Below are 115,343 nucleotides of genomic sequence, written 5' to 3'. Positions count from 1 at the left end.
GGTTGAAGCGGCTTGGGCATTCGCGAATGGCGCCAGGCGGAGCAGGCTGCTGCGCGAGTGCGCCTGGGCGGCGCTGCGGTCAGCCAGGGAGGTCACCGATACGGGCGGGATCGCCGCCGGCGAGGTGGCCCGTGCAGCCGCAGCCGCGGCCGGCGCGGCTTACCTGCACCCCCTCGCCGATCCGAACCAGGTCAAACACATTCTCGGATCCGCCGCCCATGCCGCACACGCGATCGAACTGTCGGGTGAAGGAGAGGCAGACGGCGATTTGGCGGCGCTCCGGGACCTGGCGACACCCCTCTTGGCAAGCGTGCTGCGCCGCTATCCCGCCGCCCCGCCCGGAGGTGGCCGCGTTGGAGAATTGATGCGCGAGCTGGATCGCGCCGTTCGCGGGCCGGTGCCGAGGGAAGATCCCACGTCCTAGGGTCAGGACCCTAGGACGACGGAACAGCCGGCTCGGAGCGTCCCGGCCGTCCGGCGACCGGCCCGTCCCCGACAAAGGCGTCGAACGCGGCCAGGAACTGGTCGCGATAAAGATCGTCCTCCATCAGCAGCTCGTGGCGCGCGCCGGCGATCTCCAGGAAGCGTGCGGAGCGCGTCTGGCGGGCGAAGCGCTCGGCAGCGCGCGTGGACACGATCCCGTCGCCGGTCGAGGCGACGATGAGCACCGGCAGCGACATGGACGGGCCGAAGTCCGGCGCCATGAAGCGGTTCATCGTACGGCAGGCCGAGGCCAGCCAGTCGATCGTCGGCGCCCCGATTTCCAGATGCGGATAGGCCGACAGGACGGCTTCGTTGCGGTGAAACCGCGCCGCATCCGACGTCAGCGGGTTGGTTTCGAACGTCATCTCCAGCTTTTCCTTGCCGCCGGGCACGAATGCCTGGCCGAGGCCGAAGGCCGACAGCGTGCTTGCCAACGGGCAGATGACCTTTTGCGGCAGCTTTCCACCGATCCTGCCGAGCCCGATCAGCGGCGCCGACAGCACGGCCCGCTCGACCTGGGTCCTGAGGCGTCCGGCCGCCAGCAGCGCGATGGCCCCGCCAGTCGAATGGGCAAGCAGGTGATGCGGCCCCGGCATGCAGGCGAGCGACACCTCGCGCATCACATGTTCGAGATCCGTGACATAATCGGAAAAATCGTCGACATGGCCGCGACGGGGGTTCGACAGCAGCCGCTGCGATCCGCCCTGCCCGCGCCAGTCGAACGTCACCACGGCGAAGCCGCGCGCCCTCAGATCGCTGATCGTCTCGAAATACTTCTCGATGAATTCGGCGCGGCCCTGCAGCAGCGTCACCGTGCCCCTCAGGGGGCCCCGGTCCGGCATCCAGCGTGCGGTGCGCAGGCGGACGCCGTCGCGTGTGGTCACGCTCGCGCAGATGCCGCCTGCCGGGATCGGGTTTTCCGGATGATCGAAAAGGTCCATGGCCAAGGCGCTTTCGTCCTGAGGACGTCGGCGCGTCCACCCTGATCGTTGCAAGCGGCCCGTGGAGCCGGGCCAGCCTCCGGGACCGACCGGTCCGGCCGAAACCGGAAGCTCCCGTTTCTCTTACAGGAGCGGGACCGCCGGCTCAACTCCGGCGGCCCGTTCTTGCTGGCGGAAAGATGGCTGTCGCGGGGAGCCTTACCAGCGGCCCCAGCCACCATGACCCCGACCGCCGCGACCACCCCAGCCGACGACCGTGCGTCCGACCACCCGGCCCGAATAGGCATCGACCACGAGGCGCTGCGGCACGCCGCGGCGGCCATGCGCACGGACGACATAAACATCGCCGCGCGGGCGCAGGTTCCCGATCCGCTTGTAGCCCTGGCGATGCAGGCGGCGGGCGATCTGGCGCGGGCCAAGGCGGTGGGCACGGTAGCCCGGGCCGCGGCGATGGCCGACGAGCTGGATTTCCACGGAGGCGGAGGCCGGCGTCGCGGCGGGGGTCTTGCCGGCACGCGCATCGAGCGCCTGGGCGCCGGAGATGGAAAGAACGAAGCCGAGAGCGGCGGCGGCGAAAAGCGAGGTCCTCATCGGTCTGTCTCCTGGTTGGGCGCATCGGCGCCGTTTCGACATCCCGACAATGCGACAGCTCCCGTGAACCGAACCGGAAGGCCCCGTTCACCCGCCGTTCATCTGCAGGATCGCTGCCGCTCCCTCCCCCATCCGGCATCTCCGCAATGGCCGGGCGCCGCCGTTTCGCCGCCATCGGCGCCCCTCTTGACGGCGCCTTCGGGCATCCCCATCTCAGGTCTGCGGGCGCCGCTACCGGGCCCGCGCACGGGTCGTCCCCCTGGCCATGACGGCAGGATCCGGACGATCGAACCCATCACCTGTTGCTCAGTGAGAGGACAATACGATGCGTCATCTTGATTTCAGCCCGCTCTACCGTTCCACCGTCGGCTTCGACCGGCTGCTCTCCATGCTCGACACTTCCTCTTCCCAGGACACGCCGAGCTATCCGCCCTACAACATCGAGCGCACCGGCGAGAATGCCTATCGCATCTCCATGGCGGTCGCCGGTTTCGGCGAGAGTGACCTCACAATCGAGGCCAAGGAGCACGTGCTCACCATCAAGGGCGAGCGCAACCAGGAAGCCGAGACCGGCGAGGTGCTTTATCGCGGCATCGCCGCCCGCGCCTTCGAGCGCCGCTTCCAGCTCGCCGACCATGTCGAGGTCAAGGGCGCCAGCCTGAGGAACGGCCTTCTGCATATCGATCTCGTGCGCGAGATTCCCGAGGCGATGAAGCCGCGCAAGATCGAGATCGGCGTGAGCTCCGGGGAGAGCCGCCAGATCGAGGCGACGGTCAACTGACCGACTGCCCGCCCGGCGCGGATCGCGCCACCTGGAAATGACGAAGCCGGCCGGGTTCTCCCGGCCGGCTTTTTGTTGAAGTGACCTTGGCCGCTCAGCCGCCGGCGATCTCCACGAACCGGTCGACATCGGCCTCGGGCGTCGCGAAGGACGTGACGAGGCGCACGGCAACGCGTCCCTCGCCCTCGCCCGCTTCCGGCCATTCGTAGAACGCCGCACCCGCCTCGCGCAGCCGCGCGATGGTGGCAAGGTCGAGCAGCGGAAACACCTCGTTGGCCTCGGTCGGATAGGCGAGCCCGTGGCCGGCCGCCACCAGCCCCTCCGACAGGCGCCGCGCCATTTCGTTGGCGTGGCGGGCAAGGTCCAGCCAGTGGCCGCCCTCGAAATAGCCGTCGAACTGGGCGGCGACGAAACGCGACTTGGAAAAAAGGTGCCCGGCCCGCGCCCGCAGGGTCGCCAGGTCGCGCAGGCGGTCCGGGTTGAACACCACCATGGCCTCGGCGCACCAGCAGCCGTTCTTGGTGGCGCCGAAGGAGAGGATGTCGATGCCCGCCTTCCAGGTCGTCTCCGCCGGCGTGCAGCCCAGATGCGCCAGCGCGTTGGCAAAGCGCGCGCCGTCCATGTGGCAGACCATGCCGCGCGCCTTCGCCGCCTCCGTCAGCGCCGCGACCTCGGCGGGCGTGTAGACCGTACCGCATTCGCTCGCCTGGGTCAGGCTCAGCGCCACTGGCACGCCGAACCGGCTGCCCTCGGGATATTTTCCGATCTCTGTCGCAAGGTCGCCGGCCGAGATCTTGCCCTTGGCCGTGGCCACCGGAACCATCTTCATGCCGTGCGAGAAGAACTCCGTCGCCCCCCACTCGTCGCAATGGATATGCGCGGTGGTGCTGGTCATGACCAGCCCGGCCGGCCGGGCGCAGCCGGCCATGGCGAGCGCGTTGGCGCCCGTCCCCGTCGCGGTGAACAGCACCGTGACGTCATGTTCGAAGATGTCGCGAAAGCGCGACGTGACGCGCTCGGTGAGCGGATCGGTGCCATAGGCTGGCGCCGATCCGGTGTTGTGGCGGATCATCGCATCGATCACCGGCTGCGATGCCCCCGCCCAATTGTCGCTGGCGAATATCATCTGCCGATCTAGGACGAGGACGGCCACGCATGCAAGATGCCGCAGGCCTTGCCGCTGCCGCCGGCACGGCGGCGCCGGTGTCGGTCGGCGCGGCCCTTTGACACATTCTTGCTCGCGACAGCCGCGCCGCGTTGCGATAATGACAAAAGCCCCCGTGCCCGGCGCAAGAAATAGTTGCCGGGCCTTGCGCAAGCCGCTTGCTCCCCCCCGGGAAATCTGGCATTGTGCGCCTCCGCCAGATAGGACAGGAATACTGTCCCTTTTGGCGAAACGCCGAAACGTGGCCGGGGCTGGCCGCGCTGTGCCGGCGCCCCGGCTCCGCCGTATCGGGCGGGACGGACGGCTGAACACCGGCCGCGGCATGTGTTAAAAGAGCCCTGGAACCTGCGGGTCGACGGCCCGGCGAAAGCCGGACGCAAAACCGCGAGGCAGGCGACAGGGACCGGCCGATGACGGCCGGCAGGTCCGGCAGGCAGACGCCGGGGGGTATTGGGCGGATCTCCCTTGTGGAGGCACCGCCGGAAAAGGCGGACCCGGGAACGGTCCGCTTCACTGGTCAGCGTCAGGGCGTCCGCCCGTTCGCCGCACGAGCCGGGCTTCTTTTGAAAGAAGCGCGACCCGAACGGGAAAGGTCGGACCCTGCACGGGATGAGAAAGAGGGCAGACATGAGCAAGACCGACGCGATGATCGAGGCACAGGGCTTCGCAGGCGCAACCGCACCGGCCACTGCGACTGCCCCCAAAACGCTGCGCGCGCGCCGCGAGGAAGCCGCGCGTTCGGGCCTCTACAACCCCGCGCGCGAGCATGACGCCTGCGGTGTCGGCTTTGTCGCCCACCTGAAGGGCGCCCCCTCGCACCGGATCGTCGCCGACGGCCTGCAGGTGCTGGAGAACCTCACCCATCGCGGCGCGGTCGGCGCCGACCCGTTGATGGGCGACGGCGCCGGCATGCTGGTGCAGATCCCGCACGAGTTCTTCGCCGCCGAGGCAAAGGGCCTCGGCATCGAACTGCCCGAGAAGGGCCGCTACGGCGTCGGCTTCGTCTTCCTGCCCCAGGACCCGGCGCTGCGCGCCCGCTGCGAGGAGATCGTCGAGCGCGTCATCAACGCGGAAGGACAGGCGTGCCTGGGCTGGCGCGACGTGCCCGTCGACAATTCCTCCCTGTCCAAGGCGCCCGACATCGCCGCCACCGAGCCGGTTTCGCGCCAGGTCTTCATCGCCTGCCGCGACTGCGAGACCGAGGACGATTTCGAGCGCCGCCTGTTCGTGCTGCGCAAGGTCATCTCCAATGTGGTGCGCGCCGAGACCGATGCCGTCGACAACGGCTTCTACATCGTCTCGCTGTCGAGCCGCACGCTGGTCTACAAGGGCATGTTCCTCGCCTATCAGCTCGGCGCCTACTATGCCGACCTGAAGGACCCGCGCTTCGCCTCCGCGCTGGCGCTTGTCCACCAGCGTTTCTCGACCAACACCTTCCCGTCCTGGGACCTTGCCCACCCCTATCGCATGGTGGCGCATAACGGCGAGATCAACACGCTGCGCGGCAACGTCAACTGGATGGCCGCCCGTCAGGCCTCCGTGTCCTCGCAGCTGTTCGGCGACGACATCTCCAAGCTCTGGCCGATTTCCTACGAGGGCCAGTCGGACACCGCCTGTTTCGACAATGCGCTCGAGTTCCTCGTGCGCGGCGGCTACTCGCTCGCCCACGCGGCGATGATGCTGATCCCGGAAGCCTGGGCCGGCAACCCCTTGATGGACGACAACCTGCGCGCCTTCTACGAATACCACGCCGCCCTGATGGAGCCGTGGGACGGGCCGGCCGCGGTCGCCTTCACCGACGGCTGCCAGATCGGCGCGACGCTCGACCGCAACGGCCTGCGCCCGGCCCGCTATGTCGTCACCGACGAGGACATGGTGATCATGTCCTCGGAAGTCGGCGTCCTGCCGGTGCCGGAAGAGAAGATCATCCGCAAGTGGCGCCTGCAGCCCGGCAAGATGCTGCTGATCGACCTTCAGGAAGGCCGCATCATCTCCGACGACGAGATCAAGCGCAGCCTGTCGACCGCCAACCCCTACAAGGACTGGCTGCACCGCACCCAGATCGTGCTGGAGGAGATGCCGGCAGTGCGCGGCCGTGCGCCGGTTGCCGCCGAGACCCTGCTCGACCGCCAGCAGGCCTTCGGCTACACCCAGGAAGACATCAAGCTCCTGATGCAGCCGATGGCGACCGTCGGCCAGGAAGCCATCGGCTCGATGGGCACCGACACGCCGATCTCCGCGCTCTCGGACAAGCCGAAGCTGCTCTACACCTATTTCAAGCAGAACTTCGCCCAGGTCACCAACCCGCCGATCGATCCGATCCGCGAGGAACTGGTGATGAGCCTCGTCTCCTTCATCGGGCCGCGGCCGAACCTGTTCGACCTCAAGGGCCTTGCCACCTCCAAGCGTCTGGAGGTTCGCCAGCCGATCCTCACCAATGACGACCTGGAGAAGATCCGCACCATCGGCGACACCGCCGACAACCAGTTCTCGGCCAAGACGCTCGACATCACCTACGACGCGTCCAAGGGCGCGGACGGCATGCGCGAGGCGCTCGACAACCTGTGCGCCAATGCCGAGCGCGCGGTCGTCAACGGCTACAACATCATCATCCTGTCCGACCGGCTGCTCAGCCGCGCCCGCATCCCGATCCCGGCGCTGCTGGCGACCGCCGCCGTGCACCATCACCTGATCCGCAAGGGCCTGCGTACCTCCGTCGGCCTCGTGGTGGAAACCGGCGAGGCGCGCGAGGTGCACCATTTCTGCGTGCTGGCAGGCTATGGCGCCGAGGCGATCAACCCCTATCTCGCCTTCGAGACGCTTCTGCAACTGCATGCCGAACTCGACTTCCCCGAGGAGGTCGACGCCGACGAGGTCGTCTACCGCTACATCAAGTCGATCGACAAGGGCATCCTCAAGGTCATGTCCAAGATGGGCATCTCGACCTACCAGTCCTATTGCGGCGCGCAGATCTTCGATGCGGTCGGCCTCGCGGGCGACTTCGTCAACGAGTATTTCTTCGGCACCGCGACCAGCATCGAGGGCATCGGCCTTGAGGCCGTCTCCAACGAGACCACGCGCCGGCACGCGCTTGCCTTCGCCGACGTGCCGGTGCTGCGCCGCTCGCTCGATGTCGGCGGCGAGTACAATTACCGCGTCCGCGGCGAGAGCCACCTGTGGACGCCGGACAACATCGCCTCGCTGCAGCATGCGGTGCGCGGCAACATTCCGGAGAAATACCGGGACTTCGCCCGCGAGACCAACGAGGAGAACGGCCGCTTCACCATTCGCGGCCTGTTCCGGATAAAGATGGCAGACGAGGCGGGCCGCAAGCCGATCCCGCTCGACGAGGTCGAGCCGGCGGCCGAGATCGTCAAGCGCTTCTCCACCGGGGCCATGTCCTTCGGATCGATCTCGCGCGAGGCGCATTCCACGCTCGCCATCGCCATGAACCGGATCGGCGGCAAGTCGAACACCGGCGAGGGCGGCGAGGAGCCGGAGCGCTACAAGCCGCTTCCCGACGGGTCGATGAACCCGATGCGCTCGGCCATCAAGCAGGTCGCCTCGGGCCGCTTCGGCGTGACCACCGACTATCTCGTCAATGCCGACATGATCCAGATCAAGGTCGCGCAAGGCGCCAAGCCCGGCGAGGGCGGCCAGCTGCCCGGTCACAAGGTCGACGCGGTGATCGCCAAGGTCCGTCACTCGACGCAGGGCGTCGGCCTGATCTCGCCGCCGCCGCATCACGACATCTATTCGATCGAGGACCTGGCGCAGCTCATCTACGACCTGAAGAACGTCAATCCGGCCGCCGACATCTCGGTCAAGCTGGTCTCGGAAGTCGGTGTCGGCACCGTTGCCGCCGGCGTCGCCAAGGCGCGCGCCGACCACATCACGGTGTCCGGTTATGACGGCGGCACCGGCGCCTCGCCGCTGACCTCGATCAAGCATGCCGGCAGCCCCTGGGAGATCGGCCTTGCCGAGACCCAGCAGACCCTCGTTTTGAACGGGTTGCGCTCGCGCATCGCGCTGCAGGTCGACGGCGGGCTGAAGACCGGCCGCGACGTGATCGTCGGCGCGCTGCTCGGTGCCGACGAGTTCGGCTTCTCGACCGCACCGCTGATCGCCGCCGGCTGCATCATGATGCGCAAGTGCCACCTGAACACCTGCCCGGTCGGCGTCGCCACCCAGGATCCGGTCCTGCGCAAGCGCTTCAAGGGCACGCCGGAGGATGTGGTCAACTACTTCTTCTTCGTCGCCGAGGAAGTGCGCGAGATGATGGCCGCGATGGGCATTGCCCGGTTCGACGAACTGGTCGGGCGCGCCGACCTTCTCGACCAGGAGAAGATGATCGACCACTGGAAGGCCAAGGGGCTCGACTTCACCCGCATCTTCCATGTGCCGGACGCGCCTGCCGAGGCCAAGCGCTGGACCGAGCGCCAGAAGCATCCGATCGACGACATTCTCGACCGCCGCCTGATCGCAGCCGCCGCCCCTGCCCTTGAGCGCAAGGAAGCGGTGGAGATCGCCGAGACGATCATGAATGTCGACCGTTCGGCCGGCGCCATGCTGTCCGGCGAGGTCGCCAAGCGCTACGGTCACAAGGGGCTGAAGCCCGGCACCATCGACATTCGCCTGACGGGCACCGCCGGCCAGGCCTTCGGCGCCTTCTTGGCGCGCGGCATCTCGATGACGCTCGAGGGCGATGCCAACGACTATGTCGGCAAGGGCCTCGCCGGCGGCAAGCTGGTCATCCGTCCGAGCCCGAAAAGCGGCGCCGATCCGGACTATTCGATCATCGCCGGCAACACGGTGCTCTATGGCGCCACCGAGGGCGAATGCTACATCCGCGGCATCGCCGGCGAGCGTTTCGCGGTGCGGAATTCCGGCGCGCTGGCGGTCGTCGAGGGCGTCGGCGACCATGGCTGCGAATACATGACCGGCGGTGTCGTCGTCGTTCTCGGCTGGACGGGCCGCAACTTCGCTGCCGGCATGTCGGGCGGCGTCGCCTATGTGCTCGACGAGGACGGTTCGTTCCGCAACCGCTGCAACCTCGCCATGGTCGATATCGAGCCCGTCCCGGAGGAAGACGACCTGCTGGAAAAGCTCCACCACCATGGTGGCGACATCGAACACAAGGGCCGGGTCGACCTGACCGCCGACATGACCCGACACGACGACGAGCGGCTGCGCCAGCTCATCTCCAACCATGTCGCCCACACGGGTTCGGCATGGGCGCAGGAGATCCTCGACAAGTGGGATGAGTTCCGGCCGAAATTCGTCAAGGTGATGCCGGTCGAGTACCGGCGCGCCCTTCGCGAAATGGAAGAAAAGCGGCTCGGCCTGGTGGCGGCCGAGTAAGGGAGACGGACAAAATGGGAAAAGTCACCGGATTTCTCGAGATCGACCGGCAGGAACAGAAGTACCAGCCGGCCTCCGATCGCATCCGTCACTTCAGGGAGTTCACCCTGCCGCTCGAGGACAAGGAAGTCGAGCGCCAGGCGGCCCGCTGCATGGACTGTGGCATCCCCTATTGCCACGGTCCTGTCGGCTGCCCGGTCAACAACCAGATCCCCGACTGGAACGACCTGGTCTATAATGGCGACTGGGAAGAGGCGGCGCGCAACCTGCACTCCACCAACAACTTCCCCGAGTTCACCGGGCGCATCTGCCCGGCGCCGTGCGAGGAAGCCTGCACGCTGAACCTCGAGGACGCGCCCGTCGCGATCAAGACGGTCGAGCAGGCGATTGCCGACAAGGCCTGGTCCGAGGGCTGGATCCGACCCGAGCCGGCGCCGTTCCGCACCGGCAAGACCGTCGCCGTCGTCGGCTCCGGCCCGGCCGGCATGGCCGCGGCCCAGCAGCTCGCCCGGGCCGGCCACACGGTGCATGTCTACGAGCGCGAGCCGCGCGCCGGCGGGTTGATGCGCTACGGCATTCCCGACTTCAAGATGGAGAAGCACTATATCGACCGCCGCGTCGAGCAGATGCGGGGCGAGGGCGTCGAGTTCCATTACGGCGCCAATGTCGGCGTCAACATCACCGTCGACGAGCTTCGTCACCGCCATGACGCGGTGCTCCTGACCTGCGGCGCCGAGCGTCCGCGCGATCCGGAACTGCCGGGCATGGACCTGCAGGGCAGCATGTACGCCATGCCCTTCCTGGTTCAGCAGAACCGGCGGGTCGGCGGCGAGGACGTCTCGGCCGAACCGCCCTACTGGGCCGGCGGCAAGCATGTCGTCGTCATCGGCGGCGGCGACACCGCTTCGGACTGCGTCGGCACCTCGTTCCGCCAGGGCGCGCTGTCCGTCACCCAGCTCGACATCCGCCCGCGTCCGCCGGAGAAGGAAGACAAGCTCAACATCTGGCCCTACTGGCCGACCAAGATGCGCACCTCCTCCTCCCAGGCCGAGGGCGCCGACCGGGAGTTCGCGGCGGCAACGCTCGCCATTGTCGGAGAGGACGGGCATGTCACCGGCGTCAAATGCGCCCGCGTCGACGAGAAGCGCCGGCCGATCGAGGGAACCGAGTTCATCCTGCGGGCCGAGCTGGTGCTGATCGCGATCGGTTTCGCCGGTCCCCTGGAGGGCACCTATCTCGGCGAACTGGGGGACGCCATCGCCCGTGACGGCCGCGCCAATGTCCTTGCCGACACGCAGGACTACAAGACCACGATCGATGGCGTCTTCGCCGCCGGCGACGTGCGCCGCGGTCAGTCGCTGGTCGTCTGGGCGATCCGCGAGGGTCGCCAGGCGGCGCGCGCCATCGACCTGCACCTGACCGGCAGTTCGAACCTGCCGCGCTAAATTCGATACAAATCTGTGCAATCTTTCGAAAATCTTGCGCGAGAATTGTCGCAATTGAGTCAAACGGCGCCCTTTCGGGCGCCGTTTTCGTTGGACCGCGAACCGCCGCGCCCCGCCTGTCAGGCCGCGCTTTTCCCCGCATAGCTGTCGCGGATACTGGTCAGGAAGCCTCCGACCTGCGCATGCAGCGCACCCGAGAGTTCGGCCAGTTCCGCCGTCGCCCCACGGATCTGGTCGGTGGCGTTGCGGGTGCTGCTGCTCGCCCGCGCCAGATCGTCCATGCTCGAGGCGACGTTCTCCGTGTTCTGGGTGGCAAACTCGACGCTCTGGGTGATTTCCCCGGTTGCCGACATCTGCTTCTGCACGGCGCCCAGGATCGTGTCGGAGATCGCATGGATGCGCTCCACCGTGCCGGCGATCGACCGGATCGCGCCGACCGCCTGCTCGGACACTTGCTGCACCGCCTCGACCTGCTGCGAGATATCCTCGGTCGCCCGCGATGTCTGGCCGGCCAGCGTCTTGACTTCATTGGCAACGACGGCGAAGCCCCGGCCCATTTCCCCGGCGCGCGCCGCCTCGATCGTCGCATTGAGCGCCAAGAGGTTGGTCTGGTCGGCGATCTGCTTGATCAGGTCGACGACTTCCCCGATGGCCCGGCCGCTGTCCGCGAGCCGCCCGACGATCGCGTCGGTGGAGCGCGATTCCTCGACCGCCGCCCGCGCCATCGCCGCTGCCTGCTCCATTTCGCGCCCGATCGACAGGATCGACTGGGTCATCTCCTCGGCCGCCTCGGCCGCCGTCGAGACGGAACTCGTCGCCTGCATCGAGGATCCCGATGCCTGCTCGACGGCGTTTCCGGCCACCTCGACAGCCCCGTCCAGATCGTTGGAAAGGTCCGCCACGCGGCCAGCCGCATCGCCAAGCCGGTGCACGACGCCGACCACGCTCTCCTCGAAATCCGCGGCCACCTGGCGCAAGGTCTCCCCGCGCTGCAGGGCCATGCGCTCCTGCTGCTCCAGCGTGCGGCGCGCGTCCTGTTGGGCCTTTTCCGCCAGCTTGACCCGGAAATCGGCGACCGAGCGGGCGATGGCGCCAATCTCGTCGCCGCGCTCCGCCCCGGCTATGGTGATGTCGAAATCCCCGCCCGACAGCGCCACCAGGCCCTTTTGCAGGGCTTTCAGCGGCCGCCGCACGCCCAGCGCCAGCCAGAAGGCCAGCGCCAGGAAGGCAATGCCGACAGGCAGGCAGACCAGCGCGATTTCAAGCATTTGCCCCAGGATCAGACCGTCGAGCTTGGCCGTTGCCGTCGGCCCGAGAAACTCCGGCGCCTGTGCCGGGTCGCCAAGGGCCGCGACCAGCGATGTTCGGAAGACATAGAAGGCATAGCCGGTTCCCCCCAGCATGATCAGGGCGGCGGTCGCCACCATCAGGAGGAAACGGCCCAGAACAGTCAGGGACCAGGGTGTCTTGCGGCTGGATGTCATCTCGGAAACCTTGCGCGGTTGGGTGCCGGAAGGGTTCCAGAAAATCGTGAAAAATTAGGTAATTACGTAAGTATCCGGATACCGCTGCGGAAGCAGCAGGCGGCCCTGCCGGTTCATTCGACCTGCCGGAAGTCGTCAACGCGGCCATTGGCGGGCGCCAGCGGCGCGCCCTGAACGATCAACCTGTATTGCGGCGTATCGGCAACCGGCTCGTTGCGCGCGTCCTCGCCCCCCGCCAGAACCGTCTCCGGCGCCCCCTGGCGGCCGGTCAGGACGATGAAGTTGGGATCGTCCTCGACACCTTCGAAGGCAAAGGCGCCCGACGAACCAAGGATCCGGGCAATCGAGCGTTCCGCGAAGAAGGCAATCTTCCGCCGGCCGGGCCAGGTGAACCCGATCCCGTCGCCGGAGCGCAGCCGGCGCCGCGTTCCCTCCACGTCCGGCCCGTAGGACGTGTAGCCGCCATTCTCGTCCAGAAACACATCCCAGACATCGACATAGATCGCGTTGCTGGCATCGACCCGCTGCTTGGCGACCGTGTTGATATGGCTGAAATCGGCGCGCCGGGCCTGCCCTTTCGGTGGCGGCAGGCCGACCCAGACCATCGGCGTGCGCTGCGCCCGTGCCGCGGCAATGAGTGCCCCCACGCGCCGGTCGTAGGCAGCGTTCCATTCCTCCGACCGGAACCCGGCCGTTCCCGTCGCCGTCTCGATGTCGCTCACGTCATGCGACCCGATCAGCGCCACCACGACAGCGACCTTGCGCCCCTGGACAATGCCGCGGATACGGTCGCCCAGATCGCCCGTGCCGCCGCCGGCGAGCCCGACATCGTCGAGCACGAGACTGTCGACACGCACCGAGGCAACCTCCGAATAGGTTGCCTCCAGGCCTTCGGCGAGTTCTCCGGCGAGTGAATCGCCAACCACCAGAACCACGCGCGCATCCGCTTCCTTGGGCACCTCGACGATCACCGGCCGGGCCGGTTCGCGCGGCTGCTGGATCCGCTCACGCGGGTTCCGCTCCTTCATCCGCACCCGCTGGCGGCGGTTCTCGACGCCGAACAGCCGGAACAGCGGCGTCAACGGATGAAAGCCGCTGCCCGTCGTGTCGCCCGGCCGCACGATCGGCCGCCCGTCCTGGGCGCTCACCGGCGAGGACGCAAGACCCAGCGAACCGGCAACAAGCACCGCCAGGAACACGGCAAGCAGGCGGCCGGCGGTCCGGCGACACACGCAATGCATGCCGCGCCAGGCAGAACCGGCTTCGGTGGAGTGACCCTTGATCATGGCCCGATCCTAGCGGAAGCGCCGCCCCGCTCCAAGCGCCCAGAGCATCGCGACCCCGCCCGGCCGCACCCGCTCAGCGCCCCGAGCGGATGTGGTCCAGCAAGGCGACGGAGGCATAGCCGTCGGGGATCAGGCCCGCCGATTTCTGGTAGGAGCGGATGCCGCGCCGCGTCGCCGGCCCAACCCGCCCGTCAGCCGACCCGACGGAGAAGCCACGCCTGTTCAGCAGGGTCTGCAGCTCTTCCGTCTGCGGCCGCGAGAGCGGAAGCGCGTCCCGCTGCCAGGGCTGGACAAACGGCTCGCCGCCACGGATGCGATCGGAAAGGTGACCGACGCCCAGCGCATAGGCGGTCGCGTTGTTGTAACGCTTGATCACGTAGAAATTGCGCAGCATCAGGAAGGCCGGACCCGAGGCTCCGGCCGGCAGCACCAGCTCGGCATCGTCGGAAGGGCGCGGGAAGTTGCGGCCACCGGTGCGGCGGATGCCGAGCCGGGCCCAGTCGCCGAGGTTCTTCTCGCTGTCCACGTGGGAATAGTCGAATCCGCGCGGCAGCACGACTTCGTAGCCCCAGGTCTTGCCGCCCTGCCAGCCGTGCCGCTTCAGGTAGTTCGCGGTCGAGGCCAAAGCGTCCGGGATGCTGGTCCAGATGTCATGGCGGCCATCCCCGTCATAGTCGGAGGAATATTGCTTCCAGCTGGACGGCATGAACTGCGTATGTCCCATGGCTCCGGCCCAGGAGCCTTCCATGCGGTCGGGCGCCACATGCCCGTCATCGATGATCTTGAGCGCGGTGACCAGCTCGCGCGTCCAGAAGTCCTGCCGTCGCGGCGCGGCATAGGCGAGCGTCGCCAGCGCACGCACCACATAGTGCTCGCCCATGAAGGAGCCGTAATTGGTCTCCATGCCCCAGATCGCGACCACCGCCTCCCGGTCGACCCCGTAGCGGGCCTCGATCGCCGCCAGCTCGCGGGCATAGGTGGTGAGCATCTCGCGCCCTTTCTCCACCCTGCTGTCGGAAACCGCGCTGTCGAGATAGTCCCAGATCGGCTTGACGAATTCCGACTGCTTGTTCATCAGCCGGATCGTGTCGGGATCGGGCGTCACTCCCTGGAACGCCCGCTGGTAGGTGTTCCTGGAAACGCCCGCTTCCCGCGCCACCGGCCAGAACCGGTCCACCCATCGGTCGAAGGCGACATCGGAAAGCGCAGGCGTTCCTCCGCCGCCAAGGGCCATCAGCCCGAGCGCCAGCACGGCCGGCAACCGGCCGCCTCCGGTGGCGTGGCGGATCGCGGCCCGGGTTGTTCGCAAGAAAGACATCAACACTCCTGATCGTCCCATGGCGCGGTGGCGCTGGCGCATTGCGCGCAGAACCGTCCGCATTCGCCCCCCCAGGCGCCCCGGATACTGTGTTCCTGCCGGCGCTTGCGCACTCTTGCCGAATGCACGGCGCCGGACGGACGGGTCAATGGCGGAAGCGCAGACCCGCCTCGATCGTGTTCGAATCGTACCCCGACCCCGCCGTGCTCGACGTGAAGCGGCGATATGTGTAGCGCCCCTGCAAGGCGACGTTCGATGTCAGCGCCCAGGTCAGCGCGGTGGTGGCGCGCGTTTCCTGCTCGGTCAGCACGACGCCGGTGTAGTCCCGCCAGGAATACCCCACGCCCACTTCGCCGCTCAATGCATCGGAGAACCCGTGCGCGAGGCGGATATCGCCGGAATAGATAACGGAGCCGGGCGTGCCGGCAATCGTCGAGGGCGAGAAATCGGTGCTCGCCAGCGCTGTCACCGTCGTCAGCCTGGTCGGCGACCAGACCAGCGACCCGTCGATCGTCAGCCCTTCCAGCTTCGCCAGGCGTTTGTCGTCCAGCGTCTCGCTGCGCCAGCCGATGGCGATGTCGCCGCTGATCTTGCCGCCATTGTCAAAGGCGACGCCGGCGCGCAGCCCGTAACCTCGCGAATCGCGATCCGCGCAAAGGGTGAGATCCGGACACTTTTCGAAGTAGCGCCGACCAAGCACACTGGCCTCCGCGAAGGGCGTGGCGAAAGCCCCCGTATTGCCTTCCACCCGCAGGGTGACGGTGGCAAGCGCGTTGTCCCGCTCGCGGCTGGCGACCGCGCCGCCAGCGCCGCTGTAGAGCGTTGAATCGACCCTGCCGCGCAACTCCGCGCCGACAAGGCCAAGATCGTGGCGCAGCGCCAGACCGGCCCCGACCTCGTGGATATCCTGGTCGCCGCCGGTCGATTCCGCCGTACCGCGATCCTGCAGGGCAAGCCCGTAGCGGGCGTCGACATCGACCTCGCTTCGGTCTCCCAGTTCAAGCGTCAGCAACGCGTCCGACGTCACGCTCGGATCCGCCTCGAGATTGCCGCCGCCCGGATAGCCGATATAGCTGCCACGAAAATTGACGCCGAGACGGTGACGGTTCCACTCGGACTGGATCCGCAAGGACGGCGCAACCCGGTAGGTCGCCCCGCCGGTGCCGGTCGCATCGCCCGCGCGGTTGTCGGTCCAGCCAAGCCCCGTGAAGAGCTCAGGATACAACAGGAAGGACCCGACGCGGATACCGCGGGGTGCATCCCGGGTCGTCTCCCCGTCATACACCGTTTCCGCCAGCGTGCCCCCGCCCACATTCGCCGTCCGCCGCTGCACCGCGCGCAGGCGCTCGGCAAATGGCTGCACCGGGCGCACCCGCCCGACATCGGCGAGCGCCTCGGCCTCCTCGCCCGCATTCGGCCCTATCTCCGAAATCGTGCCCCGCGTCCCGGTGGCCGCATTGCCAGCCGAACCGGCCTGGCCCGACTGGGCATCGGCGCCCTGCTCGGCATCGGTCGGATCCTGCAATCCCCCCTCATCGCCAAAGCCGCCGAAGCCGCCGCGCAGGCTGCTGTCCTGCGCCATCGCGGGCGCGTACGGCATGGCCGGCGCTGCAAGCAGCGCGAGCGCAGCAAGAACTGGGGAAAGGTACCGCTTCATCGTCGACCCGATTGGAATGCGGGCGCATGCGGCCCACTTTGGCCATGATAATGGTCTGTTAAGGTTAACGGAGAGTTGCGCCACAACCGGCGTCTACCCCTTCAAGGCTCCCGCACTTGCCGCATCCGGCCGGGAGGGCTATGAGGGCTCATTCCAACATGGACACCGCAATGACCGTCACCGCCGCCCCTCAGCCAGCGCCCGTCACCGGAACCAAAACCGCCAGTGAAGCGGACCTCCGTTCGGCCGGCCGCTCGGCCGTGCGCACGATCGTCACGGAGGTGGCCGGGCTCGAGGCGCTGCGCGAGGCGTTGGAGAACGGGCTTTCCGCCCCTTTCGCCCGCGCCGTCGAGACGATCGTCGCCGCGCGCGGCCGGGTGATCGTGACCGGCGTCGGCAAGAGCGGCCATGTCGGAGCCAAGATCGCCGCGACCTTCGCCTCCACCGGAACCCCGGCTTCCTTCGTTCATGCGACGGAGGCAAGCCATGGCGACCTCGGCATGATCACCGACAATGACGTCGTGCTGGCCCTGTCCTGGTCGGGTGAGACGCAGGAACTGGGCCCGACCATTGCCTATACGCGGCGCTTCAAGGTGCCGCTCGTGGCCGTGACTTCTCGCGCAGAAAGCGCGCTCGGCACGGCGGCGGACATTGTGCTGGCGCTGCCCAAGGTCGAGGAAGCCTGCCCGCACGGCCTTGCCCCGACCACCTCGACGATCCTGCAGATGGCGACCGGCGACGCGCTGGCCATCGCCCTTCTCGAGGCGCGCGGCTTCACCGCCCTCGATTTCAAGACCTACCATCCGGGCGGGCGCCTGGGCTCCAGCCTCCTGCATGCCCGCGACATCATGCATTCGGGCGACAAGCTGCCGCTGGCGGGCGCCGCGACGGCGATGCGCGACGCCATCGTCCTGATCACCCAGAAGGGCTTCGGCGTGCTCGGCATCGTCGACGAGGCCGGTGCGCTGGCCGGCATCATCACCGACGGCGACCTGCGCCGCCACCTGAGCCACGACTTCCTCGACAAGACCGCTCAGCAGGTGATGACCCACGCCCCCAAGACGATCCCGGGCGACATGCTGGTCGCCTCCGCCATGGAGTTCATCAACCGCTCGTCGATCACCGCCGTCTTCGTGGTCGACGACGGGCGGCCGGTCGGCATCATCCACCTGCACGATCTGCTCCGCCACGGCGTCGCCTGACCCCGCCTTGCCGTCGGACGCACGCTCCGGTGATTAGGCATTTGTTAACCCTAACGTATTTTCCGGCTGCCCACGGCCGTTCTTTGGCCGCGCTTAGGGATTGATTAGCCACGCCGCGCCTATGATCTCTCCAGGTCCGCAAACGGGCCGAACGATTCCGGAGAGTATCAGCGTCATGGATCTCGGCTCGATCATTGGCATTTGCGCGGCATTCGCGGTGGTTTTCGTCGCCATTCTTCTTGGCGGCAGCCTCACCCAGTTTATCGATGTTCCCTCGATCCTGATCGTCATCGGCGGCGGCTTCGCGGCAACGCTCGTCCGCTTCCCGCTGGCCGGCATCGGCAGCGCCTTCGTCGTCGGCGGCAAGGTCGCCTTCACCCACAAGAAGGCAAGCCCCCGCGATCTCATCGAGGAAATCGGCCGCCTCGCCGACACGGTGCGCAAGTCCGGCCCGCTCGGCCTCGAAAACATCGAGGTCAGCGATCCGACGCTGGCCAAGGGCGTGCAGTACATCGCCGACGGTTACGAGGCCGACTTCATCAAGGAGACGATGGAGCGCGACCGCGACCTCTATCTCGACCGCCTCCAGGAAGGCCGCAAGGTGTTCAAGGCACTCGGCGATTCCGCTCCCGCCTTCGGCATGATCGGCACGCTGGTCGGCCTCGTGCAGATGCTTGCCACCATGGACGACCCCTCGACCATCGGTCCCTCGATGGCCATCGCCCTGCTGACCACGCTCTACGGCGCACTGATCGCCAACGTGGTCTGCCTGCCGCTGGTCGACAAGCTCGATTCCAAGTTCGAGGTCGAGGAGGTCAACCAGACCCTCGTGATCGACGGTGTCCTGCAAATCCGCGAGAACAAGAGCCCGGCGCTGATCCGCGACATGCTGATCGCCTACCTGCCGGAAAAGGCGCGCGCCGAGTTCGCGGAAGCCGCCTGAGGCGGAAACGGAGACGTCAACATGGCAAAACGCAAACAGGCAGGCGGCGGCGCCCCGGAATGGCTGGTGACATTCGCCGACCTGATGTCGCTGCTCGTCTGCTTCTTCGTGCTGATCATCTCCTTCTCCATTCAGGACAAGCAGAAGCTGCAGGTGGTCGCGGGCTCGATGCGCGAGGCCTTCGGCGTCAAGGAAACAGCCCGCCGGACCGGCATCATCGAGGTCGAGGGCATCCCGATCCGCGACTACATGAAGGACATCACCCAGGTTCCCGAGGAGCTGGATTCGGATTTCGCCGCCGAGCGCCACGAGAAACGGCGCAAGCAGGGCGCGGAAGCCAATACCCATGACGTGCGTGAAGCGGACATCGAGCATCCCCGCCAGTTCGCCACGGCGGCCGCCTCGCTACGCCAGGCCTGGCAGGAAATGCCCGACATCACGGAGATTTCCTCGAACATCATCCTGGAAGAGACGGAAGAGGGCCTCAACGTCACCCTGGTCGACCAGGACGGACGCTCGATGTTTCCCGAAGGCTCCAAATATCCGTACGAGATCACCCGCCGGCTGCTCGCCAAGATGGCACCGGTCATTGCCCGCATGCCGAACCGGATCCAGGTCACCGGCCACACCACCTCGGGCGGCATGACGATCAATCCGGGCTACACCAACTGGGAACTGTCCGCCGACCGGGCCAATGCCGCGCGCCAGATCCTGTCCGAATACGGCATCCCGCAGGACCGCTTCTACGGTGTGGTCGGCAAGGCGGATACCGAGCCGCTGTTTCCCAACGATCCCTATCTGGCGGCCAACCGCCGGATCGGCATCCTCCTGATGCGCGAGGCGCCGCCGATCCCGCTCGGGCACAATCCCTGAGGCAGGGGACGTTCCCGGGCAAGGGCACAAGCAACCCGGGAGCCTGACCTCGTGCCCGGCAAGCCGGACGGCCTGCCGCGCCCGCCCTTGCGCCTTGGGCGTCTCAGGTCCGCGGCGGCACCGGCGCGGCAACCAGAGTGGCGCCATCGACCCCCGCGATCGCGATCCGCGATCCCGCCGGACAGTCCGGTCCGCTCACCCGCCACACCGTGTCGTCGATCCTGACGGTTCCCTCACCATTGCTGATCGGCGCGGCCAGGGTGAACTCGCGGCCGATCAGGCGATCGGCCCGGCGGTTGAGGTTGGGATCGCCCCCCTCGTTGCCCTTGCGGCTCATCACCATGCGGCCGGCGATCATGCTGGCCACGGACAGAACGCCGAAAAGAACCAGCGCCAGTTGCCAGGGAATATCGACAACGATCGCGAGCGTGCCCACGATGATCGCGGCAAGGCCGAACCAGAGGAAGAAGGTGCCCGGAGCCAGCACCTCCAGACCGAGCAGCAACAGGCCGACGATCCACCAGATCCAGGGGCCCAGCTCGAGCACCAGCCGTTCGACGATGCTCATGCACGGTCCTCGCCGCCACGATCGCCGCTGCCGGTATTGGGAACGGCCGCCGCACGGGCGCGGGCCCGGTTGTCGGGACCGAACGCTTCCTTGGCGATCTCGGCAATGCCGGTGAGAGAACCCAGGACCGCCGTCGTTTCCGTCGGCAGGATCAGGAGCTTCTGATTGGGCGAACGGGCGAACTGGCCGAGCGCCTCCACATATTTGTTGGCGACAAAATAGTTGATCGCCTGCATGTCGCCGGCGGCAATCGCCTCGCTGACCATGAGGGTCGCCTTGGCTTCGGCTTCGGCAGCGCGCTCACGCGCCTCGGCATCGCGAAAGGCCGCCTCGCGCCGGCCCTCGGCCTCCAGGATCAGCGACTGTTTCTCGCCTTCCGCCTGCAGGATCTCCGACTGGCGCTTGCCTTCCGCCTCAAGGATCGACGCGCGCTTCTCGCGCTCCGCCTTCATCTGCCGGCCCATTGCCTCGACAAGATCGCGCGGCGGATTGATGTCCTTTATCTCGATGCGGGTCATCTTGATGCCCCAGGGCGAGGCGGCCGCGTCCACCACCCGCAGCAGCCGGGCGTTGATCTCGTCGCGGTTGGACAGCAACTCGTCGAGATCCATCGAACCCATGACCGAACGGATGTTGGTCATGGTCAGGTTGAGGATGGCGTTCTCAAGCCCCGAGACCTCATAGGCGGCGCGTGCCGCGTCGAGCACCTGGTAGAAGGTGACGCCGTCGGCGCTCACCGTAGCATTGTCGCGGGTGATGACTTCCTGCGTGGGAACGTCGAGCACCTGCTCCATCATGTTGATCTGGTGACCGACGCGGTCGACGAACGGCACGATGATGTTGAGGCCCGGCGTCAGCGTCTTGCGGTACCGGCCGAAGCGCTCGACGGTGTAATTGAAGCCCTGCGGCACCGTCTTGATGCCGGCAATGACGACAAGAACGAGCAGCACAAGCAGGACAAGTACAAGAATATCAAACCCGAACAGATCCACACCTTCGAGCATCGACGTCATCCTTTTCCTGCGCCGCGCCGGCACCACGCCACGCGCGATTGAGGCCTTCGGGCGCGTAAAGACGCCCGGCAGACCGGATCCCGCTGCAACATGTACGCGCTCGCGCGCGATGCGCAAGCACAAGACGCATCAATGGACGAGACGTCGGGGAAGCCCGGACGGGCACGCCCGCCTTGGACGTGGTCAGATCCAGCCGGAGAGTTCGCGGCGCACGATCGCGTCGATCACCTCCATGCCCGGCCCGCTGTCGTTCAGGCAGGGTATGTGGGCGAATTGCTCGCCACCGTTTTCATGGAAAATCTCTCCCGCCTCGCCGGCGATTTCCTCAAGCGTCTCGAGGCAGTCGGCCACGAAACCGGGATTGATCACGGCGATGCGCTTCATGCCGGAAACAGCCAGCGCCTCGACCGTCTTGTCCGTATAGGGCTGCAGCCATTCTTCCGGCCCAAAGCGCGACTGGAAGGTGATCCGCAGCCGATCTTCCGGCCAGCCAAGCCGCTCTCGCAACAGCCGCGTCGTCTTGTGGCAGTGGCAGTGATAGGGATCGCCCTTGCGGAAATAGGACTGCGGAATGCCGTGATAGGAGGCAAGCACCGTCTCCGGCTCGAAATCGAGCCCGGCGAGCGCCGTCTCGATCGATGTCGCGAGCGCGTCGATATAGACCGGGTCGTCGTGATAGGGGGGCACGGTGCGCAGCGCCGGCTGCCAGCGCAGCTTGAGGAGCTCCTTGAACACCACATCGTTCACTGTCGCCGTCGTCGAGGCCGAATACTGGGGATAGAGCGGGAACACGAGCAGGCGGTCGCAGCCTTGCGCGCGCAGGTGCTCGAGGCGGGAGGCGATCGAAGGATTGCCGTAGCGCATCGCCCAGTCGACGATGACGCGCTCTCCCGCGTCGGCAAGCGCCTCGGAGAGCTTGTCCGACTGCGAGCGGGTGATGGTCCGCAGCGGGGATTCGTCGAGCTCCTTGTTCCAGATTTCCTCGTACGCCTTGCCCGACTTCTGCGGGCGCGTGTTCAGGACTATGCCGAAGAGGATCGGGTACCAGAGCGCCTTCGGCCACTCGATGACGCGCTTGTCCGTCAGGAATTCCTTGAGATAACGGCGCATGGACGTGTAGTCGGTGCCGTCCGGCGTCCCCAGATTGACCAGCAGGACGCCGACCTTGCCGGACTTGACCTGTGGATGGTCCGCCGGCAGTCGCAGGCCGCGCATGTCCCGCGCTCGTTCCGCGGCGGCGCCGGCCGTGTGGTCGATATCGGCCGTGTTCTTGTTGACGGTCATGCTGTCCATTTGGCTCCCGGTCGAAAGATCGTTCTGCTGCAGCCGCACATAAGGCACGCCGCCAGCATGGTCCATAGCTTACGCCTGTTACGCGAAAACGGCGGAGCAGGATTTGCACCATCCGCGACAGCCTGACGCACCGGCTGCATTACAGGACATGCCGGCTGACAGGGGCCAGCGTTAACCGGGCCTTCAGCGGTATCAGCGACATTGATGAAATTACGAGGTTTTCCCGTACGGCGCAGGTCTTCCGGACCCCGGCGCCGGGAATGGCAGGGGAAGAAGTCTACCGTGAGATCGCAGAAGGTCCTGCTCATTGACGACAGCGCATTCACCCGGCGCCTGATCCGGGGAATGCTCAAGGATCTGGGCTTTGCCAGCATCAGCGAGGCGCAGAACGGCGCCGTTGCCGAAAAACTCCTGCGTACCCACCGTTTCGACGTCATCCTTGTCGACTGGCGCATGCCGACACAGGACGGCGCGGCCTTCCTGGCCAACCTGCGCGCCAGCTCGAACGCACAGACCGCCATGACCCCGGTCATCGTCATCAGCGCCCATGTCGACCTGTCGCTGCTGGAAAAGGCTGCCGAGCTCGGTGCCCGTTCGGTCGTCGTCAAACCGTTTTCGGTCAGCGTCCTCAAGTCGCATGTCGATGCGGCAACCGGCGTCGCGGAACAGCCGCGCGGCGCTCCACCGGAACCGATGCCGCCTGCCGTCGAGGAAGACCCCTTCGAAATCGTCTATCTTTGACCCCGGCGCGCGCAGCGCAGCCGGAGCGGGCGACAGGCTCCGCAGTGCTCACTCGGCGCGGTAGCGCTCGGCGACCCTGAACCAGAATTCGATGATCGTATGCAGCACCTGGCTCATTCCGGCCAGGCTGTCCGCCTTCGTCACCACCGCGTTGGCGCCCGCCGCATAGGCGCGGCGAATCGTGACCGGATCGTCGGCGGTGGTGAACACGCAGACAGGCACAGCGCTCAATGTCGGATGCGCCCGCAACTTGCCCAGGAACTCGGTCCCGTTCATCACCGGCAGATTGAGATCGAGGAGAATGAGGTCGGGAGCCGGGAGGCCGCTGTCGGCAGCCTCGTTCAGGATCGACAGCGCCTGCGCGCCATCGGCCGCCGTCGTCAGACGGACCGGTATCGCCGAGGCGCCCAGCGACTGGGTGATGATCCGTACGTCATCAGGGTCGTCCTCCACCAGAAGGACGGCGGCGCCATCCTGGTCACTAGCCCTGTCATCCTGCATCACATCACCCGCCGGTCCGGGGCTGGCGGCAAGGGCCGCGCAACCACATGTCGCGTTCCTGCATAGGATAGAGGCGAATGGCAGCGCAAGGGCGGAAAACCGACAGGGCCGTCCTCGCCGTCCGTTCGGCCTGTTCCGCCAGCCGTCTCAAGCGTCGTATTTGCGCTCGTCGGATATGACCTTGCCGTCGTTGGGAAGCACGCCCGGGGCGACCCGCTCCACGGACCCGGCCAGTTTGGTGATCTCGCGAAGCGACGCGGCAATGGCAGTGTCCAGGCCATCGGCGGGGGCCTCGACCTCATAGGCCAGGCGCATCACGTCCTGCTCGGCCTTGCGCTCGACGATGAGACGCGCCCGCGCGATCTCGGGGTGACGGCCGAGAACCTGCGCCACCTGCTTGGGATCGACGAACATGCCCTTGACCTTGGTGCGCTGGTCGGCGCGCCCCATCCAGCCCTTCAGGCGCATGTTGGTCCGCCCGCAGGCCGAGCGACCAGCCAGCACCGCCGAAAGGTCTCCCGTTCCGAAACGGATCAGGGGATAGGCGCTGTTGAAGCTGGTCACGACGAGTTCACCGACCTCGCCGTCGGGCACCGGCGTGTCCGAACCCGGGCGCACGATCTCGACGATCATGTTCTCGTTCACGATCATCCCCTGGTCGATCACCGATTCATAGGCGATCACGCCAAGGTCGGCCGTCGCATAGGCCTGGAACACGTCGACGCCGCGCGCCGCATACTCGGCCCGCAGGCTCGGGAACAGCGCGCCGCCGGAAACGATCGCCTTGCGGATGGAAGAGGCATCGCGGCCGAGCTCGGCCGCCTTGTCGAGGATCACCTTCAGATAATCGGGCGTGCCGGCATAGCCGTCCGGCCTCAGCATCGCGACCGCATCGACCTGCATCTCGGTGTTGCCGACCCCGGCGGGGAAAACGGCACAGCCGAGCGCCCGCGCGCCGTGATCGAGAACGAAGCCGCCGGGCGTCAGGTGATAGGAGAGCGCATTGTGGACGATGTCTCCAGGGCGGAAACCGGCCGCGAAGAAGGCCCGCGCCGCGTTCCAGGGATCGGCGCCCTCGCCCTGCGGCTCCCAGATCGGCCCGGGCGACATGAAGATGCGCCCCATGGCGGAGACCGGGGCGGCCGCAAAGCCGCCAAATGGCGGGTTCCCGGCTTGCGCGGCCATCAGCTCCGGTTTGCGCAACACCGGCAACCGGGCCAGCGCCGCGCGATCGGTGACCGCGGCTGCGTCCACGCCGGAAAGATGTGCGGCCCAGCCCGGCGCGTTGGCCATCGCATGAGCGATCTGGCCAGGCAACCGTGCGAAGAGATCGGCGTCGCGCTCGTCCGGGTCCCGGATCTCAAGAGTGTCAAAATGCTCTGCGCTCATGACACGGTCCTCGTGCGTTGCATCGCTTGCGGGAAAGCGGGGGTGTTGCCCGCCCTTGCGGCGAGCCCTTCCCGTCTGGCGTTCAGTCTGTTCCTGGGCGGCGCGGAGGCGGAGGCGTCAGGCCAGCCAGCGCTTGCGCCGCTTGTAATGCTTCACGTTTCGGAAGGACTTGCGGCCCTCGCCACCGACGCCAAGATAGAATTCCTTGACGTCCTCGTTCTCGCGCAGCGCCTTGGCATCGCCGTCGAGCACGATACGGCCCGATTCCAGGATGTAGCCGTAGGTCGCATAGCGCAGCGCGACATTGGTATTCTGTTCAGCCAGAAGGAAGGAAACGCCCTCTTTCTGGTTGAGCTCCTTGACGATCTCGAAAATCTCTTCGACCAGCTGCGGTGCAAGCCCCATCGACGGCTCGTCGAGCAGGATCATGTTCGGCTTGCTCATCAAGGCGCGGCCGATGGCGCACATCTGCTGCTCGCCGCCCGACGTGTAGCCCGCCTGGCTTGACCGGCGCTCGCGCAGCCGGGGAAAATAGGCATAGACCTTCTCCAGGTCTTCCCTGATCGCGGCAGCCCCGTCCCGGCGTGTAAAGGCGCCGGTCAGAAGGTTTTCCTCGATGCTCAGATGGCCGAAGCAATGCCGGCCCTCCATGACCTGGATGCAGCCGCGCTTGACCAGGTCGTTCGGCGACAGCGACTGGACCTCTTCGCCCTTGAAGACGATGCTGCCCTTCGTGACGTCGCCGCGCTCGGCTCCGAGCAGGTTCGACACCGCCTTCAGCGTTGTCGTCTTGCCGGCGCCGTTGGCGCCGAGGAGGGCAACGATGCCCCCCTCGGGAACGGTGAGCGAAACACCCTTCAACACCAGGATGACGTGGTTGTAGATCACCTCGATGTTGTTCACCGAAAGGATCGTCGAAGCGGACGTCTCGCTCATGCCTGTCTCCACTCCTTGGGAGGACAACCGATCAGGATCAGTTGCAATCCCGGGGGGTGATGTTGTTCTCCGCGGCATAGGCTGCGGAATCCGCCTCGATCAGCGGGGCGATGATATCGCGGTCGGGCTCGATGCCGGACGCGATCACCTTCCAGTCGCCGCCGGCCGCATCCCACTGCTGGATGAGAACCGTGCCGGGATCGGAGTGAACGGCGCAGGACATCTTCACCGGATAGGTGAAGTTGGGCAGGCCGAGCTCGGCAAGCCGCTCCTCAGTGACGTCGAGAGCCTCGAGACCTTCGCGCACGTCCTTGCCGACGATCTCGTTCGAGCCCTTGATCTCCATCCCCTTGCGGATCGCCTCGACGGTCCACACGGCGGCGATCAGGCCACGATTGTAGAGGACTTCACCGACGCGCTCGCGGTCGCCTGCGCCCTTGCCAGCGTCATAGACCTTCTCGAGGATTTCCTGGTGCAGCGGGAATTCCGCACCCGGCGCATGGAAGGTCGCGGACAGGTAGCCGTTGGCGCCTTCGCCGGCGGGCAGCACGTCATGCTCGGAACCGGCCCACCAGTTGCCGATGAAGCGGTCCATCGGATAGCGCACCGAGGAGGCTTCCTTGACGGCAACCTGGTTCATCACGCCCCAGCCCCACATGAAGACCCAGTCCGGGTTCATGCGACGGATCTGCAGCCATGTCGCCTTCTGCTCCTGGCCCGGATGGTCGACCGGCAGCAGTTCCAGCTTGAAGCCGTGCTTCTTGGACAGCTCCTCGAGCGTGCGGATCGGCTCCTTGCCATAGGCGGAGTTGTGATAGACGAGCGCGATCGTCTTGTCCTTCAGGTCCGCCGCGCTGCCCTCGATCGCGGCCGCGTAGTTGACCATGCCGGAGGCTGCATCCCAGTAGGTGCCCGGGAAGTTGAAGATCCACGGGAAGACCTTGCCGTTGGCGGCCGAGGTGCGGCCGTAGCCCATCGTGAAGATCGGAATCTCGTCGACCGCCGCCTTCGGGATGATCTGGTAGGTGATGCCCGTCGACAGCGGCTGGTAGACCAGCGCCTTGCTCTCGCCCTGTCCCTTGGTGTTCTCGTAGCACTCGACGCCCTGCTGGGTGTTGTAGGCCGTCTCGCACTCGATGAAGTTGATGCTGGCGCCGTTGATGCCGCCGTCACGCTCCTGCAGGAGCTTGAAGTAGTCGGCATAGCCGTTGGCGAAGGGAATGCCGCCCGGCGCGTAGGGCCCGGTGCGGTAGACGAGCGACGGAATGGTCAGCTCGTAGGCCTGGGCCGTCGTGACCGCGATCGGCGAGGCGATCGCGAGCGCGGCCAGGCCAGCCGTGAGATGCTTCAGTTTCATGTCGTTTCCTCCCTTGGAACAGGACATTGGGCAGTCAGCTGGGCGGACGTTGGTTGTCTTGTCTCGCGCCGCCTCAGTACGGGAAGGGCCACATCCTCAGCTTCTCCTTGGCGATCTGCCAGAGCCGGGCAAGGCCGTGCGGCTCCACGATCAGGAAGAAGATGATGAGAAGGCCCATCAACAGGATTTCCACATGCTTGGCCATGACGGGCATAAGGCCCAGCCCGTCGACCATGAAATTCTTGAGGAAGATCGGCAGCAGCACCAGGAAGGCTGCTCCCATGAACGAACCGACGATCGACCCGAGCCCGCCGATGATCACCATGAACAGCACCAGGAACGAGACGTTGATGCCGAACACCTCGCCGACCTCGACCGCGCCGAGATAGATGGTGAACAGGAGCGATCCAGCCATGCCGATATAGAAGGACGACACGGCGAAGGCGGAAAGCTTGGTCATCAGCGGACGGACGCCGATCAGCTCGGCGGCGATGTCCATGTCGCGGATCGCCATCCAGTTGCGGCCGAGCCGGCCGCGCACCAGGTTCTTGGCGATCAGGGCGAAGACGGTCAGGAAAGTCAGGCAGAAGAGATACTTGACCCAGGTCTGCGCCGATGCGCCGGTGAGCACGACACCGAACAGCTCGCGCTCCGGCGCCGAGATCTGGCCGGTGGCCGAGTAATTGTAGAACCAGCCGAACTTGTTGAAGAGCCACACAAGGAAGAACTGCGCGGCAAGCGTCGCCACCGCCAGGTAGAAGCCCTTGATGCGCAGGGACGGCAGGCCGAACATCACCCCGACCGCGGCCGTCATGCCGCCGGACAGGAGCACGACGACGATCATGCTCATCTCCGGGAAGGACGTCATCAGCTTGTAGGATGCATAGGCGCCCACCGCCATGAAGCCGCCCGTGCCCAGCGAGATCTGCCCGCAATAGCCGACCAGGATGTTGAGGCCGAGCGCCGCCATGCCGTAGATCAGCAGCGGCAGCAGCACGGCATTGGTCCAGTAGTCGTTGACGAAGAACGGCACGACGAGGAAGGCAACCGCGAGGAACGCCCACACCACGTAGCGGTCCTGGGCGATCGGGAAGATCCCCTGGTCCGCCTGGTAGGTGGTCTTGAACTGACCGGCTTCACGATAGAGCATGTGTCCTGAACCCTTCTTGAGCGGAGCCTTGCGTCAGACGCGTTCGATGATGCGCTCGCCGAACAGCCCCTGCGGACGCACCAGCAGGAAGGCAAGGGCGAGCATGTAGGCGAACCAGTTCTCGATCGCGCCGCCGACCATCGGGCCGACATAGATCTCGGCCAGCTTCTCGCCGACGCCGATGATCAGGCCGCCGACAATGGCGCCGGGGATCGAGGTGAATCCGCCCAGGATGAGAACGGGCAACGCCTTCAGCGCGATCAGCGACAGCGAGAACTGCACGCCCGATTTCGTGCCCCAGAGCGTGCCGGCGACAAGCGCCACAAAGCCCGCGACCGACCACACGATGACCCAGATGGTCTGTAGCGAGATGCCGACGGAGAGCGCCGCCTGATGGTCGTCGGCCACGGCGCGCAGGGCCCGTCCGATCCGCGTTTTCTGGAAGAAGATCGCCAGGAAGCCGACCAGCACCGCTGCGATCAGCGCCGCGAAGACCTCGAGCTTCTCGATATAGATGTTGAACTGGTCGAGCATGAAGTCCGAGGCGCCCGACGGCAGCCCGATGTCGAGCACCTTGACGTCCGATCCCCAGACGATGTCGCCGATGCCCTCCAGCACATAAGCCAGGCCGATCGTCGCCATGAAAAGGATGATCGGCTCCTGGTTGACCAGATGACGGAGCACGAAGCGCTCCACCGCCCAGGCGACGGCGACCATGACGCCGACGGTAAGCATGAAGGCAATCGGCCAGGGCAGCGAGGTCTTCTCGATGATGCCGGCAAAGGTGAGCGCCGCGAACAGGCACATCACGCCTTGAGCGAAGTTGAAGATGCCCGACGCCTTGAAGATCAGCACGAAGCCGAGCGCGACAAGCGAGTACATGACGCCGGCCATCAGGCCCGACAGGATAGTCTCAACCAGAAACGACATCCCGGATCCCTCAGTTTTCGTGCGGAACGCCGAGATAGGCGTCGATCACATCCTGGTTCGACTGCACCTCCTCGGGAGGCCCGTCGGCGATCTTGCGGCCGTAGTCGAGCACCACGACCCGGTCCGACAGGTCCATCACCACGCCCATGTCGTGCTCGATCAGGGCGATCGTCGTGCCGAATTGCTGGTTCACGTCGAGGATGAAGCGGCTCATGTCCTCCTTCTCCTCCAGGTTCATGCCGGCCATCGGCTCGTCCAGGAGAAGCAGCTCCGGCTCCATCGCCAGCGCGCGGGCAAGCTCGACCCGCTTCTGCAGGCCATAGGGCAGACGCCCGACCGGCGTCTTGCGGATCGCCTGGATCTCGAGGAAATCGATGATCTCCTCGACCTTGCGGCGATGCTCGTTTTCCTCCCTGAGCGCCGGCCCCCAGTGGAGGCATTGCCACAGGAAGTTCTTGTGCATCTTCAGGCCGCGGCCGGTCATGATGTTGTCCAGCGTCGTCATGCCCTTGAAAAGGGCGACGTTCTGGAAGGTGCGGGCGATGCCGTTGCTGGCCGCCTCATAGGGCTTCATCTTGCGCCGGACCTTGCCGCGCCAGGTGATCGTGCCTTCCTGAGGATGGTAGAAGCCGTTGATGACGTTGAGCATCGACGTCTTGCCGGCGCCGTTCGGACCGATGATGGCGCGCACCTCGCCCTTGACGATGTCGAAGGAGATGTTGGTGATCGCCTTCACGCCGCCGAAGGCCAGCGAGACATTGTCGACACGCAGCAGCACCTCGCCCTTGGTCATTCCGGAGTGCCCTGCCATGCCGGCGGGATCGACAAAGGCGTTCATTCCGCCGCCTCCTTCATGCCGCCGGACTGGGCCGGGTAGAGTTCCATGTCATGGATCGCGACAGTCGCCTCGATCCCGCCCTTGCGCCCGTCCTCGAACGTCACCTCGGTGCGCACATGCTTGCTGGTCGAGCCGTCGTAGAGCGCTTCGATCAGCGGCTGGTAGCGTTCCGCGATGAAGGAGCGACGCACCTTCTGCGTCCGCGTCAGCTCGCCGTCATCGGCGTCGAGCTCCTTGTGCAGGACGAGGAACCGCTTGATCTGGCCGCCGGCCATCATCGGCTCGGACGCCAGGTCCCGGTTCACCTGGTCAACATGGCTGCGGATCATCTCGTAGACATGGGGATGGGCGGCAAGCTCCTGGTAGGACGCATAGTTGACATTGTTGCGCTCGGCCCAGGAACCGACGGCCGTCAGGTCGATATTGACGAACACGCCGCAGAAATCGCGACCGTCGCCAAAGGCCACGACTTCCTTCACGTTAGGGAAGAATTTCAGCTTGTTCTCGATGTATTTCGGCGCGAAGAGCGAGCCGTCCGAGAGCTTCCCGACATCCTTGGCCCGGTCGATGATCTTGAGGTGGCCGTTGTCGGCGATGAAGCCGGCATCGCCGGTCAGCACCCAGCCGTCCTCGGTCTTGGTCGAGCGCGTCGCCTCGTCATTCTTGTAATAGCCGACGAAGACACCGGGCGAGCGATAGTGAACCTCGCCGTTCTCCGCGATCCTGAGTTCGACATCGGGAGCCGGCATGCCGACCGTGTCGCCGTAGATCTCGCCATCGGGCTGCATCGTGATGTAGACGCTGGCTTCCGTCTGGCCGTAGAGCTGTTTCAGGTTGAGCCCCAGCGAACGGTAGAAACGGAAGATTTCCGGGCCGATCGCCTCGCCGGCCGTATAGCCGACCTTGAGGCGCGTGAAGCCCATCTGGTTCTTCAGTGGCCCGTAGACGAACAGATCGCCGAGGCGATAGAGAAGCCGATCGCCGAACCCGACATCTTCGCCATTGAGGATCTGCTCGCCGACCCGGCGGGCAACCCCCATGAAAAAGTCGAACATCTTCTTCTTGATCCGGCCCGCGTCCTCCATCCGCACCATGATATGCGTGAGGAGCCCCTCGAACACACGCGGCGGCGCGAAGAAATAGGTCGGTGCGATCTCGCGCCGGTCCGACAGGACGGTTTCGAGATTCTCCGGGCAGTTGACGCAATAGCCGGCGCAATAGGCCTGGGCGAGCGAGAACACGTGGTCGCCGATCCATGCCATCGGCAGATAGGCAAGGGTTTCCTCGGTCTCGTTCAGGTTGTCGAACTTGTTGCCGTTGCGCGCCGAAATGACGAGATTGTCGAAGGACAGCATCACGCCCTTGGGACGTCCGGTCGTGCCGGAGGTGTAGAGCATGACGGCAATGTCGGCGCCCTTGGCGGCGGCAATGCCTTCGAGCCAGGCTTCGGCGCGGGCCGGATCGCCCTCAAGCGCCTTGCGGCCGGCGACCTGCAGTCCCTCGAAGGAATGAAGCCGGCTGTGATCGTAGTCGACCAGGCCGCGCGGGTCGTCATAGATGACCTGCTCCAGATGCGGCAGGCTTTCCGACATGGACAGGAGCTTGTCGACCTGTTCCTGGTCCTCGACGCAGGCGAAGCGGACCTCCGCATGCTCCAGCACGAAGGCCATTTCCTCCGCGACGGAGTCCGAGTAGAGCGGCACCGGCACGCCGCCGAGCGACTGCACCGCGACCATCGACCAGTACAGCCGCGGCCGGTTAGCCCCGACAATGGCGATCTTGTCGCCTTGCGTGAAGCCGATGTCCTGAAGACCGATGGCGAAAGTGCGGATTTCCTCCAGCACCTGCGACCATGTCCATGCCTGCCAGATTCCGAGATCCTTCTCGCGCATCGACGGCCGGTCCGCAAAGACACGGGCATTGCGCAGCAGGATTTTCGGAAAGGTGTCCTCGTCGAGGCGCTCGACGACGGGCGACCCTGCCATTGCGTTTCTTCCCCTTTGGACGCCCCGATTGTTCGGGATCGTTCGTTGTAACGCCACCAGACTATCACAGTCCTGGTCCATCAAGCCCTTCTCTCTTCTTGGAGACTGACGGGCGATTGACGCAGAGTAGCGCTCGACGGCAACGCTAAGCGAGCAGCGTTGCGCCAGTATGTGCCAATTGCAACGAATTGTTTCAGCGCCGCCCCCGACGTTTTTGCAATCGACAGCGTGACGGGCGTGCATAAACTCCCGCCATGGCAAGCCGCGACCTCTACCGTGACCGCCTCGACCTGCTCCAGGCGGCGCTCGACCACATCAACCAGGGCTTCTCGGTCTTCGATGCCGACCTGCATCTGTTGGCATGGAACCGTCAGCTTTTCGAGCTGCTGGACATCCCGACGCACCTGGCCCGCCGAGGCACTCCCCTCTCCGCCTTTCTGGAGGTCAATGCCAAACGCGGCGAGTACGGCCCTGGCGACGTGACCGAGCTCGTCGCCCGCCGGGTCGAGCGCGCGCGCCTGTTCGAGCCGCACTCCTTCGAGCGGGTGCGCCCGGACGGCCAGGTGGTGCTCGTCACCGGCGCGCCCCTGCCGGAGGGCGGGTTCGTCACCACCTATACCGACATCACCCGCGAGCGCGAGCAGCAGGCATCCCTGGAGCGCACCGTCGCCGAACGCACGCGGCAGCTGCGCCAGAGCGAGGACTGGCTGCGCCTCGTCACCGACAACGTGCCGGCGCTCGTCGCCTATTTCGGCCCCGGCCCCGTCTATCGCTTCGCCAACCGCCGCTACGCGAAATGGTTCGACCAGACGGTGGAATCGATCGTCGGGCGCAAGGTATCCGAGATCGCCGGGCCGGAACTCTATACCGAGCTGGCCCCGCATATCGAAAAAGCCTTCGAGGGCCACGCTGTCTCCTACGAGTATTCCCGGACCCGGCCGGGCGGCCGCATCGCGCATATGCGCTCGACGCTGATCCCCGACCGGACACTGGACGGCCGCGTGCTCGGATGTTTCGTGCTTTCCCTCGACGCGACCGAACAAAAACGCAGCGAAACGGCGCTGGCCCAGGCACAGCGAATGGAGGCCGTCGGCCAGCTCACCGGCGGTCTGGCTCACGACTTCAACAACCTGCTGACGATCGTCATCGGCAACGTGCTGGCATTGCGGCGCAAGATCGACGGGCCGGCGATGCCCGACCTTTCCGCCCATCTCGATCCGATCCTGCATGCCGCCCAGCGCGGCGCCGAGCTGACCCGCCGCCTGCTTGCCTTCGCCCGGGGCGACGCACCGAACCTGCAACCGGTTCGTCTCGCGACGCTGGTGGGCAATATCGAGGGACTGCTTGCCGGCAGCCTGCCGAAGTCGATCGACTTCTCCTTGCATCTCGAGGCAACGGCGGCTGTCTCCCGGGTCGATCCGGCGGAACTGGAGAACGCGCTGGTCAATCTCGTCCTCAACGCCCGGGATGCGATGCCGGACGGCGGGCGCATCTCCCTGGTGCTTGAGGATGTCACCCTGAACGATGCGGAAGCCGACCGCTTCGGCGTCTTTGGCGGCTCCTATGCCCGCCTCACCGTCAGCGACACGGGACTTGGCATGAGCGAGGAGGTGCGCCGCCAGGCCTTCGATCCCTTCTTTTCGACAAAACCTTTCGGCACGGGAAGCGGCCTCGGGCTGCCGACGGTCTACGGCTTTGCCCGCCGCAGCGGCGGCGGCATCGCCATCGAGAGCCGTGTCGGCCACGGCACGGACATTCACCTGCTGCTGCCCCTGACGCCCGACGACGACGCCACCGATGCCGCGGCGGACACCGAGCCGGTTCCCGCCGGTGCCGGTGAACTGGTCCTGCTTGTCGACGATGACGGAGACGTTGCCAATGTGGTGCGCGACCAGCTCTGCGCGCTCGGCTACTCGGTGCTGGTCACGGGCGATGCCAGCGACGCGCTCGACCTGGTGCGCGACGTCACGGACATCCGCGCGGTTCTGAGCGACATCGTCATGCCGGGCCAGATGAACGGCCTCGCCCTGCTGCACGAGATGAGAAAGACCCGGCCGGGTCTTCCGGTCGCACTGATGACGGGTTACCGTCAGGGACCATCGTCGGACGGCGGCACCCCCGACTGCCCCATACTGCCCAAACCCTTCTCCACCCGCTTGCTCGCCAGGACCATGAACGAGATTCTCGCCTGATGACCCGTCCCGATCCGATCCGCGACCGCGATCCGTCCGGCGACGCCGGCACGCTGGTGTTCATCGTCGAGGACGAACCCGACATCAGCTCCCTGCTTGCCGACACGCTGGCCGGCTACCGGTTCCGCACCCGCGTCTTCGCGACCGCGGATGCGGCACTTGTGGGAATCGGGATCGAGATGCCGGCCGCGATCATTCTCGATCTCGGCCTGCCCGACATGGACGGCATGGAAGTGATCAACCGGATCCGCGCGAAGGGGGCCGTGCCGATCCTCGTCCTTTCCGCCCGGGCCCATGCGTCCGACCGGATCATGGGGCTCGAATTCGGCGCTGACGACTATGTTGTGAAACCCTTCGATCCGCGCGAGATCGTTGCCCGCGTACGCTCGCTGCTGCGCCGCGCGGCGCCGGCAATGGCTCCGGCCGCGACCGCCGCCGATGCGGTGGCGCGCGAGGTCGCGCGGTTCGAGAACTGGCGGTTCGAGCCGGAAAGCCATCGGCTGGTCGCACCCGACGGGGAGGAGACCTTCCTGTCGACCGGCGAGGCGACACTCCTGACCGCCTTGCTGCGCGCGCCCAAGCGGGTGCTCAGCCGCGACTACCTGCTCGAACATGGCGGGCGCGACGACACGCTCGACCGGGCCATAGACGTGCGCATCTCGCGCATCCGCAAGAAGCTGACACGGCCCGACGCGCCAACGCTCATTCGCACCGTCTACGGTTCAGGCTACATGCTGACCGCGCAGGTGGACTGGGGAACCGGCGGAACCTGAGCCGGAAGGTTCAATGACAGTGATACGGCTTTGAACCTGCGTGACAGCATTGTCCACGCGGGCTGTCCTTGCGGCATCCTCCGCCATGCGCGCTGGCCGATACAACGCCAAACGCCGTCAATCCGAGCGCGAAAACGAAAATCTTCAAATATTTCATGACACCCCCCTTAAGTCCCGCAAAGATACAGGCAACTCAAGAATTCATGAAATATTTAATTCGATACAACTCTTGCTCTACTCCAGATTACATTTAGACGAAACATGCGTGCAGAAGATCAATCCACGCAAGGCGCAATTCATCACGACGACCAACACGGGCAACTGCCGAGCCAGCGATGGTTTCACCGCCATCGGGCACGAGGCCCGCCGGCACGACACCCTCTCGCGGATACGCGGGACCAACTGCAGCCTGCCGGCGGCGGATCACTCCGCCGCTGCAAGCCGCGCCGGGCGGCCCTGCCGGAAGGCGTCGAGCAAGGCGGGCACACCGCGCTCCGCCTCCGCCGCCGCCTTGGCCCGCACCGGGCCGAAGCCCCGGATCCGGGCCGGATAGGCCAGAAGCGCCAGCGCCGCCGCCGCATTGTCCCGGTCGAGTGCCGATGTCACTTCCTCGACGATCCGCTCGTAGTCGTCGCGAAGCCGCCGCTCCATCCGCCGCTCCTGTGTGCGCCCGAACGGATCAAGCGCCCCTCCGCGCAGGCCCTTGAAGCGCGCGAGCAGACGGAACAGCGTCATCGCCCAGGGGCCGAAACGGCGCTTCGCCGGCCGGCCGGTGCGCGCGTCGGTGCCCGACAGCAGCGGTGGTGCCAGGTGAAACTCGAGCCGCTCATAGCTCTCGAAGGTTTCCGACAACTGGTCGCGGAAGGCCTGACCGGTATACAGCCGCGCCACCTCGTATTCGTCCTTGATCGCCATCATCCGGAACAGCTCGCGCGCCGCCGTCGCGACGATCTCGCCGCCCTCATCGCCCAACCTTCCGGCCGCCTCGGCCAGTGCGTCGATGCGCCCCCGATAGCGCGCCGCATAGGCGGCGTCCTGATAGTCGGCAAGGAAGGCCGCACGGCGCGCGACGGTCTCCCCGACCGTCTCCGAAATCCGTCGATGCTCGAGACGGTCGGGGCGCGCATTGGCCGCTGCCCTGACCGCGTCGGGGTCGACCGCCGCCACTCGCCCCCAGGCGAAGGCGGCGAGATTCATCTCGACCGACACCTTGTTCAGCCGGATCGCGTCCTCGATGGACTCAAGAGCCAACGGCAACCCGCCCATCTGCCAGCCATAGCCGAGCAGGAACATGTTGGCCGCGATCGCGTCGCCGAAGAGTTCCACGGCAAGCTCGGTCGCGTCGATGAAACGGGCATTGTCCTTGCCGGATGCGTCGGTGATCGCCGACACCAGACGGCGCCCGGGAAGGCTGAAATCCGGATTGCGGGCGAAATCGCCGGGCAATGTCTCGTGGGTGTTGATCACCGCCATCGTCCGCCCCGGCCGCATGGCGGACAGCACCTTCGCCGAACCGGCCACGACGATATCGCACCCCAGCACCAGATCGGCCGAGCCCGGCCCGATACGGATCGCCGAAATGTCCTCCGGCCGCGGTGCAAGCTTCAGGTGGCTTGTCACCGCGCCGCCCTTCTGGGCAAGGCCGGCCATGTCGATGATGCCGCAGCCAAGGCCATCGAGATGCGCGGCCATGCCGATCACCGCGCCGACGGTGACGACGCCGGTGCCCCCGACGCCGGTGATCATCACCGAATGGACGCGGGTCGGCGGGACGATCTCGGGTTCCGCCACTTTCGGAGCCGGAGGCGGCATCACCGCCCGGCCCTTGAGCACGCCGCCGCGCACGCTGACGAAGGAGGGGCAAAAGCCCTTTACGCAGGAGAAATCCTTGTTGCAGGACGACTGGTCGATCGTCCGCTTGCGGCCCCACTCGGTCTCCACCGGCTGGATTGCGACACAGTTCGACTGCACACCGCAATCGCCGCATCCCTCGCAGACCAGTTCGTTGACCAGGATCCGCTCGTCGGGATCGGGAAACAGGCCGCGCTTGCGCCGGCGGCGCTTCTCCGCCGCACAGGTCTGGTCGTAGAGGAGCACGGTCAGCCCGCTTTCGCCGGCAAGCTCCCGCTCCACCGACAGCAGGTCGTCGCGATGATGGATGCTGGTGCCGGCCGGCCAGTTCGTCGCCGGCGGATACTTGCCCGGCTCGTCGGTGACCACGACGACGCGCCGCGCGCCCTCGGCCGCCACCTGGCGGGCGATCTCGTCAACGCGCAGGCCCCCGTCATGAGCCTGGCCGCCGGTCATGGCGACGGCGTCGTTGTAGAGGATCTTGTAGGTGATGTTGACGCCGGCCGCCTTCGCCGCCCGGATCGCCAGCGCGCCGGAATGATTGTAGGTGCCATCGCCGAGGTTCTGGAAGACATGGCCTGTGCGGGAGAAATGCGCCTCTCCGACCCAGTTGGCCCCCTCACCGCCCATCTGTGTGTAGCCCTCGGTTTTGCGGTCCATCCACTGCGCCATGTAGTGGCAACCGATGCCGGCATAGGCGCGGCTGCCCTCGGGCACATGCGTGGAGGAATTGTGCGGGCAGCCGGCGCAGAAATACGGGCTGCGGATCGCGACATCCTGGGTGCGGGCCAGCCGCTCCGCCCGCGCCTCCAGATCCTCCACGCGCGCGCGCAGGGCCTCGCTCTCGTTACGGGCCAGGACGCGCCGGCCGATTTCCAGCGCGATCTGCACCGCCTCCAGCGCGCCGGGAGCGCGGAACAATGTGCCGCCTTGCTCGTCCGCCTTGCCGATCACCTGCGGCGCCTCAGCGGTTCCATAGAGGATTTCCTTCAGCTGCGGCTCGATCAGGCCGCGCTTCTCCTCCACCACGATGACGAGTTCGAGCCCGCCGGCAAAGGAGCGCATGCGCTCGGCCGCAAGCGGCCAGGAGCAACCGACCTTGAGGAAGGCGAGGCCGAAATCCGCGGCCGCCACCTCGTCGATCCCCAGCAGGTCGAGCGCCTCGACCACGTCGAGATAGCTCTTGCCGGTGGAGACGACGCCGATGCGCCGCCGGCGTCCGCCCGACAGGATCACCCGGTCGAGCGCATTGGCGGCGATGAAGGCTCGCGCGGCCGGCAGCTTCACCTCGTGCAGCCGCGCCTCCTGGACCAGCGGATGGTCGTTGGGGCGGATATGCACCCCGTCCGCCGGCAGGGCGAAATCGGGAACGAGCGGTGCGATCCGGTCGATGCGCCCGTCGATCGAGGCGGTCGATTCGACATTGTCCTTGACCAGCTTGAGGCCGGCCCAGATGCCGGCATAGCGCGACAGGGCCCAGCCGTAGAGACCGAAGTCGAGGATCTCCTGCGCACCGGCCGGATTGAGGATCGGCATCATCGCGTCGACCAGGGCGAACTCGGACTGGTGCGCGGTCGTGGAACTCTCGCAGGTGTGGTCATCGCCCATCAGGGCCAGCACGCCGCCAAGGCGCGAGGTGCCAGCAAGGTTCGCATGCCGGAAGGCATCGCCCGACCGGTCGACGCCCGGTCCCTTGCCGTACCAGATGCCGAAGACACCGTCGAAGCGGCCCTCGCCGCGCATTTCCGCCTGCTGCGTTCCCCACAACGCCGTCGCCGCCAGATCCTCGTTGATCCCCGGCGAGAAGACGACGTCCGCCGGCGCCAGCACGCGTGCCGCCTTCTGGAACTGCTGGTCGAGCGCACCCAGCGGCGATCCCCGGTAGCCGGTGACATAGCCGGCCGTATTGAACCCGGCGCGCCTGTCGCGCTCCTTCTGCATCAGCACCAGGCGGATGAGCGCCTGGCTGCCGGAAACGAAGATGCGCTCCCTGGTCAGATCGTACTTGTCGTCCAGCGTCACTCGATTGCGTGCCATGAGGCGTCATGTCCTTCGGGTGGGTCCGCCTTGCAAGGACCTTTCGCACCGGCAAGGGAGCGGCGGCGGTCCTTCGGGGAACTTTGGGCGCACGGCCGGCCCATCTGTGCTCGGGAGAAGGCCGGCGCGTGTCGTCTTGACCCCAGTTAAGCGTCTCGCGGCGGGCGAGATCAAGGGCTTGCATGCGTTTGCAATGCAGCAATCGGCACGAGCGGAAACCGCAATGGCGGAACCCCGGGCGCGGGCCACATGCAAACGCCCGACCGGGAGATCCGGCCGGGCGTTGCGTGTCGAGGGAGCCGGACCACAGGGTCCGGATCAGAAGCTCAGCGAGATATCGCGATGCGAAGCGTTGCAGGAGGCTACATAGAGCGCCTGCTCGCGCGGCAGGCGGGGCTGCCCGCGCAGGCCGATCGTGCCGGAGATCGCCTCGTTATAGGCGTTGAGCTGCGGCAGCAACTCGCCCTGGGCACGGCGACGCCACAACATCGCCGCCTCGAACTCGGCAATCGCCTCGCGGATCGAGGCAAGCGCCTTCTCCTTGTCCGGGGACGAGGAGCGCATTGCCGTGCGGGCCGCATTGACGCCGGAGCGGATGTCGCTTGCCCCTTCCACGTCGCCGAACAGCGCGCGCACATCGGTCACCCTGTCGACGAAGGCCGCCGGCTCGAGCGACTGGAGCTCCTGCTCCAGGCCGCGCAGATCGGTCTCCAGCGCAGCCAGCGCATCCGTCGAGGCGATCACGTTCACCGCTTCGACAACCGGCTCGTAGGCATCGTCCGCATTGCGCCTGTAGGTCATGCGTGCCCGGTTTTCCGACGTCTGGATCTTGGCGAAGGTGGTGTGCTTCTCGTCCCACTCGGCAGGAATCTGCGCCGCAAGAACCGCGCGATCTTCCTTCAGGGCCTCAATCCGGGCCGCCGCGCGTTCACCGCGCTCCGCACTGTAGATCTGCCCCTCGCCGGAGCGCCTGACGATGACCTCAAGGTCAGCGATCGCGGTGTCGACCCGGCGGATGTCCCGCTCGATACCGCGCACCAGCACATGCAGGGGCCGGTAATCGCCCGCCGCCGCGGCCACGGCCTTTTCGGCTGCGGTGATTTCACCCATCAGACCGAGGCTGGCCTCGGCCTTTGCAAAGCTTTCCGTCAGTTCCTCGCGAAGGTCCTCCGGCAGATAGGACAGGTCCAGGGCCTGCGCGCGCTTCACCGCGGCAAGGATGGTCTCGCCATTTTTCGCGAACTCCTCCGCGACATAGTTCTCCAGGCAGTACTGCATGCGCGGGTTCTGCGGCGGTGGCGCCGTCTCCGACAGGAGCGACGAGCGGTTCGGCAGGTAGTTCACCAGTTGCGGGTAGAACCCGACGATCCCCAGCGCCAGCAGCTGCAGCAGGATGAAGGCGATGACGCCCTTGTACATGGCGATGGTCTTGACCGTCGCCGGCGCGACGCCGCGCAGGTAGAACAGCGCAAACCCGAAGGGAGGCGTCAGGAACGATGTCTGGATGTTCAGGCCGATCATCACGCCGAGCCAGACGGCGGTGACGTTCGCCGACGGATCGGCGAGCAGGATCGGCGCCACGATCGGCACCACGACCACGGCGATCTCGATGAAGTCGAGGAAGAAGCCGAGGACGAAGATCACCAGCATGACGATCAGGAACTGCATCCAGAAACCGCCCGGCAGTCCCTGCAGGAAGTCCTTGACCAGTTCCTCGCCGCCGAAGGCGCGGAACGCGGAGGTCAGCATCGCCGCACCGAGCAGGATGATGAAGACCAGCGACGAGGTCTTCGCCGTCTCCACCATCACCCCGCGCAGCGTGTCCTGGATCTTGAAGGTGCGCCAGCCGCTCCAGAAGACCGCGATCAGCAACAGCGACACGGCGATGAGCGCCAGAACCACGCCGGTCACATCCTGGCTGGTATGGATGCGCTTGATGTTGATGTCGTAGAACGACAGCAGGACGGCAAGGCCGAGCAGGGCGAGGATTGCCAGGATGGCGGGCGAGTAGGTGCCCTTCTCTCCCTCGCGCAACCGGTAGCCGGCCATGATCATCGCGCCGATGGCACCGATGGCGCCGGCCTGGTTGACAGTGGCGACGCCCGCGATGATCGAGCCGAGCACCAGGAAGATCAGCGCCAGCGGCGGCACCAGCGTGATGATCACCTTGACCAGGAACGCACCGTCGAACTTGCCTTCCATCCGCACGGCCGGAGCCGATTTCGGATTGAGGATGGCAAAGCCCATGATGAAGAGCATGTAGAGGCCGACCAGGACGAGGCCCGGCAGGAAGGCGCCGAGGAACATTTCGCCGGCGCTGGTCGAGGTCACCGCGAAATCCGACGGCATCGTGATCTCGCCGGTGCTCTCCTTGTAGAGCGCCTGACGCAGGGAGCCGGCCTGGTCGACGGCACTGGCCAGCTGGTCGGCAAGGATGATGAGAACGATCGAAGGCGGGATGATCTGCCCGAGCGTGCCGGAGGCGGCGATCGTGCCGGTCGCCAGCGACGGCGAATAGTTGCTGCGCAGCATCGCCGGCAGCGAGATCAGCCCCATCGCCACCACGGTGGCGCCGACAATGCCCGTCGTCGCGGCCAGAAGCGCGCCGACGAAGACGACCGAGATTCCCAGGCCGCCCGGGATCGGACCGAACAGCTGCGCCATCGTCACGAGCAGGTCCTCGGCGATCTTCGAGCGCTGCAGCATGATGCCCATGAACACGAAGAGAGGGATGGCGATCAGCGTGTCCCGCTCCGCCTCCCAGTAGACGCCGCGGAAATTGGTGACACCGGCGCTCAGCCATTGGGACGGGCCGCCATGCGAGAAGAACGCGTCGGTGCTGCCGGCAAACAGGTAGCCCGACAGTGCGGCGATGCCGATCGTCAGGATCGCCGAGCCGGGAAGCGCGAACGCGACCGGATAGCCCGAGCCCAGCGCGCCGGCCATGAGCGCGATCAGGAGAAGGAGAAAGAACAGTTCCATTGTCCGAGACCCGTCGGCGATGGGATCCCGAGCCTTGCATCTTCGCGCATTCGGCCCGGACCCGGCTTCATTTTTTCGGGGACGTCAACCTGGACGTTCCCTCGTTCCTGGCAATCCGGCGCGCTAGTGCGCTGCGCCGGACGATGTATTGCGCGCTCCCGGTTCGCCGCGAATGTCGGCGACGGCATCGAACAGGTAGGCGACGAACTGGATCAGCATCGAGACGGCGAAAACGCCGAGGAAGCCGGCCATCAGGTATTTGACGTAGAGGCCGAAGCCCGCCTGCGTGGTCTCGTAGGCCAGCATTGGCGCGTTGATGATCGCCTGCTTGCTGCCCATCCCGATGATGAGAATGGTCCAGCACAGCGACATGCCCAGCAGCACGGCGCCGACGGAGTTCACATAGCCCTTCGTGCGGGTGGAGAACGCCGCGTAGAAGACGTCGACGCGCACATGCCCTTCCTCCCACAAAGTGTAGGCGGAGGCGAACAGGAACAGCGCGGCATACCAGAAGCGCACCAGGTCGGCCATGAAGGCCTGTTCGTAGGAGAAGATGAAGCGGCCGAGCACGATCAGCAGTTCGGCGGCGACGACGAGCAATGCCAGCCAGATGAAGCCCAGCGTCCGGGTGAAGGCGGCAAGGACGATGGACAACCCGATCAGCGGCATGTGGACATACGGGCCGCGGAACCGGGAGCGCCCCAGCTCGGTCGCCAGTTCGCTGCCGACGAGACCGTCCAGCAGCCCCTCCACCCGCAGGAAGGAGATGGCGGCATCGACGAACCCGACGCTCAGCACCGCGAAGAAGGCGGCGCGGATGACGAAGTCGTTGATCGCGGAGATCCGTCGGCTGTCGGCGCGCAGCAGCTTGCCCCGCTGGCGCAGGGCGTAACCGGCGGCGAGCGCGATCAGCAGGGCGTAGACGCCGAGCTGAACGGCCGACATCGCCGGATTGTCGCTGCCATTCGCGGCTCCGCCGAAAAGCGGCGCGACGCCGGGAAGATCCAGCCAGTAGGTGAGATAGTTGTTGAGAACGAACGCCGCTGTCGCGGCCAGCATGATCCAGCCGAAGAGGCGGACCACCAGTGCACCCGTGTCGGATCCGGTCGCCGTGCCTGACATGGCAGACGCCTGCTCCGAAACCCCGCCGATGGACGACATGTCGGATTAGCCTTTCGCATCGCCACGCGGCATACGAATGCGGGACGGGGTCATGGACCCCGCCCCGCATTCCTCAGCCGCAGTGGATCGTCAGATCGTAATGCCAAGCACGCGGTTGCGCTGCTGGGTGTAGCCGGTGTCTGCCAGCAGCATCCAGCGACCGACCTCGGAGCGGGCATTGGCGAAGCTCTCATGCGTACGAGCCGCAAGATCGCTGTGCTGGACCGTCTCCGCGAACACGGCTTCCGACGCCTCGCCAAAGGCGTCATAGACCTCGTCGGAGAACTTGCGCAGCTCGACGCCGTGCTCCTTGATCAGCTTGTCGAGATAGACGCCGTTGTTGGCGTTGGTCTCGGCCATGGTCTTGCCGTTCTCTTCGGCGCAGGCGGCAGCGATGATCGCCTGGTCGCCCTTCGACAAAGAGGTCAGCCACGACTTGTTGCAACCCAGGGCCAGCATCGAGCCCGGCTCGTGCATGCCCGGATAGTAGTAGTACTTCGCGGCTTCGTAGAACTTCATGAAGAAGTCGTTGAAGGGACCGACCCACTCGGTCGCGTCGATGGCGCCGGAAACGAGGTTCTCGTAGATCTGGCCACCGGGAAGCGAAACCGGCGAGGCGCCGAGCTTTGCCATGACGTCGCCGCCAAGACCCGGAATACGCATCTTCAGACCCTTGAGGTCGTCAGCGGTCTCGATTTCCTTGTTGAACCAGCCGCCCATCTGCACGCCGGTGTTGCCGGCGGCAAAATTCTGAAGGCCGTAGCCGTCAGCAAGCTCGTCCCACAGCTCCTGGCCGCCGCGATACTGGATCCAGGCGTCCATCTCGGCATAGGTCAGGCCGAACGGAACGGCTGTGAAATATGCCCAGGCCGGGTGCTTGCCCTTCCAGTAATAGTCGGCGCCGATATAGGCCTGTGCATTGCCCGAAGCGACTTCGTCGAAGGAGTCGAACGCACCGACGCGCTCGCCCGCGGCGAAATACTGGACGTTGATGCGACCTTCGGTCAGCTCGCCGATTCGAGCCGCAAGACGCTGCGCGGGAATACCGAGACCCGGCATGTCGCGCGGCCAGGTGGACACGATCACCATGTCCTTCGTCGCCTGCGCGATGGCCGGTGCGGCGAGCGTCGTGGCAGCAGCGGCTGCACCCGCGCCAAGTCCGGCGTTTTTCAAAAATGAACGGCGATCCATACTTCTCCTCCCACAGAGAAAGACAAACATCTGCCGGGAACGTTTCTCACTTCCCGGCCTCTAAAGCGCCTTCTTGCTGAAGGGCGCCATGTTTATGATATAAAGCCCATGTCGCGACGCGAGACAAGAGCAAGCGCTTGCAAGTGGAAAAATTTTTTAACCACTCATCGCTGACACGATCCCGAAAAATCAGGAGTGTACATGTCCGCACCCGTCGTTCTCGTGAGTACCGACGTTAAGTCACTGGACGGCTTTGATTGGCACGCCGCGGTCTCGGTCTATCTCGACGCGCTGGTCCAGGGATCGCGTGCGATCCCCCTTCTGTTGCCCTCGCTCGGGCCGGCCATCGATCTGGATGTCGTGCTCGACCGGGTCGACGGCGTGCTGCTGACGGGATCCCGCTCAAACGTCAACCCGACCCTTTACGGCGGCCTCGCCCTGGACAAGGACGGCCCCTATGACAGCCGCCGCGACGCGACGACCCTGCCGCTGATTCGCCGCACCATCGAGCGCGACATGCCTCTCTTCGCCATTTGCCGCGGATTGCAAGAGGTCAACGTCGCCTTCGGCGGAACGCTTGTCAGCGAGGTGCAGGAGCTCGAAGGGCGCCGCGACCACCGCGCGCCGGTCGCCGACGACCAGGACGCGCGCTTCGCCCTCGCCCATCATGTGGAGGTGGTTCCCGGCGGGCGGCTTGCCGCCGTGCTGGGGGATGCGACGATCGAGGTGAACTCGCTGCACCGCCAGGCGATCGGCCGGCTCGCGCCGGGGCTCGCCGTCGAGGCCCGCGCCGATGACGGAACCATCGAGGCGGTATCCGTCGAGGCCGCCTCCGGTTTCGCGCTCGCCACCCAGTGGCATCCCGAATACTGGGTGGGCAGCGACGCCGCCTCGTCCCGCCTCTTCGCCGCCTTTGGCGAGGCCCTGCGCGGCGGCGCCCGCCGGCAGCCGGCCGGACGCCACGCAGCCGAGTAACGTCGCCAGGAACAGGAGCCAATCCCCCATGTCCGGCAATCACACGCACCACGATCACGACCATCACGATCACGGGCACGGCTCGGAACTCTCCGAGACGGAAGCCCGTGTGCGGGCGCTCGAATCGGTTCTGGTCGAGAAGGGCCATGTCGATCCGAAGGCCCTCGACGTCCTGATCGAGACCTACGAGACCCGTGTCGGCCCCCATAACGGGGCGCATGTGGTCGCCAAGGCCTGGCACGAGCCCGGCTTTCTCGACTGGCTGCGAAGCGATGCAACGGCTGCGATCCACTCCCTCGGCTATATCGGACGGCAGGGCGAGCACATGGTCGCGGTGGAGAACACGCCGCAACAACACAACATGGTCGTCTGCACCCTGTGCTCCTGCTATCCGTGGCCGGTCCTCGGGCTGCCTCCCGTCTGGTACAAATCGGCTCCCTACCGGGCCAAGGCGGTGCGCGATCCGCGCGGCGTGCTCGCCGATTTCGGTGTCGAGCTTCCCTCGGGCACGGCAATCCGTGTCTGGGATTCGACCGCCGAGATCCGCTATCTCGTCATCCCCATGCGGCCCGAAGGCACGGACGGCTGGAGCGAGGCCGAGCTCGCCCGCCTCGTCACCCGCGACAGCATGATCGGCACGGGCCTTGCCCTTTCGCCGAAACTGCTGGCGGAGGCCGGAACATGAACGGTGCCCAGGACCTGGGCGGCATGATGGGGTTCGGCGCGGTGGTGCCCGAGCCGGTCAGGCCGGTCTTCCACGAGGAGTGGGAGCGACGCGCCTTCGCTCTCACGCTCGCCATGGGGGCAAGCGGCGAATGGACCATCGACATGGCCCGCTTCGCCCGCGAAAGCATGGACCCGGCGCGGTATCTCTCCTCCAGCTACTACCAGATCTGGCTGGCCGGGCTGGAGCGCCTGCTCGACGAACGCGGGCTGGTCACGGGCGAGGAGATCGCGGCCGCGCGCAGCCTCGCCGCAGGACGTCCGCCCAAACGCGTGCTGGCGGCCGGCGATGTCGCCGCGACGCTGGCGCGTGGCGGCCCGACGGAGCGCGCGGAAAGCGTCCCCGCCCGCTTCCGGACCGGCGACCGGGTGCGCGCCCGCAACATGCATCCCGAAGGCCACACTCGCATCCCCCGCTATTGCCGCGGCCGCGTCGGGACGATCGAGGCCATACATGGCGTCCATGTGTTTCCCGACACCAGCGCATCCGGGGTCGGCGAGCAGCCGGCCTGGCTCTACGGTGTCGCCTTCGACGCACGTGAATTGTGGGGCGACGACTGCGACCCTGCACTGACGGTCCGCATCGATCTCTGGGAACCCTATCTTGACCTTGCCTGACACATCCCCTCACGCCGCCGCCGGCAGGCCGGACGCCAATGCCACGCCTCCGGCAGAGCTGTTTTCCGACCTGCCGCGCAACGCCGGCGAACCGGTCTTCCGCGAACCCTGGGAGGCGAAAGCCTTCGCCATGGCGGTCGAGCTGCACGCAAGAGGCCTGTTCACCTGGCCGGAATGGGCGCAAGCCCTGTCGGGAGCCATCCGCGAGGCGCAGGCTGGCGGAGACCCCGATTGCGGCGACAGCTATTACCATCACTGGCTGGCGGCGCTGGAGACCATGGTGGTGACCCGTGCGGTCGCGACCACGGAAGGCCTCGCCAGACGGCGAGAGGCCTGGCACCGCGCCGCCGCGGCCACCCCGCACGGGGAGCCGATCGAGCTGGGCCGCGACGGGACGCCCGTTCCCCCCGCCTGAGACCGCCTTGCAGGTGACGGGACGCCGCGGCTGAAGAGCCCGCGAAATGCCCTGCGATTAAATTCATTGTCAAATCCTGCAGGTTGCGTCACGATCGGCTGAAATGCCGGAAAGTCGCGGCATGACGCGGCGCGTCATGCAACCCGAATGCAACCTATGCGCTTCCCAAAAGAACCGCGCCGACCTACTGTGCCCCCATGACCGCTGACCGGCCGCTGCGCGGCATGCTCCTGATGACCGGATTTTGCGTGCTCGCCCCGCTGGGCGATGCCATTGCCAAGATCCTGGGAGAAACCCTGCCGCTCGGGCAGCTCCTGCTCGTGCGCTTCGTCATGCAGGCAGCGCTGCTCACGCCGCTGGTCCTGCTGGGCGGAGGGAGCCTGCGCCTGCCGGCCCGGGTGCTGCATCTCACCATCCTTCGGACCGTGCTGCATATCCTTGGCATCGGCGCCATGTTCGCGTCCCTGCGCTACCTGCCGCTCGCCGACGCGATCGCGATCGCCTTCGTGATGCCGTTCCTGATGCTGCTGCTCGGCCGTTTCGTCCTCGGCGAACAGGTCGGTCCCTACCGGCTGATGGCCTGCGTCGTCGGCTTCGCCGGCGCGTTGCTCGTCATCCAGCCAAACTATGCCGCGGTCGGCGCGCCCGCCCTGCTGCCGCTTGGCGTCGCCGTCGCCTTCGCGTTGTTCATGCTGGTCACGCGGAGCGTTGCCAAGGCGGCCGATCCGATCAGCCTGCAGGCGGTGAGCGGCATCATCGCAACGCTCATTCTGGCCGGCGCCTTCCTGCTGGGCAACATCGCCGGCGACGTCCCCGGGCTTCATCTGGTCGCAACCGACCGGAACGAGATTCTGCTGCTTGCCGCCGTCGGCTTTCTGGGCACCTTCGCGCATCTGCTGATGACATGGTCGCTGCGGCTGGCGCCGGCCGCAACGCTCGCTCCGATGCAGTATCTGGAAATCCCCTTCGCCACCTTTATCGGCTGGCTCATCTTCCGCGACCTGCCGGACGCGACCGCTTCGCTCGGCATCGCGCTGACGATCGGATCGGGGCTCTACGTGATCCACCGGGAGCAGGTGGCGGCCCGCAAGACGAGGACGCTCAGCCAGCCGCTGCAGGGCGGCACCTGAAGCGACCCGCAGTTCCCCGTTCAGCTTTGGCGTCCACCAGAAAGGCGCCGGCAAGCACCGATCACACCGCCCCGCCCCAGCCCAGCGCCGCGATCAGCAGCGTCGAACCGAGCGCGAGTACGACAAGCGCCCCGAACCCTTCGATCGCCGCGTGAAGCCGGGCAGCCCCCCGGCCGCCCACGGTGCGCATCGCCGCGTCCTTGGCCAGCACGGCGATGGTCGCGAGAGCGGACACGGTCAGGCCGGTTCCGATCGCCATGGCAAAGGTGGCCGCGACACCGGCCCAGGCCAGCCCCTGCGAGATGGCAAAGACGAGCACGACGAGCGCGCCCGTGCAGGGCCGAAGCCCGACCGCCAGGATCACCGTCCAGGCGCGCGACAGCGAGAAATCGCCGGCGAGCATCTGCGGCGGCGGTGCATGGAGATGACCGCAACTGGCGCAGACTTCGCCGGCCGCATGATCGTGGTCATGCCCATGCCCATGCCCGTGCCCGTGGTCGTGCCCATGATCATGGGTGTGGGTGTGGGCATGCGCGTGGCGCACCTCGTGAGCGTGCCCGTGCGCCCGCTCATGCGTGTGGTGGGAATGGTGATCGTGGTGATCGCAGGCCACGACCGCCTGGGCGCCGAGCGCCACGACCTTTCGCGGTGTAAGCAGCGGCCGCACGATCTTGCGCCAGACCAGATAGAGGCCAAGCCCGGCAACCGCCGCATAGGAGCCGATCTCGAGCCAGCGCGTGGTCTCCGTGATGGCGATGGATGTCATCCGCAGCACGATCGAGGCCAGGCCGATCACCATGACCGCGGTCACCGCCTGTGCCAGGGCGGAGGCAAAGGAGATCACGATCCCGCGCCGGAGCGTCTCGCCATTGGCCAGCACATAGGAGGAGATCACCGCCTTGCCGTGACCGGGGCCTGCCGCATGGAAGACGCCGTAGAGAAAGGAAAGCCCCATCAGCCACCAGCCGGCGCTGCCATCGGCCTTCATCTGCTTCAACGACGAAGTCAGCGCGCCGTAAAATGCGGTCTGCTGGGCCGACACCCAGGCAAAGAAGCCCGAGAGTATGCCTCCGGAGGAAAGGGACTGTTCCGGCAGGCCCACACCGAATGGCGAGGGGGCGGCATGCGCGGCGGCCGCCGACAGGGCGAGGGCCAGAACGGCGCCGCCTGCAAGGGAAAGGGCAAATCGGCGTGCTGCAATCCCGGGGGCGGCGTTGCGAGGGTCCGTCATTTGCATCCGATCGTCGCCGAATTGGAGAGTGTCTCGGTCACCTGCATGAGATCCGGCGACAGCTGTCGCTCGCTCTGCGGGATCTGCGCCAGGGTTTCGGCCATGGAAGCATCCAGCTCGGGCGGCGGCGTGAAGGTCAGCTTGCAGGCCTGCGGAGCATCGACCATCGCAAAGGGCGTGTCGCGGGTCATCTCGAAAGCCACGAAATAGCTCGGGTCGTAGACATCCAGTTTCACGGTCGCGCCGTCGACAATCCGCGGCTCGGCCACAGGAAGCGTGTAGAAGAGCGTCAGCCGGCCGCCGTAGAAATCAAGCCAGTATTCCTGCGGTTCCCCGAACGGGACATCGCCCTCGCCAAGCTGGAGATAGGTGAAGAAGTCATACTCGGCGAGCGACTCGACATTGATCTGCGCCAGCGGCTGCAGCTCCTCGCGCGACAGCTCTCCGTCGCCATTCTCGTCTAGCCCCTGCACGGCGAAGGCGGTGAAGGCCTCGTCGAAGCGCCAGACGTGACGCACGGCGGACAGGCGTCCACCGGCGTCAAACACGACCTCCGCCCGCGATTCGACGAAAACATGAGGATGCGCGGCGGCAGAGCCGGCGGCGGCAACCGCCAGGATCGCCGCAAGAACGCTGGGCTTCCACATTCAGCAGTCCACTCCGAGAAATCGGTGATGTTTCGCTATTTATCAACGGTCTTCACGGCGACAGCAAGGCAGGTCGGGAACTGCGACGCGCAGGACCCGAAACGAGGGAAGAATTCTTCGACCCACCCGCATTGAAGAGATGAAAATTTGATCAAAACGCACATTTTGCGGGCAAAAAAGACCGATATTCCCCTCCATGCGACGTATATTTTCCGAGCGCTGATCATCTGGCGAACGGGAGTGCGGTCCTCGCCGTGCCGCCTTGGCGTGAACGGCCACATGACCGCCCCGTCCGTTTTTCGAGGAGAGTCTGATGAATGTCCCGGTAGCGAGCCGAGACCTGAAACCCGTGGAGGCGGACGTGTTCACGCATCCTGAGTTCCGCGGCCATGAACAGGTCGTGCATGGTTTTGACGCGGCAAGCGGATTGCGCACCATCATCGCGGTCCACGACACCCGCCTTGGACCGGCACTCGGAGGGTGCCGCATGTGGGCCTATGCGAACGGGGCGGAGGCGCTGACCGACGCGCTGCGCCTGTCGCGTGGCATGACCTACAAGAACGCCCTGGCCGGGCTTGATCTGGGCGGAGGCAAGGCGGTGATCATCGCCGACGCCCGCAAGGACAAGTCGCCGGCGCTCCTGTCCGCCTTCGGCCGTCAGGTCGGGCGTCTCGGCGGCACCTATATCACCGCCGAGGACGTCGGCATCAGCGCTTCGGACATGGAGATCGTTGCGCGGGAGACAGATCACGTGCGCGGCACCCGGGCCACAGGCCTTGGCGACCCTTCGCCCTACACCGCGCTCGGGGTGTTCGTCGGCATCAGGGCCTCGTTGCGCCATCGCTTCGGGTCCGACAGTCTTAAGGGGCGCACCGTCTGCGTCCAGGGTCTCGGCCATGTCGGCATGGACCTCGCCCGGCAGCTGCACGCGGCCGGCGCCCGCCTGATCGTGGCGGACCTGCACCAGCCGGCGCTGGAGCAGGCCGTCTCGGAGCTCGACGCGAGCGTTGTCGCTGCCGACCATGCCCACGCGGCCGAGGCCGACGTCTTCGCGCCCTGCGCGCTGGGTGCAGGGCTCAACGACGCGACCATCCCCGAAATCCGCGCCACCATCGTCGCGGGAGCCGCCAACAACCAGCTCGCCGAGGAACGCCATGGCGAAATGCTGCGCGCGCGCGGCATCCTGCATGCGCCAGACTATGCCATCAATGCCGGCGGCGTGATTTCCATCGCGCTCGCCGCCCCTGGTGGGGACGACCGATTGGTGCGCGAGAAGGTGGAGGCCATCGGCGCGACGCTGATGCGCATCTACGAAAGGGCCGGGCAGCGCGGCCTGCCGACGCAGAACGTCGCCGACCGCATCGCCGAGGAACGTCTCGCGGCCGCCTGAGCGCTCAGCACACCTCGCCCCGGCGACGCTTCTCGGCGAACCACTCGCCAAGAAAATCGACAAAGGTGCGCACCTTTCCAGAAAGGTGCCGCCGATGCGGGTAGACGACATAGATCGCCTGCCCGTCGGGATGGAAATCGGACAGCATCTGCTCCAGCCGGCCTTCGCTGATTTCCTTGTGCACGAAAGCATAAGGGGTGCGCAGGAAGCCGAGCCCCTCCAGCGCGGCGACACGCGCCGCCTGGGCGCTGTTCACCTCCACCCTGCCCTTGACGGGCACGTTGATGCGGGCCCCCTCGACCTGGAATTGCCAGTTGTTCCGGAAGCGGTAGTTGTTGTCGATGATGCAGGGCAGGTCGGCAAGGTCCTGCGGATGAACGGGCCGGCCAAAGCGGGCAATCGCCTCGGGCGAAGCACACACCACACCTCGGAACGGCGCCAGCTTGCGCGCGATCAGGCTGGAATCGGTCAGTTCCGTCACCCGGATCGCCGCGTCGAACCCCTCCTCCACCAGATCCACGAACCGATCCTCCAGCCGCAGGTCGATGGAGATCTCCGGCTCGGCGACGAGAAACGCCATGATCGCCGGATTGAGGAAATCGTCGCCCATCGAACGCGGCGCGGAAACGCGCAGCGTGCCGCGCGCCTGCTGGTGAGTGTTCTGGATCGAGGCCTTCAGGTCATCGATACGGGTGAGGATGTCGCTCGCCTCCTTGTAGAAGGCATGGCCGACCTCGGTCATCGAGATCTGCCGGGTCGTCCGGTTGAGCAGCCGGGCGCCGAGTTCGTCCTCCAGTTCGCCCACGTATTTCGACACAAGCGCCTTCGAGCGGCCAAGCTCGCGTGCCGCGGCCGAAAAGCCGCCCGCATCGACCACCTTGAGAAAGCAGCGCATCCGGCTGAGTGTATCCATGGTTCGCCCTTTCCCGCCCGGTTCAACCGGGCCTGCGCCGCATCCGCCGGACGATCCGGCCAAGCAGGCCGAATGTCAGCAACAGGCCCAGGAACCCGCCGCCGGCGGCGACCGCGCCTTCCGCTGTTGCCGGAACCGCCGGTTCGAAATCCTCGAATGTCGCCTGCGCCAGTTGCGGATCGAGATCGCGCAGGAACACGGTGAGGCGCTGGAACGGCCCCGCCTCGCGCAAGGCATCGCGCTGACGCACCAGGGCATCGAGCCGTTCGACCGAGCGTTCGACGCGTGCGCCCTGGGTGGCGACGAAATCGTCGCTGGTCCGCGATAGCCGGCCGATCGCCTCCTGCATGCTGAGCCCCTGGCGGGCCGCATCCTCGCGGAAGTCGTCCACCACCTGGGTCAGCGCATCGATCGCACCGCCGAGGCGCTGCCGGTACTGCTGCGCGAATTCGGGAAGCTGCGAGGTGGTCACACCGCCGACCAGGGCAAGCGCCAGCGCGAGCGTTCGTGCGATCATGTGGCGAACCTTCCTGTTACCCGGATCCGTCGAGGGAGATTATCCCGGCCTCGCCGGCACTTGTCCCGAATGCCAGGCGGAACCCGGCCTGGTCCCACGCGAGCGCGCTGATCTCCCCCTCGCCCGGTCGTCGCAACAGCACTTCCCGATTGTCGGAAAAGCGGACCGCCAGCACCATGCCGTCCTGGTAGCCGATCGCGACAACCTCTTCTTCCGGATGGCAGGCCACATGGGTGACAAGCTGGTCCGAGCGCGCGCCGAGCTGCAACGGCTGCTGACCCATCGGTCCCGTCTTGCCGAAAAACGGCCAGAGGATCGCCGCGTTGGCGCCCGATGTCGCCAGATAGCGCCCCTTCGCCGACCAGCTCACCGACTTCACCTTGCCCGGGTAACCGGTCATGCGCATGTCCTGCCCGTCGGCAAGCCGCCAGCCATGCAGCGCGTTTTCCTGCATGCATGTCACCAGATACTTGCCGTCCGGCGAGAACACGACGCCCTTGTGCGCACCCTTCCAGGCAAGCTCCTGGGCCTGGGCGGCGGCATTGACGAATTGCAACGTGGCGCCGTCGTAGCGGGCGACCGCCAGCCGCAGGCCCTTGGGCGCGAAGGCCAGGCCGCCAACGGCCCGGTCCTGCGAGAAATCGCGGATCTCGCCAGAGGCCAGCCGTACCTGCGCGATGCGGCCCGCGCCCAAGGCGACGCTGCCCTGCGGACCGGCGGCGAGCAGGTCGATCCACTTGCGCGGCAGCTCCGCCAGGGTCTCGTGCGATCCGTCCGCCGACATCCGCCGCACGGTACCATCGTCCCCGCCGGTGATGAGCGCATCCCCCTCCAGCGACCGGCAGGCGGCGAGCAGGCCGCCCTCGTGCAGGGTGATCCGGCGTTCGCCGGCATCCGTGAGCATGACGACAAGGCCGTCGCCGACGGCAAAGACAGGCTGCTCGCCAAGAAACGTGGTCGCGACGACATATCCGCCGGGATCGAGAGGAGCGACACTGACCATTGCCGTCAGGCCTCGCAGGCCTTGAAAGCCGTCTGGATGGCGTCGAAGTCGAGCTCGCGGCCGATCACCACCAGCCGGCTGACACGCGCCTCGCCCTCCTTCCAGTCGCGCTGGTGATCGCCTTCGACGATCATGTGCACGCCCTGCACCACATAACGCTGGGGATCGTCCTGGAACGCCATGATGCCCTTCAGGCGGAGAATGTTGGGACCCTGGGTCTGGGTCATGTCGCCGATCCAGCGGAAGAACACTTGCGGATCGAGCTCGCCGGCCGTCATCGACACGCTCTTCACCGAATGCGTCCCCTCGTCGTGATGATGGTGGCCGTGCCCGTGATGGTGGTCATGGCCGTGATCATGATCGTGATGGTCGTGATCGCAATCGGGGCCGCATTCGTGGCTGTGCTCGGCCTCCTGAAGGAAATGCGGATCGAGCGACAGGATCCGGTCAAGATCGAAAGCACCCCGGTTGAGGACGCTGTCGAGCGGCACGGCGCAGCGCTCGCTCCGATGCAGCACCGCGTAAGGGTTGATCGCCTGGATCCGGGCTTCCACCGCCTTCAGTTCCTCGGCGGTGACAAGATCGGTCTTGTTGAGCAGGATCACGTCGGCAAAGGCGATCTGGTCTTCCGCCTCGGACGTGTCGGCCAGCCGGGCAAGCACATGCCGGCAGTCGACCACGGCGACGACCGCATCGAGCTTCGCCTTGGCCCGCACGTCCTCGTCCATGAAGAAGGTCTGCGCGACAGGAGCCGGATCGGCAACACCGGTCGTCTCGACAACGATCGCGTCGAACGAACCTTTCCGCTTCATCAGGTTCTCCACCGTGCGGATCAGGTCGCCGCGCACGGTGCAGCAGATGCAGCCGTTGTTCATCTCGAAGATTTCCTCGTCGGATTCCACGAGAAGGTCGTTGTCGATGCCGATCTCGCCGAACTCGTTGACGATGACGGCATAGCGGGTGCCGTGATTCTCGCTGAGGATCCGGTTGAGAAGCGTCGTCTTGCCGGCGCCGAGATAGCCGGTCAGCACGGTGACGGGGATCTTGCTGTCCTGGGAGAGGGTCATGGGTCTTGCCTGGGTTCGCGTCCGCGCGGGCCGGCGGTGCACCGATCGGGTCGATGCCGGCGGCCTTTGCCGGAGGATATGGGGTGTCGTTGCCTTGGGACTACCGAAATTTCGTGGTCTTGGCAAAAGCCGTGCTCCGGATGACCGTCGCGGGCGTCACAGCAGGAACGGAAAGCCGCCCTCGTGCTTCAGAAGCGCGATCTTCGTGTCGAGGCCGCCCGCACCGGAATAGCCGCCGAGACCGGTTGCCGAGAGAACCCGGTGGCAGGGAATGATCAGCGGTATCGGATTGGCCCCGCAGGCCTGCCCCACCGGCTGGCCATAGGTGGAAAGCCGCTCGGCGATCTCGCCATAGCTGCGCGTGCTGCCATAGGGGATCGCCAGCATCTCGCGGTGCACCGATTGCTGGAATGTGTTTCCCGCCGGAGCCAATGGCAGGTCGAAGTCCCGCAATGTCCCGTCGAAATAGGCCCCGATCTGACGAAGCGCCTCCTCCAGCAGCGGCGTCGGGCTTTCCTCCCGCGCCCGGCCCCAGGTCAGCCGCACGATCGCCCCCTCGTGCTCCTCGACCTCGAGCGTGCCGACCGGCGTCTCGATATGCATGGCGGCCATGACTTCTCCTCCAGATGCCCCGGCAAAGGACGGTGCACGGCCGGCGACCGGCTTTCGCAATCCGCTCCGTCCGGCTAAAACAACGGCAACGCGCAGCCCCTCGACACTCACGGCGGCGGCGCTGGCGAGACCGGGAGAAACCATTGCTGAAAACGATCGAGGGCTTCAACAGGATCGGCGAGGAAAATGCCTTCGCCGTCCTCGCCCGTGCCACCGCGCTCGCCGCACAGGGACGCGATATCATCAATCTGGGCATCGGGCAGCCCGATTTCCGCACGCCTGAACACGTGGTCGAGGCGGCCGTGAAGGCGCTGCAGGACGGTCATCACGGCTACACGCCGGCGACCGGCATCCTTCCCTTGCGCGAAGGCGTCGCCGCCGACATCGACCGACGCCGTGGAGCATCGGTCAATCCGGACAATGTGGTGGTCGTGCCCGGCGGCAAGGTCACCATGTTCATGGCGATCCTGATGTTCGGTGAGCCTGGCGCCGAGATCCTCTATCCGAACCCCGGTTTCCCGATCTACCGCTCGATGATCGAGTTCACCGGGGCAACGCCCGTGCCCGTGCCGATCCGCGAGGAAAACGATTTCGCCTTTTCGGCCGAGGAAACCCTCTCCCTGCTGACGCCGCGCACGCGCCTCGTCATTCTCAACTCGCCCGCCAACCCGACCGGCGGCGTCACCCCGCGCGCCGAGATCGAGAAGCTCGTCGCAGGGCTGGAGACGCGCCCCGACATCGCCATCCTGTCCGACGAGATCTACGGGCAGATGACCTATGACGGCGCCGTGCATTGCTCGCTGCTGGAATTCGAGGCGATCCGCGACCGGCTGATCCTGCTCGATGGCTGGTCGAAGACCTATGCCATGACCGGCTGGCGGATGGGCTATGCGGTCTGGCCGGACCAGCTCATCGACAAGGCCCGAAAGCTCGCCGTCAACTGCTGGTCCTGCGTCAACGCGCCGGCGCAGTTCGCCGGTCTCGCCGCGCTCGAGGGGCCGCAGGACGCGGTCGCGGCCATGATGGTGGAGTTCGACAAGCGCCGGAAGCTGGTGGTCGAGGGGCTGAACGCCTTGCCCGGCGTGTCGGCGCGCACGCCGATGGGCGCCTTCTACGCATTCCCCAATATTTCCGGTACGGGCTGGAAGGCGAAACCGCTTGCCTCCGCTCTGCTCGAGGAGGCAGGCGTCGCCGTTATCGGCGGGCCGGACTTCGGCATCCTGGGCGAGGGATATATCCGCCTGTCCTATGCCAACTCGGCGGACAACATCGCGCTTGCGCTGCAGCGCATGGGCGAGTTCCTGTCGCAGCCGCGCGGCTAGTTGCCTGCTCCCGTCGTGTCAGCGAGCGCCGGGAATGAGGCTCGAGAGCTCGACCGGCGCTTCCGGCATCAGGACGAGGAAAACGCCGGCGGGCGCGATGGAGGACAACCCTTCGCGCTCGCCCACATCGAAGGCCGCGATCAGGGCGCCATCCGGGGCGACCAGTTCCATGCCGCCCTGCGGAAGGGTGCGCCAGGAAAGGGAGGCCATGCCGGAGGCCAGGTCGGCGCCGCAGGACGTCACCTCGGCGCGGAAGAGGCCGGCCGGCGCCGCGCCTCCCACCTGTTCGGCATGCAGATAGAGCGCGCAACTGGCGCCGGACACCTCGTCCGCCAGGCGCCAGGGCCCGGCAAGCCCATGCTCCACCGTCTCCGCGCCGACCAATCCCGTGCCGAAGAAAACCAGTGAGAAGAGCGCGGCACTGAGAAGAGCGCCAAGGCGGCTGAGAGAACGGCCCATGACAAAGGCTCCGCTGCTTGCGCGGGATCCGGCCGGATGGTTCCGCTGGCCGGTATCTGGCGCGACATCAGGCGGATCGCGAGTCGGCAGCCTGCCGCCCGCCATCCTGCGGTCGTTGCCGGAAGGGTCTCACGGGCGATTGCATTGCAACCGGCCCCTGTCTGTCGCCTGTCCTGCAACTCTCGCAGAATGACGCCAATGCATTAACGCTTCGTTAAGCTTGTTTAACCGCGCTTGACGAACGGCGTCTCGGCAACCGGCGTCAGCGGCTTGCCTTCGCGGAACCACGACAGGAGATTGTCGACGACAAGCCGGCCCATCCCGTCGCGGGTATGACGCGAGGCCGATCCCACATGCGGCAGCAGCGTCACCCGGTCCATGTCGATCAGGGCCTGGGGCACGCGCGGCTCGTCCTCGAACACGTCGAGACCGGCGGACAGAATGGTGCCATCCTGCAGCGCCGTGATCAGCGCCGCCTCGTCGATCACCGTGCCGCGCCCGACATTGATCACGATCCCCTCCGGGCCCAGCGCCTTGAGGACCTGCGCATTGACGATGCCGCGCGTTTCCGCGCCGCCCGGCGCCACGACCATCAGCGTGTCGCAGGCCCGCGCCAGGCCTTCCAGGCTGTCGTGATAAGTGTAGGCGACGCCCTGCTGGCGCGACCGGCCGTGATAGTGGATCTCCAGCCCGAACGCCTCGGCGCGCGCCGCGATCGCCTTGCCGATCCGGCCAAGCCCCAGGATGCCGAGTTTGCGACCGCGCAAGGTGGCGCGTGTCAGCGGATAGGGGCCGCCCGTCCAGCGGCCGGCGCGCAGGTAGCGCTCCGCCGCGCCAAACTCGCGTGCCGTCATCAGCAACAGCCCGAGCGCGGTGTCCGCGACTTCCTCGGTCAGCACGTCGGGCGTGTTGGTCACGCACACACCCTTCTCGGCACAGTAGCGCGCGTCAACGGAATCGTAGCCGACGCCGAAATTGGCGACGATCTCCAGAGCCGGCAGCCTGTCGACGAGCTCCGCATTGACCGGAACATGCGCACCGCCCGCCACCGCACGAACCCTGGCGCACAGCTCCGGATCGAGCGATGCCACATCGGCGGCGGCAACCTTGTGAACGGTGAAGTCCGCGTCAAGACTGGTCTCGACGATCGGCAGCATCCGCCCGAGCATGAGGATTTCGGCCAAGGCCATGAATGTCTCCCTGAATGTGATTGTGTTGACGGAAGGAAAGCAGGCCTTTCAGCCCCTGGATTGACCGCCCGGTGGCGGAGAACTCTCGCGAATGTTGAGGCGCGGCGTGATCAGGCGGCGCTCGTCGCCAACCGCCTCGCCGCCGATCTGTCGCAGGATCAGCCCGGCCGCCTCGCGCCCGATCTGATCCGGACTGTTCCACACCGAGGTCAGCGCCGGCGACCCGCCAACCGCGCCATCCGTGTCATCATAACCGCCGATCGCCATGCCCGCACCCGGCTCGACGCCGGCCCGTCGCAGCCCGGACACCAATCCCTGGGCGATCAGGTCGTTGAAGCCGAAGATGGCGGTCGGCGCCGCTCCGGAGGCCAGCAGGCCCGGCACCGCGTCACGGCCGTCGACCTGGGTCATCAATTCGGGAATGTCGGTCTGCGCCTCGGGATCTATCCCGGCCTCGACCAGCGCCTGACGCCAGCCGAGATTGCGATCGCGCCCGGCCGAGCTGCGACGACGACCGCCGATCATCGCGATCCGCTCGTGGCCACGCTCGATGAAATGCCCGGTCAGCATCCTCCCACCGGCTATGTCGTCCCCACGCACCACCGGAGCTCGCGCCTCTTCCACGTCGCGGCAGATCAGCGTTACCGGGATGCCGGTCGCGACCAGCTCGTTGATCTCCTCGGGCCGGGTATCGACCGAGGCGCACAGGACGAGGCCGTCGATGCGATGCTGCAGCAGGCTGTCGATGAAGCCGCGTTGCCGCGTCACGTCGTCCCGGTGATTGCAGATCAGGACAACCTGCTCCTCCCGGCCGAGTTCGTCCTCCAGCGCGCGAAATACCTCGGCGAAATACGGGTTGAGAATATCGTGGACCGCAACGCCCACCATGTTGGAGCGGGCCGTCCTGAGAGCGGCAGCGGACCGGTTGTAGATGTAGCCGACGCCGCGCGCATGCGCCTTGATCCGCTCGCGCGTCTCGCTCGCCACCAGCGGCGAATTGCGCAGCGCCAGCGAGACGGTCGCCGTCGACACGTTGAGTTCCGCCGCCATGTCGCCAAGCGTGATACGGCGCGGACCGGTGCGGTGCGCGGAACGCCCCGTATCCCCGGACGTCGCACCGTCGTCGCGATCCTTCGGATCCCTCGCGTCGCCGCTGGCAGGTGGTGTTTCGCTCAAGACGTGCATCCCGATATTGGGTCTTTGGAAAGATCCCCGATGCGGGGCGGTCGCACAAGAGCCCGCGCGGCCCTGTCCTCCCATCCCGGAGGGGCCTTAGCTGCCCACGCTGCCGCCCGCGGCATCCGCGGCCGCCTCGCCGCGCGAGATCTTGCGCTCCCGGTAGAGGATGTAGAGGCCGGAGCCGACGACGATCGAGGCTCCGACGAGGGTGAACACGCCCGGCACATCGTTGAAGACGAGATAGCCGAGCCCCGTCATCCAGATGATCTGGGTATACATGAAGGGTGCCAGCACCGGTGCCGGCGCCAGGACATGCGCCCGGATCAGCGCGAAATGGCCGATGCCGCCCCAGGCGCCGGTCGACAGCAACAGGACCCAGGTCCAGGTGTCCGCGGGCGGAACCCAGGCGGAGATGCCGAATGGCGTGATCGCGGTCGCCGCGACGGCTGCGGAAATCAGCAGCATGCCGATCGGCGATTCGGTCTGCGCCAGCATGCGCGTCGTCAGTGCGTAGAGCGCGTAGCTCAGCATCGAGCAGACCGACAGGATCGCCGCCCAGTGCATCTCGCCAAGTCCGGGCCGCGTCACCACGAGAACTCCGATGAACCCGACGATGATCGCCATCCAGCGCCGCAGGCCTGCCCACTCGTTGAGCAACGGACCGGCCAGCGCCGTCACCACGAAGGGGGCGGCGAACATGATCGAGACGGTTTCCGCCAGCTGCATGTGGCGCACGGCAAAGAAATTGAAGACGGTGGAGCCGAGCAGGCATAGCGCCCGGAAGATCTGCAGACCCCAGCGCCGGCTTTTCAGCACATGGGGCATGCGCCAGAGACGGAACAGCACCACCGCATAGACCACGTGGGTGACGAAGCGCATCCACACGATCTGCTCCGCCGGCAACGACTGGCCGAGATACTTGGCCGTCGTATCAAGTCCGGAAAAACACAGGAACGCGAAGGAAATGAGGGCAATACCGACGAAGCGCTCGGGGATAAGGCCTTTGCGGGCCGTGCCCGCCTGCTGCGTGGAACTCAACGGTGTCTACCCCAATCGTCATCCGGCGGACGCTGTCTGGTCGACACACCCGATCGCATCCCGACCTGCGGCCGAGCATTTGTCCTACATATAGAATGGTCGGGCGAAAGTCGCGATTTGTCATGCAGCGGAATCGCAGACCCGCTATGCGCTACGCTCAACCCGGGCATACCGCCCGCGCAAGGAAGAACGTGCCGATGGTCAGACGACCGAGCGACGACATCCGCGACGAACGAGCCTGGCTGGCGCGGCGCTCGCTGGCAATCGGTCTTGCCTCCTTCGGCGGGCCCGCGGCCCAGATCGCGCTGATACACAAGGAGTTCGTCGCCGAGGGAAAGAAGGTCGGCGAGGACCGTTTTCTCAACGCGCTCAACTACTGCATGCTGTTGCCGGGCCCGGAGGCGCAACAGCTCGCCACCTATTGCGGGTGGATGGTGGGAGGTGTTCGCGGCGGCCTTGTCGCCGGGCTGCTCTTCATCCTGCCCGGCGCCCTCGCCATGCTGGCGCTGTCGTTTCTCTATGTCGGCTTCGGCTCCAGCCCCGTCGTGGAAAGCCTGTTCTACGGCATCAAGGCCGCCGTGCTCGCGATCGTCGTACAGGCGCTTGCGCGCCTGGGCACCCGTGCCCTGGCAACGCCGCTGGCCTGGACCGTCGCCGGCCTCTCGTTCCTGGCGCTGTTCCTGTTCAAGCTTCCCTTTCCCCTCGTCGTGATCGCCGCGGCGCTTGCCGGTGTCGCGCTTGCCCCCGCGCCCGCACCGCCCGCGCCCGCACCGCCAACGGCAAGTACACCACACATGCCGCACACCGCGCGGGCGCCTGCCCGCCCCTCGCTTCTGGCGGGGCTTGCGGTCGGCCTGTGCCTGTGGGGGCTGCCGGTCGGCACTGCCGTCCTGTTGCTTTCCCCGCAGCATGTCCTCGTCGAGATCGCCGGATTCTTCTCGACGATGGCGCTGGTCAGTTTCGGAGGGGCCTACGCGCTGCTCAGCTACATGGCGCAGGTCGCCGTCGAGGCGCGGGGATGGCTGACGCCCGGGGAAATGCTCGACGGTCTCGGTCTTGCCGAGACGACCCCCGGTCCGCTCATCCTGGTAACCCAGTTCGTCGGCTTCCTCGGCGGTTACCGGGATCCGGCGCCGCTCTCCCCCGCCTTTGGCGGGCTGCTTGCGGCGATGATGACGACCTGGGTCACTTTCGCGCCGAGCTTCCTCTTCATCCTGCTCGGTGCGCCTTTCGTCGAGCGCATCCGGACGGTGGCCTGGCTGTCGCGCGCGCTCACGGCGGTCACCGCCGCGGTCGTCGGCACGATCCTCAACCTGTCCGTCTGGTTCGCGCTGAACGTGCTGTTTTCGGATGTGGCAGAGTTCGAATGGGGAGCGCTTTCCATGCCCCTGCCGGATGTCGCGAGCTTCGACCCGCTGGTCCTTGGGCTGGCCGCACTGGCCGCGTTTCTTCTCTTCAGGCTGAGGCGGGGAGTTGCGGAAATCGTTGTCGTCTGCGGCCTTGCGGGCCTCGGCCTGCACCTGGCGGGCATGGCCGGCTGACACCCTGGCGACACGCCGCAACCGCTCCTGCCCGCAGGTGCAAGGGCCGGTTGCCGCCAGTCGGCCTCTCAGTCGGCCTCGTCAGGCTCCAGGTCGAGATCGTCGACCGTGCGCGAACCGAGGTTCTTCTCGACCTGGCGCAGCAGCTTGCGCAGCTTCTTGCGGTCCTTGTCGTCGAGCCCGGCAAGCGCTTCCCGCTCCAGCCGCTTCCACGTCTTGTCGACCGTTTCCACGAGGGCACGGCCTTCGTCGGTGAGAAACACCCTGGCGAGGCGGCCATCGGTTTCCGATGTCGCGCGCCGCAGGAATCCCTGCGCCGACAGGCGCGTCACCATCTTGGTCACCGTCGGCGGTTGCACCGACAGCGTCGCGGCCAGCTTGCTCATCGTCTGGCCGTCTTCCTCGGCCAGAACCTTGAGAACGGATTCCTGACCCGGATGGAGACCGATCCGGGAAAGGTGGGTGCCTGCGCGCGAACGATGGGCCTTGGCGGTCTGCGCCAGGCGAAACGTCACGCTCTTTTTGTGATTGAACGCCATGTCCCGCCTTCTAACGCCGGCAAATGAAAGCTTGATGACACCGAACGAACCTGATGAAAATTCCATAAGCCGGTTCGCGGCATACCTACCCGGCACATTCAATAATGTGCCGGGATCGGCTGAATATCAAAGCGGATTCGCTCCTCTGGGAAAAACCGGCAGAGTGGGCACCGAGCGGCGCGGCTTGCAAGACGGCTTACCAACCGGCGAGAAACCGTTTCACTTTGCCAAGGTAGCGCGCCCGGCTCTGCGGCGTGGAACTGTCCATGTTGTAATGCGCAAGATAGCGAGCCCGGCATCGCGGCAGGCACAGCGCCCGGATGCCGCGCAGGATCGTGCGGCGGCCCGGCTCTCCCATCATCTTCGACACGAACCAGGACGCGCCGCAGGTGGTGATCACCGCGATCCTGCCGATATGCTGCATGCGCGGCCGCATCCCCGATGTCTGGGTCGGAATGTCGAAGGTCACATGCGGGATCCAGACCCGGTCGAGATAGCCCTTCAGCATGGCCGGAAGCCCGAACCACCAGGTCGGATAGACGAAGAGCAGCGCCTCCGCCCACAGGATGTCGTCGACATGCGGGGCAACCGGATTGCGGTTGCAGTCCGGGTCGGCATAGCAGCGCCATTCCGCCTCACCCATCACGGGATCGAAGCCCTGCGCGTGAAGGTCGGTCACCCGCAGTTCGTGCCCGCCGGCGGTCAGCGTCTCGATGGCGGTGTCGCGCAGGGCGGCGGCGAAACTCTCCGCCGACGGATGGCAATAGACGAGCAGTATGCGCATCAAAGTCTCTTCAGTTCGTCTCCCACCCGGGCGAGGAATGCCGCCCGGCCAGCCGCATCCTTGCGGTTCATGTCATAGAGCGCCAGATAGGACAGCCGCCCCGTGCGCGCGATCAACGCGCGCAAGACGCGGCATATCAGCTTGCGCGGCGGATCGCCGACCAGAAAGGCGCGAAACCGGCTGCCGCCATAAGTCGTGATGGCCACCAGACGGCGAACGTGCCGCAGATTGGGAACCACCTTGCCGTCCTTCATCCGGAACGAGACGCCCGGCAGGAAGACCCGGTCGAAATAGCCCTTCAGGATCGCCGGGAAGCCGAAGTTCCAGACCGGATAGACAAGCACGATCGCCTCGGCCCTGAGCAATTGTGCGACATAGTCCTCGACCGGCCCGCGATTCGTTTCAAGGTCGTGATAGGCGATGCGCTCCTCGCAGGTCAGCACCGGGTTGAAGCCCCGGCGATAGAGATCGCACTCCTCGACGCTGTGGCCGGCTGCAACCAGTGCCCGCAGGGCCTCCGCCTTCAAGGCGGCCGAAAAGCTCTCCTCCACCGGATGCGCATGGATCAGGAGCACCCGCATGGCAAGACCTAACGCCCCAGGCCTGGGAAGAGATAGGTCTGTTCCGAGGCGAAATCGAAATCCGGGTTCTCCCAGGCGATCATCTTGCCGGGATTGAGAAGGCCCTTGGGATCCGCCTCGCGCTTGAAGGCAAGCTGCACCGCGTCTGTCTGCTTCATGCCGCCTTCCTCCAGCGTGTAACGGTGCGGATTGAAGATCGGACAGCCCATGTCCTCGTGGATGCGGATGATCTCGTTCAGCCGCTCCTCGCTCGTGTAGCGCACGATGGGCAGGCCGAAGCAGGTGATCTTGCCGTCGAAACGCACGAATTCCAGATGTCCCGGCACCTCGTCGCCGAACAGTTCGGCCAGCCGGGATGCCTTCTGGACATGGTCGGGGAACGGATAAAGGACCTGGAGATAGGTGATGCTCGGATCGACCCTGAGGCCGCGCAAGGTCGTGTGGTTCCAGGTCAGTTCATAGACCGGCGGCAGCCCCTTGCTCTCCTCCGCGGTGGCGGTGTCCGAGCGGTAGACGATGGCGGCCTCGTCGTGCCGGCCGGTGAAGGCGGCGAAGGCATCCATCGCGAAAGGCGCCACCATCACCGCGCAGACCGACTGGTCGGCGCGCACGAACTTGCGATGCCTCAGGAAATAGTCGTGCGGCAGGGGCGCGCCGATCGGCGCGATCTCCTTGGTCAGGATGCCGTCCTGGTTGGCCAGCGCATCGGCGTATTGTGCGGCTCCGGCGAAATCGGAAAACGACACCAGCACGTCGACCCAGTCATAGGCCGCCGTCAGCGGAACCGTCACCTCGGTGATGATGCCGTTGGTGCCATAGGCATGGCTGACCTTGTGCAATTCGGCCCCGGCGAGCGTCAGCACGCGCGGTTCGGCCTCCATCGTCACCACCTTCAGCTCGATGATGTTGCCGAAGTCGCGCAGGCCGCCCCAGTTGATCGAGCCGACGCCGCCGGACCCTCCGGCGACGAAGCCGCCGATCGTCGCCGTGCGATAGGTCGAGGGATGCATCCTCAACTCCTGGCCCGAGGGGCGCACCGCATCATCGATCGCGGACATGATCGCACCGGCCTGCGCCCGCACGAAGCCCGCGCCGATCTCGATCACTCCGTTCATCTCGGCCAGGTTGAGTACCACGCCGCCGGACAGGGGCATCGCCTGGCCGTAATTGCCCGTCCCCGCCCCGCGCGTCGTCACCGGAATGTCCAGATCATGGCAGGCGGCGAGCACGCGAATGACATCCGCCTCGCTTTTCGCGTTGACCACGATATCCGCGGTGACGTCCTCGAGCTGGCGCTTCAGCACCGGCGAGTACCAGAAGAAGTCGCGGCTCTTCTGCCGGACGATCTGCGGATTGTCCTCGATCGCCAATCCCTCCAGGGCGGCTTTAAGCGCGGCGATATCGTACATGATCAAGGCTCCATCAGGTCGTCGAGTTCACGATAGTCCGGCAGGTTTCGCCCAATCTCCTGCCCGGCGCGCAACACCCGCCTCGGTCCGGATGGCCGGGCGCACAGCTCGTTCCAGTTGCGGGTGCGAAACAGGACAAGGTCGGCAGGCAGGCCGGCGTCGATACGCCCTCGCATCGGGTCGCCGAGCATTTGCGCCGGTGTCACGGTGACGGTGCGGATCCAGTCGCCGACCGGATGGTCGAGATGCAGGATGCGCACCGCCTGGGTGAACACCTCGACCATGTCGAGGTCGCCATAGGCGTAGAAGGGGTCGCGGGTGTTGTCGGAGGCAACCGCGACCGGGATGCCGCGCCCGCGCATTTCGTGCAGCAGGGTGACACCGCGCCATCGCGGTGTTCGCCCGGCCTGGCGGTCCATCAGGTACATGTTGCAAAGCGGCAGCGATACCACGCCGATGCCGGCCCTGGCGACGAGGTCGAGCGTGCGGTCCACCTCCTCCGCGTCCTGCAGTGCGAGCGAACAGCAATGGCCGCAGACGATCCTGCCCTTGAAACGGTTGCGCAAGGCCGCTTCCGCGATCAGACGCAACGATCGGGCCTGAGGATCGGCGGTCTCGTCGACATGGAAATCGAGATCGAGCCCGCGGCGGGATGCCGCCTGGAACAGCGCATCGAGGCTGCTCTCGAGCCCCTCGATCATGTAGGTGACGGCACCCAGCGTGCCGCCGGCATCGCGCACGATATCGGCGATATGATCGAGAAATCCCGGCTGCAGCAGGCTTTCCACGCCATAGAGCGCCGAGGCCTGTATCTCGATCCTATCCGCCCAGTCGCGGCGCACCTCCTGAAAGACCGGCCAGCTGATCGCCTCTTGCGGGGGGATGCTGTCCAGATGTGTCCGCACCATCGCCGTGCCGTGCGCATGGGCGGTGCGCAGGGCGAAATCCATGCGTCGGCGCAGGTCCTGCGCCGACCAGCGCGCCGGGCGGTCCTCCGAGACCGCCGTCAGGGCGCCGGGAAAGGTTCCGTCGGGATTGGGCTTGCGCGGCCAGATATGCCCCTTGTCGAGATGGGTGTGCATGTCGACGAAGGCCGGCAGGACAAGCCCGCCGTCGAGATCGATGGCTGGCAGGTCGTCGCGTCCGACGAGCAACCCGCACGGCGCGACGGAAGCGATTTCGCCGCGCTCGATCAGCAGGTCCGCGCGCCCGAGCCCGTCGCCCATGTGGTTGATCGTGCCCGACGTGACGGCGCTCGGCACCGTCGCATTGGCCAGCACATAGCCGCTTTCCGGAAGGTCGAGCCGGGCTGCATCGCTCATTTCGTCATGTATCCCGCTTGATGGCGCTCTCGTGCCAGTGACGCAGCATCAGGTGCGAAAGGATGCTGAGACTGGCGAAGATGATGATGCCGGTGGCCGAGATCAGCAGGATCGCGGCGAACATGCGCGGGATGTTCAACCGGTAGCTCGCCTCCAGGATCTTGAAGGCGAGGCCCGAACCGAGCCCGCCGGTTCCGGCGACGAATTCGGCGACGATGGCACCGATCAGCGACAGGCCGCCGGCGATCTTCAGGCCGCCGAGAAAGTAGGGCAGCGCCGCCGGCAGACGAAGGTAGCGCAGGGTCTGCCAGCGGCTGGCGCCGTAGAGCTGGAACAGGTTGCGCAGGTTGTGGTCGGCCGAGTTCAGCCCCAGCGTCGTGTTCGACAGGATCGGGAAGAACGCCACGATCCAGGCGCAGATCAGCAGGCCCACGATCTTGGAGGGAACGTAGATGAAGATCAGCGGCGCGATCACGATCACCGGCGTCACCTGCAGAATGACCGCATAGGGGAAGAACGACATCTCCACCCATTTCGACTGGGCGAAGAGGACCGCAAGTCCGACACCGCCGACCGTGGCGATGATCAGCGCGCCGAGCGTGATCTGCAGCGTGATCAAAAGGGCTGGCCACAGTGTCGACCAGTCCTTGACCAGCGCATCGACCACCCGGTCCGGCCCGGGCAGGATGTAGTGGGGAACGTTGTAGGCATCCACATACCACTGCCAGAGACCGACAGTCCCCAGCATCACGAGTACCGGCAGCAGCCACCGCGCGACACGGTCGATCCGCGCGCGGCGCGCCTTGCGCGCTTCCGCCGGGTCGATCGGCGGCGTGTCGTCGGCCTGGTCCAGCCGTTGGGACATATCCGTGTTGGCCGTCATGCGGTCGGTCCTGTCTGTCTCTGGAAGGGATGGTGGCGTGCTGTGCGAACCCGGGCGGGGACACCGCCCGGACCGCTCAATGTTGCCCGTCATCGCCCCCCATCGCCGCCTGCAGCGCGTCCGATGCCTGGCGGCAATGGTCGGAATAGGCGTGCGAGGTGCGGAAGGTTTCGTCGCGGGGATAAGGTGCATTGACAGCAAGATCGGCGACCACCCGCCCGGGACGTGCCGCCATCACCACGATCCGGTTCGAGAGGTAAACGCTCTCGAACACCGAATGGGTGACGAAGATGACGGTCCAGCCGAACTCCTCCCACAGCCGCAACAAATCGTTGTTGAGGCGGAAACGGGTGATCTCGTCGAGCGCGGCAAAGGGCTCGTCCATCAACAGCAGCTTCGGCTTGGTCACCAGCGCCCGGGCGATGGAGACGCGCATCTTCATGCCCCCGGAAAGCTCCCGCGGGTAGCTGTCGGCAAAGCCTTCGAGACCGACCATCTCCAGCGCTTCCATGACCCGCCCGCGCGCCTGCCCGGCGCTTTCGCCCTTGAGCTTCAGCGGAAGATGGACATTGGCGAAGACCGTCGCCCACGGCATCAGGGTCGGCTCCTGGAAGACGAAACTGATCTCGTGATCCCGTGAGCCGGGGCGTTCGTTCGGCCAGACCAGCCGCCCGCCGCTCGCGCCCGAAAGCCCGGCGATGATTCTCAGCGCCGTGGACTTGCCGCAACCCGACGGGCCAAGCAGGCTGACGAACTCGCCCTGCCCGATATCGAGCGTCATGTCCTTGAGCGCAACGGTTGCGTTGGAGAAGGTTTTCGTGACCCGCTGCAAGGACACGATGGGTGTTCGCGGGGAGCTTTCGCTCCCCGCGAGACTGGAGCCGTCCGCGATCACCCGCGAGCTCCCCTGTCTTCCTGCCGTGCCGGCCGGTTCGCAAACATCTGGGTCAACAGCCTCAGTTCCCTGTCAGCTTCTTCTTCAGGTCGAGCCCGACGCCCTTGTTGACGAATTCGAGCGTGTAGGTCGCCTTGAGGTCGAGACCTTCCTCGATGACGCCCGCCTTGACCATCTTCTCGTAGAAGTCCGTCATGCGCTCGTCGGTCATGGCGCCGATGCCAAGCGTTTCGGTATCGCCGGAATCGACGATGCCGAACTCCTTCATCTTCTCGATGGAGAAGGCGATCTGCTCGGCGGTCATCTCCGGATTGTCCTTGATGATCATCTCGTTGGCGGCGGAGTTGTCGCCGTAAAGATAATTGGTCCAGCCAATGGCCGATCCCTCGACGAAGCACTTCACCACCTCGGGCCGGTTGGCGACCGTGTCGGCCATCGTCTCGACGGTGGTCGCGTAGGTGCTGAAGCCGTAGTCGGCAATCAGGAAGATGTCCGGCTTGAAACCGCCCTCTCGTTCGACCGCATAGGGCTCGGAGGTGACGTAGCCCTGCTGGCCCGCGGTCGGATCGGCGAGGAAGGGAGCCGGATTGAACGTGTAGGGGCGGCGCTGCTCGACGGTGAACCCGTATTCCGAGATCATCCACTGGTAGTAGGAGGCAAAGCCGTTGTCGCCGATCAGCAGCGGCGCCGCGCCGGCCAGGCTTTCGAAGCTCTCGTACTTGCCCGGATGGGTGATGATGACCTGCGGCTCCTTCTGGAAATCCGCGGCCACCACGACGATCGGAATGCCCTCACGCTGCGCATAAAAGGCCTGCAGCATGTTACCGCCCATCAGGAAATCGATCTTGCCGGCGAGCATCAGCGCCCGGTTGTTGACCTGGGGTCCGCCGGAGACGATGGAAAGATCGAGACCGCAGGCGGCATAGGTGCCGTCCGCGACCGCCTGATAGTAGCCGCCGTGCTCGGCCTGGGCGAGCCAGTTGGTGCCGAAGGTCACTTTTTCCTGCGCCGCGGCGCCAAGGCCCGAAACGGCAAGCGCCGCCAGGGCCGCGCCCGCCAGCAGGGCATTCTTTGAAACTGTCCGCATGATGCTGTTCGCCTCCAGAAATGATGCAATTGCGTGCCGGCTTTTCTTCCAGACCGATCATTCCGTCCCGATTGGCGGCATGCCGTTGCCCCCGCGTGAGAACCACGCGGCATTGTTCACCTGCCCGGCACCCTGAAGAAAGCCATCAACTCCCACACAGCAATCGATATGCCAAAAGGGATGCCGGTACAGTCAGAACTGACAATTCGCCATCCCCGCTCGCTGTTTCTTTCGCATCCGCGCGATCAACAATGGCAAACGCCGCAGCGCGCCCCGCCGACCCCGGTTACGTGACAGGCTTGACGAACAGTACCCCAGGTTGCCCGCACAAAAAAGCGGCATCGAAACAACATCTAACGCCCGCTAAATGATCAGCGCGGCTCCTCCGGCGGATTCCCAAAACGCCGGCGGTCTCCTAGGGTCGGGACAGCAAGTCGCCGCGACGGCAAATGAACGATCAGGGAAACATCATGACCAAGGCACTCACCCCCGGCAGCATCGCACCGCCCTTTGCCCGCTACAGCCACGCGGTCGAAATCCCGGCCGGACACCGCCTCGTCGTCTGCTCGGGCCAGCTCGGCATTGATTCGCAAGGCGACGTTCCTTCCGACGTCGAGGGCCAGACGCGCCTTTGCTTCGCCAACATCGCCGCGATCCTGACCGAAGCCGGCATGGATCTTTCGGACATCGTGCGCATCAACGCCTTCGTCACCGGCCGCGAGCACCTGCCCGGTTACATGAAGACACGGGACGAATTCACCGGCTCGCCGCCGCCGGCCTCGACCCTGATGATCGTCTCCGGCTTCGCCCGCCCGGAATTCGTGGTCGAGATCGAGGTCATCGCCAGCGCCCCCTGACAGGGTGGAGCACGCAACTCCCGCATTGCCGCGATCTTTCCCGGTCTGCTAGATTCCCTGCATCCCGACATCGGGCTGTCCGGTCTTGCCGCCGGCCGCCCGCGCTCGGGGATCATGCTTGGACCCCACTTCCCTGTGCGGAACTCGGGCGGCCATGACAGCCGCTATCAAAGCCTGCAGGTCGAGCCGACAACAGGACGCACATTCATGCGCATGTGGATCAAGAACCCGCTCGCAATCCTTGCGGAAAACGCCGGCGGCGGCATCGTCGTCGAGGACGGACGGATCGCCGAATGCATTCCCTCCGGCGGCGCGCCGTCGCGGCCGGTGAATGAGACCCTCGACGCCTCGCGCGAGGTCGTCATTCCCGGCCTCATCAACACCCACCATCACTTTTTCCAGACCCTGACGCGCGCCCATCCGAGCGCCATCAACAAGGAGCTGTTTCCCTGGCTCCAGGCGCTCTATCCGATCTGGGCGAGAAACGTCACGCCGGAAACCTTCCGGATGGGCACCCGGCTGGCCCTGACGGAACTGCTGATGTCGGGCTGCACGGCGGCGGCGGATCATCATTATCTGTTTCCCGCCGGTCTCGAGAACGCCATCGACATCCAGGTGGAGGAAGCGACCCGCCTCGGCATCCGCATGACGGTCACCCGCGGTTCCATGAACCTCAGCCAGAAGGACGGCGGCCTGCCGCCCGACACCGTCGTCCAGGACGAGGACACGATCCTGGCCGACTGCGAGCGGGTGCTCTCGCGCTACCACGACACGTCCGAAGGGGCGATGATCCAGGTGGCGCTCGCTCCTTGCGCGCCCTTCACTGTCACCAAGCGGCTGATGCGCGAGAGCGTCGCGCTGGCCGAGCGCTTCGACTGCCGCCTGCACACCCATCTCGGCGAGACCATCGACGAGGACGACTACTGCCTGCACCATTTCCAGTGCCGGCCGGTCGACTATCTGGAGGAATGCGGCTGGCTCAACGAGCGCGTCTGGCTCGCCCACGGCATTCATTTCAACGACGACGAGATACGCCGCCTTGGCCATGCCTGCGTCGGCGTCTGCCACTGCCCGACCTCCAACATGACGCTGGCCTCGGGCCAGTGCCGAACCAAGGAGCTGGAGGCAGCAGGCTGTCCGGTCGGGCTCGGTGTCGACGGCTCGGCCTCGAACGACAACTCCAACCTGATGGAGAGCCTGCGGCACGCGCTGATGATCAACCGGCTCACCTATGACGCGGCGTCCGTCACCCATTTCGACACCTATCGCTGGGCGACGGAGGGTTCGGCACGCTGCCTCGGACGCAAGGACCTCGGCGCCATCGCGCCGGGCAAGCAGGCGGACCTGGCCTTCTACACGCTCGACGAGCTGCGCTTTTCCGGATCCGGCGACCCGCTCGCCGCCCTGGTGCTGTGCGGGGCCCATGCCGCCTCGCGCGTGATGGTCGGGGGCGAGTGGAAAGTGACCGACGGCCTGCCGGTCAACATGGATGTCGAAAAGCTGCGCGCCGAACACGGCGCCGCCGCCAAACGCTTCCTGGAAGCGCTTTAGCGCGCATCCCTCAGGCGATACGCCCGCCGTTCGCCGCACTCGTGACCAGGCCCGCCGTTGCGGCCTCGGATACCCGGTAGGCGGCAACGGCGGCCCCCGCCTGTCGGCGCGCCTCGGCCGCTTGAGTGTCCCGGGCATCGTCGCCGCGCGCCGACGCCGGTTCCGCGTCGAGCCCAGTTGCGGGCGTGTCGCTCCCGCCTGTCTGTTCCTCGGCGCGCTGCTTTTGCAGCTCCGCCTGGGCCTCGCTGCGGGTCTGGCTCGCCTGCGCGGCCACCTGTCGGTCCTGCGGCGAGGGTTCGGCCGGTGCGAGGGCTGCGCGAATCACGACCTCCATCTTGCGGATGGTCTGCTCCGGTTCGCGCTCCGCGGAGGCATCGATCGGCACCTCGCCGGACACCGCATAGCGCTTGCCGTCCGGCCCGCGCGTATATTGGTAGCTCGGCGACCCGGCATAGGGCCCGCCGACGCTGGCATGCGCCTGCTCGTGCTGTTTGACTTCCGCGTCGCGCTTCTTGAGATCGCGAACCTGGGTTTCCTCTTCCGGGGAAAGGTCCTCGCCCTCGAGCGCGCCCGCCCCGCCGCCGTCCTCGTCGTCTTCGGAGGCCGGTTTCGCCGAAAGAGCGGACGTCGCGGTCGGATCGCGCTCGTCCTTTCGTGCCTGTGCGCTTGCATCGCCTGCCTGAAGGGCGGCGACCGCATCGCTTCGCAAGGTGGCGACCGCCGTGACCGCGCTGCCGCCCTCTCCGGCAAGCGCCGGGGATGGCGCACGCGTTCTTGCAGCCGCGCCCGCGCCGGATGCAACACCCGACGATGGCTCCGAGCGCGCCGCGCCTGTCGTGGCCGGCGCGAGGGCAAGGCCGGAAAAGTGAAGAGCCGCGAACATGACGCGATCTTCCGCAGGGGCAGGTAAGCGAAGGGTTAATCCGCCCGGCATCGGCGCTTCAGTTTTTTGTGAGGCAACCCGCGCCGCCGGCAATGACGCTGCCGGGTTCGCGCGCTATGGTTTGCCCACGACAATGCGGCTTGCCGCACCCCACCCCGTTTGCTTCAAGAGGCCGTCATGTCCAACCTTCCCCGCCGTTTCTGGCATGAGATGAGCGCCCACACATTCGCCGAGGCCGACACCTCGTCATGGATCGCGATTCTTCCGGTTGCCGCCATCGAGCAGCACGGGCCGCATCTGCCTGTCTTCACCGACACCTGCATCGCCGAAGGCCAGATTTCGCGCGTTCTGGAGCTCCTGCCGGAGGACCTGCCGGCAACCTTTCTTCCCGTGCAGGCCATCGGCAAGTCCAACGAGCATATCTCCTCGCCCGGCACACTGACCCTTTCCTGGGAGACGGTGACGCGCGCCTGGGAGGAGATCGGCGACAGCATCGCGCGCGCCGGGATACGCAAGCTCGTGCTTGTCACCTCGCATGGCGGCAACGTGCCGATCATCGACATCGTCGCGCGCGAATTGCGGGTGAAGCACGACATGCTGGTGACGGCCACGGGCTGGTCCCGCTTCGGCCAGCCGCACGGCATCTTCCCCGACAAGGAATTCACCTACGGCATCCATGGCGGCGACATAGAGACGTCGATCATGCTCTATCTGCGGCCAGACCTCGTCGACATGTCCAAGGCCACCGACTTCCGCTCCACCCAGCTCGACTTCATCCGCGAGTTCAAGCATCTGCGCGGGCACGGGCCGGCCCAGTTCGGCTGGAAGGCGCAGGATCTCAACCCGGCCGGCACGGTCGGCAACGCCGCCGCCGCGACGGCCGTCAAGGGCGAGGCCTCGCTCGATCACGCCGCGCGCGGTTTCGTCGACCTGCTCAAGGACATCCACGCCTTCGACATCGAACGGCTGTGGAAGCCGTAGGGCCGACCGCTCAGGGGAGCGTCGACCAGGAGGCCTCGTCGAAGCCGATCATCCAGCGGCCGTCCATCTCGATAATCGGCCGCTTGATGGCCGAGGGATTGGCCGCAAGCACGGCGATCGCCGAGGCGGCATCGATGACGCCGGCGCGCGTCGCCTCGTCGATCTTGCGCCACGTGGTGCCGCGCCGGTTGACGATCGGCTCCCAACCGAACGCATCGACAAACCGGGCCAGAAGCGCCGGATCGGCCCCTGCCTTCTTGTAGTCGTGGAAGACATAGCCGGTGCCGCGCTCGTCCAGGAAGCGCCGGGCCTTCTTCACCGTGTCGCAATTGGCTATACCGTAAAGGGTGGCGGTCATCTCGAAAAGCCTCCGGGTTGCGGGATCGGCCGGGCGATCCGGCTGGCGAAGATGAGCGACCCTCGCCTTGGCCGTCAAGACCGGGACCGGCCCCGCCGGCCGGAACACGCAAGGGGACGGAAGCGATGACCGGGCATTCAGGGAGGACCGGCAGGATGGACGGCGCAACGCTGCGCCAGCGCCTGCGTCTGGCAAGCGGCCTCGTGCTGCTGACTTTCGCCTTCACCCATTTTCTCAACCATGCGCTCGGCATCTGGTCGCTCGAAGCGATGGAGGCCGGGAGGATCGCCTTCCTGGCGGTCTGGCGCAGTCCCCCGGGCGAAGCGCTTCTGCTCGCAGCCCTGATCGTCCATGTCACGCTGGCACTGTGGAAAACCGCCCGCCGGCGCACCTTGCGCCTGTCGGCCTGGCAATGGGCGCAATTGCTTCTGGGCCTGTGCATTCCCTTCCTGCTGATCCCGCATGCGCTGGGAACGGGCGGTCTGGCCGCGCGCTTCGGCTACGAGGACAGCTATCGCAATGTCCTCACCATCCTGTGGCCAGGCCTGGTCTTCAACCAGACGCTCCTGATGCTGCTGGTGTGGAGCCACGGCATGATCGGCCTGCATTTCTGGCTCAGGGTGAAAGCCGGCTACCCGCGCTGGCGCCTGCTTGTGTTCGCGGTGGCACTGCTCGTTCCCCTGCTCGCCACCTGGGGCTGGACCGCCGCGGCCCAGCGCCTGCGCCTGACCGAAAACCCGCCCTTCCCCCTGACCCGCGAGATGACCGCCTGGTCCGATCCGCTGATCACCGCCTTGCAGCGCGGGTTCCTGCTGCTGCTTGCCCTCGTTGCCATCGTGCTTGTCGCCCGCGTCGTCATGCGCCGGTTCGCCAGAAACATCGAAATCGTCTATCCCGGCGACCGCATCCTGCGCGTCGCGCCCGGTCCCACGCTGCTCGAGATCAGCCGGATGAACGGCATCCCCCATGCCGATGTCTGTGGCGGCCGGGCCCGCTGCTCGACCTGCAGGACCCGGATCCTCGACGGCGCCCAGACCTTGCCCGAGGCCTCGGCCACCGAAGCCAGGGTCCTGTCGCGCATCGGTGCGGATGCCAATGTGCGCCTCGCCTGCCAGATCCGCCCGCAGGCGAACCTGCGTGTGCAGCCGCTCGTTCCCGCGCGCGGCGCGGCGCGTGTCGCCGGGGCCGCGGGCGATGCCTACCACTGGGGCGTGGAACAGCCTGCGGCCATTCTCTTCGTCGACCTGAGAAACTTCACCGGCCTGGCCGAAACCCGCCTGTCCTACGACGTCGTGTTCATCCTGAACCGCTATCTCGGCGAGACCGGACGCGCCATCGAGGCCTGTGGAGGATATGTGGACAAATTCATCGGCGACGGGGTGATGGCGATCTTCGGCATGAGCGACGGTATTCAGGCGGGCTGCCGCAACGCTCTGGCCGCCACCAATGCCATTGCCGAAAGCATCGCCCAGCTCAACGAAGAACTTGCCTCGCAGCTCGAGGCGCCTTTGCGCATCGGCATGGGGCTGCATGCCGGCCAGGTCATCCTCGGGCGTATCGGGGCTGTCAACGGCAACGGCGCCAGCGGCCGCATCACCGCGCTCGGCGACGTGGTCAACACCGCCAGCCGGCTGGAAGGCGCCTCGAAGGAGTTCGGCCGTGCGCTGGTCGTATCGCAGACGGTCATGCAGACGGCCGGCTATGCATGCGATGCGGCCGAGGAAACGGAGATCGCCATTCGCGGCCGGCAGGAGCCCTTGCGCGTTTTCGCGCTCGACCCGCCGCTCCGCCTGGTCGATACTCTGGGCAAGACACCTTCCCTTCCCGCCTGACACGGGTCCCACGATCATGGCCGAACGTTACTCCGCACAGGAGATGCTGGCGCGTCTCGTTTCTTTCCCGACGGTTTCCGCGCGCAGCAATCTCGACCTCATCGAGTTTGTCGAGAGCTACCTCGCCGGACATGGCATCGCCTCGATACGGGTACCCGATGCGACGGGCACCAAGGCGGCCCTGCATGCGGTCGTCGGACCTCACGTCGACAACGGCGTCGTCCTGTCCGCGCACACCGATGTCGTCCCTGTCGAGGGGCAGGCATGGTCGAGCGACCCCTTCACGCTGCGCGAGGCCGACGGCCGCCTCTACGGACGCGGCACCTGCGACATGAAGGGTTTCGCGGCACTGATGCTGGCCGCCGTGCCGGACATGGCGGCCGCTCCGCTGACCCGGCCCGTTCATCTTGCCTTGTCCTATGACGAGGAACTTGGCTGCCTGGGCGCCCCGCCGATGATCGACAACATGCTGTCGGACGGCCCGCGGCCGGCAATGGCCGTCATCGGCGAGCCGAGCAGCATGCAGGTGATCACCGCGCACAAGGGTACCGCCCTGCTGCAGGTGTCCGTGCGCGGCCATTCCGTTCATTCCAGCCAGTGGGATCGCGGCGTCTCGGCCATCGCCAATGCGGCGCGCATCATCGCCTGGCTCGATGACCGGACCCGCGAGAACCGCGAGCGCGCCGATCCCGGCCTCGTCATGGATCCGCCCTTCACCACCCTTCATTGCGGCGTGATAGAAGGTGGCACCGCCGCCAACATCATGGCCCGGTCCTGCAAGTTCGTCGTCGATGTGCGCACCGTGCCGGGCGAAACCCGCCAGATGTGGCAGGCGCGGCTCGAGGAATTCGTCCGTGACACGATAGAGCCCTCGATGCGGCAGATTCACGCCGACACGGGCGTGAGCATCGAGTGCATCGCCGATTCTCCCGCCCTTGCGGAGGAAACGGATGGCCCTGCCGAAGGCCTGGCGCGCCGGTTGACGGGTGACAACGGCCGGCACATGGTCGTCTACGGGACGGAAGCGGGCCAATTCCAGGAGCGTGGCATCTCCTCCGTCGTCTGCGGCCCGGGCTCGATCGACCAGGCCCATCAGCCCGACGAGTTCATCGAGATTGCGCAACTCGCAGCCGGCGAACGTTTCGTTTCGCGCTTGATCTCCGATCTTTCCCGCTGACCATATGCCACACTAGGCGCACGACCGCGGCACCCGCGTATTCCGCGAGTACGCGCGATTCCGGCACAAGCTTACGTAGCGCAACTTTCCATCCCTCCGCAGCCCTTGGCAAAGCACGCTGGACGAGGGCTCGCGAGCTTGCTTAGATGCAGGTTCCGGGCTGTCGCCACGACAGCTCAAGAAGCACGGGAACGACGCTGGAGAAACCGGCGCGAACCGTGCCTTCCAGAACGAAAAGTCATGAGGGGACTATGCGCATCAAAACGACAGTGGCCACCGCGGCGCTCGCAGCGACGCTGATGGGAACGGCCGCATCGGCCGAAACACTCCGATACGCCTTCCAGGGAACGCTCAACCAGCTCGATCCCTATACGCTCAACGAGACCTTCACGCTCGGCTCGCACGGCAATGTCTATGAAGGACTGACCCGCCGCGCGCCGGACCTGACCATCGAGCCAGCCCTTGCCGAGAGCTGGGAAGTGGTCGAACCGAATCGTTGGCGCTTCCATCTGCGCAAGGGCGTGAAGTTCCACAACGGCAACGACTTCACCGCAGACGACGTTGTCTTCTCCGCCGAGCGCGTGCGCTCGGAAGGCTCCGACCTGACCAGCCGCATCGGCGCCGACGTCAAGGTCGAGAAGGTCGACGACCACACCGTCGACTTCATCCTGCCCGGCCCGAATCCGATCCTGCACTACGAGTGGGACACCTGGTACATCATGGACAAGGAGTGGACCGAGGCGAACAACGCCGTGAAAGTCACCTCCGCATCCGACACCACGCCGAATCACGCCGCGCTCAACGCCAACGGCACGGGCTCGTTCAAGGTTGTCAGCCACGAGGCCGGCGTGAAGACCGTGTTCGAGAAGAACGAGAACTGGTGGGACAAGCCCAAGGGCAACATCGACCGCGTCGAGTTCACGCCGATCGGCTCCGATGCCACGCGCGTCGCCGCATTGCTGTCCGGCGAGCTCGACATGGTCTATCCGATCCCGGTGCAGGACATCAAACGCGTCAACGACAATGCCGGCACCAAGGCGCTCACCGGTCCGGAACTGCGCACCATCTTCCTCGGCTTCGACCAGAAGCGCGACGAGCTGCTCTACTCCAGCGTCAAGGGCAAGAACCCGTTCAAGGACGTGCGGGTGCGCAAGGCCTTCTACCAGGCCATCGACATCAACGCGATCAGCGACAAGGTGATGCGCGGCCTGTCGACGCCCTCGGCGCTTCTGATCTCGCCGTTCCAGTACTCGCGCTCCGACGAGTTCGAGCGCTATCCCTATGATCCGGAAGCGGCAAAGGCCCTGCTTGCCGAGGCTGGCTATGGCGACGGGTTCTCGGTCGGCATGGATTGCCCGAACGATCGCTACGTCAATGACGAGGCGATCTGCCAGGCGGTCGCCTCCTTCCTTGCCCGCGTCGGGATCAAGGTCGACCTGAATGCCCAGCCCAAGGCGCAGTATTTCGCCAAGGTGCTGGCCTCGAACGGCTACGACACCTCCTTCTATCTGCTCGGCTGGACGCCGGGCTCGTTCGACAGCTGGAACGTGCTCCACAACATCACCGGCTGCCGCGACGACAAGGGCAAGGGCGGTCCGTTCAACCTGGGCGGCTACTGCAACCCGAAGGTCGACGAGCTGTCCGCTCAGATTCTCGTCGAGAACGATCCCGTGAAGCGCGACGAGCTCATCGCCCAGGCCTTCACGATCATTCACGACGACGTCTCGCACATCCCGCTTCACCAGCAGGGTCTGGCCTGGGGCGTGTCGGACAAGGTTGAGGTCGCACAGCGCGCCGACAACCAGTTCCACTTCCGCTGGGTCGTGAAGAACTGACGTAGCTCATGCGTATTCGGCAGCCCGGTCACCGTGACCGGGCTGCCGCTTTTCTCATGATCGGTCGGGGACAAGCGGTCGGCCTCCGCCGGCTGTCTCAATCACTGCCGCCAGCGCGCGGACATGCCGGTATCCGCACGCAGCCACGTCCAGCCGAAGCAGGGGCACCATGCTTGCCTTCACCATTCGCCGCCTTGTCCAGGCCATCCTGGTCATGCTCGTGGTGGCACTGATTTCATTCACCCTGTTCCGCTTTGTCGGTGACCCCGTCAACCAGATGGTCGGTGTCGAGACGACACCGGAACAGCGCGAGGCCCTGCGTGAGCGGCTCGGACTGAACGATCCGATGCTGACCCAGTTCGGGCGCTTCATAATCAATGCCGCGCAGTTCGATTTCGGGACCTCCTACCAGTTTCGCCAGCCCGTCGCCGAGCTTATCGGCCGGCGGCTTCCAGCGACGCTGGAACTGTCCATCGTCTCGGCGATCTTCGCCTTGTTCGTCGGCATACCGATGGGCGTCTATACCGGGCTCCATCGGGACAGCATCCTGTCAAAACTCTTCCTGTCGATCTCCCTGATCGGCATCTCGCTGCCGACCTTCTTCATCGGCATACTTCTCATCTTCCTGTTCTCGGTCACCTTGCAGTGGCTGCCGAGTTTCGGCCGCGGCGACGTCGTCCAGCTGGGCTGGTGGTCGACCGGCCTGCTCACATGGGGTGGCATCAAGGCGCTGATCCTGCCGGCCATCACGCTCGGCCTCTTCCAGATGACGCTGATCATGCGCCTGGTGCGCTCGGAAATGCTGGAAGTGATCCGCACGGACTACATCAAGTTCGCCCGTGCCCGCGGCCTGCGCCAGCGCAGCGTCAACTTCCGCCACGCATTGAAGAACACGCTCGTTCCGGTGATCACCATCACGGGGCTGCAGCTTGGCTCCATCATCGCCTTCGCGATCATCACCGAGACGGTGTTCCAGTGGCCCGGCATGGGCCTTCTGTTCCTGCAATCCGTGCAGAATGTCGATATCCCGATCATGGCCGCCTACCTGATGCTGATCGCCTTCCTGTTCGTGACCATCAACCTGATCGTCGACCTGCTCTATTTCCAGGTCGACCCGCGCCTGCGCGCCGAGCGCGCGACGCATTAGGAGAGTCCCATGCCCATCGCCACCGGAGAGGAAGCCAAGGAACCCGTGCCGGCCGGCCCGGTTCCGCGCGGCATGCTCGCGCGCATCCTCGACAGCGACATCCTGCATTCCTTCCTGCGCTCCAAGGTCACGATCGCCTCCGCCATCGTGACGCTTGTCTTCTTCATCGGAGCCGCCTTCGCGCCCTGGATTGCCCCGCACAATCCCTTCGACCTTGCCAGCATCTCCATCCTTGATGCCCGCGTGCCGCCGATCGGCATGGACTATCATGACCCGCGCTTCCTGCTCGGCACCGACGACCAGGGACGGGACGTCTTTTCCGGCATCCTCTACGGCGCCCGAATCTCGCTGGCCGTCGGCTTCCTGTCGGTCCTGTTCGCCGGTGTCGTCGGCGTGCTGCTCGGGCTGATCGCCGGCTATGTCGGCGGCAAGGTCGACGCCATCATCATGCGTATCGCGGAGGTCCAGCTCACCTTCCCCGCGATCCTCATCGCGCTGCTTGTCGACGGCGTCGCACGGGCACTGTTCGGCAATCTCGACCGCGAACGCTTCGCCTTCTGGATCCTGGTCTTCTCCATCGCGCTGTCCTTCTGGGTGCAGTTCGCCCGAACCGTGCGCGGCTCGACCCTGGTCGAGCGCAACAAGGAGTATGTCCAGGCAGCCCGACTGATCGGCATCCCTCCCTTCCTGATCATGGTCCGGCACGTGCTGCCCAACGTGATCGGGCCGGTTCTGGTCATCGCAACGATCAATCTCGGCCTTGCCATCATCACCGAGGCGACGCTCTCCTTCCTCGGTGTCGGCATTCCCCCGACACAGCCCTCGCTCGGCACGCTGGTGCGGATCGGCAACGATTTCCTGTTCTCCGGCGAATGGTGGATCGCGATGTTCCCCGGATGCGCGCTCGCCGTCCTGGTGCTTGCCGTGAACCTGCTTGGCGACTGGCTGCGCGACGCGCTCAACCCGAAGCTGCGCTGACATGAACACGAAGCGAAACGGCGGAACATGACCCAGCCTCCCCTGCTCTCCGTGAAGGACCTGCGCGTCGAGTTCCCGACGCGGCGTGGCATCCTCACCGCCATCGACGGCATTTCCTTCGACCTGCGCGAAGGCGAGGTGCTCGGTGTCGTAGGCGAATCCGGCGCCGGCAAGTCGATCACCGGCACGGCCGTCATCGGCCTTCTGGAGCCTCCCGGGCGCATCGCCGGCGGCGAGATCCGCCTCAAGGGCGAACGCATCGACAACCTCTCCCAGCCGGCCATGCGCAAGCTGCGCGGCAAGCGCATCGGCATGGTCTTCCAGGACCCGCTGACCAGCCTCAATCCGCTCTTCACCATCGGCGACCAGATCATCGAGACGATCCTCACGCATCTTCCGGTGTCCGAGCGCGAGGCGCGCGACAGGGCCGTCGCCCTCCTTGAGGAGGTCGGCATCCCGGCCGCCGGCCAGCGCCTGAACGCCTATCCGCACCAGTTTTCCGGCGGCATGCGCCAGCGCGTCGTCATCGCGCTGGCGCTGTGCGCCGAGCCGGAACTGGTCATCGCCGACGAGCCGACCACCGCGCTCGACGTCTCGGTTCAGGCACAGATCATCCGCCTGCTGCAGCGCGTCTGCCGCGACCATGGCACGGCCGTCATGCTGATCACCCACGACATGGGCGTGATCGCCGAAACCGCCGACCGCGTCGCCGTGATGTATTCCGGCCGGATCGCCGAGATCGGACCCGTGCGCGACGTCATCAAGTCGCCGAGCCACCCCTACACGATCGGCCTGATGGGAGCGATCCCCTCCCTCACCGGCGATCACGAGCGGCTCACCCAGATCCCCGGCTCCATGCCCAGGCTCGATTCGATCCCCGCCGGCTGCGCCTTCAATCCGCGCTGTTCACTGGTCATGGACCGGTGCCGGAGCGAACGACCCCAGCTGATCGCTGCCGGCGAAAGCCAGGCCGCGTGCTGGAAACTTCTTGAAACCGAAAGGGCGGCCGGATGACGAGCGCCAGCACCACCGAAGCGTCCGCTGTCGTCGAGGTCACCGCCCTGTCGCGAACCTTCGACGTCTCCAAGCCATGGCTGAACCGGGTGCTGGAACGCTCGCCCAAGGCCTTCCTCAAGGCAGCTCAGGAGATTTCCTTCTCGATCGATCGCGGCGAGACCTTCGCCCTTGTCGGCGAATCCGGTTCCGGCAAGTCGACCGTCGCCAAGATGGTGGTGGGGCTGCTGGAGGCCAGTTCCGGCGCGATCCGCATCGAGGGCGTCGACATGCGCTCGCGCAAGCAGTCAGGCGCGGAAATGCGCGACCTGCGCCGGCGCATCCAGATGATCTTCCAGGACCCCTACGCAAGCCTCAATCCGCGCTGGCGGGTCGACCGGATCATCGCCGAGCCGATCCGGGCCTTCAGGCTGGAGACGTCGGAACAGGCGATTTCGGCGCGTGTCGGGGAGCTGCTCGAGCTCGTCCGCCTGCATCCGCGCGATGGCGCCAAGTATCCGCACGAGTTCTCGGGAGGTCAGCGCCAGCGCATCTGCATCGCCAGGGCACTTGCCTCAAAGCCGGAATTCCTGGTTTGCGACGAACCGACCTCGGCGCTCGACGTCTCGGTCCAGGCGCAGATCCTCAACCTGATGAAGGATCTGCAGGACGAATTCCAGCTCACCTATCTCTTCATCAGCCATGACCTGGCCGTCGTCCGCCACATGGCGCGGCGCATCGGCGTCATGTATCTGGGCCGGCTGGTCGAGGTCGCGGAGAGCCACGACCTCTTCCGCAATCCGCGCCATCCCTATACCCGCATGCTGCTCGCCGCGATCCCCGACCTGGAGATGACCGGCCAGCCGCGCCGCACGGTGGAGGGAGAGATCCCCAACCCGATCAGCCCGCCGACCGGCTGCGCCTTCCATCCCCGCTGCCCGCTCGCCAACGCGCGCTGCGCAAGCGAACTGCCTGTCTTCCGCAACGACGGCGCAATGGGCGTCGCCTGCCACGCGGTCGAGGAAGGCCGCACGGCGCCCTGAGCGCCCACCGCCGGAAAGGCCCGCCGGAAGGATCCAGGCAGAGAACCGGCAGACCGGCAAGGCAAACCGGCAGGCCGGAGCACAAGTGCGGCGAGCAGGGCGCACTACAGCTGTTCGCCTACGCGCAAGGCCGCGGAAGCTGAACCCAGCCAAGTGTGGATGTTCCTGTCCCAGCACCAACCAAGGCGAGGACGACCTTTGCTGAACCAGATGGAAGGTACGCGCTGATCGCCCGGTTTCCGCGAGCCGGCCATTTGAATGCAGTTGAAGTTTTTCTTGTCCGCCAACAGCTCCGGATGTTGCATCGCGAGCGCAACCCCCTCCCCCATGGTCAGAGGCGTTCTGCCACGTTGTCTGATGATCGCCAGCGAATCCTCCGGACTGACGTTCAGGAGATCCCGACCGGTGTCTATATCGAGCAGGAGATAAAGTTCGCCTTCAGGGAGCTGAATTCCGTCAATCGCCTGAAATGCATCAGGCGACAGCGGCGTCATCTCCACGACGCCTGTCGCGGACTTTGCTTCGATCCGGGCCATCGCACTCGCGAGGTTCACAAGGCCGGGGCGAAAGGCGATGCATAGCGGGACATTGCCCGAGACCGGGATCTCCCCGGCATCCCCGGCAGAACCGGACGATGAAGCCAGCCGTTGCACTCTCGAGAGGAAATCCTCTTCTCCAAAACGACATAGCTCGTGAAATCCATTGTCCAGAAGCGTCTTCGCCTGGCGTTCGAGACAGGCGCTCGGTTGGAGAAGGGACATAATCGCTGCGCTCCTGAGATGGCATCGAATGGGCTCAAGGCACCGGGTTCCTCCTCAATTTAAGGGACGGAACCGGGATTTCACGTTGCCATTTTGTTCCAGATCGCGAGATCGCCCCCTTTCCGAAGGGTTTTCCAACGCACGTGACCTGCCGCCGCCATCGGACGGCAAGTGGATCAACCCTCTGGCCGCCCTCCACCTCGGTACCGCGTATTTCAACCCTTGACCTTCCATTGACTGGAAGGCCTATCTCCTGTTCTGGAGTTGAACAGGGCTTGTCCGCCAGCATCCGGACGGCCCGCACCGGAGATCCGTCACATGTCACAGGCAACCCTCGAGGCCGACGCCCCTGCCGGCGCTCCTCGCCAGGCACATGCTCAACCGCGCGAGGGCACCGTCTTCCATCTCGATGTCGGGGGCATGACCTGCGCCGCGTGTTCGGCGCGGATCGAAAAGGTGCTGGGCCGCAAGCCCGGCGTCCTGCGCGCCTCGGTGAACCTGCCGCTGGAGACCGCGCTGGTGGAAACCGATGGCAGCCTCGATGCCGCCGGCATCGTCGCCGTGATCGAGGCGACCGGCTACACCGCCAGCGAACGGCCGACCGGGTGGCAACAGGAAAAGCGCCGGCAGGACGAGAACGAGGCACGCGCCCGGTCGCATGAGCGCCGCACCTTGATGCTGCTGGTGCTGTCCGCCGCATTGTCCCTGCCGATGGTCGCCGGCATGGTCGGCGCGCCCTTCGGGGTGATGCTGATGCCGCCCGCCTGGCTCCAGGCGGTGCTGGCCGGCATCGTCCAGGTTCTGGTCGGCCGCCGCTTCTATGTCGGGGCTTTCAAGGCGCTGGCGAATGGCGGCGCCAACATGGACGTGCTCGTCGTCCTGGGAACGACAGCGGCCTATGGTTATAGCCTCGCGCTGACCGTTCTGGCCTGGCCGCAGGCGCCCGGCCATCTCTATTTCGAGGCGTCGGCGGTGATCCTCACGCTGATCCTGTTCGGCAAGCTGCTTGAGGCGCGGGCCAAGCGCACCACGACGGCAGCGGTGCGCGCGCTCAGCGACCTGCGCCCGCAGGTCGCCCACCGCCTGACCGGCGACACGCTGGAGACGGTTCCCGTCGAGCATCTCTTCCCTGGCGATCACATCGTGGTCAAGCCGGGCGAGCGCGTTCCCGTCGACGGCACCGTGTCTGCCGGCGAAAGCGAGGTCGACGAGTCGCTGCTGACCGGCGAAAGCCTGCCTGTCGCCAAGGCCGCGGGCAGCGCCGTGATCGGCGGCACCGTCAACGGATCCGGCTCGCTCACCGTGGAGGCCACCGCGCTCGGCGGCGACAGCAAGCTCGCCGCCATCATCCGCCTCGTCGAGGCGGCGCAGGGCTCCAAGGCCCCTGTGCAGAAGCTCGTCGATCAGGTCTCGGCGGTGTTCGTGCCGGTCGTTGTCGTCGTCGCCATCGCCACGTTTGCCGGCTGGTGGCTTGCCGGCGCCAGCCTCGACGCGACCGTCGGCGCGGCGGTTGCCGTCCTCGTCATCGCCTGCCCCTGCGCGCTTGGCCTTGCCACCCCGACGGCGCTCGTCGCGGGAACGGGCGCAGCGGCCCGTGCCGGCATTCTCATCCGCGACATCGAGGCCCTGGAGGTCGCCCACAAGGTGGACACGGTCGTCTTCGACAAGACCGGCACGCTGACGCTGGGCGCGCCCCGGGTCACCGACATCCGCGCCTTCGACGGCAATCCGGACCGGATCCTGCGGATCGCCGCGACCGCCCAGCAGCCCAGCGAGCACCCGCTGGCCTCGGCCATCGTCGGGGAGGCCCGGGAACGCGGCCTGCAGGTCTCCCAGCCATCTTCCTTCCGTGCCGTTCCCGGCCAGGGCATCATCGCCGAGATCGCCGGCGAAACCGTCCTGATCGGCAACCAGCGCCTGCTGGAAGCCCATGGCGTCGACACGTTCCTGACCCGTCAGATCGCACGCGAACTCGAGGCCGACGGCAAGACCTGCGCCAGCATCGTCGTCGCCGGGCGCGCCGTCGGCGTCATCGCCATGGCCGACACGGTGCGCGAGGAAACGCCGGAGGCCCTGTCCCGGCTGCGCGAGCTCGGCATCGAAACGGTCATGCTCACCGGCGACACGGAAGCGGTTGCCCGCACCGTGGCCGATCGCGTCGGCATCGCCCGTGTCGTCGCCGGCGTTCCCCCGGAAGGCAAGTCGGACACGGTCGCGGACCTCATCTCGCAAGGCCGCACCGTTGCCATGGTCGGCGACGGCGTCAACGATGCCCCCGCCCTTGCAGCCGCCAGCATCGGCATCGCGATGGGATCGGGCGCCGAAGTGGCGATGGAGACCGCCGGCATCACGTTGATGCGCTCGCGGCCCGACCTTGTCGCCGATGCGGTCGGCATCTCCCGGGCGACCGTGCGCAAGATCCGGCAAAACCTTTTCTGGGCCTTCGTCTACAATGTGGTCGGCATTCCGCTTGCCGCGTTCGGCCTCCTGACACCGGCCTTTGCCGGCGCCGCCATGGCGCTGTCATCGGTGTCGGTCGTCACCAATGCCGCGCTTCTGCGACGCTGGAAGGCCAAGGCCCGCTGACTGACGGCAAGGAAGCGAAGAGCAGTCGGGCCAAAGGAAAACGGTCATTGACGGGAATGATCTTGTATTACAAATAGAGGACCCCAGCCACGAGCCCGGAGACAGGAATGACCGACAGAGACCCGAAAGCCCTTCGTTCCCGTGCCTGGTTCGACAATCCCGACGACCCCGGAATGACCGCGCTCTATATCGAGCGCTACCTGAACTACGGCCTGACCCGCGAGGAACTGCAGTCGGGCAAACCGATCATCGGCATCGCCCAGACCGGCTCGGATCTCTCGCCCTGCAACCGCCATCACATCGAACTGGCGAAGCGCGTGCGCGAGGGCATCCGGGAAGCCGGCGGCATCTGCTTCGAGTTTCCCGTCCATCCGATCCAGGAGACCGGCAAGCGGCCGACCGCCTCGCTCGACCGCAACCTGGCCTATCTCGGCCTTGTCGAGCTTCTCTACGGCTATCCCATCGACGGCGTCGTTCTCACCATCGGCTGCGACAAGACCACACCTGCCTGCCTGATGGCGGCGGCAACCGTCAACATTCCCGCCATCGCGCTGTCCGTCGGTCCGATGCTGAACGGCTGGCACCGGGGCGAGCGCACCGGTTCGGGCACCATCGTGTGGAAGGCGCGCGAGATGCTGGCCGCCGGCGAGATCGACTATGCGGGCTTCATGGATCTCGTCGCGTCCTCGGCACCATCCGTGGGCTATTGCAACACGATGGGCACGGCCACGACCATGAACTCGCTGGCCGAGGTGCTTGGCATGCAGTTGCCGGGCTCGGCCGCCATACCCGCGACATATCGCGAGCGTGCGCAGATGTCCTACCAGACCGGCCTCAGGATCGTCGACATGGTCTGGGAGGACCTGCGCCCGTCCGACATCATGACCCGCGAGGCCTTCGAGAACGCCATCGTCGTGAACTCGGCCATTGGCGGCTCGACCAACGCACCGGTCCATCTCAATGCCGTCGCCAGCCATCTCGGCGTGCCACTCGACAATGACGACTGGCAGCGCATCGGCCATCACGTCCCGCTGATCGTCAACATGCAGCCGGCGGGCGAGTATCTGGGCGAGGACTATCACCATGCCGGCGGCGTTCCGGCCGTTGTCGCGGAACTGATGAAGGCGGACATGCTGCCTCACCCGCAGGCCCTGACGGTCAACGGCCGCAGCATCGGCGACAATTGCCGCAAGGCGGAGAACCTCGACACCCGCGTCATCCGCCCGGTTTCCGAGCCGATGGTCGACAAGGCCGGCTTCCTCAACCTGAAGGGCAATCTCTTCGACAGCGCGATCATGAAGACCAGCGTGATCTCGAAGGAGTTCCGCGACCGCTACCTCTCCAATCCGGACGATCCGGAGGCCTTCGAGGGCCGCGCCATCGTCTTCGAGGGGCCGGAGGACTATCATCACCGCATCGATGATCCGACGCTCGAGATCGACGAGCACTGCCTGCTGTTCATTCGCGGCACCGGCCCGATCGGCTATCCGGGGGGCGCCGAAGTCGTCAACATGCAGCCCCCCGCAGCCCTCATAAAGCGCGGCATCCACGCCATGCCCTGCATCGGCGACGGACGACAGTCCGGCACGTCCGGCTCGGCCTCGATCCTCAATGCCGCCCCGGAAGCTGCCGCCGGCGGCGGACTCGCCCTGCTGCGGACCGGTGATCGGGTGCGCATCGACCTGAAGGCCTGTACCGCAAACATCCTGATCGGCGATACGGAACTTGCCGAGCGACGGGCCGCGCTCGAGGCCAGCGGCGGCTTCCCCTATCCCGCCCACCAGACCCCCTGGCAGGAAATCCAGCGGGCCCTCGTCGACCAGTTCGACAAGGGCATGGTGCTGAAGCCGGCGGTCGCCTATCGCGACGTCTCCCGCACGAAGGGCACGCCGCGCGACAATCACTAGCGCGGTGGATTTCCCGCAAGGCCGAGCTTGACGGTTACGTAAGCGTCATGCTTTCTGGAGCCGGCCTGCCGGACGGATCCGGCGATAGGGAGACAAGACATGAGCCTGAACGAACTGACCGAGGCAGTGCGCGGAAAGGTGGCCGGCGGCGGCATCTCCGACAGCGTGAAATTCGATTGCGGCGATGCCGGCGTCATTTACGTCCAGGGATCGGAAGTCACCAATGAGGACAAGGACGCCGACTGCACCATCACCATCTCGCAGGAGAACCTCGCCGACCTGCTCGCCGGCGAGTTGAACCCGACGATGGCGTTCATGTCCGGCAAGATCAAGGTCGCCGGCGACATGAGCGTCGCCATGAAGCTCGGCAGCATCGTCTGAACAGGCGGATTCCGCGCGCCCGCTGGGGTCGCCGCGGACCGCTCCGCCCGACATGAAAAGACCCCGGCGATGCCTCGCATCGCCGGGGTCTTTCTTTTTTGGGCCATCCGCAGTGCGCGGGTGGGGCATCAGCCGGTCCGGGTAACGATCTCCGGGCCCATCAGCCAATAGGGCAGCCAGGTCGACAGGGCCGGCACGTAGGTCACGAGGATCAGGAAGATGAACAGGATCAGGACGAAGGGCGCGGCCGCCCTTACGACCTGGATCAGGCTCATTCCCGTTATTCCCGATGTGACGAACAGGTTAAGCCCGATCGGCGGAGTAATCATGCCGATCTCCATGTTCACCACCATGATGATGCCGAGATGGATCGGGTCGACGCCCAGCGCCATGCCGATCGGGAACACCACCGGCGCGACGATCAAGAGCAGGCCCGAGGGCTCCATGAACTGGCCGCCGATCAGAAGCAGGACGTTGACCGCGATCAGGAAGGTGAACCAGGTGAATCCGGCCCCGATCATCCAGTCGGTGATCGCCTGCGGGATGCGCTCCGCCGTCAGCGTATGGGCGAACAGCAGGGCGTTGACGATGATGAACATCAGCATGATCGTCGTCTTCGCCGCGTCGGTGAGCGCCTTGCGGGTGTCCGCATGGACGCAGGCGGGGAAGAAATACACCACCGTGAGCCACAGGTTCCGGCCGATTGCCGTGGCAATGCTCTCGCCATCCCTGCGCATCGGCACGCCCTTCAGCGGACCCATGTCGCGATAGATGAAGATCGCGATCAGGTAGGCATAGACAGCGGCGACGGACGCGGCCTCCGTCGGCGTGAAGATGCCGCCATAGATGCCTCCCAGGATGATGATGATCAGCAGCAGGCCGAACGCCGCCTCGCCCGCCGCCGAGCTCATCTCGCCGAAACCGGCAAAGGGTTGCTTCGGCATGTTCTTGATGCGGGCGTTCACATAGATCGCGATCATCAGCATCAGGCCGGCGACCAGGCCGGGAATGACACCGGCAAGGAACATGCGCCCGACGGAGACATCCGTTGCCGCTGCGTAGACGACCATGACGATCGACGGCGGGATCAGGATGCCCAGCGTGCCCGCATTGGCGATCACGCCGGCCGCGAATTCCTTGGTGTAGCCCACCTGCCGCATGCCGGCGATGGCGATCGTGCCGATTGCCACCACGGTTGCCGGCGAGGAGCCGGAAAGCGCGGCGAACAGCATGCAGGAGAACACCGCGGCAATGGCCATGCCGCCGCGCAGATGGCCGACGCAGGCGATCGCGAAGCGAATGATGCGCCGCGCGACGCCGCCCGTCGACATGAAGGTCGAGGCGAGGATGAAGAACGGGATCGCGAGCAGCGTGTAGTTCTGCGAGGCCGTGAACAGCTGCAGCGCCACCGAGGACATGGAGTCCTGCGAGAAGAATGCGATCGTGAGGATGCTGGACAGACCCAGCGAGATGGAAATCGGGACGCCGAGAAACAGCAGCCCGAGAACCATGATGAACAGAACACCGGCTTCCATGGCTGCCTCTTAGTCTTTCAGGACGTCTTTGTTTTCGGCGACAAGCTCTTCCGCTTCGTGGGCGGCGATCATCATCTCGCGTTCTCCGCGAATGATCTGCACGGCCGCCTGAATGCAGCGAAAGGCAAACAGCGCAAGCCCCACCGGCAGGATCAGATAGGCGATCCAGCGCTGGACACGCTCCTTGGTGCCGAACATTTCCTGAATGAGCTCGGGATAGCGCAGGTCGTCGAGACCGATGCCGATCTTGAACATGCGCGACCAGTAGTCGATCGCCCCGCCCCGCGTCTCGATGCCGAAGATCTGCAGCCAGTCGGCGTAAAGCAGGATCACGGCATAGGCGACGCCGCAAAGCGCGCCGAAGACCGCGATGGCCCTGAACACCGGCGCCGGAAACAGCCGGATGATCGCATCGACGCCAAGGTGGGCGCCGATCTTCACGCCGTAGCTCATGCCGAACAGGATCAGCCAGGCGAACAGGATGCGGGTGAACTCAAGCGCTCCGGTCCAGCCGGAATTGAAGCCGTAGCGGGCCACCACCTGCGTGAAGGAGACGATGGTCATCGCGGCGAGCAGGAACGCGATCACGTTCTCCTCGAAGCGCGTGACCCAGTTGTCGACGCGTTGCATCGCTTCCCCCCAATTTTCTCTTTTGTCGGGAACGTCATCAGGGCCGGACCGGGCATGGCCCCGGCGGTCTGTGCCGCCGGCCATGTCCGGTCCTGTCACCCCGTCATGGCTCCCGGAGGACGCCCGCCTCGGGCGGTGCCTTCCGGGAAAGCCCATTCATCACTCAGCTGGCGCTGTTCGAAGCCTGCGCCGCCTCGATCAGGTCCTCGCCGATGTCGCCGCGGAACTTGTCCCAGACCGGCTTCATGGCATCGACCCAGGCCTTGCGCTGCTCGGCGTTCAGCACGCGGATCTCGCTGCCCGCGTCGAGGATCTTCTGCCGGTTGGCCGCTTCCTTGCTCGCGACCTCAGCATTGGCCGCCATCGTCACGTCGTTGACGATGGTCAGGAACTGCTCGCGCACGTCGGCATCGAGACCGTTCAGCCACTCATCGGACGTCACCAGCAGGTAGGCGAGAAGCTGGTGGTTGGTCTCGGTGATGCCGTCCTGCACCTCGAAGAACTTCTGCGTGTAGATGTTCGACCAGGAATTCTCCTGGCCATCGACCACGCCCGTCTGCAGCGCGCCGTAGACTTCCTTGAAGGCGAGCTTCTGGGCGTTGGCGCCCATGGCCGAAATCATCGCCTCGGCAACGTCGGAGGTCTGGATGCGGAACTTCAGCCCGGCCGCGTCGCTCGGCACCAGCAGCGGCTTGTTGGCCGAGAACTGCTTCATGCCCGAGCTCCAGTAGCCAAGGCCGACGAAACCGACATCGGTCATCGAGTTCAGCAGGCCCTTGCCGGCGTCGGAGACGGCAAAGCGGTCGATCGACGACAGGTCGTTGAACAGGAACGGCAGGTCGAAGAGGCGGTACTTGAGCGTGTAGGCCTCGAACTTCGACAGCGACGGCGCCGCCAGCTGGACGTCGCCGAGAAGCAGCGCTTCCATGACCTTGTCGTCATCGAAAAGCTGGGAGTTCGGGAACACCTGCATGCAGGCCTTGCCGTTCATCTCCTCGTTGACGCGATTGGCGAGCATCGTCGCGGCATCGCCCTTGGGATGACCGGTCGCAGCCACCACGTGGCTGAACTTGATGACCATCTCGCCATCATCGCAATCGGCAAGCGCCGGAGCGGAGAATGCGAAACATGCGGCCGCGACTGCGGCCGTTGCGAACTTCTTCATGGATGTCCTCCCAGACATGTTTGGCCGGGCGCAGCGCGCGCGGCAATGGGGTCCGGCAAGGCGCCGGACCAGTCGCGTCCAAATGATTGCAACAGTCGTGCCACGTGCCCCGAACATGGGCAAACCGGCGCATTTCAAGGCATCCGCCAATATCGCCGATCCGGTCATCCACGTCGAATGGGTAGATTCCGACACATCGATCCACGGCAATGGGTGGAGGACGACACATAGGCCGTGCCGATGGCGGCTATATGTCGGCCGCTCCCGCCTCCTCGCCGGACGCCCCGTCGCGCTCCAGCCCGTGCCGGCGGATTTTCTCGTAGAGCGCCTTGCGGGACAGGCCGAGACCTTCGTAGGTGGCCTTCAGGCTGCCTTCGTTGCGGGCCAGCTCCTCCGCGATCACCGCTTTCTCATAGGCGGCGACCCGCTCCGACAGGCTCCGCCCGACCTCCGCCTCCAGCGGGTCGAGCGCTTCCAGCCCGAGCACGAACCGGTCGGCCACATTGCGCAACTCGCGTACGTTTCCCGGCCAGTCGCGCGCCATAAGCGTCGCGATATAGGTGGTGCTCGCATCGGGGATCTCCCGGCGGTAGCGGGCCCGCGCCTCGCGCGTCAAATGGTGGAACAGCAACGGAATGTCTTCCTTGCGGGCCCTGAGCGGCGGGATCTCCAGCGTGACCACATTGAGCCTGTAGAACAGGTCCTTGCGGAAACGGCCGCTGTTTCCCGCCGCCTCCAGGTCCTCCTTGGTCGCCGCCAGGAAGCGGACGTCGAGCGGGATCGAGGCGTTGGATCCGAGCCGTTCGATGCTGCGCGTCTCGATAACCCTGAGCAGCTTGACCTGCAGGTCGAGCGGCATCGACTCGATCTCGTCGAGAAACACCGTCCCGCCATGGGCATGCTCCAGTTTGCCGATCCGCTGGCGCGCGGCGCCGGTGAAGGCGCCCTTCTCGTGGCCGAACAACTCCGACTCGATGATCTCCGCCGGCAGCCCGCCGCAATTGAGCGCAACGAAGGGCCCGTTGCGCCTGTGCCCTTCCTCGTGCAGGGCCCGCGCCACCACCTCCTTGCCGGCGCCTGTCTCGCCGATGATCAGCACGTCCGCATCCGTACCGGCGAGCGCCCCCACCAGACGGCGCAGCCGCTCCATCGGCGGCGAGCGGCCGACGAGACGGCCCTCCATTCCCGAACGGTCGGCCAGTTGCTCGCGCAGGGCCCGGTTTTCCAGTACCAGCCGGCGCTTTTCCAGCGCCCGCTCGATGACCGTGGACAGGCGGTTCACCGGAAACGGCTTCTCGATGAAATCATAGGCGCCCGCGCGCATCGCCTGAACGGCGAGCGGCACGTCGCCATGGCCGGTGATCAGGATCACGGGCAATGCGGCGTCGATCTCCAGCGCCTTGCGCATCAGTTCCAGCCCGTCGCTCTGCGGCATCCGGATGTCGGTGACCAGTACGCCGTAGAAATCACGGCCCAGATGACCGATGACGCCCGACGCCCCGGAAAAAGTCGAGACGCAATGCCCGGCGAGCTCCAGTCCCTCGCTCAGTGCCTCGCGCAGATCCGGCTCGTCGTCGACCAGCAGTACCCTTGCCTTGTCCATGAATATCTTGTTCCCCAGCGATCGCAGGACCGGATGGCCGTCCGGTCGGCCCGCTACTGCGCGGCGTCGCTCAGCCCCTGGACGAGCGGCAGCCTCACCGTGAAGACCGCGCCGCCACCCTCCGCCGCGCCGACGCTCAGGCTTCCGGAAAAATCGTGGACGATCTTGTAGGCGATCGAGAGCCCGAGGCCCAGCCCCTTGCCGACATCCTTTGTGGTGAAGAACGGGTCGAAGACCTTGCCGAGGAGTTCCTCCGCAACGCCCGGCCCGTTGTCGCGCACCTCGATCACCGCCTGTCCCGCCTCCATGCGTGTCGTGATGGTGACGACGCCGTCGACGCGATCCTCAACCGCATCGAGCGCATTCGCGGCCAGGTTGAGCACCACTTGCTCCAGCCGCACATGCCCGCCGATCACCTGCAGCGCCCCGTCGAGATGCCTCGCCTCCAGGCGCGCGCCGCCCTGCTTTACGCGTGGCGACAGGAGCATCACCGTCTCGTCGATCACCGGCTTCAGCGCCGTTGCCTTCAGGTCCGTGCCCGCTCGCCGGCTGAAGCCTTTCAACACGCGGGAGATCTCCGCCATGCGCTCGACCATCGCGATGATCCGGTCGAGCCCGGCCTCGACCCGCTCACCCATGTCGCGCTCCAGGAACAGCTTGGCATTGTCGGCATTCGAACGGATCGCTGCGAGCGGCTGGTTGAACTCGTGGGAAAGCGCGGCCGACATCTGGCCGAGCGTCGCCATCTTCGCCGCCTGCACCAGATCGGCCTGCATCAGCCGCAATTCCGCCTCCGCCGCCTCGCGCTCGGCCACTTCCCGCGCAAGATGGGCATTTGCTTCCGACAGGTCGCGTGTGCGCAGTCGTACCTTGCGCTCCAGCCGCAGCGCCGAGAGCCGGTCCTCGCGCATCCGCCGCATCACCGCGACGCGGCGCTCAGCCGCCACCCAGGCGATGCCGCTCATCAGCAGACAGACGAGCACGGCGATCGCCGCCACCTTGTCGCCTTGCGAACGGGCATCGGCGGTATCGGCCAGTGCCGCGATGCGCCAGTCCAGAACCGGCAGCGTGCGGGTCATCATCAGGAAGGGCCCTCGCCGGGGAACGTCCCGCAGGCGGACATAGGCAGCTTCGGTGGCAGCCGCGTCGGCGTCGGCGGCGGCACCGGCGCTGCTTTGCGGCACCCGCTCCGATCCCAGCCGCTCCAGCCGGTCGTTCGCCGGTTGCCCACGCCAGTCCGGCCGGTTGGTCGCGACGATCTCGCCGGCCTCGTCGATGGCCAGGATCGGCGCAGGGCTGAGCGCCCAGGCCTGCTCCACCTCCGCCAGGCTGACCCGAACCGCGACCACGCCGATCACGACCGATCCGTCACGCACCGCCGAGGCAAAGACATATGAGCCCGGCGCACCACCCGTGCCGCGGCGATAGGCACGGCCAAGGCGGCCCTGCAACGCCTCGGCCAGCGGCATCGGATCGACGACCTCCTCCCGCCCCGGATCGATGCGCGACGACAGGTGGCTGGAGGCAACCACCGTCCCGTTCGTGTCGAGAAACGTGACTTCGCGGGCACCCGCCATGCCGGCTACGATCGCCGCCACCCGCTCGCCCGAGACGCGGTCGCCATCAAGGATGATATCGCGAATGTCCGGCCGCATGGCGAGCAGTGGCGGCAGCAGGCGGAATTTGTCGAGCTGGCTTTCCAGGGTCGCCGACTGGACCGACAACAACGCCTGCGCCCGGGTCGCGACCTCGGCTGCAAACAGGCGGGTAGCCAGTTCCCAGGTCACCCATCCAATCCCCGCAGTGACCGGCAACGCAAGGCACAACACCAGCACGTGCAGGGTGTTGCGTTGCGCCTTGCGGAAATATGTCCTCATGCCACCATCCAACGGCGATCGACGCGAAGGCGTTTTCCCCCGCGTCGTCGGCCGATCCTAACCGCACCGGCTTTCGCGCACAAATGCGCGAGGGGGCGGAGGCGCCGTCAGGCTCGCCGGTCGGCCCGTATCATTTCGGCGGCCTTCTCGGCGATCATCATCGTCGGTGCCGCGGTGTTGCCCGAAGTGATCGTCGGCATCACCGAGGCATCGGCGACGCGCAAGCCCGCCAGACCGCGCAGCCTCAACCGGGCATCGACCACGGCCTGGTCGTCCGTCCCCATCCGACAGGTCCCCGCCGGATGGAAGATGGTCGTGCCGATGTCGCCCGCCGCCCGGGCCAGGTCCTCGTCGCTGCGCACCAGCGGACCGGGCAGATGCTCTACCGGCGTATAGCGGCTCATCGTTTCGGCCGCCATGATCCGGCGGGTCAGCCGGATGCTGTCAGCAGCAACCTTGCGATCCGCTTCCGCCGACAGGTAGTTCGGCCGGATCTCGGGATGCGCCGTCGGATCGCGCGAGGCAATGTGCACCGACCCCCGGCTCTCCGGACGCAGGTTGCAGACACTGAGCGTGATCGCCGGGAAGGGATGCAGCGGGTCGCCGAACTTGTCGAGCGACAGCGGCTGCACGTGATACTCGATATTGGCCGTCTCGAAGGCGGGATCGGAGCGGGCGAAGACGCCAAGCTGCGAGGGCGCCATCGACATCGGACCCGAGCGTGACAGGGCGTAACGGGCCGCGATCTTCGCCTTGCCCCAGAGATTGGCGGCAAGCTGGTTCAGCGTCACCGCGCCGCTGACCTTGAACACCGTGCGGATCTGCAGGTGATCCTGCAGGTTCCGGCCCACTTGCCGGCTTTCGACAAGCGTGTCGATGCCGTGGCGGGCGAGCGTCTGCGGGTCGCCTATGCCGGACAGTTCAAGCAGATGCGGGGAACCGATCGCCCCGGCGCAAAGCACCAGCTCCCCGGCGACCCGCGCCCGTGTGGGCCCGCCATTGACCGTCAGTTCCAGACCGCTCGCGCGGCCGTCCTCGATGATCAGGCGGGAGACCTGGGCTCCGGTCACGACCTTGAGGTTTTCCCGGTTCCTGACCGGTTTCAGATATCCCTTGGCGGCGGTCCAGCGGACGCCGCCGCGCTGGGTGACCTGAAAATAGGACGAGCCGAAATTGTCGCCGCGATTGAAGTCGTCGACCTTGGGGATGCCTACTTCCTCGCAGGCATCGCGCACGGCGTCGAGAATGTCCCACGAAAGCCGCTGCTCCTCGACCCGGGTCTCCCCGCCCTGTCCATGCATCTCGTCGTCGAGCGCATAGTGATCCTCGGCCCGGCGGAACAACGGCAGCACGTCGTCCCAGCCCCAGCCGTCCAGTCCGCCTTGCCGCCAGCCGTCATAGTCGCGCGCCTGGCCGCGCATGTAGATCATGCCGTTGATGGCCGAGCATCCACCAAGCACCCGACCTCGCGGATAGGCGAGTTCCCGGCCGTTGAGACCGGGCTCCGGCGCCGTCCTGAAACCCCAGTCGGTGCGCGGGTTGCCCATGCAATAGAGATAGCCGACCGGAATGTGGATCCAGATATAGTTGTCCTTGCCGCCCGCCTCGAGCAGCAAGACCTTGACCTTCGGATCGGCGGAAAGCCGGTTCGCCAGCACGCAGCCGGCGGATCCCGCGCCCACGATCACATAGTCCCACTCTCCAAGGTCCTGCATATCCCCTCCGCTCCAGGCCAAACCGGAGCGGAACGATGCCTTCTGGCGGTGCCAAAGGCAAGCCGCGGAAAGCGGACCGCGCGCCTCAGGCGCCGGCCTCCAGCACGGCTCGGTCGACTTCCTCCACAAGCCCGGGTTCGAGCCCGAGACGGGCCGACAGCATCTGCAGGTAGGCACGTTCCGCCGGGTGGTCGGGATCGATCGCGAGCCGCGAGGCGGCATAGACCTCAAGTGCCGCTTCCGGGCTCTTCGCGCCGGCAACGACCCGGTCGATGTCGAGCGGCGCCCGCAACTCGTCCATGACGAAGGCCTTCGCCTCGCTGTCGAGGGACAATTGATCGAGCCGGTCGAAGATGCGGCGCTGTTCTTCCGCATCGATGTGACCGTCGGCCTTCGCTGCCGAGATCATCGCGGTCAGCAATGTCAGCGCAAAGGCATTCTCCCCGCCGGGCTGGCGTTCGGGGGCAAACGGCGAATCCGACGGGGGCGGCAGGACGGGTTCGGCCGCGGGAGCCTGCCGGGGCTCGGCCTGGCCGCGCGATCCCTGGTAGTCCCGATATGCCTTGTAGGCGAGGCCGGCGACCACGGCCATGCCGCCATAGGTCAGCGCGGTCTTGCCAAGCTTGCGGCCGCCCTTGGTGCCAAGCAGCAGGCCCGCAAGGCCACCGGCCAGGGCACCGCCGGCAAGGCCGCCGGAATTCGAACGCAAGTAGTCCTTGCCGCGCGCCATCATGTCGCCGGCCCCGCCGGCTCCGCCCGACCCCGTCCCCGGACCCATGAATTCCTCAAGCAGCTTGCGCGCGTCGAACATCGTCACGTCTCTCCGTTCCTGTGGCAACCCGTCAGGAAGCGCCTGACACCAGCAAGGAAATGGGAAGCACTGCCGAAAAGTGCAAGCATCTCAGCGCACGGTCTCCGCGAAGGGAAGCCGGTTGTCGTCCTTCAGCGTCTCCATCGCGATCGAGGAGCGCACGTTGCGCACCGCGTCATGCGGCAGAAGCTCGTCATTGATGAAGCGCGACAGGGCGGCCAGATCGGTCACCGCAACTTTCAGCATATAGTCCATGTCCCCGGTCAGGACATGCGCCTCCTGCACCTCCGGCAACGCCCGCACCAGGTCGCGGAAGCGGCGGGCATTCTGGCGGCTATGGGCGTTGAGCGCCACGCCGACAAAGGCCACCACGGTGAAGCCGACCGCCGCGGGGTCGATGTCGGCCCGGTAGCGGCGAACGATGCCGACCTCCTCCAGCCGCTGACGCCGCCGAGACACCTGCGAGGCGGACAGGCCGATCCGTTCGCCCAGCTGCTGGTTTGTGGCCGACGCATCGTCCTGCAGGCAGGACAGGAGTTTCAGATCGAAAGGATCCAGCTCCGTCATTTCGTGCAACTCCCGTTCATGCTTCGCACGGATCGTGCATTGGATAGCGAATATCCAACCATTATGCACGCACCTTGCGCGGCATCGGGCGCATACTGTGCACAAAGGGCCGGATACGGCCTGCTGATATTCGCCTGAGGAGGACACAATGGGACCGTTTCCGCACGACGCACCGCCCGCCAGCATCGATGAGTCCAACCCCGCCGGCACGGACGGGTTCGAGTTCGTCGAGTTCGCCCATCCCGAGCCGGAGAAGCTCGACGCCCTGTTCCGTCGCATGGGTTACCTGCCCGTCGCCCGCCACAGGACGAAGGCCGTCACGCTTTACCGCCAGGGCGACATCACCTATGTGCTGAACGCCGAACCCGGCTCGCACGCCACCCGCTTCGTTGCCGAGCACGGCCCCTGCGCCCCGTCGATGGCCTGGCGCGTGGTCGATGCCAGGCACGCCTTCGATCATGCCGTGAAGATGGGCGCGACGCCTTATGACGGCGACGACAAGACGCTCGATGCGCCCGCGATCGTCGGCATCGGCGGCTCGCTGCTCTACTTCATCGACACCTATGGTGAGAAGGGCTCGGCCTATGACGCGGAATTCGAGTGGCTGGGCGAGCGCGACCCCCGCCCGGAAGGCGTCGGCTTCTACTATCTCGACCACCTGACCCACAACGTCTATCGCGGCAACATGGACAAGTGGTGGGACTTCTACCGCGACCTGTTCGGCTTCCGGCAGATCCATTTCTTCGACATCGACGGCCGCATCACGGGCCTCGTCAGCCGGGCAATCACCTCGCCCTGTGGCAAGATCCGGATCCCGCTGAACGAGTCCAAGGACGACACCAGCCAGATCGCCGAGTACCTGCGCAAGTACAAGGGCGAGGGCATCCAGCACATTGCCGTCGGCACCGACGACATCTACGGCGCCACGGACGGGCTCGCCGCGAACGAGTTGAAGTTCATGCCGGGCCCACCGGAAACCTACTACGAAATGTCCCGCGAACGCGTGCACGGCCATGACGAGCCGCTCGAGCGGATGAAGAAGCACGGCATCCTGATCGACGGCGAAGGCGTCGTCGATGGCGGCATGACCAAGATCCTCCTGCAGATCTTCTCGAAGACCGTGATCGGCCCGATCTTCTTCGAATTCATCCAGCGCAAGGGCGACGAGGGGTTCGGCGAGGGCAATTTCCGCGCGTTGTTTGAATCCATCGAGGAAGACCAGATCCGTCGCGGCGTGATCAAGGCCGACGCCGCCGAGTAGGCCAGGCAACCGGCGCAAGACCAGACGTGAGGGAGCGGCCATCGCCGCTCCCTTTTCTTTTGTTCATCGTGAAAACCGCTGCGACGAAGGCCGCCGGTCCGGTCGTCACGAGGCCCGGCGGCGCCCCGTATCCCTCAAGGTTTCCAGGAAAGAATGCGCCCAGGCCGAGGCGTCATTCTCGCAGATCCGGTCGAAGATCGCCTGCCACCTGTCCCGGCGTTCGTCGAGCGGCATGTTCAGCGCTGTCTGCAGGCTGGCCGCGACGCCCTCGGCCGAATGCGGATTGACGATCAGCGCTTCCGGCATCACCTCCGCCGCGCCCGCAAAGCGCGACAGGACCACAACGCCCGGATCCTCCGCCCGTTGGGCCGCGACATATTCCTTGGCAACCAGGTTCATGCCGTCGCGAAGCGGCGTCACCAGAGCCACCCGGCTCGCCCGGTAGAGGCCCGCAAGCGCCCGGCGTGTGAATGAGCGTGTCATGTAGCGGATCGGCGTCCAGTCGAGATCGGCGAACCGCCCGTTGATGTTGCCGGTCAGTTCCTCCAGTTCGCGGCGGATCTCGGCATAGGCGTCGAGCTCCGCGCGCGAGGGCGGCGCCACCTGCATCAGGCTCACCCGCCCCCGGTTTTCCGGATAGTCGTCCAGCAGCCGCCCGAAGGCGCGGAACCGTTCCGGCAGGCCCTTGGAATAATCGATCCGGTCAACGCCGATGATCTGCTGGCGACCGGCGAGGAGCTTCTCGACACGCCCCGTCTGGCGGCGCGCCTCCGGCGTCGTCGCCTGTCGGGCAAAGCCTGCCGCATCTATCCCGATCGGGAAGGCCCGCGCGACCACCCGCCGGCCGCCGACGGCCAGTTCCCCGTCCCCTGTCTCCACCCCGTCGAGTTCCTCGACGACGAAGCGGCGGAAATTGGCGGCGTCGCGCCGCGACTGGAAGCCGATGACGTCATAGGCCAGCATACGGCGCACCAGTGTCGCCGCGTTCGGGAGCCCGGCCAGCACTTCCGGCGCCGGGAACGGGATATGCAGGAAGAAGCCAAGCGGATTCTCGACCTCCATGCCGCGCAACTCGGCCGCGAAGGGCAGGAAGTGGTAATCGTGCACCCAGACGATGTCGTCCGGCGCAAGCAGCGGCCGCAGCCGCGTCGCGAACCGCTCGTTCACCCGCCGGTAGCCGTCCTCCAGGCGGCGGTCGAACACGGCAAGATCCAGCCGGTAGTGCAGCACCGGCCACAACGTCTTGTTGGAATACCCCGCGTAGAACTCGTCATAATCGGCCTGGGTCATGTCGACGGTGGCCATGCCGACCTTGCGGGTTCCTGCCTGCTTGAGATTGCCGAAGGATCCCTCTTCGGACACCTCGCCGCTCCAGCCGAACCACAGCCCGCCTGTCTCCGTCAGCGCATCGACGAGCGCGACGGCAAGACCGCCGGCGCGCCCGGTGTCCTTGAGCGGACCGACGCGGTTGGAAACGACGACAAGACGGGACATCAAGCTCCTCCAGATGGGTTGCACGGCCGGACCGGCGGAAAGTCGGGCAGGCTGAAAGGCGGACCGAACGGCGCGTATCGCCCGCGTCAGACAAGGCTTTCCCAGCCTTCCGACAGCCGCATGGCGCCGTTGATGATGCCGACCATCGAGTAGGTCTGCGGGAAATTGCCCCACAACTCGCCGGTTGCCGGATTGGTGTCCTCCGACAGCAGCCCGACATGATTGCGGCAGGCGAGCATCGTCTCGTAGATCTCGCGGGCCTCGTCCTTGCGGCCGATCCGGGCGAGCGCATCGATGTACCAGAAGGTGCAGATGTTGAAGGCATTTTCCGGCGCGCCGAAATCGTCCGCGGCATGATAGCGGAAGAGATGCTTGCCGCGTCTCAGGGTTTCGCCGATCCGCTCGACCGTGGCGACGAAACGTGGATCCTGCGGCGGCAGGAAACCGACCTCGGCGATCAGCAGCAGGCTGGCATCGAGGTCCTGCCCCTCGAAGCTCTCGACGAAGGCGCCGACCTTCTCGTTCCAGCCCCGGGCAAGGATCGTCGCGTGAATGGTGTCGGCGCGCTCCTGCCACAGCACCGCCCGATCGGCGCGGTCGAACTGGCGGGCGATCTTGGCGAGCCGGTCGCAGGCCGCCCAGCACATCAGCGACGAGGACGTGTGGACCCTGGCCCGTGTCCGCAACTCCCAAAGCCCGGCATCGGGCTGGTCATGCATGGCGAACGCCCGCTCGCCGATCCGCTCCAGCCGCTCGAAATCGTCGACACCAGGTTGGCGCAGCAGGCGCTTGTCGAAGAACGCCTGCGAGGCGCCAAGCACGATGTTGCCATAGACGTCATGCTGGAAATGCTCATAGGCCTGGTTGCCGATCCTGACCGGTCCCATGCCGCGATAACCGGGAAGGTCCACGGTCGTCTCGACAAGCTTTTCCTCCAGGGCGATGCCATAGAGAGGCTGGACGTGATCGGCCCCGGTCTTCGAGGCGATGTTGTTGATGTAACGGAGGTAGTTCTCCATCGTCTCCATCTCGGAGAGCGAGTTGAGGGCCCGCACGACGAAGAACGCATCCCGCAGCCAGCAATAGCGGTAATCCCAGTTCCGGCCGCTGTTCGCGGCCTCCGGGATCGAGGTGGTCGCCGCCGCGATGATCGCGCCGGTCTCCTCGTAGGTGCACAGCTTCAGCGTCACCGCCGCCCGGATCACCGCTTCCTGATAGTCGAGCGGCAGCCCCAGCCGGCGCGTCCACAACCGCCAGTGCAGGACGGTCTCCTCCTCGAACTCCCGGCACAGCGTCTCCGGGTGATGGGTGAGGCTCTCGTCGGGCCCGAAATAGAAGGACACCGGCCCGTCCAGGAGGAACGGCGTCTCGTCGCGCACATAGGTGATCGAGGCATTTGTCGTCAGCCGCACCGTTTGGCCATTGCCGACGAAACGCATGTGGTTCGACCCGTAGGTCACCTCGGGCACGCGGGCGCCGTGATCGAAACGAGGCCGGCAGCGCACCCGGATGCGCGGGTGGCCGGCGATCGGCCGTACCCGCCGCACCAGTCCCGTCGGCCGGAACATCCGCCCCTTGGTCTGGAAGCGCGGGGCGAAATCCGTGATCTCGACGGCGTTTCCCGCCTCGTCATAAAGCCGCGTGACGACCACGGCCGTGTTCTCGATATAGGCCTGTTCGCTGTGACAGACATTCTCCAGGTCGATCGAGAACGCCCCGTCGCCGGCCGCGCCGCGCGTGCCCAGCAGCGCATGGAAGACCGGATCTCCGTCGAAGCGCGGCAGGCACATCCACACGACACGGGCCATCTTGTCGATCAGCGCCGCCACCGAGCAGTTTCCGACGATCGCCAGATCGAGTGACGGCTGCTCCGATGGTGTCATGTCTGCGGCTTCCTTGCTGTTGCATGGGCGGGAAGGTCGAGCGCCAGCCAGTCGGCGACGCTCTCGACGTCGGCCAGGCGGAACCGCGCCAGGCTGTCGCCGTGCCCCACCTTGATGCCGAAGCCGCCGATCGCCTCGGCCACCCGGATCCCGTCCTCGTCGGTCACGTCGTCCCCGACAAAGACCGGGGTGCGGCCGCGAAACGGATCGATGTCCATGAAACTTGCAACGGCCCAGCCCTTGTCGCGATAGGCGGGCTTGGCCTCGACCACCATCTTGCCGCGAACCAGGTGCAGGTCGGGCAGGTCGACAATGGCCCCGCGCATCACCTCGAAAACGGCCTCTTCGCAATCCGGCGCGATCCGGTAGTGGACGGCGATGGCCGCGCCCTTGTCCTCGATCGAGACGCCGCGCCCGAGCAGCCCGCTTCCCGAGAGCGCCGCCTTCAGCGTCTCGAGTTCGGGTCCCACCGGCGCCCGTTCGATCCCGGCATCGGGATGCAGGCGCGTCTCCAGCCCGTGCAGTCCGGCGCAAGGCAGGGACAACGGCGCGAGATGCGCGTCGATCTCGTGAATGGGGCGGCCGCTGACGATGGCAACGGCGCCGTCCAGATGGTCGACCAGGCGCTCGAGGCAGGCGATCACCCGCGCCTCCGCCTCGACCGCGTCCGGCGTCCGGGCGATCTCGACGAGCGTCCCGTCGAAATCGAGGAACAACGCCAGGTCATCGGAGACAGGCGGTGGAGCGTTCATGGCCCAAAGCCTACGAAACCTTGCCCCCCATGAGAAGGCCCGAAGCGAAAAAACCCTTCAGGAGGCGCAATTTGCCGCGCCGCATCATGCGGCGGCCTCTTCCGAGAAGGCGCCCGGTCCCGGAGTTGCCCCGTCCGGGCACTTGCCAAGGATGATCATGCCGAGCACCTCGTCCTTGGTCACGTCCGTGGTGCGCGCCGTGCCGACGAGCTGCCCGTTCTTCATCACCGCGACACGATCGGCGAGGTCGAAGACATCGTGGATGTCGTGGGAAATGAGGAAGATGCCCAGCCCCTGTGCCTTCAGCTCCTTGATCAGTTCGGAGACCATCTGCGTTTCCTGCACGCCAAGGGCGGCCGTCGGCTCGTCCATGATCAGGATGCGGGCGTTGAAGTAGACGGCCCTGGCAATCGCCACGGACTGCCGCTGCCCGCCCGACAGCGCCTTCACCGGCGCCTTGAACTTGCGGAAGTTCGGATTGAGCCGGGCAAGGATCTTGCGGGTCTCCGCCTCCATCGCGTCATCGTCGACGAAACCGAGCGGCGAGACGATCTCGCGCCCGAGAAAGAGGTTGGAGGCGGCGTCCAGATTGTCGGCGAGCGCCAGCGTCTGGTAGATCGTCTCGATATTGTAGTCGCGCGCATCGCGCGGGCTGTTGATCGTCGCCTTCCTGCCGTCGATCAGGATCTCGCCGCTGTCGCACTGGTAGGCGCCGGAAAGCACCTTGATCAGGGTCGACTTGCCCGCGCCGTTATGGCCGAGCAGCCCGACCACTTCCCCCGGATGCAGGTCGACGCTGACATGATCGACCGCGTGGACGCCACCGAAGGAGATGCAGATGTCTTGCATCTGCACGAGGGGAGTTGCCATGGCTCAGTCTCCCGTGCGCTTGCGATAGATGATGTCGACGAGCACGGCCACCACCAGCACGACGCCGACGACGATGTTCTGCAAGGGAGCGTCGACGCCGACCATTGCCATGCCCGATTGCAGCGACTGCATGATCAGCGCGCCGAGTATGGCGCCGTAGATCGTGCCCAGCCCGCCTGACAGCGCCGTCCCGCCGATGACCGCGGCCGCGATGACGCGCAATTCGTCGAGCGTGCCCAGGTCGTTTGTCGAGAAGCCGAGACGGGCGGCCGCCACCGCCGCCGACAGGGCGCAGAGCCCGCCCATGATGGCGAAGACCTTCACCGTCAAAAGGCGCGTGTTGATCCCGGAAAGCTCCGCCGCGTCCGGGTTGCCGCCGGCGGCGAAGATATAGCGCCCGAGCCGCGTCCGCCGGGCGATTACCGTCATGCACACCGCAACCACGATCAGCAGCAGCACCGAATAGGGCAGGCCGTAGGAAGCGGTGTAGCCCTCCGGCACCTCCAGGCCGCGCGCGGCGAAATCGCGCCGCAGCACGCGCACCGGAACCTCATAGGCGTTGAGCACGGCGATAAAACCGAGGATCGCGGCTGTCACGACACCCCCCAGCGTGATTTCCGCCCAGACCGGCTTGACCGGGAAGCCATGCGTCGCCTTGCGCCGGCGCGAGGCGAACTGCAAGGCAAGTGCGGTGACCACCGCCGCAAGCGCGAAGATCCAGGACCAGGTCTCGCCGAGCGTGCCGCCGATGCCGCCGATCATGGTGAAACGCTCGTCCAGCGGACCGATGGTCTGGCCGTCGGTGATGAACCATGCGGCGTTGCGCCAGACGAGCAGGCCGCCAAGGGTGACGATGAAGGCGGGGATGCCGAGATAGCCGATCAACGCACCCTGGAAAGCGCCGATGGCCACGCCGACGACGACACCGGCGAGAATGGCCAGGATCCAGATCGCCGGATGGCCGAGTTCCAGGCCGAACACGCTGGGCAGGACCTGTGTCTGCACCATCGCCATGACGGCGGCGACAGTCGCCAGCAGCGAGCCCACGGAAAGGTCGATGTGGCGGGTGACAATGACGAACACCATGCCGGTCGCCATGATGGCGACGGAAACGGTCTGGATCGTCAGGTTGAAGATGTTGCGCGGTGTCAGGAAATTGCCGCCGGTGAAGACGTTGAACACCAGGCAGAGGACGACGAACGCACCGATCATCCCGAGCAGGCGCGTGTCGATCTGCAGCGCGGAGAAAACCGACCTGCTCGCCGCCGTCTTCGGTTCGGACATCGCGGTATCAGTCATGTGAATAGCTCCCGCTTGGAGACTGTAGCACCCCTCGGCCCCTGCGTCAGGTGCCGGTTTTCAGCCGCCATGGCTCGGCCCCGCCCCGGCTTTCTGGCCGGGGCGGGATCGCAGGTCAGGCTTGGGGATATCAGTTGCAGGGAGCCGGGCCGCCGCTGACGCCCTGGCAGAGCGCGTCCTTGGTGATCCAGCCGGCATCGACGACCGCCGAGAGGTTGTCGCGGGTCACCGGGATCGGGGCCAGGAAACGGGCGGTGAGCTCGGTACCCGCCGGGGAGGTCCACTTTCCGGCGCCCTCGACGCTGTCCATGGTGCCGCCCTTGGCGAGCGCGACGGCGACTTCGCCAGCAACCTTGCCGAGCTCGCGCGCGTCCTTCCACACGGAAACGGTCTGGGTGCCCTTGGCAACGCGGTTGAGCGCCGCATGATCGCCATCCTGTCCGGAGACCGGAATGCCTTCCATGCCCTGCGCCGTCAGCGCCGCCACCACGCCGCCGGCGGTGCCGTCGTTCGAGGCGACCACGGCGTCGACCTTGTTGTTGTTGGCGGTCAGGATCTGTTCCATGTTCCGCTGCGCGTTGGCGGGAAGCCAGCCGTCGGTATAGGCCTCGCCGACGATCTTGATCTTGCCGCCGTCGATCGCCGCCTGCAGCACTTCCTGCTGGCCACCGCGCAGGAAGTCGGCGTTCGGATCGGTCGGCGACCCCTTGATCATCACGTAATTGCCTTCCGGCGCCTGCTTGAAGACCTCGCGGGCCTGCATGCGCCCGACCTCGACATTGTCGAAGGTCAGGTAGAAGGCGCGCCCGTCCTCGATGAGGCGGTCATAGCCGACAACCGGGATGCCTTCATTGGCGGCCGCCTGGATGGCCGGGCCGATGGCCTGCGAATCCTGCGCCAGGATGATGAGCGCATCGACGCCCTGGGCGATCAGCGCTTCCACGTCGGACAGCTGCTTGGCGGCGGACGACTGGGCATCGGCCGAGACATAGGTCGCCCCGGCGGCCTCGAGCGCGCCCTTGATGGCAGCCTCGTCCGTCTTCCAGCGCTCTTCCTGGAAATTCGACCAGCTGACGCCGACGGTGATGTCCTGCGCCTGTACCGGAAAGGTCATGGCGGCGAGAAGCGCGCCGGCAAGAAGCGGTTTGAAATTGCGCATGTCTGTTTCCTCCGATGTGTCCCCGCTCCTCCCATTTGCGGAACGAAGGATCATGAACCTGTCGGGCACAGTCCGGAAAAACCCTCCGGCCGGATTGCGTCCCGACATGGCGCGTCGACGAAATTTTATTTTTTTCGACGTCCGAAAAAAAGTTGCTCCAAACAAAAGCGCCTGTCAACATGGTTTCTTGAAACGGATGGACCGGTCGGCCGCTCGGCCCGCCTGTCCGTCGCGCGAGGAGGGTAAAACCCGCCGGGCCAACAACGGCCTGCCCGCGCCAGGGGACGGAGACGGGCAACCGGGATGGGAATGACGCAAAAGGCCGACCGCGACCAGATCAGACGGCAGAACCGCTCGGTCGTTCTCCAGGCCTTGCGGCGCAAGGGCCCCCAGGCCCGCATCGATCTCGGCCGCGTCACCGAACTGAGCCCTGCAACGGTCACCTCGATTACCTCCGACCTGATCGCCGAAGGCCTTGTCGTGGGCGTCGACGAACCGGGCCAGCGGGAGCGGGAAAAGGGCGTGCGCGGCCGGCCGCGCAGCCTGCTTGCCCTGCATGGCGCCGCCGCCTCCATTCTCGCCGTCAAGCTCTCCGTCAACACGATCGAGCTGGCGCTGGCCGATTATGGCGGCACGCTCATCGCCAGGGGGGCTGCAAGCTTCGACAGCGTTGCCGTTACTGCCGAAGGCTTCGGCCAGACACTGGTCGAGACGATCCGGAACTTCCTGGCCAAACATGACATCGGCCGGCCGCCGGTGATCGCCATCGCCTCCCAGGGCGTGGTCGACGACAGCGCCGGCACCGTTGCCTGGTCGCCCGCCTTCGCGGTGCGCCATGTCCCTGTGATCGCGCCCCTGCGGGAGGCCTTCGGCGTTGCCTGCATGTTGTCAAACGACACCAACATGATCGCCGAGGCTCTGCACCGCATCGATCCCGTCCGCTATGGCGGCACTTTCGCGGTCCTCTTCGTCGACTACGGTGTCGGCATGGGGCTTTTCGTCAATAACCGCCTCTTTGTCGGGGAAACGGGTGCCGCCGCGGAGATCGGCCATGCCAGCCACATCCCCGGCGGCGCGCTGTGTCGCTGCGGGCGGCGCGGTTGCCTGGAGGCCTATCTCGGCGATTACGCCCTTCGCCGGCACGCGCTGAGGCTCGATCCCCAGACGCCGCCGAGCACGATACCGGTCGCACGCGATACGATCCGAGGACTCATCAATGACGCGGAAAACGGCGATGCGGGTGCGCTTGACGCCTTTCGCGCCGGGGGAACCGCGCTCGGCTACGCCTTCGCCCGGATCATCGCGACGCTGGACCCGCGCCGTATCGTCGTCACCGGCGCCGCCTCCAATGCCTTCCCGCTGATGCGCGAGGCTGCCCTCGCCGCTCTCGACGAGGCACTCGTCGCCGACCTGCGCGGCGATGTCGAGATCGAGGCCATCGCCTGGGAGGAAGACCTGATCCTGCGCGGCACCATCGCCCGCGCCCTGCATTCGCTCGACACCGAAGTCTTCGCCGAAACAGGCGTCAGCGCGCTCCAGATGCCCGTGGGAGGACAGGCGTGATGGAAAAAGCCCGCCGCTCTGCCGTGAAAGGCCCGCTTGCCGCGACAGCACTCGTACTGGGGGCGCTGGCCCCGGCTTTCGCCGACGAGGTCCCCTTGTGGAGCGAGCGGGTCCTCCAGACGCCCATCGACCTTGCCAGTATCGCGGCCATGCCGATGGCGGAGAGGATCGCCCGGCTGAAACAGCGGGGCGAGGAACTCTTTACCGGCAAGTTCATCCGGGCGGACGGCGCCGGCCGACCTCTTGCCACCCAGGCGATCATTCCCACAAAGCGCCGCCGTCCGGCGCATCAGGACTTCCAGCGCCTCGCCGGCCTCGACGCCAACGCCTGCGCTTCCTGTCACCACGAGCCGGTGATCGGCGGCGCCGCTCCCTTCACCGCCAATGCCTTCGTCTCCGAAGGCTTCGAAAGTGCCGACTTCGACACGACCGATCCGCAATTCTCCAATGAACGGGGATCTCCGGCGCTGCACGGCGCGGGACTGGTCGAGCTTCTCGCTCGCGAGATGACGGAGGAGTTGCGGGCGCTGCGCGACGGCGCCCTCGAAAAGGCCCGTAGCAGCGGCACGGCACAGGTCGCCGAACTCGCCAGCAAGGGCGTCTCCTTCGGCAAAATCACCGCCAGCCCGGACGGCAGCCTCGACATTTCGGCGATCGAGGGCATCGATCCCGATCTCGTGCTGCGCCCGTTCTCGCAAAAAGGCGTCTTCGGATCCCTGCGCCAGTTCTCCGTCAACGCGCTCAACTCCCATCACGGCATCCAGGCGGTGGAACGCTTCGGCGCCGCCTGGACCGGAACCTCGGACTTCGACGGGGACGAGATTGCCGACGAGATCGGCGCCGCCGACATTTCAGCTCTCGTCGCCTTCCAGGCGACCTTGCCGGCGCCGTCGCGCAAGACGGACCTGCCCGCGGTCTGGCGGGAGGCTGCAACCCGCGGGGAGGCGCTTTTCGCCGATACGGGCTGCACCGCCTGCCATATCCCCGCGCTGCCGCTTGCCTCGACCGTGTTTCGCGATCCAGGTCCGCTTGAAACCGCAGGCACGCTGCGAGCCGACGACGTCGACGCCCCGCTGGAGATCGACCTTGGCGCCCTCGACTTCGTGCGTGCCCTGCCACGCGATGCGAACGGCCATGTCCTCGTGCCGCTGTTCGGCGATCTGAAGCGTCACCGCATCGCCGACACCCGCGAACCCGCCCTCGGCAACGAACTGCTCGGCCAGCGCTTTGTCGACCGCGACGTCTTCATCACTACGGAGCTCTGGGGCGTCGGCTCGACCGCACCCTATGGCCACCGCGCCGACCAGACTTCGCTCGACGAGATCATTCGCGCCCATGCAGGAGAAGCGCGGGAGAGCCGCGAGGCCTATACAGCGCTCCCCGAAGACGGCCGCCAGGCGGTCATCGCCTTCCTGCGCAGCCTGGAGATCCCGAAATGACGCGCGCCGATACCGCCCGCCCGGCTTGCCGGCCTGCAGGCCGGGTCCGCCTTGCCGCGCTGCTGACCTCCGCGCTCCTGTGCGGCGCCTGGACCTCCACCGCCCTCGCATCCGGCACCGAAAATGCCCCCGCCCCCGTGCCGCGCTTTGTCGAGGAGGCCGAAAAGGCCGGCATCGACCATGTCTATTCCGGTCCCTGGGAGTATTTCGTCGGCGGCGGCGCCGCGATCCTCGACTGCGATGACGACCGGCGGCCGGACCTCTTTCTGGCCGGCGGCACGTCGCCCGCCGCGCTCTTTCGCAACACCTCCCCGGCCGGCGGTTCGCTGTCCTTTGAAAGACAGGAGACCGGACTGCCCGGACGTCTCCTCGATCAGGTCACCGGCGCCTATCCGCTGGATGTCGACAATGACGGAAAACTGGACCTTGTCGTCCTGCGCGTCGGCGAGAACCAGATCCTGCGGGGCATCGGCGGCTGCCGCTTCGAGCCGGCCAACAGGCGCTTCGCCTTCGATGGCGGGCGTGGCTGGACCACAAGTTTCGCCGCGACCTTCGAGAAGGACGCGGCATATCCGACCCTCGCCTTCGGCAACTATGTCGACCGGTCGGCGCCCGGATCGCCCTGGGGCACCTGCGACGACAACATCCTGCACCGCGCTCGCTCCGACGCCGGCGCCGGCTCGTCCAGGGCACCGGATTATTCGGACGGGCTTCGCCTGACACCCGGCTATTGCGCGCTCTCCATGCTGTTCACCGACTGGAACCGGTCCGGCGAGCAGGCCCTGCGCATTTCCAACGATCGTCACTATTATCGCGGCGGCGAGGAGCAGCTCTGGGCCCTGCCGGAGGGACGCCCGCCGAGGCCCTATCGGCGCGCCGACGGTTGGCGCCACCTGAAGATCTGGGGCATGGGCATCGCCAGCACCGATCTTGACGGCGACGGCCTGCCGGAATTCGCCCTGACCAGCATGGGCGACACCAAGCTGCAGACCCTCGACCGGGAAACGGACGAGATGCTGCCGGTCTATCGCGACATCGCCTTCGACAAGGGCGTCACCGCCCACCGCCCCTATACGGGCGAGGACATGCGCCCCTCCACCGGTTGGCATGCCGAGTTCCAGGACGTCAACAACGACACCTTGTCGGATCTCTTCATCGCCAAGGGCAATGTCGAGGCCATGCCCGACTTCGCCGCCTTCGATCCGGACAACCTGCTGATCCAGCAATGGAGCGGACAGTTTGTCGAGCATGGCGAGGCGGCAGGCATCGCCCTCGACCGGCGCGGCCGGGGCGGCGGTCTCGCCGATTTCAACATGGACGGGCTGCTTGACCTGGTCGTCGTCAACCGCGAGGCGCCCACGAGCCTTTTCCGCAATCTCGGCGGGGCAAAGCCCTCCGGCGACAAGGCCAGGCCTCTCGGCAACTGGCTCGCCGTCGGCCTTGCCCAGAACGGTTCCAACCGCAACGCCGTCGGCGCGAAACTCAGTATCCGCGTCGGCGCCCGCAGCCTCACCCGCGAGATCCAGGTGGGCGGCGGCCATGCTTCCGGCCAGTCCGGCTTCGTCCATGTCGGACTTGGCGTTGCAGAGCGCGCCGTCATTCGCGTGCGCTGGCCAGATGGCAGCTGGAGTCATGGCTACCGCGTCTTTGCCAACCAGTTCGTGCTGATCGATCGCGGCGCCGACGATGTGCGCTACTGGTATCCGCCACGCTGAGGCCGGTCATGCGCGCGCATCATGCCCGCTCAAGCAGCAGGGCCGTGCCGAGACCGCCGGCACTGGCGATCGCGGCGAGCCCGCGACTGCCGGCGGGCTCCCCCCGCAATTCATGAAACAGCCGCACGGCGAGGATCGCGCCCGACGCGCCGATCGGATGGCCCCTCGCCAGCGCCCCGCCGCCGCGATTGACCCGCGCCGGATCAAGGCCGAGCCCCTCGATGCAGGCGATCGCCTGCACCGCATAGGCTTCCATCACCTCGGCCACGGCAAGCGATCCCGCATCGAGGCCGTGCCGGGCCAGCAACCGCTTCCCCGCCACGACCGGCGCCAGCCCCGGCAGGCAGGGATCGCTCCCCGCCGCCGCGCTGTCGACGATCCGGCACGCGGCGACATGCGGGTTCGCCTGCAACCAGTCCGCGGAAACCACCAGCGCGAACGCGGCCGCATCGGCCGACACGGCGGCCGTCGCGGCACGCAGACGAGCCTCGCCGGTCTGCGCCAGAACGCGCGAGCGACGCCCCGTTTCCGTTGACAGATCGCGGGTGAAAAGGTCGGCGACGACCTCTTCCAGCGGTACAATCTCCCCCTCGCAGCTTTTCAAGGCCTGCGCCCGGCGCGCCGATGCATGGCTTGCAACGGCGAAGGCGATCTGCGCCTCCTCGGCAATCCCCAACCGCACGGCAAGCGCCAGCGCGGCTTCGGCCATGTCCGGATCGCGCTCCGGCCACGGCGTGAAGGGCGGCCTGTCATAGGTGGCAGGCTCTTCGCCCTCGTTCGCTGGCCGTCGCATCCGGATCGGCGCGCGCGAATAGCTCTCGACCCCGCCGGCAAGCACACACTCGGCCGCTCCCGCCTCGACCAGCCGCGCCGCATGGGCGATGGCATCGAGCCCCGAGCAGCACTGGCGGTCGATGCTGATCGCCGGCACGCTCTCGGGCAGGCCCGCAAGCAGGGCAGCCCGCCGCGCGGGGTTCCCGCCTCCGTACAGCGCATTGCCGGCGATGACCTCGCCGACGTCCCCTCCTTCGATCCCCCCCGCCGCCAGGCAGGCCCGCATCACCGGCCCCGCCAGCGCATCGACCTCCAGCGCGGTGAAGGCACCACCGCGCGGGGCGACCGGGCTACGCCGGGGCGCGACGAGATACGCCGTCATGGGCAGTTCCCCGATGCTCGATCTGCGCGGCAATCGCCGAAAGATCACTCTTGCCACCCGGCGTCAGCGGCCAGTGGGAGAGAAACTGAAAGGCGCGCGGCACCTTGGCTGGTTCGAGCAAGGCGAGACAGTGCCGGTGCAAGGCCCGCGGGTCAGGCAAGGAGCTTCCGTTCGGCTGGATGGCCGCGACGATCCGCGCCCCGCGCAAGGGATCCTCCAATCCGAAGACGGCCGCCTGTCCGACATCGGGATGGCGCAGCAATGCGGCCTCGATCTCCTCGGCGAAGACATTGATTCCGGAGGTCACGATCATCCGGCCCTTGCGGCCCGAGAGCCACAGATGGCCGTCGCCGTCGAGATGGCCGCGATCGCCGACGCTGATCCAGCCGCCATCGCGGCGCGTCATCGGTTCGGTGCCCATCACATAGCCATCGAAAAGCAACCCGCTGCGCACCCAGATGTCACCGCTCTCCCCATCGGCAAGACGGTCGCCCGCCGCGCCTCGGATCTCCACCTCGACGCCCTTGAACGGCCGGCCGACGCTGCCCGGCGGATCCCCGGCCACGCGATGGGAGATGAAACTGGTCTCCGATGTTCCGTAGAACTCGTGCACCTCGGCGCCCGGACACATCCTGGCAAGAAGCTCCCGCTCGCTGTCCCGCCATTTCGCGCCGCTCAGGAGCACACGCCGCAGGTCGGGAAGGTGAATGCCCTCGCTCGCGGCGCCCCTTGCGAGCAGTTGCAGTTGCGTGGGTGTCGCGACAAGCACGCTGGAGCCCGCCTTGTGCATCCTGCGCAGGATCGCCTTCGGCTGGAACCTGCGCGCGATGTCGAGGCGCAGGCCGCTGTCGAGCGCCAGCACCGCGCCGAACAGATGCAGCGAGTGGCCGATGCCGCCGGGCACGAAAATCCTGTCAGCTTCTTCGATGCCGAACGTATCGAGACACAGCCGGAAGCTCGCCGTCCAGGACCGGTGCGAGCGCTGGAACGCCTTGGGCATGCCCGTGGAGCCTGACGTCAGGCCGATATAGAAGGGCTGCGTCGGGCCGGGCCGAAACCGCACCTCCGGCCTCTCCGAGGCCTCATCGGGATCGCGGGGCCCCTCTCCTGCAACGAGGCATGAGGCCGTTTCCGCAAATGGCCCGAACTGCGCGCGCAGGCGCTCACCGTGTCGCTGCCAGTGAACGGGATCGGCGACGAGCACCGTGCGGCCGCTGCGCGCACCGGCACAAAGATGCAGGAGCCCCGACAGCGGGTCCCCGGCATCGACCCGCATCAAGCGGCCGGCGCGGGCCTGCGCGAGCGCGGTCTCCGCGGCCTGCGTCCGCACGAGCACGTCATGCCAGGTGAGGGTCTCGCGCCCGTCGCACAGCGCGGTGCCGCCCCCGGCGCGCTTCGCATACGCCTCCAGTGAGGCACAGACAGTGTCCCCCCGAGGTTCCCTCATCGGCCCTTGCTCATGCTGGCCGGATCACTGGCGCGACAGGATCGCATCCGGCCGGCCGCGCTCGACGGCTCCGACGATCGCCGCGGTGGCGAAGGCCTTCAGGATGTCGCCCGGCAAATAGGCAAGCATGCCGGCGAACGCGCCGGGCAGCGAGGTCTCCGCCATGATGGCGATGCCGGGAATGCCGAAAGCATAGAGCACGATGATCCCGCCGACGACGCTGGAAACGAGCGTGGCCGTGAAG

At 66.2% G+C, this 115,343-nt stretch carries 96 protein-coding genes (2 of these 96 cut by a window edge); 35 read left to right on the top strand and 61 right to left on the bottom strand.

What is annotated here, in order from left to right; translation table 11 throughout:
- Positions 1-424, top strand: the 3' portion of a protein-coding gene (locus RBB46_RS05640; protein ID WP_306027920.1) for a putative immunity protein. Its footprint begins 134 nt before the window's first position; only the last 424 of its 558 coding nucleotides appear in the window; the start codon falls outside the window, past its left edge; its stop codon occupies positions 422-424.
- 10 nt (positions 425-434) lie between these two features.
- Here the strand turns inward: RBB46_RS05640 and RBB46_RS05635 are convergent, their stop codons facing one another.
- Positions 435-1,424, bottom strand: coding sequence for an alpha/beta hydrolase (locus tag RBB46_RS05635; RefSeq protein WP_306027919.1), 990 nt, complete (start codon positions 1,422-1,424; stop codon positions 435-437).
- A 198-nt stretch (positions 1,425-1,622) separates the two neighbouring features.
- Entirely contained in the window at positions 1,623-2,015 is a 393-nt protein-coding gene (locus RBB46_RS05630; protein ID WP_306027918.1) for a hypothetical protein, read from the bottom strand.
- A 325-nt stretch (positions 2,016-2,340) separates the two neighbouring features.
- Here RBB46_RS05630 and RBB46_RS05625 point away from each other — a divergent pair, with 325 nt between their 5' ends.
- Positions 2,341-2,796 carry an Hsp20 family protein gene (locus tag RBB46_RS05625; RefSeq protein ID WP_306027917.1) on the top strand — a complete coding sequence of 152 codons (456 nt, stop codon included), beginning with the start codon at positions 2,341-2,343 and terminating at the stop codon, positions 2,794-2,796.
- Positions 2,797-2,890: 94 nt separating this feature from the next.
- Here the strand turns inward: RBB46_RS05625 and RBB46_RS05620 are convergent, their stop codons facing one another.
- Complete coding sequence (locus tag RBB46_RS05620) at positions 2,891-3,922, bottom strand: low specificity L-threonine aldolase (RefSeq protein ID WP_306027916.1); 1,032 nt, start codon at positions 3,920-3,922, stop codon at positions 2,891-2,893.
- 666 nt (positions 3,923-4,588) lie between these two features.
- Here RBB46_RS05620 and gltB point away from each other — a divergent pair.
- Both gltB and RBB46_RS05610 read left to right on the top strand, forming a co-directional pair.
- Positions 4,589-9,322: a glutamate synthase large subunit gene (gene gltB / locus RBB46_RS05615; RefSeq protein WP_306027915.1), complete on the top strand. Its 4,734-nt coding sequence runs from the start codon at positions 4,589-4,591 to the stop codon at positions 9,320-9,322.
- 14 nt (positions 9,323-9,336) lie between these two features.
- Positions 9,337-10,767, top strand: coding sequence for a glutamate synthase subunit beta (locus tag RBB46_RS05610; protein WP_306027914.1), 1,431 nt, complete (start codon positions 9,337-9,339; stop codon positions 10,765-10,767).
- Between the two features lie 119 nt (positions 10,768-10,886).
- On the opposite strand, the gene RBB46_RS05605 is transcribed toward RBB46_RS05610, so the two are convergent.
- From RBB46_RS05605 to RBB46_RS05590, 4 genes are all read right to left on the bottom strand, one after another.
- A complete protein-coding gene (locus RBB46_RS05605) occupies positions 10,887-12,251 on the bottom strand; it encodes a methyl-accepting chemotaxis protein (RefSeq protein ID WP_306027913.1) in 1,365 nt (454 codons plus the stop codon).
- 113 nt (positions 12,252-12,364) lie between these two features.
- A complete protein-coding gene (locus RBB46_RS05600; protein WP_306027912.1) occupies positions 12,365-13,537 on the bottom strand; it encodes a GDSL-type esterase/lipase family protein in 1,173 nt (390 codons plus the stop codon).
- A 73-nt stretch (positions 13,538-13,610) separates the two neighbouring features.
- The gene (locus tag RBB46_RS05595) at positions 13,611-14,855 is read right to left on the bottom strand and encodes a lytic murein transglycosylase (RefSeq protein ID WP_306027911.1); all 1,245 of its coding nucleotides are present in this window, start codon (positions 14,853-14,855) and stop codon (positions 13,611-13,613) included.
- A gap of 145 nt (positions 14,856-15,000) precedes the next feature.
- A complete protein-coding gene (locus RBB46_RS05590) occupies positions 15,001-16,455 on the bottom strand; it encodes an outer membrane beta-barrel protein (protein ID WP_306027910.1) in 1,455 nt (484 codons plus the stop codon).
- Between the two features lie 227 nt (positions 16,456-16,682).
- Between RBB46_RS05590 and RBB46_RS05585 the strand changes: the two genes are divergently transcribed.
- From RBB46_RS05585 to RBB46_RS05575, 3 genes are all read left to right on the top strand, one after another.
- Positions 16,683-17,714, top strand: coding sequence for an SIS domain-containing protein (locus RBB46_RS05585; RefSeq protein ID WP_306027909.1), 1,032 nt, complete (start codon positions 16,683-16,685; stop codon positions 17,712-17,714).
- A 175-nt stretch (positions 17,715-17,889) separates the two neighbouring features.
- Positions 17,890-18,657, top strand: a complete 768-nt coding sequence (locus tag RBB46_RS05580; RefSeq protein WP_306027908.1) for a motility protein A — start codon at positions 17,890-17,892, stop codon at positions 18,655-18,657.
- A gap of 21 nt (positions 18,658-18,678) precedes the next feature.
- Positions 18,679-19,530, top strand: coding sequence for a flagellar motor protein MotB (locus RBB46_RS05575; RefSeq protein ID WP_306027907.1), 852 nt, complete (start codon positions 18,679-18,681; stop codon positions 19,528-19,530).
- A 103-nt stretch (positions 19,531-19,633) separates the two neighbouring features.
- Here the strand turns inward: RBB46_RS05575 and RBB46_RS05570 are convergent, their stop codons facing one another.
- The 3 genes from RBB46_RS05570 to hemH form a co-directional block, all read right to left on the bottom strand.
- Positions 19,634-20,098: an NfeD family protein gene (locus RBB46_RS05570; RefSeq protein WP_306027906.1), complete on the bottom strand. Its 465-nt coding sequence runs from the start codon at positions 20,096-20,098 to the stop codon at positions 19,634-19,636.
- Positions 20,095-21,102, bottom strand: coding sequence for an SPFH domain-containing protein (locus tag RBB46_RS05565; protein WP_306027905.1), 1,008 nt, complete (start codon positions 21,100-21,102; stop codon positions 20,095-20,097). The genes RBB46_RS05570 and RBB46_RS05565 overlap by 4 nt, the downstream gene beginning before the upstream one ends.
- A gap of 192 nt (positions 21,103-21,294) precedes the next feature.
- Positions 21,295-22,326, bottom strand: a complete 1,032-nt coding sequence (hemH, locus tag RBB46_RS05560) for a ferrochelatase (RefSeq protein WP_306027974.1) — start codon at positions 22,324-22,326, stop codon at positions 21,295-21,297.
- Positions 22,327-22,686: 360 nt separating this feature from the next.
- Between hemH and RBB46_RS05555 the strand changes: the two genes are divergently transcribed.
- Positions 22,687-23,145 (top strand): response regulator, encoded by a 459-nt coding sequence (locus RBB46_RS05555; RefSeq protein WP_306027904.1) that lies wholly within the window; start codon positions 22,687-22,689, stop codon positions 23,143-23,145.
- 48 nt (positions 23,146-23,193) lie between these two features.
- Here RBB46_RS05555 and RBB46_RS05550 read toward each other — a convergent pair whose 3' ends face one another.
- From RBB46_RS05550 to RBB46_RS05515, 8 genes are all read right to left on the bottom strand, one after another.
- On the bottom strand, positions 23,194-23,646 hold the full coding sequence (locus RBB46_RS05550; RefSeq protein ID WP_306027903.1) for a response regulator: 453 nt from the start codon (positions 23,644-23,646) through the stop codon (positions 23,194-23,196).
- A gap of 147 nt (positions 23,647-23,793) precedes the next feature.
- Complete coding sequence (locus tag RBB46_RS05545) at positions 23,794-25,035, bottom strand: phenylacetate--CoA ligase family protein (protein WP_306027902.1); 1,242 nt, start codon at positions 25,033-25,035, stop codon at positions 23,794-23,796.
- A gap of 117 nt (positions 25,036-25,152) precedes the next feature.
- Positions 25,153-25,971 carry an ABC transporter ATP-binding protein gene (locus RBB46_RS05540; protein WP_306027901.1) on the bottom strand — a complete coding sequence of 273 codons (819 nt, stop codon included), beginning with the start codon at positions 25,969-25,971 and terminating at the stop codon, positions 25,153-25,155.
- A 37-nt stretch (positions 25,972-26,008) separates the two neighbouring features.
- Positions 26,009-27,328, bottom strand: coding sequence for an ABC transporter substrate-binding protein (locus tag RBB46_RS05535; protein ID WP_306027900.1), 1,320 nt, complete (start codon positions 27,326-27,328; stop codon positions 26,009-26,011).
- Between the two features lie 73 nt (positions 27,329-27,401).
- The gene (locus RBB46_RS05530; protein WP_306027899.1) at positions 27,402-28,478 is read right to left on the bottom strand and encodes a branched-chain amino acid ABC transporter permease; all 1,077 of its coding nucleotides are present in this window, start codon (positions 28,476-28,478) and stop codon (positions 27,402-27,404) included.
- Between the two features lie 33 nt (positions 28,479-28,511).
- Positions 28,512-29,408, bottom strand: coding sequence for a branched-chain amino acid ABC transporter permease (locus tag RBB46_RS05525; RefSeq protein ID WP_306027898.1), 897 nt, complete (start codon positions 29,406-29,408; stop codon positions 28,512-28,514).
- Positions 29,409-29,418: 10 nt separating this feature from the next.
- A complete protein-coding gene (locus tag RBB46_RS05520) occupies positions 29,419-30,246 on the bottom strand; it encodes an ABC transporter ATP-binding protein (RefSeq protein WP_306027897.1) in 828 nt (275 codons plus the stop codon).
- Positions 30,243-32,231, bottom strand: coding sequence for an AMP-binding protein (locus tag RBB46_RS05515; RefSeq protein WP_306027896.1), 1,989 nt, complete (start codon positions 32,229-32,231; stop codon positions 30,243-30,245). Before RBB46_RS05515 ends, RBB46_RS05520 begins: the two co-directional genes overlap by 4 nt.
- A 254-nt stretch (positions 32,232-32,485) precedes the next feature.
- Here RBB46_RS05515 and RBB46_RS05510 point away from each other — a divergent pair, with 254 nt between their 5' ends.
- Complete coding sequence (locus tag RBB46_RS05510; RefSeq protein WP_306027895.1) at positions 32,486-34,423, top strand: PAS-domain containing protein; 1,938 nt, start codon at positions 32,486-32,488, stop codon at positions 34,421-34,423.
- Positions 34,423-35,196, top strand: a complete 774-nt coding sequence (locus tag RBB46_RS05505; RefSeq protein ID WP_306027894.1) for a response regulator transcription factor — start codon at positions 34,423-34,425, stop codon at positions 35,194-35,196. Before RBB46_RS05510 ends, RBB46_RS05505 begins: the two co-directional genes overlap by 1 nt.
- Before the next feature lie 423 nt (positions 35,197-35,619).
- Here the strand turns inward: RBB46_RS05505 and RBB46_RS05500 are convergent, their stop codons facing one another.
- From RBB46_RS05500 to RBB46_RS05485, 4 genes are all read right to left on the bottom strand, one after another.
- A complete protein-coding gene (locus RBB46_RS05500; RefSeq protein WP_306027893.1) occupies positions 35,620-39,084 on the bottom strand; it encodes an indolepyruvate ferredoxin oxidoreductase family protein in 3,465 nt (1,154 codons plus the stop codon).
- Between the two features lie 318 nt (positions 39,085-39,402).
- On the bottom strand, positions 39,403-42,066 hold the full coding sequence (locus RBB46_RS05495) for a TRAP transporter large permease subunit (RefSeq protein ID WP_306027892.1): 2,664 nt from the start codon (positions 42,064-42,066) through the stop codon (positions 39,403-39,405).
- 123 nt (positions 42,067-42,189) lie between these two features.
- A complete protein-coding gene (locus RBB46_RS05490; RefSeq protein WP_306027891.1) occupies positions 42,190-43,227 on the bottom strand; it encodes a TRAP transporter small permease subunit in 1,038 nt (345 codons plus the stop codon).
- A gap of 90 nt (positions 43,228-43,317) precedes the next feature.
- Positions 43,318-44,418, bottom strand: coding sequence for a TRAP transporter substrate-binding protein (locus tag RBB46_RS05485; protein ID WP_306027890.1), 1,101 nt, complete (start codon positions 44,416-44,418; stop codon positions 43,318-43,320).
- Between the two features lie 201 nt (positions 44,419-44,619).
- Between RBB46_RS05485 and RBB46_RS05480 the strand changes: the two genes are divergently transcribed.
- The 5 genes from RBB46_RS05480 to RBB46_RS05460 all read left to right on the top strand — a co-directional run bounded on the left by RBB46_RS05480 (position 44,620) and on the right by RBB46_RS05460 (position 48,279).
- Positions 44,620-45,393 (top strand): gamma-glutamyl-gamma-aminobutyrate hydrolase family protein, encoded by a 774-nt coding sequence (locus RBB46_RS05480; RefSeq protein ID WP_306027889.1) that lies wholly within the window; start codon positions 44,620-44,622, stop codon positions 45,391-45,393.
- Between the two features lie 28 nt (positions 45,394-45,421).
- Complete coding sequence (gene nthA, locus RBB46_RS05475) at positions 45,422-46,078, top strand: nitrile hydratase subunit alpha (RefSeq protein ID WP_306027888.1); 657 nt, start codon at positions 45,422-45,424, stop codon at positions 46,076-46,078.
- The gene (nthB, locus tag RBB46_RS05470) at positions 46,075-46,734 is read left to right on the top strand and encodes a nitrile hydratase subunit beta (RefSeq protein WP_306027887.1); all 660 of its coding nucleotides are present in this window, start codon (positions 46,075-46,077) and stop codon (positions 46,732-46,734) included. The genes nthA and nthB overlap by 4 nt, the downstream gene beginning before the upstream one ends.
- A gap of 58 nt (positions 46,735-46,792) precedes the next feature.
- Entirely contained in the window at positions 46,793-47,149 is a 357-nt protein-coding gene (locus tag RBB46_RS05465) for a nitrile hydratase accessory protein (protein ID WP_306027973.1), read from the top strand.
- Positions 47,150-47,346: 197 nt separating this feature from the next.
- A complete protein-coding gene (locus RBB46_RS05460) occupies positions 47,347-48,279 on the top strand; it encodes a DMT family transporter (RefSeq protein ID WP_306027886.1) in 933 nt (310 codons plus the stop codon).
- A 61-nt stretch (positions 48,280-48,340) separates the two neighbouring features.
- Here the strand turns inward: RBB46_RS05460 and RBB46_RS05455 are convergent, their stop codons facing one another.
- Both RBB46_RS05455 and RBB46_RS05450 read right to left on the bottom strand, forming a co-directional pair.
- Positions 48,341-49,510: a nickel/cobalt transporter gene (locus RBB46_RS05455; RefSeq protein WP_306027885.1), complete on the bottom strand. Its 1,170-nt coding sequence runs from the start codon at positions 49,508-49,510 to the stop codon at positions 48,341-48,343.
- Positions 49,507-50,157 (bottom strand): DUF1007 family protein, encoded by a 651-nt coding sequence (locus tag RBB46_RS05450; RefSeq protein WP_306027884.1) that lies wholly within the window; start codon positions 50,155-50,157, stop codon positions 49,507-49,509. The genes RBB46_RS05455 and RBB46_RS05450 overlap by 4 nt, the downstream gene beginning before the upstream one ends.
- Positions 50,158-50,470: 313 nt before the next feature.
- On the opposite strand from RBB46_RS05450, the gene RBB46_RS05445 reads away from it, so the two are divergent.
- A complete protein-coding gene (locus tag RBB46_RS05445; RefSeq protein ID WP_306027883.1) occupies positions 50,471-51,547 on the top strand; it encodes a Glu/Leu/Phe/Val dehydrogenase dimerization domain-containing protein in 1,077 nt (358 codons plus the stop codon).
- Positions 51,548-51,551: 4 nt separating this feature from the next.
- Here RBB46_RS05445 and RBB46_RS05440 read toward each other — a convergent pair whose 3' ends face one another.
- The 5 genes from RBB46_RS05440 to RBB46_RS05420 all read right to left on the bottom strand — a co-directional run bounded on the left by RBB46_RS05440 (position 51,552) and on the right by RBB46_RS05420 (position 55,659).
- Positions 51,552-52,460 carry a LysR family transcriptional regulator gene (locus RBB46_RS05440; protein ID WP_306027882.1) on the bottom strand — a complete coding sequence of 303 codons (909 nt, stop codon included), beginning with the start codon at positions 52,458-52,460 and terminating at the stop codon, positions 51,552-51,554.
- Between the two features lie 22 nt (positions 52,461-52,482).
- Complete coding sequence (locus RBB46_RS05435) at positions 52,483-52,977, bottom strand: DUF2937 family protein (RefSeq protein WP_306027881.1); 495 nt, start codon at positions 52,975-52,977, stop codon at positions 52,483-52,485.
- A 16-nt stretch (positions 52,978-52,993) separates the two neighbouring features.
- Entirely contained in the window at positions 52,994-53,980 is a 987-nt protein-coding gene (locus RBB46_RS05430) for a WD40 repeat domain-containing protein (RefSeq protein ID WP_306027880.1), read from the bottom strand.
- A 5-nt stretch (positions 53,981-53,985) separates the two neighbouring features.
- Positions 53,986-55,047, bottom strand: a complete 1,062-nt coding sequence (locus RBB46_RS05425; RefSeq protein WP_306027879.1) for a GTP-binding protein — start codon at positions 55,045-55,047, stop codon at positions 53,986-53,988.
- 156 nt (positions 55,048-55,203) lie between these two features.
- Positions 55,204-55,659, bottom strand: a complete 456-nt coding sequence (locus tag RBB46_RS05420) for a methylated-DNA--[protein]-cysteine S-methyltransferase (protein ID WP_306027878.1) — start codon at positions 55,657-55,659, stop codon at positions 55,204-55,206.
- A 143-nt stretch (positions 55,660-55,802) separates the two neighbouring features.
- Between RBB46_RS05420 and RBB46_RS05415 the strand changes: the two genes are divergently transcribed.
- Positions 55,803-56,981, top strand: a complete 1,179-nt coding sequence (locus RBB46_RS05415; protein WP_306027877.1) for a pyridoxal phosphate-dependent aminotransferase — start codon at positions 55,803-55,805, stop codon at positions 56,979-56,981.
- A gap of 18 nt (positions 56,982-56,999) precedes the next feature.
- Here RBB46_RS05415 and RBB46_RS05410 read toward each other — a convergent pair whose 3' ends face one another.
- The 4 genes from RBB46_RS05410 to RBB46_RS05395 form a co-directional block, all read right to left on the bottom strand.
- Complete coding sequence (locus RBB46_RS05410) at positions 57,000-57,440, bottom strand: hypothetical protein (RefSeq protein WP_306027876.1); 441 nt, start codon at positions 57,438-57,440, stop codon at positions 57,000-57,002.
- Between the two features lie 224 nt (positions 57,441-57,664).
- The gene (locus RBB46_RS05405) at positions 57,665-58,630 is read right to left on the bottom strand and encodes a 2-hydroxyacid dehydrogenase (RefSeq protein ID WP_306027875.1); all 966 of its coding nucleotides are present in this window, start codon (positions 58,628-58,630) and stop codon (positions 57,665-57,667) included.
- A gap of 48 nt (positions 58,631-58,678) precedes the next feature.
- Entirely contained in the window at positions 58,679-59,806 is a 1,128-nt protein-coding gene (locus RBB46_RS05400) for a LacI family DNA-binding transcriptional regulator (RefSeq protein ID WP_306027874.1), read from the bottom strand.
- Between the two features lie 96 nt (positions 59,807-59,902).
- Complete coding sequence (locus RBB46_RS05395; RefSeq protein WP_306027873.1) at positions 59,903-60,847, bottom strand: DMT family transporter; 945 nt, start codon at positions 60,845-60,847, stop codon at positions 59,903-59,905.
- Positions 60,848-61,044: 197 nt separating this feature from the next.
- Between RBB46_RS05395 and chrA the strand changes: the two genes are divergently transcribed.
- Positions 61,045-62,388, top strand: a complete 1,344-nt coding sequence (gene chrA / locus RBB46_RS05390; RefSeq protein ID WP_306027872.1) for a chromate efflux transporter — start codon at positions 61,045-61,047, stop codon at positions 62,386-62,388.
- Between the two features lie 68 nt (positions 62,389-62,456).
- Here chrA and RBB46_RS05385 read toward each other — a convergent pair whose 3' ends face one another.
- The 8 genes from RBB46_RS05385 to RBB46_RS05350 all read right to left on the bottom strand — a co-directional run bounded on the left by RBB46_RS05385 (position 62,457) and on the right by RBB46_RS05350 (position 69,888).
- A complete protein-coding gene (locus RBB46_RS05385) occupies positions 62,457-62,927 on the bottom strand; it encodes a MarR family winged helix-turn-helix transcriptional regulator (protein ID WP_306027871.1) in 471 nt (156 codons plus the stop codon).
- A 196-nt stretch (positions 62,928-63,123) separates the two neighbouring features.
- Positions 63,124-63,711 carry an NAD(P)H-dependent oxidoreductase gene (locus RBB46_RS05380; RefSeq protein WP_306027870.1) on the bottom strand — a complete coding sequence of 196 codons (588 nt, stop codon included), beginning with the start codon at positions 63,709-63,711 and terminating at the stop codon, positions 63,124-63,126.
- Positions 63,711-64,292: an NAD(P)H-dependent oxidoreductase gene (locus tag RBB46_RS05375; RefSeq protein WP_306027869.1), complete on the bottom strand. Its 582-nt coding sequence runs from the start codon at positions 64,290-64,292 to the stop codon at positions 63,711-63,713. Before RBB46_RS05375 ends, RBB46_RS05380 begins: the two co-directional genes overlap by 1 nt.
- An 8-nt stretch (positions 64,293-64,300) precedes the next feature.
- Entirely contained in the window at positions 64,301-65,701 is a 1,401-nt protein-coding gene (locus tag RBB46_RS05370) for an FAD-binding oxidoreductase (protein WP_306027868.1), read from the bottom strand.
- Positions 65,702-65,703: 2 nt separating this feature from the next.
- The gene (locus RBB46_RS05365) at positions 65,704-67,023 is read right to left on the bottom strand and encodes a cytosine deaminase (RefSeq protein WP_306027867.1); all 1,320 of its coding nucleotides are present in this window, start codon (positions 67,021-67,023) and stop codon (positions 65,704-65,706) included.
- Positions 67,024-67,027: 4 nt separating this feature from the next.
- Positions 67,028-67,906, bottom strand: coding sequence for an ABC transporter permease (locus tag RBB46_RS05360; RefSeq protein ID WP_306027866.1), 879 nt, complete (start codon positions 67,904-67,906; stop codon positions 67,028-67,030).
- Positions 67,907-67,982: 76 nt separating this feature from the next.
- A complete protein-coding gene (locus RBB46_RS05355) occupies positions 67,983-68,801 on the bottom strand; it encodes an ABC transporter ATP-binding protein (protein ID WP_306027865.1) in 819 nt (272 codons plus the stop codon).
- 61 nt (positions 68,802-68,862) lie between these two features.
- Positions 68,863-69,888, bottom strand: a complete 1,026-nt coding sequence (locus RBB46_RS05350; RefSeq protein ID WP_306027864.1) for an ABC transporter substrate-binding protein — start codon at positions 69,886-69,888, stop codon at positions 68,863-68,865.
- A gap of 470 nt (positions 69,889-70,358) precedes the next feature.
- On the opposite strand from RBB46_RS05350, the gene RBB46_RS05345 reads away from it, so the two are divergent.
- Both RBB46_RS05345 and RBB46_RS05340 read left to right on the top strand, forming a co-directional pair.
- Positions 70,359-70,745, top strand: coding sequence for a RidA family protein (locus tag RBB46_RS05345; protein WP_306027863.1), 387 nt, complete (start codon positions 70,359-70,361; stop codon positions 70,743-70,745).
- A 207-nt stretch (positions 70,746-70,952) separates the two neighbouring features.
- Positions 70,953-72,296 (top strand): 8-oxoguanine deaminase, encoded by a 1,344-nt coding sequence (locus tag RBB46_RS05340; protein ID WP_306027862.1) that lies wholly within the window; start codon positions 70,953-70,955, stop codon positions 72,294-72,296.
- Positions 72,297-72,306: 10 nt separating this feature from the next.
- Here the strand turns inward: RBB46_RS05340 and RBB46_RS05335 are convergent, their stop codons facing one another.
- Positions 72,307-73,179 (bottom strand): putative metalloprotease CJM1_0395 family protein, encoded by an 873-nt coding sequence (locus tag RBB46_RS05335; protein WP_306027861.1) that lies wholly within the window; start codon positions 73,177-73,179, stop codon positions 72,307-72,309.
- Between the two features lie 177 nt (positions 73,180-73,356).
- Between RBB46_RS05335 and RBB46_RS05330 the strand changes: the two genes are divergently transcribed.
- Positions 73,357-74,160: a creatininase family protein gene (locus RBB46_RS05330; RefSeq protein ID WP_306027860.1), complete on the top strand. Its 804-nt coding sequence runs from the start codon at positions 73,357-73,359 to the stop codon at positions 74,158-74,160.
- 10 nt (positions 74,161-74,170) lie between these two features.
- Here RBB46_RS05330 and RBB46_RS05325 read toward each other — a convergent pair whose 3' ends face one another.
- The gene (locus RBB46_RS05325) at positions 74,171-74,518 is read right to left on the bottom strand and encodes an ArsC family reductase (RefSeq protein WP_306027859.1); all 348 of its coding nucleotides are present in this window, start codon (positions 74,516-74,518) and stop codon (positions 74,171-74,173) included.
- 155 nt (positions 74,519-74,673) lie between these two features.
- Between RBB46_RS05325 and RBB46_RS05320 the strand changes: the two genes are divergently transcribed.
- From RBB46_RS05320 to RBB46_RS05290, 7 genes are all read left to right on the top strand, one after another.
- The gene (locus RBB46_RS05320; RefSeq protein ID WP_306027858.1) at positions 74,674-76,350 is read left to right on the top strand and encodes an adenylate/guanylate cyclase domain-containing protein; all 1,677 of its coding nucleotides are present in this window, start codon (positions 74,674-74,676) and stop codon (positions 76,348-76,350) included.
- A 16-nt stretch (positions 76,351-76,366) separates the two neighbouring features.
- Positions 76,367-77,527, top strand: coding sequence for an acetylornithine deacetylase (gene argE / locus RBB46_RS05315; protein ID WP_306027857.1), 1,161 nt, complete (start codon positions 76,367-76,369; stop codon positions 77,525-77,527).
- 251 nt (positions 77,528-77,778) lie between these two features.
- Positions 77,779-79,362 carry an ABC transporter substrate-binding protein gene (locus RBB46_RS05310; protein ID WP_306027856.1) on the top strand — a complete coding sequence of 528 codons (1,584 nt, stop codon included), beginning with the start codon at positions 77,779-77,781 and terminating at the stop codon, positions 79,360-79,362.
- Between the two features lie 169 nt (positions 79,363-79,531).
- Positions 79,532-80,509: an ABC transporter permease gene (locus RBB46_RS05305; protein ID WP_306027855.1), complete on the top strand. Its 978-nt coding sequence runs from the start codon at positions 79,532-79,534 to the stop codon at positions 80,507-80,509.
- A 9-nt stretch (positions 80,510-80,518) separates the two neighbouring features.
- Positions 80,519-81,487, top strand: coding sequence for an ABC transporter permease (locus tag RBB46_RS05300; protein WP_306027854.1), 969 nt, complete (start codon positions 80,519-80,521; stop codon positions 81,485-81,487).
- Positions 81,488-81,514: 27 nt separating this feature from the next.
- Positions 81,515-82,501: an ABC transporter ATP-binding protein gene (locus RBB46_RS05295; protein ID WP_306027853.1), complete on the top strand. Its 987-nt coding sequence runs from the start codon at positions 81,515-81,517 to the stop codon at positions 82,499-82,501.
- Positions 82,498-83,523, top strand: a complete 1,026-nt coding sequence (locus tag RBB46_RS05290; RefSeq protein ID WP_306027852.1) for an ABC transporter ATP-binding protein — start codon at positions 82,498-82,500, stop codon at positions 83,521-83,523. Before RBB46_RS05295 ends, RBB46_RS05290 begins: the two co-directional genes overlap by 4 nt.
- 104 nt (positions 83,524-83,627) lie before the next feature.
- Here the strand turns inward: RBB46_RS05290 and RBB46_RS05285 are convergent, their stop codons facing one another.
- Positions 83,628-84,284, bottom strand: a complete 657-nt coding sequence (locus RBB46_RS05285; protein ID WP_306027851.1) for a DUF5701 family protein — start codon at positions 84,282-84,284, stop codon at positions 83,628-83,630.
- Positions 84,285-84,602: 318 nt separating this feature from the next.
- On the opposite strand from RBB46_RS05285, the gene RBB46_RS05280 reads away from it, so the two are divergent.
- The 3 genes from RBB46_RS05280 (at position 84,603) to RBB46_RS05270 (ending at position 89,158) form a co-directional block, all read left to right on the top strand.
- Entirely contained in the window at positions 84,603-86,870 is a 2,268-nt protein-coding gene (locus tag RBB46_RS05280; RefSeq protein WP_306027850.1) for a cation-translocating P-type ATPase, read from the top strand.
- Between the two features lie 107 nt (positions 86,871-86,977).
- Complete coding sequence (locus RBB46_RS05275; protein WP_306027849.1) at positions 86,978-88,777, top strand: IlvD/Edd family dehydratase; 1,800 nt, start codon at positions 86,978-86,980, stop codon at positions 88,775-88,777.
- A 99-nt stretch (positions 88,778-88,876) separates the two neighbouring features.
- A complete protein-coding gene (locus RBB46_RS05270) occupies positions 88,877-89,158 on the top strand; it encodes an SCP2 sterol-binding domain-containing protein (RefSeq protein WP_306027848.1) in 282 nt (93 codons plus the stop codon).
- Between the two features lie 128 nt (positions 89,159-89,286).
- Here RBB46_RS05270 and RBB46_RS05265 read toward each other — a convergent pair whose 3' ends face one another.
- From RBB46_RS05265 to RBB46_RS05230, 8 genes are all read right to left on the bottom strand, one after another.
- Complete coding sequence (locus tag RBB46_RS05265) at positions 89,287-90,693, bottom strand: TRAP transporter large permease (RefSeq protein WP_306027847.1); 1,407 nt, start codon at positions 90,691-90,693, stop codon at positions 89,287-89,289.
- 9 nt (positions 90,694-90,702) lie between these two features.
- Positions 90,703-91,323 carry a TRAP transporter small permease gene (locus RBB46_RS05260; RefSeq protein WP_306027846.1) on the bottom strand — a complete coding sequence of 207 codons (621 nt, stop codon included), beginning with the start codon at positions 91,321-91,323 and terminating at the stop codon, positions 90,703-90,705.
- A gap of 163 nt (positions 91,324-91,486) precedes the next feature.
- A complete protein-coding gene (locus tag RBB46_RS05255) occupies positions 91,487-92,488 on the bottom strand; it encodes a DctP family TRAP transporter solute-binding subunit (RefSeq protein WP_306027845.1) in 1,002 nt (333 codons plus the stop codon).
- A 247-nt stretch (positions 92,489-92,735) separates the two neighbouring features.
- On the bottom strand, positions 92,736-94,091 hold the full coding sequence (locus RBB46_RS05250; RefSeq protein ID WP_306027844.1) for a sigma-54 dependent transcriptional regulator: 1,356 nt from the start codon (positions 94,089-94,091) through the stop codon (positions 92,736-92,738).
- Positions 94,092-94,144: 53 nt separating this feature from the next.
- The gene (locus RBB46_RS05245; RefSeq protein WP_306027843.1) at positions 94,145-95,968 is read right to left on the bottom strand and encodes an ATP-binding protein; all 1,824 of its coding nucleotides are present in this window, start codon (positions 95,966-95,968) and stop codon (positions 94,145-94,147) included.
- Positions 95,969-96,075: 107 nt separating this feature from the next.
- Positions 96,076-97,683 (bottom strand): GMC family oxidoreductase, encoded by a 1,608-nt coding sequence (locus RBB46_RS05240; RefSeq protein ID WP_306027842.1) that lies wholly within the window; start codon positions 97,681-97,683, stop codon positions 96,076-96,078.
- A gap of 85 nt (positions 97,684-97,768) precedes the next feature.
- The gene (locus tag RBB46_RS05235) at positions 97,769-98,494 is read right to left on the bottom strand and encodes a tellurite resistance TerB family protein (RefSeq protein WP_306027972.1); all 726 of its coding nucleotides are present in this window, start codon (positions 98,492-98,494) and stop codon (positions 97,769-97,771) included.
- A 90-nt stretch (positions 98,495-98,584) separates the two neighbouring features.
- Positions 98,585-99,061 (bottom strand): Lrp/AsnC family transcriptional regulator, encoded by a 477-nt coding sequence (locus RBB46_RS05230; RefSeq protein WP_306027841.1) that lies wholly within the window; start codon positions 99,059-99,061, stop codon positions 98,585-98,587.
- 148 nt (positions 99,062-99,209) lie between these two features.
- On the opposite strand from RBB46_RS05230, the gene hppD reads away from it, so the two are divergent.
- The gene (hppD, locus tag RBB46_RS05225; RefSeq protein WP_306027840.1) at positions 99,210-100,322 is read left to right on the top strand and encodes a 4-hydroxyphenylpyruvate dioxygenase; all 1,113 of its coding nucleotides are present in this window, start codon (positions 99,210-99,212) and stop codon (positions 100,320-100,322) included.
- A gap of 105 nt (positions 100,323-100,427) precedes the next feature.
- Here the strand turns inward: hppD and RBB46_RS05220 are convergent, their stop codons facing one another.
- From RBB46_RS05220 to xylF, 6 genes are all read right to left on the bottom strand, one after another.
- Positions 100,428-101,816 carry a trehalose-6-phosphate synthase gene (locus RBB46_RS05220; RefSeq protein WP_306027839.1) on the bottom strand — a complete coding sequence of 463 codons (1,389 nt, stop codon included), beginning with the start codon at positions 101,814-101,816 and terminating at the stop codon, positions 100,428-100,430.
- Between the two features lie 86 nt (positions 101,817-101,902).
- Positions 101,903-103,699: a glycoside hydrolase family 15 protein gene (locus RBB46_RS05215; RefSeq protein WP_306027838.1), complete on the bottom strand. Its 1,797-nt coding sequence runs from the start codon at positions 103,697-103,699 to the stop codon at positions 101,903-101,905.
- A complete protein-coding gene (gene otsB / locus RBB46_RS05210) occupies positions 103,696-104,451 on the bottom strand; it encodes a trehalose-phosphatase (protein ID WP_306027837.1) in 756 nt (251 codons plus the stop codon). The genes RBB46_RS05215 and otsB overlap by 4 nt, the downstream gene beginning before the upstream one ends.
- An 84-nt stretch (positions 104,452-104,535) precedes the next feature.
- The gene (locus tag RBB46_RS05205) at positions 104,536-105,300 is read right to left on the bottom strand and encodes an ATP-binding cassette domain-containing protein (RefSeq protein ID WP_336623137.1); all 765 of its coding nucleotides are present in this window, start codon (positions 105,298-105,300) and stop codon (positions 104,536-104,538) included.
- A gap of 24 nt (positions 105,301-105,324) precedes the next feature.
- Positions 105,325-106,620 (bottom strand): sugar ABC transporter permease, encoded by a 1,296-nt coding sequence (locus RBB46_RS05200; protein WP_306027835.1) that lies wholly within the window; start codon positions 106,618-106,620, stop codon positions 105,325-105,327.
- A 130-nt stretch (positions 106,621-106,750) separates the two neighbouring features.
- Entirely contained in the window at positions 106,751-107,779 is a 1,029-nt protein-coding gene (gene xylF / locus RBB46_RS05195) for a D-xylose ABC transporter substrate-binding protein (RefSeq protein WP_306027834.1), read from the bottom strand.
- 309 nt (positions 107,780-108,088) lie between these two features.
- On the opposite strand from xylF, the gene RBB46_RS05190 reads away from it, so the two are divergent.
- The 3 genes from RBB46_RS05190 to RBB46_RS05180 are packed head-to-tail and all read left to right on the top strand — an operon-like array spanning position 108,089 to position 112,496.
- Positions 108,089-109,342: an ROK family transcriptional regulator gene (locus RBB46_RS05190; protein ID WP_306027833.1), complete on the top strand. Its 1,254-nt coding sequence runs from the start codon at positions 108,089-108,091 to the stop codon at positions 109,340-109,342.
- Positions 109,342-110,781 carry a di-heme oxidoredictase family protein gene (locus RBB46_RS05185; protein ID WP_306027832.1) on the top strand — a complete coding sequence of 480 codons (1,440 nt, stop codon included), beginning with the start codon at positions 109,342-109,344 and terminating at the stop codon, positions 110,779-110,781. The genes RBB46_RS05190 and RBB46_RS05185 overlap by 1 nt, the downstream gene beginning before the upstream one ends.
- On the top strand, positions 110,778-112,496 hold the full coding sequence (locus RBB46_RS05180) for a CRTAC1 family protein (protein ID WP_306027831.1): 1,719 nt from the start codon (positions 110,778-110,780) through the stop codon (positions 112,494-112,496). Before RBB46_RS05185 ends, RBB46_RS05180 begins: the two co-directional genes overlap by 4 nt.
- A gap of 19 nt (positions 112,497-112,515) precedes the next feature.
- Here RBB46_RS05180 and RBB46_RS05175 read toward each other — a convergent pair whose 3' ends face one another.
- The 3 genes in view from RBB46_RS05175 to RBB46_RS05165 are tightly spaced (at most 24 nt apart) and all read right to left on the bottom strand, a layout consistent with a single transcriptional unit that may run on beyond the window.
- Positions 112,516-113,652: a thiolase family protein gene (locus RBB46_RS05175; protein ID WP_306027830.1), complete on the bottom strand. Its 1,137-nt coding sequence runs from the start codon at positions 113,650-113,652 to the stop codon at positions 112,516-112,518.
- Positions 113,621-115,099, bottom strand: a complete 1,479-nt coding sequence (locus RBB46_RS05170) for an AMP-binding protein (RefSeq protein ID WP_306027829.1) — start codon at positions 115,097-115,099, stop codon at positions 113,621-113,623. Before RBB46_RS05170 ends, RBB46_RS05175 begins: the two co-directional genes overlap by 32 nt.
- 24 nt (positions 115,100-115,123) lie before the next feature.
- Positions 115,124-115,343: the end of a biotin transporter BioY gene (locus RBB46_RS05165; RefSeq protein WP_306027828.1), read on the bottom strand. 338 nt of this gene lie beyond the right edge of the window; 220 of the gene's 558 nt are visible here — the last part of the coding sequence; the start codon falls outside the window, past its right edge; the stop codon is at positions 115,124-115,126.

The organism is Stappia sp. MMSF_3263 (assembly GCF_030733745.1).
Taxonomy (GTDB): Bacteria; Pseudomonadota; Alphaproteobacteria; order Rhizobiales; family Stappiaceae; genus Stappia.
Note: the sequence above shows the minus strand (reverse complement) of the source record. Positions and strands in the feature narration are given on the sequence as shown.

Excerpts from the sequence above, each read along its gene's own strand:
- RBB46_RS05635 (WP_306027919.1), bottom strand. The coding sequence starts at position 1,424 with ATGGACCTTTTCGATCATCCGGAAAACCCGATCCCGGCAGGCGGCATC.
- RBB46_RS05630 (WP_306027918.1), bottom strand. The coding sequence starts at position 2,015 with ATGAGGACCTCGCTTTTCGCCGCCGCCGCTCTCGGCTTCGTTCTTTCC.
- RBB46_RS05625 (WP_306027917.1), top strand. The coding sequence starts at position 2,341 with ATGCGTCATCTTGATTTCAGCCCGCTCTACCGTTCCACCGTCGGCTTC.
- RBB46_RS05620 (WP_306027916.1), bottom strand. The coding sequence starts at position 3,922 with ATGATATTCGCCAGCGACAATTGGGCGGGGGCATCGCAGCCGGTGATC.
- gltB (WP_306027915.1), top strand. The coding sequence starts at position 4,589 with ATGAGCAAGACCGACGCGATGATCGAGGCACAGGGCTTCGCAGGCGCA.
- RBB46_RS05610 (WP_306027914.1), top strand. The coding sequence starts at position 9,337 with ATGGGAAAAGTCACCGGATTTCTCGAGATCGACCGGCAGGAACAGAAG.
- RBB46_RS05605 (WP_306027913.1), bottom strand. The coding sequence starts at position 12,251 with ATGACATCCAGCCGCAAGACACCCTGGTCCCTGACTGTTCTGGGCCGT.
- RBB46_RS05600 (WP_306027912.1), bottom strand. The coding sequence starts at position 13,537 with ATGATCAAGGGTCACTCCACCGAAGCCGGTTCTGCCTGGCGCGGCATG.
- RBB46_RS05595 (WP_306027911.1), bottom strand. The coding sequence starts at position 14,855 with ATGTCTTTCTTGCGAACAACCCGGGCCGCGATCCGCCACGCCACCGGA.
- RBB46_RS05590 (WP_306027910.1), bottom strand. The coding sequence starts at position 16,455 with ATGCCGTACGCGCCCGCGATGGCGCAGGACAGCAGCCTGCGCGGCGGC.
- RBB46_RS05585 (WP_306027909.1), top strand. The coding sequence starts at position 16,683 with ATGACCGTCACCGCCGCCCCTCAGCCAGCGCCCGTCACCGGAACCAAA.
- RBB46_RS05580 (WP_306027908.1), top strand. The coding sequence starts at position 17,890 with ATGGATCTCGGCTCGATCATTGGCATTTGCGCGGCATTCGCGGTGGTT.
- RBB46_RS05575 (WP_306027907.1), top strand. The coding sequence starts at position 18,679 with ATGGCAAAACGCAAACAGGCAGGCGGCGGCGCCCCGGAATGGCTGGTG.
- RBB46_RS05570 (WP_306027906.1), bottom strand. The coding sequence starts at position 20,098 with ATGAGCATCGTCGAACGGCTGGTGCTCGAGCTGGGCCCCTGGATCTGG.
- RBB46_RS05565 (WP_306027905.1), bottom strand. The coding sequence starts at position 21,102 with ATGCTCGAAGGTGTGGATCTGTTCGGGTTTGATATTCTTGTACTTGTC.
- hemH (WP_306027974.1), bottom strand. The coding sequence starts at position 22,326 with ATGCGCGGCCTGCGACTGCCGGCGGACCATCCACAGGTCAAGTCCGGC.
- RBB46_RS05550 (WP_306027903.1), bottom strand. The coding sequence starts at position 23,646 with ATGCAGGATGACAGGGCTAGTGACCAGGATGGCGCCGCCGTCCTTCTG.
- RBB46_RS05545 (WP_306027902.1), bottom strand. The coding sequence starts at position 25,035 with ATGAGCGCAGAGCATTTTGACACTCTTGAGATCCGGGACCCGGACGAG.
- RBB46_RS05540 (WP_306027901.1), bottom strand. The coding sequence starts at position 25,971 with ATGAGCGAGACGTCCGCTTCGACGATCCTTTCGGTGAACAACATCGAG.
- RBB46_RS05535 (WP_306027900.1), bottom strand. The coding sequence starts at position 27,328 with ATGAAACTGAAGCATCTCACGGCTGGCCTGGCCGCGCTCGCGATCGCC.
- RBB46_RS05530 (WP_306027899.1), bottom strand. The coding sequence starts at position 28,478 with ATGCTCTATCGTGAAGCCGGTCAGTTCAAGACCACCTACCAGGCGGAC.
- RBB46_RS05525 (WP_306027898.1), bottom strand. The coding sequence starts at position 29,408 with ATGTCGTTTCTGGTTGAGACTATCCTGTCGGGCCTGATGGCCGGCGTC.
- RBB46_RS05520 (WP_306027897.1), bottom strand. The coding sequence starts at position 30,246 with ATGAACGCCTTTGTCGATCCCGCCGGCATGGCAGGGCACTCCGGAATG.
- RBB46_RS05515 (WP_306027896.1), bottom strand. The coding sequence starts at position 32,231 with ATGGCAGGGTCGCCCGTCGTCGAGCGCCTCGACGAGGACACCTTTCCG.
- RBB46_RS05510 (WP_306027895.1), top strand. The coding sequence starts at position 32,486 with ATGGCAAGCCGCGACCTCTACCGTGACCGCCTCGACCTGCTCCAGGCG.
- RBB46_RS05505 (WP_306027894.1), top strand. The coding sequence starts at position 34,423 with ATGACCCGTCCCGATCCGATCCGCGACCGCGATCCGTCCGGCGACGCC.
- RBB46_RS05500 (WP_306027893.1), bottom strand. The coding sequence starts at position 39,084 with ATGGCACGCAATCGAGTGACGCTGGACGACAAGTACGATCTGACCAGG.
- RBB46_RS05495 (WP_306027892.1), bottom strand. The coding sequence starts at position 42,066 with ATGGAACTGTTCTTTCTCCTTCTCCTGATCGCGCTCATGGCCGGCGCG.
- RBB46_RS05490 (WP_306027891.1), bottom strand. The coding sequence starts at position 43,227 with ATGTCGTCCATCGGCGGGGTTTCGGAGCAGGCGTCTGCCATGTCAGGC.
- RBB46_RS05485 (WP_306027890.1), bottom strand. The coding sequence starts at position 44,418 with ATGGATCGCCGTTCATTTTTGAAAAACGCCGGACTTGGCGCGGGTGCA.
- RBB46_RS05480 (WP_306027889.1), top strand. The coding sequence starts at position 44,620 with ATGTCCGCACCCGTCGTTCTCGTGAGTACCGACGTTAAGTCACTGGAC.
- nthA (WP_306027888.1), top strand. The coding sequence starts at position 45,422 with ATGTCCGGCAATCACACGCACCACGATCACGACCATCACGATCACGGG.
- nthB (WP_306027887.1), top strand. The coding sequence starts at position 46,075 with ATGAACGGTGCCCAGGACCTGGGCGGCATGATGGGGTTCGGCGCGGTG.
- RBB46_RS05460 (WP_306027886.1), top strand. The coding sequence starts at position 47,347 with ATGACCGCTGACCGGCCGCTGCGCGGCATGCTCCTGATGACCGGATTT.
- RBB46_RS05455 (WP_306027885.1), bottom strand. The coding sequence starts at position 49,510 with ATGACGGACCCTCGCAACGCCGCCCCCGGGATTGCAGCACGCCGATTT.
- RBB46_RS05450 (WP_306027884.1), bottom strand. The coding sequence starts at position 50,157 with ATGTGGAAGCCCAGCGTTCTTGCGGCGATCCTGGCGGTTGCCGCCGCC.
- RBB46_RS05445 (WP_306027883.1), top strand. The coding sequence starts at position 50,471 with ATGAATGTCCCGGTAGCGAGCCGAGACCTGAAACCCGTGGAGGCGGAC.
- RBB46_RS05440 (WP_306027882.1), bottom strand. The coding sequence starts at position 52,460 with ATGGATACACTCAGCCGGATGCGCTGCTTTCTCAAGGTGGTCGATGCG.
- RBB46_RS05435 (WP_306027881.1), bottom strand. The coding sequence starts at position 52,977 with ATGATCGCACGAACGCTCGCGCTGGCGCTTGCCCTGGTCGGCGGTGTG.
- RBB46_RS05430 (WP_306027880.1), bottom strand. The coding sequence starts at position 53,980 with ATGGTCAGTGTCGCTCCTCTCGATCCCGGCGGATATGTCGTCGCGACC.
- RBB46_RS05425 (WP_306027879.1), bottom strand. The coding sequence starts at position 55,047 with ATGACCCTCTCCCAGGACAGCAAGATCCCCGTCACCGTGCTGACCGGC.
- RBB46_RS05420 (WP_306027878.1), bottom strand. The coding sequence starts at position 55,659 with ATGGCCGCCATGCATATCGAGACGCCGGTCGGCACGCTCGAGGTCGAG.
- RBB46_RS05410 (WP_306027876.1), bottom strand. The coding sequence starts at position 57,440 with ATGGGCCGTTCTCTCAGCCGCCTTGGCGCTCTTCTCAGTGCCGCGCTC.
- RBB46_RS05405 (WP_306027875.1), bottom strand. The coding sequence starts at position 58,630 with ATGGCCTTGGCCGAAATCCTCATGCTCGGGCGGATGCTGCCGATCGTC.
- chrA (WP_306027872.1), top strand. The coding sequence starts at position 61,045 with ATGGTCAGACGACCGAGCGACGACATCCGCGACGAACGAGCCTGGCTG.
- RBB46_RS05385 (WP_306027871.1), bottom strand. The coding sequence starts at position 62,927 with ATGGCGTTCAATCACAAAAAGAGCGTGACGTTTCGCCTGGCGCAGACC.
- RBB46_RS05380 (WP_306027870.1), bottom strand. The coding sequence starts at position 63,711 with ATGCGCATACTGCTCGTCTATTGCCATCCGTCGGCGGAGAGTTTCGCC.
- RBB46_RS05375 (WP_306027869.1), bottom strand. The coding sequence starts at position 64,292 with ATGCGGGTGCTCCTGATCCATGCGCATCCGGTGGAGGAGAGCTTTTCG.
- RBB46_RS05370 (WP_306027868.1), bottom strand. The coding sequence starts at position 65,701 with ATGTACGATATCGCCGCGCTTAAAGCCGCCCTGGAGGGATTGGCGATC.
- RBB46_RS05365 (WP_306027867.1), bottom strand. The coding sequence starts at position 67,023 with ATGAGCGATGCAGCCCGGCTCGACCTTCCGGAAAGCGGCTATGTGCTG.
- RBB46_RS05360 (WP_306027866.1), bottom strand. The coding sequence starts at position 67,906 with ATGACGGCCAACACGGATATGTCCCAACGGCTGGACCAGGCCGACGAC.
- RBB46_RS05350 (WP_306027864.1), bottom strand. The coding sequence starts at position 69,888 with ATGCGGACAGTTTCAAAGAATGCCCTGCTGGCGGGCGCGGCCCTGGCG.
- RBB46_RS05345 (WP_306027863.1), top strand. The coding sequence starts at position 70,359 with ATGACCAAGGCACTCACCCCCGGCAGCATCGCACCGCCCTTTGCCCGC.
- RBB46_RS05340 (WP_306027862.1), top strand. The coding sequence starts at position 70,953 with ATGCGCATGTGGATCAAGAACCCGCTCGCAATCCTTGCGGAAAACGCC.
- RBB46_RS05335 (WP_306027861.1), bottom strand. The coding sequence starts at position 73,179 with ATGTTCGCGGCTCTTCACTTTTCCGGCCTTGCCCTCGCGCCGGCCACG.
- RBB46_RS05330 (WP_306027860.1), top strand. The coding sequence starts at position 73,357 with ATGTCCAACCTTCCCCGCCGTTTCTGGCATGAGATGAGCGCCCACACA.
- RBB46_RS05325 (WP_306027859.1), bottom strand. The coding sequence starts at position 74,518 with ATGACCGCCACCCTTTACGGTATAGCCAATTGCGACACGGTGAAGAAG.
- RBB46_RS05320 (WP_306027858.1), top strand. The coding sequence starts at position 74,674 with ATGGACGGCGCAACGCTGCGCCAGCGCCTGCGTCTGGCAAGCGGCCTC.
- argE (WP_306027857.1), top strand. The coding sequence starts at position 76,367 with ATGGCCGAACGTTACTCCGCACAGGAGATGCTGGCGCGTCTCGTTTCT.
- RBB46_RS05310 (WP_306027856.1), top strand. The coding sequence starts at position 77,779 with ATGCGCATCAAAACGACAGTGGCCACCGCGGCGCTCGCAGCGACGCTG.
- RBB46_RS05305 (WP_306027855.1), top strand. The coding sequence starts at position 79,532 with ATGCTTGCCTTCACCATTCGCCGCCTTGTCCAGGCCATCCTGGTCATG.
- RBB46_RS05300 (WP_306027854.1), top strand. The coding sequence starts at position 80,519 with ATGCCCATCGCCACCGGAGAGGAAGCCAAGGAACCCGTGCCGGCCGGC.
- RBB46_RS05295 (WP_306027853.1), top strand. The coding sequence starts at position 81,515 with ATGACCCAGCCTCCCCTGCTCTCCGTGAAGGACCTGCGCGTCGAGTTC.
- RBB46_RS05290 (WP_306027852.1), top strand. The coding sequence starts at position 82,498 with ATGACGAGCGCCAGCACCACCGAAGCGTCCGCTGTCGTCGAGGTCACC.
- RBB46_RS05285 (WP_306027851.1), bottom strand. The coding sequence starts at position 84,284 with ATGTCCCTTCTCCAACCGAGCGCCTGTCTCGAACGCCAGGCGAAGACG.
- RBB46_RS05280 (WP_306027850.1), top strand. The coding sequence starts at position 84,603 with ATGTCACAGGCAACCCTCGAGGCCGACGCCCCTGCCGGCGCTCCTCGC.
- RBB46_RS05275 (WP_306027849.1), top strand. The coding sequence starts at position 86,978 with ATGACCGACAGAGACCCGAAAGCCCTTCGTTCCCGTGCCTGGTTCGAC.
- RBB46_RS05270 (WP_306027848.1), top strand. The coding sequence starts at position 88,877 with ATGAGCCTGAACGAACTGACCGAGGCAGTGCGCGGAAAGGTGGCCGGC.
- RBB46_RS05265 (WP_306027847.1), bottom strand. The coding sequence starts at position 90,693 with ATGGAAGCCGGTGTTCTGTTCATCATGGTTCTCGGGCTGCTGTTTCTC.
- RBB46_RS05260 (WP_306027846.1), bottom strand. The coding sequence starts at position 91,323 with ATGCAACGCGTCGACAACTGGGTCACGCGCTTCGAGGAGAACGTGATC.
- RBB46_RS05255 (WP_306027845.1), bottom strand. The coding sequence starts at position 92,488 with ATGAAGAAGTTCGCAACGGCCGCAGTCGCGGCCGCATGTTTCGCATTC.
- RBB46_RS05250 (WP_306027844.1), bottom strand. The coding sequence starts at position 94,091 with ATGGACAAGGCAAGGGTACTGCTGGTCGACGACGAGCCGGATCTGCGC.
- RBB46_RS05245 (WP_306027843.1), bottom strand. The coding sequence starts at position 95,968 with ATGAGGACATATTTCCGCAAGGCGCAACGCAACACCCTGCACGTGCTG.
- RBB46_RS05240 (WP_306027842.1), bottom strand. The coding sequence starts at position 97,683 with ATGCAGGACCTTGGAGAGTGGGACTATGTGATCGTGGGCGCGGGATCC.
- RBB46_RS05235 (WP_306027972.1), bottom strand. The coding sequence starts at position 98,494 with ATGTTCGACGCGCGCAAGCTGCTTGAGGAATTCATGGGTCCGGGGACG.
- RBB46_RS05230 (WP_306027841.1), bottom strand. The coding sequence starts at position 99,061 with ATGACGGAGCTGGATCCTTTCGATCTGAAACTCCTGTCCTGCCTGCAG.
- hppD (WP_306027840.1), top strand. The coding sequence starts at position 99,210 with ATGGGACCGTTTCCGCACGACGCACCGCCCGCCAGCATCGATGAGTCC.
- RBB46_RS05220 (WP_306027839.1), bottom strand. The coding sequence starts at position 101,816 with ATGTCCCGTCTTGTCGTCGTTTCCAACCGCGTCGGTCCGCTCAAGGAC.
- RBB46_RS05215 (WP_306027838.1), bottom strand. The coding sequence starts at position 103,699 with ATGACACCATCGGAGCAGCCGTCACTCGATCTGGCGATCGTCGGAAAC.
- otsB (WP_306027837.1), bottom strand. The coding sequence starts at position 104,451 with ATGAACGCTCCACCGCCTGTCTCCGATGACCTGGCGTTGTTCCTCGAT.
- RBB46_RS05205 (WP_336623137.1), bottom strand. The coding sequence starts at position 105,300 with ATGCAAGACATCTGCATCTCCTTCGGTGGCGTCCACGCGGTCGATCAT.
- RBB46_RS05200 (WP_306027835.1), bottom strand. The coding sequence starts at position 106,620 with ATGACTGATACCGCGATGTCCGAACCGAAGACGGCGGCGAGCAGGTCG.
- xylF (WP_306027834.1), bottom strand. The coding sequence starts at position 107,779 with ATGCGCAATTTCAAACCGCTTCTTGCCGGCGCGCTTCTCGCCGCCATG.
- RBB46_RS05190 (WP_306027833.1), top strand. The coding sequence starts at position 108,089 with ATGACGCAAAAGGCCGACCGCGACCAGATCAGACGGCAGAACCGCTCG.
- RBB46_RS05185 (WP_306027832.1), top strand. The coding sequence starts at position 109,342 with ATGGAAAAAGCCCGCCGCTCTGCCGTGAAAGGCCCGCTTGCCGCGACA.
- RBB46_RS05180 (WP_306027831.1), top strand. The coding sequence starts at position 110,778 with ATGACGCGCGCCGATACCGCCCGCCCGGCTTGCCGGCCTGCAGGCCGG.
- RBB46_RS05175 (WP_306027830.1), bottom strand. The coding sequence starts at position 113,652 with ATGACGGCGTATCTCGTCGCGCCCCGGCGTAGCCCGGTCGCCCCGCGC.
- RBB46_RS05170 (WP_306027829.1), bottom strand. The coding sequence starts at position 115,099 with ATGAGGGAACCTCGGGGGGACACTGTCTGTGCCTCACTGGAGGCGTAT.